The organism is Lactobacillus sp. MRS-253-APC-2B, assembly GCF_012843675.1.
GTDB classification, from domain to species: domain Bacteria; phylum Bacillota; class Bacilli; order Lactobacillales; family Lactobacillaceae; genus Limosilactobacillus; species Limosilactobacillus pulli.
The window spans coordinates 1-83,782 of sequence record NZ_JABAFO010000008.1 but is presented as its reverse complement, the minus strand read 5'-3'; the positions used below and the strand labels follow the sequence as shown (position 1 = coordinate 83,782).

The 83,782-nt window shown below is 46.3% G+C and carries 73 protein-coding genes, 5 tRNA genes and 2 riboswitches; of the genes, 21 read left to right on the top strand and 57 right to left on the bottom strand.

What is annotated here, in order from left to right:
* Both HF864_RS05795 and HF864_RS05790 read right to left on the bottom strand, forming a co-directional pair.
* Positions 1–73: transfer RNA gene (locus HF864_RS05795), tRNA-Arg, on the bottom strand.
* Between the two features lie 18 nt (positions 74–91).
* Positions 92–163 (bottom strand) — tRNA-Gly (locus tag HF864_RS05790).
* 214 nt (positions 164–377) lie between these two features.
* On the opposite strand from HF864_RS05790, the gene HF864_RS05785 reads away from it, so the two are divergent.
* Positions 378–2,198 carry a heavy metal translocating P-type ATPase gene (locus tag HF864_RS05785; RefSeq protein WP_169462096.1) on the top strand — a complete coding sequence of 607 codons (1,821 nt, stop codon included), beginning with the start codon at positions 378–380 and terminating at the stop codon, positions 2,196–2,198.
* Between the two features lie 59 nt (positions 2,199–2,257).
* On the opposite strand, the gene HF864_RS05780 is transcribed toward HF864_RS05785, so the two are convergent.
* The 8 genes from HF864_RS05780 to HF864_RS05745 form a co-directional block, all read right to left on the bottom strand.
* Entirely contained in the window at positions 2,258–2,926 is a 669-nt protein-coding gene (locus tag HF864_RS05780; protein ID WP_169462095.1) for a TrkA family potassium uptake protein, read from the bottom strand.
* Entirely contained in the window at positions 2,919–4,262 is a 1,344-nt protein-coding gene (locus HF864_RS05775; RefSeq protein ID WP_169462094.1) for a potassium transporter TrkG, read from the bottom strand. The genes HF864_RS05780 and HF864_RS05775 overlap by 8 nt, the downstream gene beginning before the upstream one ends.
* Before the next feature lie 114 nt (positions 4,263–4,376).
* Positions 4,377–4,458, bottom strand: a tRNA-Leu gene (locus HF864_RS05770).
* Between the two features lie 17 nt (positions 4,459–4,475).
* Positions 4,476–4,548, bottom strand: a tRNA-Val gene (locus HF864_RS05765).
* A gap of 61 nt (positions 4,549–4,609) precedes the next feature.
* Positions 4,610–5,251, bottom strand: coding sequence for a deoxynucleoside kinase (locus HF864_RS05760; RefSeq protein ID WP_169462093.1), 642 nt, complete (start codon positions 5,249–5,251; stop codon positions 4,610–4,612).
* Positions 5,252–5,460: 209 nt separating this feature from the next.
* Complete coding sequence (locus HF864_RS05755; protein WP_169462092.1) at positions 5,461–6,957, bottom strand: amino acid permease; 1,497 nt, start codon at positions 6,955–6,957, stop codon at positions 5,461–5,463.
* A 106-nt stretch (positions 6,958–7,063) separates the two neighbouring features.
* A riboswitch (Lysine riboswitch) is annotated at positions 7,064–7,238 on the bottom strand.
* A 51-nt stretch (positions 7,239–7,289) separates the two neighbouring features.
* Complete coding sequence (locus tag HF864_RS05750) at positions 7,290–8,771, bottom strand: amino acid permease (RefSeq protein WP_169462101.1); 1,482 nt, start codon at positions 8,769–8,771, stop codon at positions 7,290–7,292.
* 257 nt (positions 8,772–9,028) lie between these two features.
* Positions 9,029–9,532 (bottom strand): GNAT family N-acetyltransferase, encoded by a 504-nt coding sequence (locus tag HF864_RS05745; protein ID WP_169462091.1) that lies wholly within the window; start codon positions 9,530–9,532, stop codon positions 9,029–9,031.
* 41 nt (positions 9,533–9,573) lie between these two features.
* Between HF864_RS05745 and HF864_RS05740 the strand changes: the two genes are divergently transcribed.
* Positions 9,574–10,386: an alpha/beta hydrolase gene (locus HF864_RS05740; RefSeq protein ID WP_169462090.1), complete on the top strand. Its 813-nt coding sequence runs from the start codon at positions 9,574–9,576 to the stop codon at positions 10,384–10,386.
* 63 nt (positions 10,387–10,449) lie between these two features.
* On the opposite strand, the gene HF864_RS05735 is transcribed toward HF864_RS05740, so the two are convergent.
* From HF864_RS05735 to HF864_RS05720, 4 genes are all read right to left on the bottom strand, one after another.
* The gene (locus HF864_RS05735) at positions 10,450–11,127 is read right to left on the bottom strand and encodes a phosphatase PAP2 family protein (protein ID WP_169462089.1); all 678 of its coding nucleotides are present in this window, start codon (positions 11,125–11,127) and stop codon (positions 10,450–10,452) included.
* A 65-nt stretch (positions 11,128–11,192) separates the two neighbouring features.
* Positions 11,193–11,654 carry a threonine/serine exporter family protein gene (locus tag HF864_RS05730; protein ID WP_169462088.1) on the bottom strand — a complete coding sequence of 154 codons (462 nt, stop codon included), beginning with the start codon at positions 11,652–11,654 and terminating at the stop codon, positions 11,193–11,195.
* 15 nt (positions 11,655–11,669) lie between these two features.
* A complete protein-coding gene (locus HF864_RS05725; RefSeq protein ID WP_169462087.1) occupies positions 11,670–12,422 on the bottom strand; it encodes a threonine/serine exporter family protein in 753 nt (250 codons plus the stop codon).
* A 105-nt stretch (positions 12,423–12,527) separates the two neighbouring features.
* The gene (locus HF864_RS05720) at positions 12,528–13,193 is read right to left on the bottom strand and encodes a metal-dependent transcriptional regulator (RefSeq protein ID WP_169462086.1); all 666 of its coding nucleotides are present in this window, start codon (positions 13,191–13,193) and stop codon (positions 12,528–12,530) included.
* Positions 13,194–13,359: 166 nt separating this feature from the next.
* Between HF864_RS05720 and HF864_RS05715 the strand changes: the two genes are divergently transcribed.
* On the top strand, positions 13,360–14,262 hold the full coding sequence (locus tag HF864_RS05715; RefSeq protein WP_169462085.1) for a cation diffusion facilitator family transporter: 903 nt from the start codon (positions 13,360–13,362) through the stop codon (positions 14,260–14,262).
* A 118-nt stretch (positions 14,263–14,380) separates the two neighbouring features.
* Positions 14,381–15,094, top strand: coding sequence for a glycerophosphodiester phosphodiesterase family protein (locus HF864_RS05710; RefSeq protein ID WP_169462084.1), 714 nt, complete (start codon positions 14,381–14,383; stop codon positions 15,092–15,094).
* A gap of 118 nt (positions 15,095–15,212) precedes the next feature.
* Here HF864_RS05710 and HF864_RS05705 read toward each other — a convergent pair whose 3' ends face one another.
* The 3 genes from HF864_RS05705 to HF864_RS05695 form a co-directional block, all read right to left on the bottom strand.
* Positions 15,213–15,899, bottom strand: coding sequence for a VIT family protein (locus tag HF864_RS05705; RefSeq protein ID WP_169462083.1), 687 nt, complete (start codon positions 15,897–15,899; stop codon positions 15,213–15,215).
* A gap of 15 nt (positions 15,900–15,914) precedes the next feature.
* Entirely contained in the window at positions 15,915–16,595 is a 681-nt protein-coding gene (locus HF864_RS05700; protein ID WP_169462082.1) for a VIT family protein, read from the bottom strand.
* 165 nt (positions 16,596–16,760) lie between these two features.
* The gene (locus HF864_RS05695) at positions 16,761–17,237 is read right to left on the bottom strand and encodes a universal stress protein (protein ID WP_169462081.1); all 477 of its coding nucleotides are present in this window, start codon (positions 17,235–17,237) and stop codon (positions 16,761–16,763) included.
* A gap of 236 nt (positions 17,238–17,473) precedes the next feature.
* Here HF864_RS05695 and HF864_RS05690 point away from each other — a divergent pair, with 236 nt between their 5' ends.
* A complete protein-coding gene (locus tag HF864_RS05690; RefSeq protein ID WP_169462080.1) occupies positions 17,474–19,012 on the top strand; it encodes a multicopper oxidase domain-containing protein in 1,539 nt (512 codons plus the stop codon).
* A gap of 81 nt (positions 19,013–19,093) precedes the next feature.
* Here the strand turns inward: HF864_RS05690 and HF864_RS05685 are convergent, their stop codons facing one another.
* From HF864_RS05685 to HF864_RS05665, 5 genes are all read right to left on the bottom strand, one after another.
* The gene (locus HF864_RS05685; RefSeq protein ID WP_205882294.1) at positions 19,094–19,948 is read right to left on the bottom strand and encodes an undecaprenyl-diphosphate phosphatase; all 855 of its coding nucleotides are present in this window, start codon (positions 19,946–19,948) and stop codon (positions 19,094–19,096) included.
* An 81-nt stretch (positions 19,949–20,029) separates the two neighbouring features.
* Entirely contained in the window at positions 20,030–21,241 is a 1,212-nt protein-coding gene (locus HF864_RS05680) for a CPBP family intramembrane glutamic endopeptidase (protein ID WP_169462078.1), read from the bottom strand.
* A gap of 148 nt (positions 21,242–21,389) precedes the next feature.
* Positions 21,390–23,273 (bottom strand): ribonuclease J, encoded by a 1,884-nt coding sequence (locus HF864_RS05675; protein ID WP_169462077.1) that lies wholly within the window; start codon positions 23,271–23,273, stop codon positions 21,390–21,392.
* A 400-nt stretch (positions 23,274–23,673) separates the two neighbouring features.
* Positions 23,674–24,021 carry a DUF3368 domain-containing protein gene (locus HF864_RS05670; protein WP_169462076.1) on the bottom strand — a complete coding sequence of 116 codons (348 nt, stop codon included), beginning with the start codon at positions 24,019–24,021 and terminating at the stop codon, positions 23,674–23,676.
* Between the two features lie 115 nt (positions 24,022–24,136).
* Positions 24,137–24,586 (bottom strand): MerR family transcriptional regulator, encoded by a 450-nt coding sequence (locus HF864_RS05665; RefSeq protein ID WP_169462075.1) that lies wholly within the window; start codon positions 24,584–24,586, stop codon positions 24,137–24,139.
* A 150-nt stretch (positions 24,587–24,736) separates the two neighbouring features.
* On the opposite strand from HF864_RS05665, the gene HF864_RS05660 reads away from it, so the two are divergent.
* Together HF864_RS05660 and HF864_RS05655 are read left to right on the top strand one after the other, a co-directional pair.
* Positions 24,737–26,221, top strand: a complete 1,485-nt coding sequence (locus HF864_RS05660; RefSeq protein WP_169462100.1) for an MDR family MFS transporter — start codon at positions 24,737–24,739, stop codon at positions 26,219–26,221.
* Positions 26,218–26,940 carry a DUF4811 domain-containing protein gene (locus tag HF864_RS05655; RefSeq protein ID WP_169462074.1) on the top strand — a complete coding sequence of 241 codons (723 nt, stop codon included), beginning with the start codon at positions 26,218–26,220 and terminating at the stop codon, positions 26,938–26,940. The genes HF864_RS05660 and HF864_RS05655 overlap by 4 nt, the downstream gene beginning before the upstream one ends.
* A 248-nt stretch (positions 26,941–27,188) precedes the next feature.
* Here HF864_RS05655 and HF864_RS05650 read toward each other — a convergent pair whose 3' ends face one another.
* The 3 genes from HF864_RS05650 to HF864_RS05640 all read right to left on the bottom strand — a co-directional run bounded on the left by HF864_RS05650 (position 27,189) and on the right by HF864_RS05640 (position 28,750).
* A complete protein-coding gene (locus HF864_RS05650) occupies positions 27,189–27,665 on the bottom strand; it encodes an S-ribosylhomocysteine lyase (RefSeq protein ID WP_169462073.1) in 477 nt (158 codons plus the stop codon).
* A 69-nt stretch (positions 27,666–27,734) separates the two neighbouring features.
* Positions 27,735–28,610 carry an RluA family pseudouridine synthase gene (locus HF864_RS05645; protein WP_169462072.1) on the bottom strand — a complete coding sequence of 292 codons (876 nt, stop codon included), beginning with the start codon at positions 28,608–28,610 and terminating at the stop codon, positions 27,735–27,737.
* A 64-nt stretch (positions 28,611–28,674) separates the two neighbouring features.
* Positions 28,675–28,750, bottom strand: a tRNA-Asp gene (locus tag HF864_RS05640).
* Positions 28,751–28,941: 191 nt separating this feature from the next.
* Here HF864_RS05640 and mprF point away from each other — a divergent pair.
* The 3 genes from mprF to HF864_RS05625 all read left to right on the top strand — a co-directional run bounded on the left by mprF (position 28,942) and on the right by HF864_RS05625 (position 34,883).
* Positions 28,942–31,548 (top strand): bifunctional lysylphosphatidylglycerol flippase/synthetase MprF, encoded by a 2,607-nt coding sequence (gene mprF, locus HF864_RS05635; RefSeq protein WP_169462071.1) that lies wholly within the window; start codon positions 28,942–28,944, stop codon positions 31,546–31,548.
* A gap of 523 nt (positions 31,549–32,071) precedes the next feature.
* Positions 32,072–33,505 carry an amino acid permease gene (locus HF864_RS05630; protein ID WP_169462070.1) on the top strand — a complete coding sequence of 478 codons (1,434 nt, stop codon included), beginning with the start codon at positions 32,072–32,074 and terminating at the stop codon, positions 33,503–33,505.
* 31 nt (positions 33,506–33,536) lie between these two features.
* Positions 33,537–34,883: an aspartate aminotransferase family protein gene (locus HF864_RS05625; RefSeq protein ID WP_169462069.1), complete on the top strand. Its 1,347-nt coding sequence runs from the start codon at positions 33,537–33,539 to the stop codon at positions 34,881–34,883.
* Positions 34,884–34,921: 38 nt separating this feature from the next.
* On the opposite strand, the gene HF864_RS05620 is transcribed toward HF864_RS05625, so the two are convergent.
* From HF864_RS05620 to HF864_RS05570, 11 genes are all read right to left on the bottom strand, one after another.
* Complete coding sequence (locus HF864_RS05620; protein ID WP_169462068.1) at positions 34,922–35,497, bottom strand: DJ-1 family glyoxalase III; 576 nt, start codon at positions 35,495–35,497, stop codon at positions 34,922–34,924.
* A gap of 41 nt (positions 35,498–35,538) precedes the next feature.
* Entirely contained in the window at positions 35,539–36,525 is a 987-nt protein-coding gene (locus tag HF864_RS05615; protein ID WP_169462067.1) for an alpha/beta hydrolase, read from the bottom strand.
* A gap of 76 nt (positions 36,526–36,601) precedes the next feature.
* Positions 36,602–37,267, bottom strand: a complete 666-nt coding sequence (locus HF864_RS05610; RefSeq protein WP_169462066.1) for a uracil-DNA glycosylase — start codon at positions 37,265–37,267, stop codon at positions 36,602–36,604.
* A gap of 66 nt (positions 37,268–37,333) precedes the next feature.
* A complete protein-coding gene (locus HF864_RS05605) occupies positions 37,334–38,704 on the bottom strand; it encodes a threonine/serine exporter family protein (RefSeq protein WP_169462065.1) in 1,371 nt (456 codons plus the stop codon).
* A 154-nt stretch (positions 38,705–38,858) separates the two neighbouring features.
* Complete coding sequence (locus tag HF864_RS05600; protein WP_169462064.1) at positions 38,859–39,749, bottom strand: LysR family transcriptional regulator; 891 nt, start codon at positions 39,747–39,749, stop codon at positions 38,859–38,861.
* Between the two features lie 12 nt (positions 39,750–39,761).
* A complete protein-coding gene (locus HF864_RS05595; RefSeq protein WP_169462063.1) occupies positions 39,762–40,631 on the bottom strand; it encodes a triphosphoribosyl-dephospho-CoA synthase in 870 nt (289 codons plus the stop codon).
* A gap of 78 nt (positions 40,632–40,709) precedes the next feature.
* Positions 40,710–42,248 carry a citrate lyase subunit alpha gene (gene citF, locus HF864_RS05590; protein ID WP_169462062.1) on the bottom strand — a complete coding sequence of 513 codons (1,539 nt, stop codon included), beginning with the start codon at positions 42,246–42,248 and terminating at the stop codon, positions 40,710–40,712.
* A complete protein-coding gene (citE, locus tag HF864_RS05585) occupies positions 42,238–43,152 on the bottom strand; it encodes a citrate (pro-3S)-lyase subunit beta (RefSeq protein ID WP_006500679.1) in 915 nt (304 codons plus the stop codon). Before citE ends, citF begins: the two co-directional genes overlap by 11 nt.
* Before the next feature lie 2 nt (positions 43,153–43,154).
* Positions 43,155–43,448 carry a citrate lyase acyl carrier protein gene (gene citD / locus HF864_RS05580; RefSeq protein WP_169462061.1) on the bottom strand — a complete coding sequence of 98 codons (294 nt, stop codon included), beginning with the start codon at positions 43,446–43,448 and terminating at the stop codon, positions 43,155–43,157.
* Positions 43,438–44,499, bottom strand: a complete 1,062-nt coding sequence (gene citC / locus HF864_RS05575) for a [citrate (pro-3S)-lyase] ligase (RefSeq protein WP_169462060.1) — start codon at positions 44,497–44,499, stop codon at positions 43,438–43,440. The genes citD and citC overlap by 11 nt, the downstream gene beginning before the upstream one ends.
* Before the next feature lie 14 nt (positions 44,500–44,513).
* On the bottom strand, positions 44,514–45,677 hold the full coding sequence (locus tag HF864_RS05570; RefSeq protein WP_169462059.1) for an NADP-dependent malic enzyme: 1,164 nt from the start codon (positions 45,675–45,677) through the stop codon (positions 44,514–44,516).
* A 179-nt stretch (positions 45,678–45,856) separates the two neighbouring features.
* Here HF864_RS05570 and HF864_RS05565 point away from each other — a divergent pair, with 179 nt between their 5' ends.
* Positions 45,857–46,807: a sugar-binding domain-containing protein gene (locus tag HF864_RS05565; protein ID WP_169462058.1), complete on the top strand. Its 951-nt coding sequence runs from the start codon at positions 45,857–45,859 to the stop codon at positions 46,805–46,807.
* Positions 46,808–46,843: 36 nt separating this feature from the next.
* On the opposite strand, the gene HF864_RS05560 is transcribed toward HF864_RS05565, so the two are convergent.
* From HF864_RS05560 to HF864_RS05525, 8 genes are all read right to left on the bottom strand, one after another.
* Positions 46,844–47,632, bottom strand: coding sequence for an alpha/beta hydrolase (locus HF864_RS05560; RefSeq protein ID WP_169462057.1), 789 nt, complete (start codon positions 47,630–47,632; stop codon positions 46,844–46,846).
* Positions 47,633–47,688: 56 nt separating this feature from the next.
* The gene (locus HF864_RS05555) at positions 47,689–49,107 is read right to left on the bottom strand and encodes a DASS family sodium-coupled anion symporter (protein ID WP_169462056.1); all 1,419 of its coding nucleotides are present in this window, start codon (positions 49,105–49,107) and stop codon (positions 47,689–47,691) included.
* 40 nt (positions 49,108–49,147) lie between these two features.
* The gene (locus HF864_RS05550) at positions 49,148–50,068 is read right to left on the bottom strand and encodes an L-lactate dehydrogenase (protein ID WP_169462055.1); all 921 of its coding nucleotides are present in this window, start codon (positions 50,066–50,068) and stop codon (positions 49,148–49,150) included.
* Between the two features lie 195 nt (positions 50,069–50,263).
* Complete coding sequence (locus HF864_RS05545; RefSeq protein WP_169462054.1) at positions 50,264–51,652, bottom strand: flavocytochrome c; 1,389 nt, start codon at positions 51,650–51,652, stop codon at positions 50,264–50,266.
* A gap of 16 nt (positions 51,653–51,668) precedes the next feature.
* Entirely contained in the window at positions 51,669–53,066 is a 1,398-nt protein-coding gene (locus HF864_RS05540) for a class II fumarate hydratase (protein ID WP_109588114.1), read from the bottom strand.
* A 337-nt stretch (positions 53,067–53,403) separates the two neighbouring features.
* On the bottom strand, positions 53,404–53,994 hold the full coding sequence (locus HF864_RS05535; RefSeq protein ID WP_169462053.1) for a peptidylprolyl isomerase: 591 nt from the start codon (positions 53,992–53,994) through the stop codon (positions 53,404–53,406).
* Between the two features lie 116 nt (positions 53,995–54,110).
* Complete coding sequence (locus tag HF864_RS05530; RefSeq protein WP_169462052.1) at positions 54,111–56,045, bottom strand: sucrose-specific PTS transporter subunit IIBC; 1,935 nt, start codon at positions 56,043–56,045, stop codon at positions 54,111–54,113.
* A 223-nt stretch (positions 56,046–56,268) separates the two neighbouring features.
* A complete protein-coding gene (locus tag HF864_RS05525; RefSeq protein ID WP_169462051.1) occupies positions 56,269–57,309 on the bottom strand; it encodes a zinc-dependent alcohol dehydrogenase family protein in 1,041 nt (346 codons plus the stop codon).
* 87 nt (positions 57,310–57,396) lie between these two features.
* Here HF864_RS05525 and HF864_RS05520 point away from each other — a divergent pair, with 87 nt between their 5' ends.
* From HF864_RS05520 to HF864_RS05510, 3 genes are all read left to right on the top strand, one after another.
* Entirely contained in the window at positions 57,397–57,843 is a 447-nt protein-coding gene (locus tag HF864_RS05520) for a GNAT family N-acetyltransferase (protein ID WP_169462050.1), read from the top strand.
* A 101-nt stretch (positions 57,844–57,944) separates the two neighbouring features.
* Entirely contained in the window at positions 57,945–59,408 is a 1,464-nt protein-coding gene (locus HF864_RS05515) for a sucrose-6-phosphate hydrolase (protein WP_169462049.1), read from the top strand.
* Positions 59,409–59,425: 17 nt separating this feature from the next.
* The gene (locus HF864_RS05510; RefSeq protein ID WP_169462048.1) at positions 59,426–60,811 is read left to right on the top strand and encodes a DUF2252 domain-containing protein; all 1,386 of its coding nucleotides are present in this window, start codon (positions 59,426–59,428) and stop codon (positions 60,809–60,811) included.
* Between the two features lie 63 nt (positions 60,812–60,874).
* Here the strand turns inward: HF864_RS05510 and HF864_RS05505 are convergent, their stop codons facing one another.
* The 3 genes from HF864_RS05505 to HF864_RS05495 form a co-directional block, all read right to left on the bottom strand.
* Positions 60,875–61,549, bottom strand: a complete 675-nt coding sequence (locus HF864_RS05505; protein WP_169462047.1) for a VTT domain-containing protein — start codon at positions 61,547–61,549, stop codon at positions 60,875–60,877.
* Between the two features lie 199 nt (positions 61,550–61,748).
* The gene (locus tag HF864_RS05500) at positions 61,749–62,366 is read right to left on the bottom strand and encodes a hypothetical protein (protein WP_169462046.1); all 618 of its coding nucleotides are present in this window, start codon (positions 62,364–62,366) and stop codon (positions 61,749–61,751) included.
* 15 nt (positions 62,367–62,381) lie between these two features.
* The gene (locus tag HF864_RS05495; RefSeq protein ID WP_169462045.1) at positions 62,382–63,272 is read right to left on the bottom strand and encodes a PPK2 family polyphosphate kinase; all 891 of its coding nucleotides are present in this window, start codon (positions 63,270–63,272) and stop codon (positions 62,382–62,384) included.
* Between the two features lie 209 nt (positions 63,273–63,481).
* Between HF864_RS05495 and HF864_RS05490 the strand changes: the two genes are divergently transcribed.
* Positions 63,482–64,135: a hypothetical protein gene (locus HF864_RS05490; protein ID WP_169462044.1), complete on the top strand. Its 654-nt coding sequence runs from the start codon at positions 63,482–63,484 to the stop codon at positions 64,133–64,135.
* Between the two features lie 38 nt (positions 64,136–64,173).
* On the opposite strand, the gene HF864_RS05485 is transcribed toward HF864_RS05490, so the two are convergent.
* Positions 64,174–67,032: a DEAD/DEAH box helicase gene (locus HF864_RS05485; protein ID WP_169462043.1), complete on the bottom strand. Its 2,859-nt coding sequence runs from the start codon at positions 67,030–67,032 to the stop codon at positions 64,174–64,176.
* Positions 67,033–67,229: 197 nt separating this feature from the next.
* Here HF864_RS05485 and HF864_RS05480 point away from each other — a divergent pair, with 197 nt between their 5' ends.
* A complete protein-coding gene (locus HF864_RS05480; RefSeq protein WP_240936883.1) occupies positions 67,230–68,144 on the top strand; it encodes a serine hydrolase in 915 nt (304 codons plus the stop codon).
* An 80-nt stretch (positions 68,145–68,224) separates the two neighbouring features.
* Here HF864_RS05480 and HF864_RS05475 read toward each other — a convergent pair whose 3' ends face one another.
* Positions 68,225–69,430: a serine hydrolase gene (locus HF864_RS05475; RefSeq protein WP_240936882.1), complete on the bottom strand. Its 1,206-nt coding sequence runs from the start codon at positions 69,428–69,430 to the stop codon at positions 68,225–68,227.
* 347 nt (positions 69,431–69,777) lie between these two features.
* Here HF864_RS05475 and HF864_RS05470 point away from each other — a divergent pair, with 347 nt between their 5' ends.
* Positions 69,778–70,143, top strand: a complete 366-nt coding sequence (locus tag HF864_RS05470) for a Fe-S cluster assembly protein HesB (RefSeq protein ID WP_169462042.1) — start codon at positions 69,778–69,780, stop codon at positions 70,141–70,143.
* Positions 70,144–70,396: 253 nt separating this feature from the next.
* Here the strand turns inward: HF864_RS05470 and HF864_RS05465 are convergent, their stop codons facing one another.
* Entirely contained in the window at positions 70,397–72,934 is a 2,538-nt protein-coding gene (locus tag HF864_RS05465) for a M1 family metallopeptidase (protein WP_169462041.1), read from the bottom strand.
* A gap of 305 nt (positions 72,935–73,239) precedes the next feature.
* Between HF864_RS05465 and HF864_RS05460 the strand changes: the two genes are divergently transcribed.
* Positions 73,240–74,631, top strand: a complete 1,392-nt coding sequence (locus HF864_RS05460) for an amino acid permease (RefSeq protein WP_169462040.1) — start codon at positions 73,240–73,242, stop codon at positions 74,629–74,631.
* A gap of 40 nt (positions 74,632–74,671) precedes the next feature.
* Here HF864_RS05460 and HF864_RS05455 read toward each other — a convergent pair whose 3' ends face one another.
* From HF864_RS05455 to yaaA, 4 genes are all read right to left on the bottom strand, one after another.
* A complete protein-coding gene (locus tag HF864_RS05455; protein ID WP_169462039.1) occupies positions 74,672–75,583 on the bottom strand; it encodes an EamA family transporter in 912 nt (303 codons plus the stop codon).
* A gap of 208 nt (positions 75,584–75,791) precedes the next feature.
* Entirely contained in the window at positions 75,792–76,490 is a 699-nt protein-coding gene (locus HF864_RS05450; protein ID WP_169462038.1) for a class I SAM-dependent methyltransferase, read from the bottom strand.
* A 9-nt stretch (positions 76,491–76,499) separates the two neighbouring features.
* A complete protein-coding gene (locus HF864_RS05445) occupies positions 76,500–77,741 on the bottom strand; it encodes a chloride channel protein (protein ID WP_169462037.1) in 1,242 nt (413 codons plus the stop codon).
* Between the two features lie 22 nt (positions 77,742–77,763).
* On the bottom strand, positions 77,764–78,507 hold the full coding sequence (gene yaaA / locus HF864_RS05440; RefSeq protein WP_169462036.1) for a peroxide stress protein YaaA: 744 nt from the start codon (positions 78,505–78,507) through the stop codon (positions 77,764–77,766).
* Positions 78,508–78,621: 114 nt separating this feature from the next.
* On the opposite strand from yaaA, the gene HF864_RS05435 reads away from it, so the two are divergent.
* Positions 78,622–79,461, top strand: a complete 840-nt coding sequence (locus HF864_RS05435; RefSeq protein ID WP_169462035.1) for a prephenate dehydratase — start codon at positions 78,622–78,624, stop codon at positions 79,459–79,461.
* 54 nt (positions 79,462–79,515) lie between these two features.
* Here the strand turns inward: HF864_RS05435 and HF864_RS05430 are convergent, their stop codons facing one another.
* The 3 genes from HF864_RS05430 to HF864_RS05420 are packed head-to-tail and all read right to left on the bottom strand — an operon-like array spanning position 79,516 to position 82,461.
* The gene (locus HF864_RS05430) at positions 79,516–80,721 is read right to left on the bottom strand and encodes an ABC transporter permease (RefSeq protein WP_169462034.1); all 1,206 of its coding nucleotides are present in this window, start codon (positions 80,719–80,721) and stop codon (positions 79,516–79,518) included.
* Positions 80,718–81,404 (bottom strand): ABC transporter ATP-binding protein, encoded by a 687-nt coding sequence (locus HF864_RS05425; protein ID WP_169462097.1) that lies wholly within the window; start codon positions 81,402–81,404, stop codon positions 80,718–80,720. The genes HF864_RS05430 and HF864_RS05425 overlap by 4 nt, the downstream gene beginning before the upstream one ends.
* Positions 81,397–82,461: an HlyD family efflux transporter periplasmic adaptor subunit gene (locus HF864_RS05420; RefSeq protein ID WP_169462033.1), complete on the bottom strand. Its 1,065-nt coding sequence runs from the start codon at positions 82,459–82,461 to the stop codon at positions 81,397–81,399. Before HF864_RS05420 ends, HF864_RS05425 begins: the two co-directional genes overlap by 8 nt.
* 199 nt (positions 82,462–82,660) lie before the next feature.
* A riboswitch (TPP riboswitch) is annotated at positions 82,661–82,753 on the top strand.
* Between the two features lie 106 nt (positions 82,754–82,859).
* On the opposite strand from HF864_RS05420, the gene thiW reads away from it, so the two are divergent.
* A complete protein-coding gene (gene thiW, locus HF864_RS05415; RefSeq protein ID WP_169462032.1) occupies positions 82,860–83,357 on the top strand; it encodes an energy coupling factor transporter S component ThiW in 498 nt (165 codons plus the stop codon).
* A gap of 90 nt (positions 83,358–83,447) precedes the next feature.
* Positions 83,448–83,684 carry a cytochrome b5 domain-containing protein gene (locus HF864_RS05410; RefSeq protein WP_169462031.1) on the top strand — a complete coding sequence of 79 codons (237 nt, stop codon included), beginning with the start codon at positions 83,448–83,450 and terminating at the stop codon, positions 83,682–83,684.
* Positions 83,685–83,782: the final 98 nt, after the last annotated feature.

The following is an 83,782-nucleotide window of genomic DNA, read 5'->3' as shown; positions in this document are numbered from 1 at the left end:
GCACCCAGAAGGAGTCGAACCTTCAACCTTCTGATTCGTAGTCAGACACTCTATCCAATTGCGCTATGGGTGCATAAAAATAATGGAATCAAGCGGAAGACGGGATTCGAACCCGCGACCCCCACCATGGCAAGGTGATGTTCTACCACTGAACTACTTCCGCAAATCATTCGTTGATATCGTATCAACAGTTATATATATTACCGATAAAACTGTTTAAAGTCAATACTAATTTGATATTTTTGTTGGTTTTGCTTATTTTTATTAATTACTCTCGACCTATCTAAATTAACATTGCCATTCTAAGCCGTTATCTGGAAGCGTTTACCATTTTGATTTATAATTAAGACAAAATTTGGGGAAAGGAGCTGAAAATTATGAAAAAATTTTCGCATCGGCAAAAATTGTTCATGATTTTAGCTGTCGCCTTAGTTGCCGTACTGCTGCAATACGCCTTTAAACAGGCACTGGCTGCCCAGATGCTGGTAACTATCGTTGGGGCCGGGATTGCATTATCCATGCTGATTGAGATGATCCATACGCTTAAAAGCGGTCGCTATGGCGTTGATCTATTGGCCATCGTTGCCGTGGTTTCAACGTTAAGCGTCAGCGAGTACTGGGCTGCTATGGTTATTTTGGTTATGCTGGTCGGCGGAGATGCTTTGGAAGACTACGCCTCACGCAAGGCCAATTCCGAGCTTAAGGCACTTTTGGACAACTCGCCACAATCTGCACACCGATTGGTTAATGATCAGATTGAAGACGTCCACGTTGATCAAGTCAAAGTAGGCGATAAGATTGTCGTCAAGCCTGGGGAGCTGGTACCAATCGATGGTGAGATCATCAAAGGTGCAACTCAAGTCAATGAATCCTCATTAACCGGTGAGTCCAAGCCAATCGACAAACAGGTTGGCGATCCGGTGATGTCAGGATCTTTAAATGGTGATCAAGCAATCGTCATCAAGGCCATCAAGCTGGCTCGCGACAGTCAGTATCAAAAACTGGTTGCCCTGGTTAAGGAAGCTGAAAACACACCTGCTCATTTTGTTCGACTGGCTGATCGCTATGCCGTGCCATTTACCATCGCAGCACTTATCATCGGTGGAATTGCCTGGGCATTGACCAAGGATCCGAGACGCTTTGCCGAAGTTATGGTCGTTGCCTCACCATGTCCGTTGATTCTAGCCGCACCGGTTGCCATCGTCTCAGGGATGAGTCGTGCTTCACGCAGTGGGATCATCGTTAAAACTGGGAGCGTTCTTGAAAAAATGGCCCATCCCAAAACCGTGGCCTTTGATAAAACTGGAACGATTACCAGCGGACAATTGAGCGTTGATCATCTTGAACCGGCTCCTGGTGTTGATATCAAAGAACTGCTGCATTTTGCCGCCAGTGCCGAGGAGCAGTCGCCACACATTCTTGCGCGCTCGACCGTCGCTTATGCCCAAGAGCACCAGATTCCGCTCAGCTCCGTCAGTGATTTAAAAGAAGTCGTTGGCAATGGCATTCTAGCAACTGTTGACGGTCGGCAGGTCAAAGTTGGTAAACTGATCTTTGCCGATCCCAATGCCACACAAAAGCCACTATCACAAACCGCCATCTACGTCAGCGTTGATGGTCAGTACTGGGGCTGTGTGATCTTCCAGGATCAGATACGTCCTGAAGCCCCACGCACCATGGCCCAGCTGCGTAAACTAGGCGTTGAGCACCTAGTTATGCTGACCGGGGATCAAAACGCCATTGCTCAACACGTTGCCAAACTGGTTGGGATTCACGAAATCAAAGCCGATTTGCTGCCTGAACAAAAAATTGCTGCACTCAAAAACGTGCCAACTGAACGGCGGCCTGTCGTTATGGTCGGTGATGGCGTCAACGATGCACCGGCCCTGGCAACAGCCGATGTGGGAATTGCCATGGGAGCTCATGGCTCTACGGCGGCCAGTGAGTCCGCTGATCTGGTTATCGTTAAAGATGATCTGTATCGGGTTGTCGTTGCCGTTACTATCTCCCAAGAAACTATGAAGATTGCTCAACAGGCCGTCTTAATTGGAATCGGGATCTGTACGGCCTTGATGCTGATTGCTGCATTTGGCATCATTCCTGCCTTTATTGGTGCCATGCTCCAAGAAGTAATCGATACCGTTTCGATCCTTTGGGCATTAAGAGCTCGTCACGGTCTTTCCGATATCGATGATTAACTTATTTAAAAATCAAGCAGCGCTGTCATCGCCACTTAAGGCTTGAGACAGCGCTGTTTTTATTCACTGGCAATCACCGAGCTGAGTTTTTGAATCGAGCCAACATCCCCGACCACCGAGATATGATCACCATAATGCAGCATGTCATCGGCTTGCGGCAATTTATTGACCTGATCACCACTGACAATGGCAATCACATTAACTTGGTAGGCATCGCGCAGATTAAGTTCTTTTAGCGTGTGTTCACAAAAATCAGGACTCTTGACCTCAATTTCGGCTAGAGTCAGCTCATGATTTAAGATCAGATAGTTGGCAATGTTTAAATGCAGCTGGTGAAATACCATTCGCCTGGCCATGTCACGTTCTGGCCGCACTACATAATCAGCGCCAATTTTTTCCAGTACGCGGGCATGATTCTCATTTTCCGCCTTGCAAATGATGTTTTTGGCTCCTAGTTCTTTAACAATCAGCGTTGCCATAATGCTGGCCTGGATATTGCCGACTGAGATATAGACATTGTCAAAACTACCCAGATCAAGTTCGCGCATAGCTTCTTCATCTTGGGCATCGGCAATCACAGCGCGCGTTACCATGTTGGCATATTCATTCACGACATCCTCATTTTTATCAATAGCTAAAATATCCTGATGTGCCTCAGCCAAAGTTTCACAGACCGAGCTGCCGAACTGGCCGATGCCAATTACTGCATAGTTGTTTTTATTAGCCAATCAAAACCCCTTCTTCCGGATAGCGATAGTTCTTTTGCTTAGGATGAGCATTCAAGATGGTAAACATAACCGTGTAGATGCCGACCCGTCCAATAAACATTAATGCCATAATGATCAGTTTGCCAAATAGATTCAGATGCGGCGTAATCCCCATGCTGATACCGGTCGTACCAAATGCGGCCATAACCTCAAAAATAATGTCTTCTAGCGTAAAGCGGGCTGGCAAATGCTGCGTCAGACACAACAATAAGATGGCCGCGGCAAGAATTGCAAAAGCAACAAAAACCAGCGTCAGTGCCCGAAAAATATTTTCTTCTTTAAAGCGTCGTCTGCCAAAAACCGTATCGCGCTGACCTTTTAAAGTGGCAATGCTCTGCAGCGTCAATAGCCCAACCGTAGTCGTTTTGATCCCGCCAGCCGTTGAGCCTGGTGTTCCACCAATAAACATCAGAATCACCGTGACCGCAATTCCAGCTGCCGAAAGCTTTTGATAAGGAAAAGTAATTAAGCCAGCCGTCCGCGGCGTTATCGCCATAAAGACGGTATTGACGAAGCGCTGTTCAGTTGACATATGTGGAAACTGGGCCGCCAGATTGTCTTCAGTTAAAAGGTAGCTCATCAAAGACAGCAACAAAATGATGGCCCCCGTTGAAAGTGCCAGTGAGGTATGCAGCGACAACCGATGCTTTTTTCGATAAAGCAATAGATCTCGCCAAACCAAAAAACCAAATGAGCCGGCAATAATCAAAACTGCCATGATAAATAAGACATAGGTATCATCAGCAAATAATGCCAGGCTGTTGCCAAACAGATCAAAACCAGCGTTACAAAAAGCTGAGATTGAATGAAAGATACTGTACCATAACCCTTTGACCAAGCCAAACCGACGACCAAAATCAGGCCACAGCAATAGCGCGCCTAAAACCTGAATAATTAGTGAAAGGCCAACGATTAGATTTACAATAGTAATCTGTGCTGGCGACTGCAAGTTCAGTGATTCTTGAGCCAACAGACGTGCTGAAAGCCTGATCTTTTGACGTGCAAACAAAAACATCATGATCGCAAACGTCATAAAACCCAATCCGCCAATCTCAATCAAAGCTGTAATTACCAGTTGACCAAATAAGGACCAATGAGTCGCCGTATCAACCAGCGTCAAACCAGTCACGCAGGTTGCACTGGTTGCGGTAAAAAATGCCGTCATAAACGATGAATCCTCGCCAGGCTTGACGGCAATCGGCAGCATCAAAAGCAGCGTACCGATCGCAATCACGATCAAGAACCCAAACGTCAAGGCTTTTGAGAATGAAAGGCGATAACGACCAAACGTGATCATTTTTATGGCTTCCTTTCCCGATTAAAACTTCTAAGAACAACTATATCAGCGATTAAATGCAAAATAAATCAAAAAACGACTGTACCTTGCTTCGGGACAGCCGTTTGATAATAATGCGGATGAAGGGACTCGAACCCTTACATCATAAGATACAAGAACCTAAATCTTGCGCGTCTGCCAATTCCGCCACATCCGCAAGTAAAGCATAAAAAATGGAGGATACAGGGCTCGAACCTGTGACCCTCTGCTTGTAAGGCAGATGCTCTCCCAACTGAGCTAATCCTCCGTGTCAGACATATAACTAACAAAATTATTATATATGTCCAACTTAGCTTTGTCAAGCTGCTTTATTTTAGCTGCAGCTCCGCCAGCTTGTCGTCAACCATCGTCAAAACCTGTTCAGCAGCCTTGGGATCCTCAACAAAATCAAGCTGATCACCATCAATCAGCATCTTGGGACTTTCGTCATAACTGGCATACCAGTCAACATAGCGTTGATTCAACTCACGATAGTATTCATACAGACTAGGATCATTTTCGAGCTGTTCAAACGAACGACCGCGCTTCTTAATCCGTTTAAGCATCGTCTCAAACGATACCTGAATCCCGATCAAAAGACTTGGCGCCTTGGTATGCACTTCTTGCGGCAGCTCTTCCATCATATTATTCAACAATGAGGCATAGATATCGGCCTCGGTCTGAGTGGCCCGGCCAAGATCCGCATTCAATCGAAACATCAAGGCATCCTCAAAGATGGAGCGATCCAAGACGTTTAAGTCATTATCAAACGAATTCTTAATCTCGGCCAACCGTTTGTTTAAAAAGTAGATCTGCAGCAAAAAGCCATATTTTTTAGGATCTTTATAAAAAAGCGGTAAAATCTCGTTGTCATTAACCGACTCATAAAAAGCCTGACTTCCTAAATGGTCAGCCAGCATCCGCGTCAAGCTGGTCTTACCTGCACCAATGGTTCCCGCCAGTACAATCATTCCATTTACCCCTTTGCTTTGTTTTTCTAAAAAGACACGAGCTACATTGTATCATCTTTGGACCGTAATCGTGAGTAAAATGTTTTTCAACAAACTATCATTAATGTTGTCCTGCATCGTAAAAGCAATCTGATCAAGGATTTTACTCTATAAAATATTTTTTAAAGCAACGTATAAAAATCCTCGCCAATTTGACGAGGATTTTTTGACTACTTAGCTTCGTTTTCAGATTCAGGAACAAATGATTCGCTATTGTTGCTCCGCGATAAATCAACATCTTTGAGCGGAATCACGTGTGTTTTATAGCGAATCTTGTAGTAGATAAACAGGATCAAAAACAGTGGTACGGCCATGTAGGTAATGGCAATATTTGACCAGTCCATCTTGATAAAGGCATCGATGTTTTGACCACACATAACGATCACACACAAAATCAACGCAAAGATCGGGCCAAATGGAAACAGCGTGGCATGGTACTTCAGCTCACTGACCTTGTGGCCTTGTGCGATGAAAGCACACCGGAACCGCAGATGCGAAATAGCAATCCCCAGCCAGGCAATAAAGCCGCACAGCCCAGAAGCACCAATCAGGTAGTTATAAGCTTCTGGTCCGATAAACTGTGTCAGATAAGCCAGGCAAGAAACAACCATGGTACCAAGTAGTGCATAGATCGGGATTCCCCGCTTATTAACATAACCAAAGATCTTCCAAGCGTAACCTTCTCGTGCTTGTGAGAACAGCATCCGCGTTGAGGCATACAAACCAGAATTGGCCGCTGAGATTACGGCCGTTAAAATAACCGCGTTCATAACACTGGCAGCAGCCGCCATCCCTGCTCGCTTAAAGACAATCGTAAATGGACTCATCGTAATGTTTTGTACGTCTGAGTTCAACAGGTTCTTGTTGGTGTATGGCAGAATGCAGGCAATCACAAAGATGGCAAAGATGTAGAACAGCAAAATCCGCCAGAAGGTTGAGTGAATCGCCTTGGAGACCGACTTTTCTGGCGTAGCGGCTTCACCTGCCGTGATCCCAATCAATTCAGTCCCTTGAAATGAGAAACCAGCCACCAGGAACACGCTTAAAATGCCTGACCAACCATGAACAAACGGTGCATCCTTGTAATGGAAATTCTTTAAGCCAACTGGTCCTTGACCGCCCATAATCCCAAAGATGATGCAGACCCCAACGATCAAGAAAATCACGACCGTTACGACCTTGATCAAAGACAGCCAATACTCAGTCTCACCATAAGAGCGCACCGACAGATAGTTGATCAGAAAAATAGCAATCAAGACAAACGTACTGAACAGCCAACTTGGGAAATGAGGCAGCCAGTATTGGAAAACCAGCCCAGCCGTCGTAACGTCAACTGGAATCGTAATTGCCCAGTTAAACCAGTAGTTCCAGCCCATAGCAAAGCCTAGTGCCGGATCAACGAACTTAGTTGAATAAGTGGCAAATGAGCCTGATACCGGAATGTAGGTGGCCATTTCTCCTAGACTGGTCATCAAAAAATAAACCATGATCCCCATAATGGCATAGGCGGCCAATGCACCACCTGGCCCGGCCGTTGAGATCGCCGAACCACTGGCAATAAAAAGCCCCGTCCCAATCGTACCGCCAAGAGCAATCATTGACAGATGCCGAGTCTGCAGCGTTCGCTGAATATGACCCGTATTGCCTTCATGACCGTTTTCACTCATGAAAAAATCCTCCTCAAATTTACTGGCGAGAAAGGCAAACAAAAAGAGCCGGCAAGCAAGGTCTTCCCTGCTTGTCGACTCAACTTGACTTCGTAATTGTTGAATCAATCATGGAAGCGCCCCGCAGAATTTTCTGCGACAGTCCGTAATCTATTTGACTACGGCCCAACGCGCAAGGTCTTCAGTCAAGGCGCGTTTCGGCGAGCAACCCTTTCAGCCAGGCATTGATTCTGAAGCATCCAGCCTAGTCTACTAATGAGACTCGCACCTCTTCTCTTTTACATATTAATTGATTATAACTCACTTTTGATTTTAAGCAAGTTTTAATTTTTCTATTTAATTTCCTTACCGTCAGCAGTAATGTACTTTTCACCACGCGAACTACGTGATAGATCAGCTTCCTGCAGCGAAAGCAGATGCGTCTTGTAGCGAACCTTGTAGTAGATGAACAAAATCAAAAAGATCGGAACTGCCATGTAGGTGATTAAAATGTTATCCCAATCCAGATGGATAAAGGCTGGGATGTTTTGGCCAACGATGACGATCATACAAAATACGAAAGCAAAGATTGGCCCAAACGGAAACAGCGTGGCATGGTATTTTAATTCACTCAGTTGATGTCCCTGGGCAACAAAGGCCCGCCGGAATCTAAAGTGAGCCATTGCAATTCCCAGCCAGGCAATAAAACCAGACAGTCCAGAAGCATCAATCAAATAGTTGTAGGCATTGGCACTAATGAAATGCAACAGGTAGATAGCCAACGAAACCGCCATCGTCCCCAATAATGCATAGATCGGAATTCCCCGCTTGTTGACATAGCCAAAGCCTCTCCAAGCATAACCTTCACGTGCTTGTGAGAATAGCATCCGCGTTGAAGCATACAATCCTGAGTTGGCTGACGAGATCACGGCCGTCAGAATAACGGCATTCATCACACTGGCAGCAGCCGCTAAACCTGCCCGCTTAAAGACAATCGTAAATGGCGACATTGCCACGTCCTGAACGTTGCTGCTCAACAGGTTCTTGTCAGTATATGGCAAAATGCAGGCCATCACAAAAATTGACAGGATATAGAACAGCAAGATCCGCCAGAAAGTCGAGTGAATGGCTTTCGGCACGGATTTTTCCGGCGTTGCGGACTCGCCAGCCGTAATCCCAACCAGCTCAGTCCCTTGAAATGACATCCCAGCCACCAAGAAGACGGTCAGAATGCTTGGGAAGCCGCCGACAAATGGCGCTTTCTTATAGTGGAAGTTCTTTAGGCCGATTGGTCCTTGACCGCCCATGATCCCAAAAATAATCATGAAACCAACGATCAAGAAGACTACGATCGTTACGACCTTGATGATTGACAGCCAATACTCGGTCTCACCATAAGAGCGTACCGATAGATAGTTGATTAAAAAAATCACCAACAAAACGAATCCACTGAAGATCCATTCTGGAAACTTAGGCCACCAGAACTGAATAATGACCCCTGAAGTAACGGCATCAACAGCAATCGTAATCACCCAGTTCAGCCAATAGTTCCAGCCCATGGCAAAACCCAGCGCCGGATCAACAAATTTGGTACAGTAAGTGGCAAACGATCCAGTCAGCGGAATGTAGGTAGCCATCTCACCCAGGCTGGTCATCAAAAAGTAAACCATGATCCCCATCATGCTGTAGGCTACCAGAGCCCCACCAGGTCCGGCCGTTGAGATCGCCGATCCACTGGCAATCATCATCCCGGTACCAATCGAGCCACCCAGGGCAATCATCGACAGATGCCGAGTCTGCAGCGTCCGTTTCATATGGCCGGAATTGCCAGGCATTGTCTGACTTTCCGCGCCGCCTTTCTTTGCCTCTCCACTCATCGTAAATGGATTCCTCCTCTATGACAATTTCGAGCGCCTATTATACATTTCTCATGGATAAAGTATAAGGTGTGCATACTTAATATGATTAAACATTTTAGCGCATTTCAAGCAAAAAAACCATATTGATTGGACTATCTGCCCAAATTGGCTTATTTGCGACAACGAAAAGATTATACACTAAAATAAATATTTAAACAAGTTTCTGCATGTAATTACAAAGCTTTAACCATTTTCAAATAACCGTTTTCATTACCGACCTGATCGAAACCGAGCTTTTTCAATAAAGATTGCGAGCGAATATTTTCGTTGGCCACATCCGCATGCAAAAGCTTAAACTCGCTATTTTTTGCCAATGCTGGTAAGACGTTTGCCAACGCCTCAGTCATGATTCCATTTCCCCAGCAGCTTTTTTTCAGCAGATATCCCAGCGCTGCCATTTTTGAACACAGCTGACCATCATCTGCATATATCGAGAATAAGCCAATCAAACCAATTAATTGATTATTTTGATCGTTAATCAGCAAAAGCTGCTTTTGGCTAAGCCAATTACTGACTGCCCAGCTGCGTATCATCTGATCGTTGGGCAGCTGCAACCCGCTTAGTCTAACCAGTTCATCATCTTTCAACAGTTTTAAAACTGCCTGCAAATCATCATTACTACCTTGATAAATTTGCAGACGTTGGGTCTTAATTGACCAAAGTAATCGTTTCTGCATTATAATTTCACCTACCAAGATCTTTTTTAGGAGTCTTTTTAATGAAAATCATTCAAAAAAATCTAAGCACCAATAAATATCAAACCAAGGCGACTCTAACTGGCTATCTGCAGACGCCGGTTCCCAAGTCGCCAGTACAGCAGTTTCGGCCGCTGATCTTTGTTCCAGGTGGTTCAATGACCCACATTCCGGTTGAGCAATCCGAAAAAACTGCCCTGAGTTTTTCAGCAAGCGGTTTTCAGGTATTCATTCTGCGCTATACTTTCACCAGTGAACGGCAGCCAGTCTATCCAAATCCTTTGATTGATTTAGCACTTGCTGTGGCAATGATCAGAAATAATGCCGAAAAATGGCATCTCAAAGCCGATCAGCTAACAATCATGGGATTTTCTGCCGGCGGTCACGTTGCTGCACTGTACAATGATTACTGGCATGAAAAATGGCTGAGCCAAGCCAGCAACATGCCCGGTGCTACTCTAAAACCAAATGCCGTTATTTTGGGTTATCCAGTTATTGATCTTAATCTCAATTTCCCCAAAGACGCAGCTACTCGCAATCAATGGACCGATGAGCCGGAACGCTATAACGCTTCGATGCATGTTAACGCGCAAAATGCCCCAACCTTTATGTGGACGACTTTTACCGATCAAGTCGTTTCGGTTCAAAATACTCTCAATTATAGTCAGGCCTTGCTAGAACATCAGATTCCCCAAGAGCTGCACGTGTTTGCGCACGGACCACACGGCATGGATATTGCCAATGCCATTGTCGCCCATCATGATGATGTTGACCAACCCCATGTCGCTCACTGGGTTGAACTGGCTTGTGAATGGATCGATGATCTTTTTGAATAGCATTTCCTGGGAAATATATCAAAAAACCCGGTGTCGATTTTGGACGACACTGGGTTTTTTATTTTAAAGTTTCGAATTAGACGTCATTTTCCAGCGATTTTTAACGTCGCCAGCAAACGTCAGATAAAGCGTTTCTGAAATCTGCAACCAAGCATAAGCCAAAAGCATTGCCCCCACCGTGTCAAATGGATAGTGGGCATACAGATAGATGCGCGAAACAGCCACCAAAAAAACGGCTAAAATCAGCAGAAGCTGGCAGATCACCCGCACCGCAGCTTTTTTGATCAATGGCACCACAATCAAAAACAGCACTGCTGCCACCAAAAAAAAGCTCACGACATGCCCACTAGGAAAGCTATAACCCTTGTCATGGCTCAGATGCTGCAGTGGACGATCTCTTTTGACCACGTACTTGATGATCAAACTCAACAGATCACCAACAATTAAAGTCATCCATGCCCAAAGTGCCGGCACCTTATACTTAAATCCCCACAAAAAGAAAGTAATAATCAGCATCCAGACAATATCCATCTTTGGACTCCCCAAAAATGCCACCACAACCATCAAGTGATAGGTCATATTCGGCGTGTGATTAGGGTTGGGTCCAAATAAGGCCTGAAAAACCGAGTCCAGTACCTGCAGGATCATCGAATTGCTCATTACCATGCCGGCAATGATCAGAAATAACACAAAGCTTACCATGAATCGCTTCCAACGATTCGGATCTTGTCCTATCAGCATTTTAAAAGCCCCTTTGTAGGATCTTGTCATGGCATCAGCCACAATAAATTTTATTATATCACATTCTAGCGATTACTTAAGTGACGTTCCGAAAATATCAATCGGTTGATCAGGTCGCCCAGGCCAAAACCCAAGGTAATCGCACCGGCAATCACCAACACTTGATAAAGATAAACCAACGCTGTTGAATTGCTGCCTAATACAAAATAACGCACCATTTTATAGGCTTGGCCACCAGGAACCAATGGCACCAGTGCTGGAACGTTAAAAATGATCATCGGCATTTTTTGCCAGCGAGCTGCTGCCATACTCAAGATACCAATCATAATCGCTGCCAATAGATTGCTCAATGCCAGGCCAAGATGCAGCTGATAATAGATGATCCAATAAAAGGCCCAGCTGGCTCCGCCGATTGCACCGGCAGAATGATAAGCTCGTTTGGGAACGTTTAGCAAGATTCCAAAACAGATCGTCGAAAGATCGGCCAAGATAAATTCAAAGACCAATCGAATCCAAAAATTTTCCATGATTGATTCTACCTCTTAAACATAGCGCAGCACCAAAACAATCGCACAGCCAATGGCAATTGCCGTCAAAGTGGCCTCAACCGCTCGCGACGTGCCACTGATCAGATCCCCCGACATCAGATCGCGGGCTGCATTGGTTAATGGTACGCCTGGAACCAGCGGCATGACGCAGCCAATGATAATGTCGTTGATATCATTGGCCCAATGCAGCTTAACGAAGGCTACGGCAAAAATCGCAATTACCAATGAGGCACAAAACTCGTTGACGAACTTTGCCTTAGAATGCTTACCCAGCATCAGATAGACCAGATAGCTCAAAAAACCGATCAGTGCTGCAAATGGCGAATCATGAACATTACCGGTATAAACAATCGTCAAGGCCCAACTTAATACACCGGCCGCAACGCATTGAACAAAATCTGAGGTCTGCTGCGGCTGGTGATCAACCTTTTTTAAGCCATCGTAAAGCTCAATCAGATCAATTTTATGATCCGCAAATTGCCTTGATAAGCTGTTGACGGCCGCTACCTTATTAAGATTCAATTTTCGCTGGTGAATATCGATTACCTGCGTATTAGGCCGATGCTCGGCACAGGCAACGATCGCCGTCATCGTTGTAAAAGCCTCAAATTTTTTCAAGCCAGCGCTTTGTGCCATTCGCCGCATCGTGTCATTGACGCGCTCCATGTTTGAGCCATTTTCGATCAACAACCTTCCCGCTAGCAGACATGCAGTAATGGCAAGATTTTTTTCATTCTTGCTTTCCACTTTCAACCATCCATTTCTGATTTGATGCATAATCACGAATAAAATGACAAAAGGGTTCAATGCGGATACTGCCGCATCAAACCCAGACTCAAAGATCCGTTTTGTCTAGTTCTGCAAAAATTCCTGATTAACGAAAATATTATGCGAAGCCTTATATGAGATACTCAGCTGTTTACCGTTATCCAGGCACTCAACCAAAATCGGCCCTTCAAACGGCTCGTGCTTGATGACCTTGACCTTGGCATGGAGCTTAAGGCCAACTTCATTTAAGTAAATCAGCAGCTCATGATTGTCCAAGAAGCGCTCAATGACAACCGTCTCACCATCCTTGGCGTCGGCTAACAGTCGATGGCTGACATTGTCAAACTTGCCATTGGCTGCTGGGATTACACCCCCATGTGGACAGTACTTGGGATGATTTAAAAAGGCATCCAATGCCGTTGCCAAGCGATCACTGGTATTATGTTCCAAAACCTCAGCTTCGGGGTGAACGTCGGTCATGCTGTAGTGAAGATCATCAACCAGAAACGTTTCCCAAAGTCGGTGCTTTCTAACCAATTCAGCCGCATGCTTAATCCCTTCCGGCGTCAGAGCGATCCCATCATATGGTTCATGAGATACCAGCCCTTCTTCCGTCAGCTTGGTGATCATTTCCGTAACCGAACCGGCTGCGATGCCCAATCCCAGTGAAATTTCCTTGTTGGAAACCTTTTTATAGCCTCCACCCAGCTCAAAAATAATCTTTAGATAGTCTTCTTTCATCGGGGTCATGTTTTGTGCAGCTTCCTCCTAAAAATCAGCGGCAGTAAGTGTCGTTGAGCATTTAACCATGTATTTTTCCATATTGAAACTAATTAGATTATAACATATCATAAAAATGTAATTTGGAATACCTAAATCTATTTTTAGCTGTTTTTTTAAGGTGGGGGAATAATTTATGGAACGACCGAACGTTTCCAAGCAGCGTTTCTTGATCGTTACGCTGCTCAATGTATTGATTACCGTTGTTGAAATCATCGGTGGACTGATATCAGGAAGTCTGGCTCTCTTATCGGATGCCTTTCACAACTTGGGTGATTCAATTTCAATCGTATTGGGTTATTTTGCACAGGCCATCTCTAGTCGGCCTGAAAATCAACATCGTACTTATGGCTATCGCCGCGCTGAAATTCTCTCTGCCATGGCCAACAGCATCTTTTTAGTGGTGGTTTCGATTGCTCTGATCGTAGAAGCCGTTAAGCGTTTCAGCCATCCTGAACACATCAACGGCCGCATCATGCTGATCGTGGCTATTATCGGTTTGATTGCCAACCTGGTTTCGGCATTGCTTTTGCACAGTGGCAGTCACGACAGCTTAAACGTCAAGGCAACCTATCTGCACGTCTTAAGTGATGCCTTATCTTCAATTGCCGTAATTTTTGGCGGGATTATTTTAATGTTTTTCAATGTCACCTGGCTTGATCCAACCCTGACGATCCTAGTTGCACTCTACATTGCCAAAGAAGCCTTGCCAATCATTAAGCAGACTTTAAACATTCTGATGCAGTCATCACCTGATCTGGATTATGACGCCATCAAGCACGACCTGCTGCAGGTTCCTGGAGTCGTCGGCGTTCATCACGTGCATGCCTGGACAATCGATGAGCACCGCATCGTTTTTTCGGCTCACTTAAACTGCCATGATATGATGCTTAGCGAAGTTGAAAAGATCTATCTACAGGTTGAAAAAATTCTGCATGACAAGTATCAAATCAGCCATACCACGCTGCAAGCCGAATGTCAGCGTGGCAAGGATGAGGAGCTCTTCAATCCAGCCGTTGATCACGACAAGCTCTGTTGATTAGATTCATTGCCAATAAATTTACACGTTTTTTACCAGATTGCTATTGCTTTATTATGTCAAGCGGCTATAATTCGGTTCGACTAATCAACAAGACAATCTTTTAAGAGGTAAAAAAATGAATACACAATCAAATCAAGCCATCCAAACCAAGATTTTTGGGCACCGCGGCTACCCAGCCAAGTTCCCGGAAAACTCACTGGCCGGTTTTCGCTATGTGGTTGCCCATCAGATTGATGGTGTTGAATTTGACGTTCATCTGACCAAAGATCAGATACCCGTGATTATGCATGATGAAACCATCAACCGAACGACTGACGGAACCGGTCGCATTGTTGACTACACATTGGCTGAACTGCGTAAGTTCAAGCTGGGCAACGGTGAGTCCATCCCTACTTTAGATGAGCTGCTGGACATTTTTGAAAACCAAGATGTTTGGATTAATCTGGAATTTAAGACCGATAACATTGCCTATCAAGACATCGAAAAAATCGTAATGCCGCTGGTTAAAAAGCATCGACTCGTACATCCCGTAATCTATTCATCATTTAATCTGCAAACGCTAAAAAACTGCATGCAGCTTGATGACAGCCAAGACTATAACTGGTTAACCGAAAATGACGTACCAAAAGCCCAAGAATTTATCAAAAAAGAACATCTGCATGGCATCCATCCTCACCACTACCAGGCTACGAATGCCACTCAGCGCATCTGGACCGTCAACGATGATCAAGAAGCCCAGCAATTATTTGAAAAAAACGTTGCCGGTATTTTCACCAATCGTTTTGAAGACATGGTTCAGTTAAGAAAGAGAATGCAGGCTGCCCAATAACCGTTAAAAGTCCTTGCTTCCAATCTGGAGGCAAGGATTTTTTAGCTGTCGATTACATCAAAATTCAGATAAAAAAGTCCGAAACCCCCAGATTCCGGATTGCTTTAACCAATCAAATTTAAAACAGTCGACCAACGCAGTAATGGATGATGACGGTAATGATCCCAACGATAATGTTACGTACGATGGCAATCTTAACCAGACCATTGCCCAACTTGGAGCTGATAAACCCAGTCAGCGCACTGGTTAAGATTACCGCTAGAATCACTGCCTCCCAACGCCAGGCAACCGGTGCCAAAACCATGGCCAACAATGGCAAAAGTCCCCCAGCTGCAGCTGCCGTCAGTGATGAAAAGGCTGCGTTCCAAGGATTCAGGTAGTGCCCCAGCTCAATATCATATTTAACGCGCACCACCGTCTGCAACGGCTTTTTATTCAGCAAATCCTTGGCAATTGCCGTGGCCGTAGCCTCACTGACCCCTTTTTCCATGTAGTGATCGCGAACCGCAATAACTTCACTTTGAAAATCATGCTTAAGCAGATACTCTTCATGCGCAACTGCCGATTTTTCGGTATCCTTTTGCGTCGAAACCGATGCATACTCACCTGATGCCATGGAAAAGGCACAGGCCAATAAATCCGACAGACCAGCAATAAAAATCGTAAACTGATCAGTCGTGGCCGCCGCCACTGAGACCAGCACGCCAACCACGGTCAAAATTCCATCGTTGGCTCCCAGAACACCCGCTCGCAGCGTATTGAGCTTTTCTTGCATCGTCTGTTTGGGCTTTTTATTTTGTTCCATTATCAACTACCCCTTTCAACGTGCAAAAAGCTGACCAATCAAATACGTTACCAGCATCGTCAATAAACCGGATGCCACGTTGCGAACCACTGACTTTAAACGATCGGACTTACCCAATACTGCCGCTAAATAACCAGTAATAATCAGCGCAATCAAAACCGCAATAATTGTCGCCATGATTGCAATCTCATGGGGAAAGCTCATCACCGCAACCATTGGTAAAATCGAGCCCAATGGAAAAGCAATCAGTGAGGCAATTGCTGCTGCATAAGGACTGGTAAATTCTTTGGGGTTAAAGCCATAGCGTTCTTGAACAGCCGTTACCAGCGGATCTTCGCTCATCAGCTCTGCAGTGGCCTGCTGAGCTAGTTGCGGATCAATATCTTGAGCCAGGAACTTATTTTTAACATAATTAAATTCTCGATCATAGTCTTCTGATAGGCGTTCTTTTTCCTCAATCAACGCCATTTTTTGCGAGTCTTTTTCGGTCGAAACCGAAACGTATTCCCCCATACACATTGAAATCGTCCCGGCCAAGCTGCCGGAAAGTCCTGAAATTAAAATAGCATGGGGATTGCTGGTCGCTGCCGCCACCCCAATAACGATCCCGGCAACTGAAATGATGCCGTCATTGGCACCCATGACACTGGCTCGCAGCACATTGATCTTTTGTGCCAGCGACATTTTCTTTTTCATTAGCCAGTCCTCTTTTCTTGTTTTAGTTTAGAATCATTATAACATAGAATCGAGAACCAACAAGTTTTTTATTTTTCAACATCACAATATAAAAAGCAAGCCAGTGCCAAAATCAGCACTAGTCTTGCCTTTTGACGATCAGCAGCGATATTTTTGCTCAGCTGACTATTCGTAATGCTTGACCTCATCGGTACGAATAACGAATACGGAGGTTCCAGAATGCTTAACCATGTAAGAGGCCTGAGAGCCAACCGTATTACGATTGCCGTTCTTGCCGATTGAGCCAATAATCAGCAGATCAGGCTTGAATTCAGGGATAACGTGATTGCAGATCCGTTCAGCAGGACGATCACCTTGATCAACGATGGCCGTAATCTTTTTAGGATCTACGCCATAGTCGATGGCTGCCTGGACGTAGTCGTTTAGGCGGCTGCGCAGTTCATCTTCCGTACTGTGAACGTAGTCTTTGTCTAACACCTGGTAGATGTTGACATGATTAGTCTCCAGAATTGAAACGATTCCGATCTCGGATCCATCACGCTTAGCCTTATCAACGGCATATGAAAAAGCAGCCCGGGCGTCAGGCGCATCGTCAACCCCGACGAGAATCTTTTTGAATTTCTTTGGCTTAATGTCGAACAAACTAACGACTCCTCTCTTAGATAAAAACCGACTCCACTCGCCGGTACTGACTGATGTTCATTAACTCATCTATGTCTATGTTACTACATTTGCCGGCGTTGTAAACTCAATTTTTTAGACATACCTAAATATTATTTAATGATATATAAAACGTCTATCGTTTAATTCAGTTTAATTAATTTCTAATTGCGGTATAATATTTTTGAAAGCGTATTCAATTAAGGGAGGCTATTGACATGAACGACCAAGAACTCATTCAAGACTACTTTTACAATGAAGCCGCATTTGACTATCATGACCGTGCATATATTCCGCTAAAGGTTGCCGATGCTCCCGCACAACCGCTGCGGATCCCCGAGATTTTAAAACCAGATCAAGAGACCGCTACCGATGTCTACTATACGATCACCGCACAAACTGGTGCCATTCAGCTTCTGCCCGGCGAAAAAACCAAAACCTGGGGCTACAACGGGCCGCTACTTGGCAAGACCGTGATCTTTAAAGACGGTCAGACCGTCCATATTCATTACATTAACGATCTGCCTGAAGTCACCACCTTCCACTGGCATGGACTGGCAATTCCGGGACCAATTGAAGACGGTGGCTGTCATGCTCCGGTTTATCCCGGCCAAACCAGAGATGTTGAATTTACCATTCATCAGCCAGCGGCCTTCGTCTGGCTGCACGCCCATCCCTGTCCATCAACGGCCGAGCAGGTCTGGCATGGACTGGCTGGCGGCGCGATCGTTCAAGATCAGCATGAATCCCAATTGCCCTTGCCACGCAATTACGGCATCGATGATATTCCCGTAATCTTACAGGATCGCCATTTTCACGAAAACAATCAATGGGATTACCGAAAGGACTATGATCCAGATGGTATCTTGGGACCAACACCAATGATCAACGGTACGATCAACCCTTACTTTGACGTTACTACTCAAAAAGTAAGACTGCGCTTTTTAAACGGTGCCAACCGTCGCGAATGGCGGCTGCACTTTAGTGATGAGCTACCGTTTACTCAGATTGCCGGTGATCTTTCATTGCTGCCAAAGCCATTAAAAATGAACAAGCTGATGCTGACATGTGCAGAACGGGCTGAAATCATCGTTGACTTTGGTAAATATCAGCCTGGCGATGAGGTTGTGCTCTATTCCGATAACACACCACTTTTACACTTCCGGATTCACGAATTCAAGCCGGATCACACCAAGCTGCCAGACATCTTGTTTGAGACGCCTAATCCAGCCGTTTCACCAGAAATGCCGATTCATTATGTAACCTTGGATGGCATGGATGAGGCGGTAGCCATGAATGGCAAAAAATTCAAGATGGATCGTATCGACTACCAAATGCCAATGCACAAGGTTCAGCTCTGGGATATTGAAAACACCAACCATGCTCCAGGTATGATTCACCCATATCATATGCATGGAACTGGTTTTGTCACGGTATCGCGCGATGGTCATGCCCCAAATCCAAATGAATTGGGGTTAAAAGATACGATTGCCATCAATCCAGGCGAGCATGTCTTAATCAAGGTATGGTTCGATGTACCGGGCGTCTTTATGTACCATTGTCATATTCTGGAACATGAGGACGGGGGAATGATGGCCCAAATGAAAGTCATTGATCCAAACGATCCCGACAAGCACTATCATCTGATGGATCACATGACTTTGATGCGGGCATTTGCTGAAGAGCGCCACGTACCAATAAATGAGCTTTGGCTGGGCGGTATGGATTCCTACCGTAAGATGGGTGAGGAAATGTAATCAATTTCCCAGGAAATCACTCAATATTTTCTGACTAAAAAGGCACTGCATAAGGCTAATTGCCCCAAGCAGTGCTTTTTATTACTTCAAAACCAGGAAATAAAGCAAGACGATTAAGCCAAGGATAATCCGATACCACCCAAATACCTTGAAGTCGTGCTTTTTGATGTAGTGCATCAAGAACTTAATGACAATGATTGATGAGACAAATGCCGTGATCAAACCGACTGCCATGATCCAAAACTCCATCGAGGTAAAAGTCAGCCCGAACTTGAGCAGCTTAAACAAAGCCGCCCCAAACATGACTGGAATTGCCAAGAAGAAGGTATACTCAGCAGCAACCGTTCGTGATACCCCTAACAGCAAGGCCCCGACAATCGTTGCCCCCGAACGGCTGGTCCCAGGGAAAACCGCTGCAATCAGCTGGAAGAAGCCAATCATAATGGCCATGTTGTATGAGATCTCAGCAATTGAATTGACCTTGGCTTTTTTACCCTTGTGAACGGTTTCGATCCAAATAAAGGCGACCCCGAAAACAATCAAGGCAATTGCAACGCTGACTGGGTTATAAAAAAGCCGTTCAAAGGTATCGTTAAAGGCAACCCCGATGATCCCGGCTGGCAGACAAGAGATAAAGATCTTGACCCACATGATCATAATATCTTTATCAATGTAGCGCCAGATCCCCTTTGGCGCATCGATCCCTACTGCCTGACTGTGGTGGAATGGCCAGATGCGCTTCCAATAGATCACGACAACGGCCATAATTGCACCTAATTGGATGACCACCTCAAACATGCTGTAAAACGATTTGGACACGTCCAGTTTAACGAACTGGTCCAACAAAATCATATGTCCGGTACTGCTGATTGGCAGCCATTCGGTGATCCCTTCCACAAGCCCGAAAATAAAGGACTTGATCAATTCAATTATCATTAAGTTAAACATCCTTTCAAAAATCGCTGTTTATAATGATAAGCTTTTTTTATGATTTAATATAGGGTCTTTACCAAAACTTCACATTCTAAAATCAAACGAGAAATCAAAATGTTGATGATCACCGGTAAAGCGATCGGCATGCCGTTCCATAACCACGCGCCGATTACCAAACATCATCCATAAGGCAATGCCGGCAAAATACAGAAACTCAATTGCCAGCACAATCCAATCAGCCGTGCTGGTGCTGCCAACCATCGTTTCATGATGCGTTAGGCAAAAGATCGCTGCATCGATAAAGAAGTGCATCAGCATTGTCAGCCATAATTGTCCCGTGTACAGATAGACCACGGCCAAATAAAGTCCCAAACCGATTGCAAAGATCATCTGCAGAATCGTCACGTCCCATTTTTGCACAGCAGCATTTGGCAGATGCAGCAGTCCAAAGCAGAGTGCGCTCAAACCTATCGCAATCGGTACACGCTGCGTCAGATTACGGCAGGCATAAAGCAGCGCGCCTAAAATTCCAAAACGGCAAAGCGTCTCTTCAGCAATTCCTGCTTCCAGAGCCGTCAAGACTAAACGCCGATTCCATTGAACGTGAAAATCAAACTGCAGCCAACCGGTTTGGAAAATATCAAATGCCAAATAAATTACATAAACAGCCAGCAGAACGCTCATTACCCACCAGCTCCAGCCAGTACCAAACGTCGGTATCAAACCTGGCCATGACAAATGCCAGGCTCGCATCAAAACCGTTACCGAAACAAAAAATGCCAAGGCGCCCCAAAAGCCGGTTTCGATAAACTCTTTAAAAAGCTGTGGCTGAATAAACTTATCGGGTAAAAAGTACTGCATCATCATAACCGTTGTCATAAACAGATAGATTAAAAAGATGATGCGAGCGACCACGTTTTCCATCTGACCGCCAATCTCACTGGCAAATGGAGCAAACATGATCAGATAATACAGCAGCGTTACTGCAATTACGCCCCGTGCCGGCAGATACAGCCGCACGATAATCTCTCGGGTAACGGTTCCCCAAAGCATGATCAGCATGATTGGCTGCAGCATGGTCTGCAAAAAAACATCCGTTAATCTAAGCCAACGTGGTACATGCGCAACAATGGTAATCATCAGACCTTCTAAAACAACCAGCGCCAAAATGAATACCAACAGCCGAATGCCGCGTCCCATAATCAAGACGTTCCACCAAGCAACGGCAATCAAGAAAATTAAAGCGCCAACCAACTGGGCCTGATACCAGATGTGAAGATAGTCTCTCCCTGACATCAAAAAGCCTCCTTAAATAATGAAAACAAAAATAATTACAGCTTTCATAATACCAGAGGGTTGCCGATTGATTAAGCTTGGAATCAAAAAAGCCGGCGTTATTTTAAAAATAAAAAGCCCGTCTTGCAGACGAACTTTTATCAATCGGTTATTTTTCTGCTGCGACTGGCTGCTCATTTTTCTTGGCAGCTGGTCGATTACGACGATGTGGTCGTGGCCGTGACTTATCGTTTTCGTTATTGGCAGTGCCGTTCTTAGTCTTGTGCTTAGGGCGCGAGTTAGTCCGGCGGGTGTTATGGCGAACGTCACGCTGCAGATCGCTGCCTTGCCCTTCTTCATCAGCATTCAGAATCGTAACCATCGGAATGATGACTGGACGCCGACCCGTCCATTCAAACAGCAGCTTTTGCAGGCGGCTGACAATGGTGCGGTTAATCGCACGCCGATCAACGTGCTGATGATTCTTAAAGGTATTCAAGATTGCCCAGAAGACTTCATGATTGGCAGCCTTGATCAGCTCTTGAGATTCATGCATGTAGACGAAGCCACGTGAAACGATGTCTGGGCCAGCAACGATCTGATAGTCCTTAAGATCAACAACGGCAATGGCGGTTACGACCCCTTCTTCAGAAAGCATCCGTCGTTCTCGGATTTCCGGATTGCCCACGGTATCGCCGGCATCGCGACCATCAATGTAGACGTCGCTTGCCGTTTCGATGTGATCGGCAACGCGACACGTATCCTTGGTTAAGGCCAGCACATCGCCATTGGCCAACACGAAGCTGTGATCAGCTGGGACACCGGTTAATTCTGCCAGCTTGGTATGAATCTTTTGCATCCGGTACTCACCATGAACCGGAGCAAAGAACTTTGGCTTCATTAAACGCAGCATCAGTTCTTCGTCAACCTGACCACCGTGACCGGATGTATGGATATTGTTGACGTAGCCGTGAATAACCTCAGCACCGTCTTCTTCCAGCTTGTTGATCAACGCATTGACGCTGGTGGTATTGCCGGGAATCGGGTTGGATGAGAAGACGACCGTATCGCCTGGCTGAATGGTAATCTGACGGTGCGTACCATTGGCAATACGACTCAATGCGGCCATTGGCTCACCCTGCGATCCAGTACACATAATCATGACCTTTTCCGGCGGATAGCTGTTAATATCATTTTGATCAATCAATGCATCTTCTGGAATATGCAGATAGCCCAGCTCCTGGCCAGCCGTAATGGCATTTTCCATACTGCGGCCAAACACGGCAATTTTACGGCCCTGCTTTAAGGCTGCGTCACTGGCCTCTCGCAGACGATAAACATTGGAGGCAAAAGATGCAAAGATGATTCGACCTTTGATGCGTTCAAAGATGCGCCGAATATGAATATCAACCCAGCGCTCGGACTTGGTGAATTCTGGTCGTTCTGCATTGGTTGAGTCCGAGGTCAAAAGCAGCACGCCCTCTTCGCCAAGCTTTGCCATCTGCTGAAAGTTTGGCCCTGGCAGATGACCAACCGGCGTTAGGTCAAACTTAAAGTCACCGGTTTGAACGATCGTACCTTGTGGTGTATGAACGGCAACCCCCAGCGTATCCGGGATTGAGTGCGTCGTTCTGAAAAACGAGACCCACAGCTTTTTAAAGTGCACCGTATCAAACTCATTGATCTCGTGCAGTTCAGCGCTCTTTAACAGGTGCTTTTCCTCCAGCTTGCCACGAATCAAAGACATGGCAAATGGACCAGCATAGATTGGTGCATTAACCTTTTGTAAAAAGAATGGCAGGCCGCCAATGTGGTCTTCGTGACCGTGCGTAATAAAGATCCCTTTAATCTTATCCTTGTTTTCTACCAAATAGTCATAGTTTTGAATGACATAGTCGACTCCAAGCAGTTCATCTTCTGGGAAGAGCACCCCACAGTCAATGATGATGATTTCATCTTGGAACTGGACACAGTACATGTTCTTACCGATCTCGCCCAAGCCACCCATGGCATAAAAAGCGACTTCATTGTTTTTGATTTTTAATTTGCGCATAATACCTTTCTTTCCTTTATATGATTGATGTTCGCCAATTTTCATAATTCAGAAATCAATGCAAGCCAAAACAGCGCCGTCTTAAAATGACGTCACATCCGAATTTGAAAATGAGCAACTCGTATTATTTATCCGTTCAAATAAAACTTAGTTTATTCTAACACATCCTAAAAGGCATTAGTAGTAAGTCGCTTTTGGGAAAAATAAAAGAGAGTGAGAAAAAACTCCGAAAATCAGCTTGCAACCGATTTTCGGAGTTTGTCTTCAAACCTCCGCAAGGATGGCTAGGTCGGTCAAATGTTGATTTATCAGCATTTGACCTGCCAGCCAGCTACTGCGCTGAGGCATTATTATCCATACATAGTTAAAAGGTTGAGTTAATTCCCAGCCCTTTGTTGATCTAGTCTTCTTGCGGCAGCTTGGCGTGCTCTGATTGCATCCAGGTTTCCCAGGATTCAACCGGTTCGCCGTCTTCATCAAAACGTGCCGATAGTTCGTTTAAAATTTTTACATAGCAAGATTTGACCATCGCAATACTCATATCGGCCAACTTGGCCTCTGTCAGATAGTTGTTTTCCTCCAAGATCTGATTGATCATGGCTACGGCCTCATCATCATTGGCCAAGGCATCGATGATCTCCAGATTATCTTGCTTGTACTGGCGGACGTAGTACTTGGCAAATGTTTTCAAAGCATTGTCTTGTGCTGCATCGGTCAGTTCATTAAAGCCAAAAGTATTTTCACTCATGAACTCGTCCCCTTTTTAAATACTGTACATTATTAGCTTATCACTTTTTTGCCGATTCGGTTTAAGCCAACCGTGCCGTCAGTCATTTAAACCAAAATGACAAACCAATTTCTGATTATTTTGACTGCCGATCACGTAATAGCAGCTGAACGTGTCCAGCACCATTAACTTTAGCAACAATTTCTTTTTGGGGATCATCATCCAGGGTCCCTAGATTAATCAGGGTTGCTCCGTCGGCAGCCTTTTCAAAGTCCAATAGGCGATCGGCAATGAAATGCTTAAGCGCACGCGACATATCACAGTGTTCTTCTTGTTTTTTAACGGCAACTGGCAGCGTGTAGCCTTCGTCCAAAAAATATTTGATTCCAGCAACCTTAACCAGTGTTGTCATCGAATATTTATGGTTTTTATGCTGCTGTTCTTGTTCTGAGACAATATATCCCTTGCGCTCCCAATAGCGAATTTGACTTGGTGAGACGCCAACTGCCTGGGAAAGCTCAGTCATACTGATCAGCAGCTTTTCATGCACGAACATCTTACGAAACTCTTCTGTTATGGCACTCATTTTTTCTTCCTTTCGGCATCTTTTCGTTTAATATATCATTTACTGCGATCTTTATCAAAAAATTTGACAAAGATATCTGATCATTCTATATTAGTCTCTGCTTTTAAAATATAAACAATCAAAAAAGGAGGCTTTATCTTGTCTGTAAACATGGCAGTCGATATCAACGGTAAGCCATACCATCGCAATCTTTTGGTAATGGTAATGCTGGTCGGAAGCTTTTGTACGGTCTTGAATCAAACTATTCTAGCCACGGCTTTTCCAACCCTGATGAAGGCTTTTGACATCAGCACGGCAACCGTTCAATGGCTGACAACCGGTTTTATGATGGTCAATGGGATCATGATTCCGGTTTCGGCATATCTAAGCAACAAATTCAACTCAAAATGGCTCTATATCTCAGCAATGTCGATTTTCGAACTGGGGACCATTACCGCCTTTCTCGCCCCTAATTTTGGTACCTTACTGTGCGGCCGACTGATTCAAGCAACCGCAGTCGGAATTACAATGCCCTTGATGCAAAACATCATGCTGACGATCTTCCCGCCTGAAAAGCGTGGAGCCGCCATGGGAATCAACGGTCTGGTGATTGCTCTGGCACCAGCTCTAGGTCCTTCACTTTCCGGATGGGTAGTGGACAACTACTCATGGCGGGTACTCTTTGGCATGATTATTCCAATCGTGGCCGTCGTAATCATTGCCAGCTTCTTTTTGATGCAAAACGTACTTAAAAACACCGATCCAACGCTTGACTGGCTGTCTTTGGTCATTTCCACGCTGGGCTTTGGTAGCGTTTTGTATGGTTTTTCATCCGTCGGTGACAAAGGCTGGACTAGCACCGTTGTCTGGGTTTCGATCATCTTTGGTGCTATCTTGATTGCACTGCTGGTCTGGCGTCAAACCAAGCTGACCAACCCGTTTTTGGACTTTAAGGTCTTTAAGACGCCTGAATTTACCCTGGCTACACTACTCAGCTCGATTGTCATGATTGCCATGGTCGGCGTTGAACTGGTACTGCCGCTTTATCTGCAGATCGTTCATGGCATGTCGGCCTTTCATTCTGGTCTGTCACTGCTGTTAGGTGCTTTAATGATGGGATTGATGAGCCCGGTTACCGGTGATCTTTTTGACCGTTACGGTGCTAAGCGACTGGTAATGACTGGGATGTTTATCTTAACGATTGGGACGATTCCATTTGCCTTTCTGACCCGAGAGACGCCTATTTTCGACGTAATTTTCTTATATGCCGTGCGGCTATTCGGGATCTCAATGGTTATGATGCCGGTTACGACCTCAGGCATGAACGCACTGCCATTTGAGATGATCTCACATGGCACGGCCGTCAACAATACGATCCGTCAAGTGGCTTCATCAATGGGCTCGGCAATTCTGATCTCAATTTTAACCAACGTTACCAATTCACAAAAGCCATCACATGCCCTGCTTAAGGCTTCTCCACTTCAATACAAGGCCAAAATGATCGATGCCACGCTAAACGGCTACCATGCAGCCTTCTGGGTCGCCATCACGTTTGCCGTTATCGGCCTTTTGGCATCCTCCAAATTGAAGAATCATAACAAGATCAATGCCAGATATGATGCTGACAATATACAGAAAGGAGGCAGTGCCAAATGATTACTGTTTTAATGTTTCTGGGTGCAATTGCCTTCTTTATCTCGATCATGTTTGCTCCCAGTCGGCGTACGCGAATAATCGCCGGTTTGATTACTGGCATTATCTTTGTTGGTTCAACGGTTCTGATTACCACCAACTTTCATGATCATTTTGGCATGAAAAAGGTTACGACGACCAAAACCACGCAAATCTATTCAGCAAGCAGCCAGCTGCCGATCATCCTCTACCAGCCGATTGGTACCTCTGGTAAAGACGACGTCTACGTTTATCGGACTAATGACGACTCAGCAAAAACCACGCATACTCAAACTGATGGATATACTACTAACCGCGTTGTCAAGACAAACGACACCAAGGCAACGCTAACGACCAAAGAGACGCGCTGGCGTTTTAAGAATAAATTCTATCGCTTACTGTTTGCTGGTTCCAAGATGGATGGCAATCTAATCTCACGTACCAATACGCTTAGGTATCCAAAAAACTACGTCAAGCTTACCGTCAAGCAGGCTGAACTGCTAAAAAAACAGATGAAATCCAGTAATGCAGCTGCTCAAACTGCTCTAAAGCAACAGGCAGAAGCGTTCGTTAAGGCTCAGTTACAAAGTGCACTGCAAAAGAATCCGCAGCTGTCAACTACCCAACAGCTGGAAATTGCCCAGCAGGCTCAACAGCAGTTTCAAGTTCAATTAATCAAGAAAATGCTCGCGCAAGCAAACTGACAAATGCCGATTATTCGATACTCAAACTTACAAAATTAAGACTGAATATATAAAAGAGAGTGAGAAAAAAACTCCGAAAATCAGCTTGCGACCGATCTTCGGAGTTTGTCTTCGCACCTCCGCAAGGATGGCTGGCAGTTCAAATGCTGATTTATCAGCGTTTGAACTGCCAGCCAGCTACTGCGCTGAGGCATTATTATCCATAAAATAGTTAAGAGGCTGAGTTAATTCCCAGCCTCTTTTATTGTCTAGTCAACTACATGGCGTTCAAATGGCTGGTCACTAATGCCTTCAGCCAAAATCTTCTTGCTCCATTCCTTAGCTGAGAACAGTGAATGGTCACGGTAATTGCCACAGCTCTTTTCCGTGGTTCCCTGCACGTCTTCCCACTTAATCTGGTAGGCAATTTCTTCAAGTGAGGACTTCAAGGCCTTGGCAACCTCGGTCGTGCTGTGCTCACCCCAAGTAATTAAATGGAAACCAGTCCGACAGCCAAATGGCGAACAGTCAATGACGCCCGTCAAACGGTCCCGTAACAACCCTGCCAGCAGGTGTTCAATCGTGTGCAGTCCTGCCGTTGGGATGGCATTTTCGTTTGGCTGAACCAAGCGCAGATCATAGTTGCTGATCTTGTCGCCTTTTGGTCCTTCTTCAACCGTAATCAAACGGACATAAGGTGCCTTTACCTTGGTATGATCCAGCGTGAAACTTTCAACTTTAGCCATGAAAAATTCCTCCTAAAACTTAATTAGCCTTATTATAGAACTTTTGAACGTCTTCGCATGGATAAATTATCAGTTCATTGCCTGTTTAAACGTTGCTGGCAGCCCAATCTTAAAATCAAGGTGCCTTAGGGTAAATGGGTCATCAAACGCAATATGCGAAGCACAGAGCAGCTGATGGTCAAAGCGACTGGTATCACCACCATACAGATGATCGCCCAGCAGTGGATGACCGAGATGACTGAAGTGAATGCGAATCTGGTGGGTGCGGCCAGTATGCAGACGCACTCTGACCAGCGTCCAGTTTTGACCGCGTGCCTCGACCCAGTATTCGGTCCTGGCATTTTGACCATCGGCACTGATTTCACGCTGAGCCCGACCTTCAACTCGAGCAATCGGAGCGTCAATCATATCATGATCATTAGTTAAAATGCCTTGAACGATCGCTTGATATTCTTTAATCATTTTATGCTGTTGAACCTGTTGGCTGATCATGCTGACGGCTACCTGATGCTTAGCAGCCAGCAATAGGCCACTGGTGTAGCGATCCAACCGTGTAATCAGGTGTGGTCGCTGGTCTGGCGAATCGTTGCGTATCAGATATCCAGTCACGCGATTGAGCAGCGTATCATCTCCAGTCGTTGGGCCTGGAATTGAGGCTAGGCCGGCTGGTTTGCTGATAACCAGCCAGTTGGCATCTTCAAATACAATATCCAACGTGCCATTGCTTGATTTAACGTCTGGATTGGGAAATTCTGGCGCAACTTTGATTGTTAGCGGCTGATTGGGCAAGATCTTGGTTGTCGGTCGTACAATACGATGATCAACTTGAAACTCACCAGCACCATTTTTGATGTCATTAAACATCCGATGCCCCATTCCAAGCGTCTGCAGAAATTTTTTGATCTTGATTGGTTCCTGACCGCGATAAATCCAAGTATTTTCCATTTTCCCCTCCAAATTGGCATACAAAAAAAGTTGAGACCGAAATCTCAACTTTCAAAAACTATAGCGGTCCGTACGAGACTCGAACTCGTGATCTCATCCGTGACAGGGATGCGTCCTAACCAAAACTAGACCAACGGACCAATTTCACAACAATTGATAGTATACGAAAAGATTTACTCGGCGTCAATAGCAGCTGCCAAAATTAAACCATTTTAACTGAAAAATTTTTTGCTACCGAATGGGCAATCTACTATCATTGGTATTGAATTCCAATCTGGCAGGCCATTGAACCAGCCAGGTTGACACAATTAAAAAGTGAGGATTCTGAAAAATGAACTCATCTCTATCTGTGCGCATCAAAAATTGGTGGCGGCACTATGCCAAACTCTTTAAACTGCTGTTTGTTGTCTCGGTGATTATCTTTGTCATCACAGCACTGGGCAACTTTTTAAAAGACGTTGACTGGAATCGCGTTGGACTTGGCCTGTCCAGCCAGTCACCGCTTCATATTTTTTTGATGCTGATCGGTGGCTGCCTCTCAATCGTGCCCATGCTTGGCTATGACTTTGCGATTACCCACTTTTTATCAGGGCATTTTTCTAAGCACTATATCATCAGAAGCGGCTGGATTACCAATACCCTGACCAACGTGGCCGGCTTTGGCGGTCTGCTTGGCGCAACGCTTAGAGCCTATTTTTATGGCAAGCATTCCAGTAAAAAACAGATTCTGTTTGCCATCTCCAAAATCGCCATTTTTCTTTTGTCTGGCTTGTCGATCTTATGCTGGCTCGCTCTAGCAGTCATGTTCTTAGTACCAAATGGCCATCGCTTCGATCGTTACATCGTCTGGCTGATTGGTGGCGGCCTGTATTTCCCGGTTGTCTTTATCTTTACCCGGCTGAAAAACTCCAGCTTTTTTAAAGATCTGACCCCCAAGCTCGAACTGTTTATCGTTGCCAGTTCAACTGGTGAGTGGCTTTTGGTTGCACTTTTCTTTTTAATGATTGGCTGGCTTTTAGGGGTTAAAATTAATCTCTTGTCCGTACTGCCCCTATACGTTGTCGCTCAGCTTTTGGGAGTTATCTCAATGCTGCCTGGGGCAATCGGTTCTTTTGACATCATTATGCTGATGGAATTGTCTATGATGGGCGTCAGTCGTTCAACGGCCTTGGTCTGGCTGGTATTTTTCCGGGTTTTCTATTATCTGGTGCCGCTGATTTTTGGTGCTTTAATGTTTGTATATCATTTTTGCCAGAAGATCAATCGCTTTTTTAATGGCTTGCCTAATCTGATCTGGCATCAAAGCGCGCATGTCTTGATCACCATATTTATGTATTTTTCTGGGATCTTGATGCTGATTGATGCCTCAATGCCGGATCTAACCCAAAATAACCGCTTTTTGCAGCGTTTCTATCCTTTTACATTCTTCTTCTTGCATCAGCTGAGCACGGTTTTGTTTGCTATCGCTATGCTGGCCTGTGCACGTGGGGTCCAGGCCAAGCTCAAGAAGGCTTATTGGCCATCATTGATTCTTTTGCTGATTGGAATGGTCAATACACTGTGGAATTTGGGAACCTGGGGGCTGACCTTCTACCTTTTGATCCTTTTGATTTTGGTTTTAACCATGCGCCATGCACTGTATCGAGAAAAGATGGCCTATTCGCTTGGGAAGGCCTTTAATGACGGAATCGTCTTTGTCGGTCTGTTCGTTCTTTACATTATTATAGGGATCGTCAATGAGCCAAATTATTATGAACATCATAACATTCCGCAATTCCTGTTCTTCCCTGGTGAGAGTCTCTGGTTCTCTGGTTTCATCGGTCTGATCCTGGGAATTTTGGTCATGTTGGCCATTCTGCGCTACTTTACCAGTGGCTATGATCCATTCAACGGCTATCATTCGTTTGATGCTAAGCGCTGTCGGCAATTGATCGAACATTTTGGTGGCAATGAGACCAGTCATCTGGCGTTTTTGCGCGACAAGAATCTCTATTATTATCAAGTTGAAAAAGAAGACCGGCTCTTTTTCATGTATCGGCGCAAATACGACAAGCTGATCGTTATGGGTGAACCGGTTGGCGATCAAAGCGTACTGAATGATGCTTTGCGACAGTTTATCATTGAGGCTGATCGCTATGGCTACCAACTGGTATTTTATGAAGTTGGTCAATCAACAACGATGCTTTTGCACGAATTTGGTTTTGACTTTCTTAAAACCGGTGAGGACGGTCTAGTTAAATTGGCCGACTTTACGCTTGCCGGTAAGCGCCAACGTTCTCAGCGTGCCTTGATGCATAAATTTGAGCGAGAAGGCTATACGTTTGACGTCTTGGAACCACCATTTGATAACGAGCTGATCAAAGAGCTCAAACATGTTTCTGACAGCTGGCTGGGCAAGCAGGTTGAAAAAGGCTTTTCACTGGGCTTTTTTGATGAATATTATCTGCAGCAGGCTCCAATTGCCATCGTTAGGAATCAAGAACAAAAGATCGTGGCCTTTGCAACGCTTATGCCAACTGGTGGCAAAAAGATTCTGACCATCGATTTAATGCGTCATGATCGCGACCTGGCGCCATCTGGCATTATGGACATGATCTTTGTCAATCTGTTCTTGTATGGACAAAAGACCGGCTACGAATACTTCGATTTAGGAATGGCACCACTAAGCAACGTTGGTGAATCACAGTTCAGCTTTATTGAAGAAAAAGCTGCCCACTTTATCTACGAATATGGCTACCGGCTCTATGGCTTCCAAGGTCTGCGTAATTATAAGGAAAAATATGCCGATCTCTGGCTGTCACGCTACACCGTCTATCGTAAAAAGAGCTCACTGGTTGGCTCTATGCTGGCACTGGTCAGTGTCGTCAATCAGCGTTCCAATCCAAATCACAATCATCGACTGCAGCCGCAGCTAATTGAAGATATTTTGAAACATTAACAATAGAGACTGAGAATTAGCCCCACTTCTTAACTATTTTATGGATAACAATGCCTCAGCGCAGTAGCTGGCTGGCAGTTCAAATGCTGATTTATCAGCATTTGACCGACCTAGCCACCCTTGCGGAGGTGCGAAGACAAACTCTGAAAATCGGTCGCAAGCTGATTTTCGGAGTTTTTTCTCACTCTCTTTTTGTTCCAATCGTTCATTGATGACCAAATCAGTCGCAATAATTTTAAGATCAAGATTAAGATAATTAAATTTAAACCAAGAATTTATAAACGTTTGATTGCTTGTCACTACTACTGAGTTTACGCTTACACAGTTTAGGTGGATTGTTAGAATGCACAAAAAGTTCTTGCAAGCTGTTTAAATTATAGTTATAATTTAAAACATTAGAGAATTCTAATTTAAATGTAATTATTTATCGCTTGGTTTTTCCTGCCAAGTCTGGATGCGTTGCAATCATATTGGAACTTTTTGCAGAATTAGGATTGTCTCACTTAGTTCAGGAGGAAGATTTATGGGATTTTGGAAAACTATCACTCGAAAAGAAGACCCCAGTGTCTATCAAGATAAGGATAGTCACCTTATTCGCTCATTGCGCGTACGGGACTTTCTGGCCTTAGGGGTCGGGACGATTGTGTCCACTTCGATCTTTACTTTACCTGGTGAGGTTGCTGCCATGCACACTGGTCCAGCCGTTGCCATCTCGTTTGTAATCGCGGCCATCGTTGCTGGTCTGGTTGCCTTTGCCTATGCTGAAATGTCAGCTGCCATGCCATTTGCTGGTTCCGCTTATTCATGGATCACCGTGGTATTTGGTGAATTCTTTGGTTGGATTGCCGGCTGGGCACTGCTGGCTGAATACTTTATCGCCTTAGCCTTTGTCGGCTCTGGTCTTTCGGCCAATCTGCGGCCACTGCTTGCCAACATTGGGATCAAGCTGCCGGCTTCGCTTTCCAATGCCTTTGGTACCAGTGGCGGGGTCGTTGACCTGATCTCGCTGATCGTGATTGCACTGGTTGCCATCCTGGTTTCCCAAGGTGTTAAGGATGCCGCCCGTGTTGAAAACGTACTGGTTACGCTGAAGGTGCTGGCAATTCTGCTGTTCATCGTCGTTGGTGCAACTGCAGTTAAGCACAGTAATTTCGTTCCATTTATTCCTAAGTACCGGATGACTTCTAATGGTGCTTTTGGTGGTTGGCAAGGTATCTACGCTGGGGTTTCGATGATCTTCCTTTCCTACATCGGCTTTGACTCCATTGCCGCCAATTCTGCCGAAGCCATCAACCCTGGCAAGACGATGCCACGCGGAATCTTAGGCTCACTGGCAATTGCCGTTGTTTTGTTTGTTGCCGTAGCCTTGGTTCTGGTTGGGGTTCTTCCTTACCAAAAGTATGCCAACTCTGCTGAACCAGTTGGTCTGGCTCTGCGTTCGATTGGTCACCCAGTCGTTGCTTCGGTTGTCCAAATCGTTGCCGTTGTTGGGATGTTTACCGCACTGATTGGGATGACAATGGCTGGCTCTCGTTTGATCTACTCATTTGGTCGTGACGGCATGCTGCCTAAGTTCTTGGGAACGCTGGACGAAAAGAACCGGCCTAACCATGCACTTTGGACTTTGGCAATCATCGCGATCCTGATTGGTGCCATGTTCCCATTTGCATTCTTGTCACAATTAATCTCCGCTGGGACGCTGATTGCCTTTATGTTTGTTTCATTAGGGATCTATGCATTGCGCCCTCGTGAAGGCAAGGATATTCCAACACCTGCATTTAAGATGCCATTCTATCCAGTAATGCCATGCTTAGCCTTCTTGGCTTCCCTGTTCGTGTTCTGGGGACTTGACATCGATGCCAAGATCTATGCCGGCGTATGGTTCCTGCTTGGTCTGGTAATCTACTTTACCTATGGCGCTCGTCATTCTTACTTAAACAAGACGAAAAAGGACTAGTTGTAAGCTTTAAAAGGGGGCGGCTGTCAAAATGACAGACAGTAACAACAAGCATCTGCTGGAAGAAGAAGCCAAGGCGTTTGCTTCTTCTGGCCGGATCAACTATTACGATATCGTTATCGATCATGGTAAGGGCGCGGTGATCACCGATGCTGACGGCAATGACTATATTGATCTTTTGGCCAGTGCCAGTTCAACCAATACCGGTCATGCCCACCCTAAAGTCGTCAAGGCGATTCAGGATCAAGCTGCCAAGTTGATCCAGTATACGCCGGCCTACTTTGCCAACACGCAAGAAGCCCGCTTGGCGCCACGTCTGGCAAAACTGGCCCCGATGAGTGGTCCGGTTGAGGTTTCATGGGGACTGTCTGGCTCTGACGCTAATGATGCCATTATCAAGTTTGCGCGGGCCTACACCGGTCGCCAGTATCTGGTAGCCTTTACTGGTGCGTATCATGGTTCTACTTATGGTTCCATGTCGCTTTCCAGCATCAGTATGAACATGAGCCGTAAAATGGCACCGCTATTGCCTGGTGTCGTTAAGGTTCCTTTCCCATCACCTTGGGAACGCGAACCTAATGAAAGCGAAGAACACTTCGTTGATCGTTTCTTCCGTGAATTCATGCGGCCATTTGAAACCTACCTGCCAGCTGAAGAAACTGCGGTTATCTTGATGGAGGCCATTCAAGGTGACGGTGGGATCTGCAAGACACCGCCTGCCTTTATGAAGAAGGTCTATGATTTTGCCAAGGCACATGGCATCTTGTTCGCCGTTGATGAAATCAATCAAGGCATGGGCCGTACCGGCAAATGGTGGTCAATTCAAAACTTTGACGGTATCGAGCCTGATCTGATGTCTGTCGGCAAATCACTGGCATCTGGCCTACCTTTAAGTGCCGTTGTTGGGCGCAAAGAGATTATGGAATCACTTGGCGCGCCAGCGCATCTGTTTACGACCGCCGGCAACCCGGTTACGACGGCTGCCGCTAACGCAACGCTGGATGTTTTTGAAGAAGAGCATCTGCTGGAGCGCTCCGCTAAACTGGGGCAAAAAGCCAAGGCATTTTTTGAGGCCGAAAAAGAAAAGTTCGACTTCATTGGCGATGTACGGATGTATGGTCTTGACGGTGGGATTGATATCATTGATCCAGCAACTGGTCAAGGCGACACCAATGCCACGGTTAAATTGATGTATCGGATCTTTGAACTAGGTGCGATCATCATCAGTCTGCGCGGCAACATTCTGCGTTTCCAACCGCCTTTAGTAATTACTGAAGAACAGCTTGATCAAGCTTTTGCCATGATTGATCAAGCCTTCAGTGAACTTGCTGCTGGTAAGCTGACGCTGCCGGCTAAGGCTGCTGAAATGGGTTGGTAATAAAAAGATCCGGAGAATTAATCTCCGGATCTTTTTTGTTAGATGTTTTCTTTAAGGTAGTCGTACAGCGTATCCTGCTTAATTGCCTTGGTATCAAGTCCCAGTGCCTCAGCAATTGCAAATGCGTAGGCCCAAGCCGTTGCCGGACCACGGCTGGTAACCAGGTGGCCTGCTTGATCGGTAACCGTGATGTCTTCTTTAAAATGACCGTTTGGCGCCAACGACTGCGTTTCTTTTTCAATTCCTGGATAGCATGTATAGTCATAACCGTCCAGCAGGCCATAACGAGCCAGAGCAATCGGTGCAGCGCACATTGCAGCACACCATTTGCCAAGCGATTGACGCTTTTGCATGATTGCCATCAACTGATCATTATCGCGTAAGGTCTGCGCATTGCCATACCCGCCAGGAAAGGCCACGATATCATAATCCAGTAGCTGATCACTGATTAGCTTGTCAGCCTTAAAATCAATCTGATGAGCACCATGAATTTCATAGCCTAAAACTCCTACGATATCGCATTGTACCCCCATGCGGCGCAAAACGTCGACCACCGTTAAGCCTTCAATTTCTTCACAGCCATCTGCAAATACTACTGCTGCCGTTTTTGTCATTTTTATCACCTCATAGTTATGATAGTCTGAATAATTCAAATCTATTGTTGATCAAAATCGTGAGCCAACTGCGCAATTACGTGCTCCGATTCTGGAATTGGATACAGCGGATAGGAATGAAACATCCCACGGCCAATCACGGTATTGGTTTTGACGCCAGCTGCCTTTAACCGTCGCGTAAAGTGAATGGCATCTGGATACATAATCTCATGCGTGCCAATGTAAATCGTAACGTTGCGCAGCTGATCGACAGGGCCATTTAGCGGGCTAAGACGAGCATCGTAAGGATCGGTTGGCCCAGCCCACAGCTTTCCTAACGCTCGCAAACCTTCTTGATCAAGCAGGCGATCCTTGGCCGCATACTTTTTAATCAGAGGATTGCCCAGTTGCAGATCCAGCCAAGGTGAAATCAGCACCAAACGGCCCGGCTGCGGCAATCCCTGTTGTGCCAGATTCTCACAGAAGCCAGCCGCCAATCCTGCACCTGATGAATCACCCATCAAGATAATGCTGCTGACCGGTCGCTTTTCATACAGCCATTGATAAAGACCAAGCAGCGCTTGATAATCATCCTTAAAGTCATGATCGGGTGCTAGTGGGTAATTAGGTACCACGATCTCAACATCAGCTGCCTGGGCCAATCGATTCAAAAACTGCCAGTGCCATTTTAATGGTCGCTGAATAAACGCGCCCCCAGCAAGATAAACAATCAGATTGCGTGCTTGAGAATTCTGATTAAGCCAGATCATTGGATAAGGCGTTGTCACCAATTTCACGGGTACGCTGAACTGAACGTCGGCCGGAATCTTCAAAGGCTGTCGATTGGCTTGCCGGCAGCTTTCTACCAACTGCTGACGTTTTTGAGGATCAGCCAAAGTCTGCTTGAAGCCCGATAGCTGAATGCTCATCTCGGTTAAGGTAGCCCTTTTGGATCGCGAATGTCCGCAACGTGCCATTTCACGCAGACTGTTGCTCAGATTATCGGCCATCGCGGCTAAAATATGATGATCAAAATTTTTTCTATCCATGGACTGAAATTCACTTTCTTAATGTCTTTGCCTTTAATCCTATCACGAATCAGCTGCTAACTTTTATTTGATTTTGTTAAATTTTATCAATCTCCAGCTGATTTAGCTTTTGCGCAACCTTTTCCCAATCATGACGAACGATTGGCTCCAGCTTTCGCGCGTACAAAAAGGCTGCTGGATGATACATTGGAATCACCATGTAACTCTGACTGCTCATGATATAGCCTTGATGATCATTAGCTGCTCTTTGAATCGGACAGTGCAGGATCCGACCATGCAGACTACCGATTTTAGCACTTGGCCCCAACAAGCGCTGTAGACTGGTGTTTCCCAGCGGCATTAAAATCTTCGGTCTCACCTGATCCAACTCCCAGTCAAACAGCCGTGCATAGGCATAGACCTCAGCCTTGGTCGGCGTTCGATTGGGCGTTTTTTCAATGAGTTCACCCGTTTTTTTATCTTTAACCTTTTTGATTGAGTAAGGCCGTTTTCTAACTACGCTGGTAATATAGACGTCTTCTCTGGTCATGTGAAGATATTCTTCGATCAGCTTCATCAATTCTTTACCAGATGCACCAATAAACGGCACGCCGGTTTTGGCTTCCTCTCTTCCTGGCGCTTCGCCAATCAGCATAATTTTAGGATGTTCAGGGCCTTGCCCAGCTACAAAACCGGTTAGATGATGACCTTTTAATGAATCCTCAGCCTGCTTCAACAGTGATTGCGGATACTCAATAATCATGCTTTCACCCTCATAAATAAAAAAGATTTCGGTTATCAATTATAATAACAGAAATCTTTGATATTACTAACTAGTGTGGCGCCATTTAGGATCGCCCAAAATCCGCGCAGCAATCAGCCCCAGCGGCAAGAAAACGATAATCAAAAGCGCCTTGGTAATCCATAAAGCACCAACACTGATCGATGTGAGTCCCATGTTATACATGGCACGATAAAGGTAAAGTCCCGGTACCATGATTACGATTGCCGGAACCGTTAAAGAGATGCGCGGATAGCCGAGCCGATCACGAACGAATGAGGCCAGGATTCCCGCCGTCAACGCCCCTAAGAACGCGGCCGCCCCCGCTGGCATCAGTTTAAAATCAACCAGCTCCAAGCGCAGCGTGTTGGCAACTGCCCCTATTACACCCGCTGCAGCTGCCATTTTAGGCGTAGAATTAAACATGATTGAAAAGCCAAACACTCCACAAAAACTGGCTGGCAGCCGTAATAAAAAGAGCATTAATGGTGAAAGTGCCAATGGCTCAAAGTTTTCCGGCTTGAGATGAACCATCATAGCGACCAGCCAACCGACTAAAGTGGCTACCACGATAATCGTCACCGCATAGGCCAGCCTTTCCAAACCTGAACGCATGTCGAGCTTAGACAGATCCAAGCCGCTGGTGATGAACGGAAAACCTGGAATCACAAACAGCATCGCGCCAATATAGCCGGCTTCATGGCGTGGATTAAGCGAGATTCCCATATTTAAAAGTTTTAAAGTCATCACATAGATAATGCAGGCCACGGCTACCGAAGTTGCAAGACAGGCATAAAGAGTCAGCTTGCGGTCAATCATCTTGCGTCGCACGAAGTTACCAATCCCGGCGCCAAAAAAGGAGCATACCATTTCAATTGGACCGCCACCCAGCAGAAAAACAAAGGCGCTACAGGCTAAGGCAGCTGCCAGTCCAACCTGCAGCGGTGAATAGTTGCCTTTCATTTGGTGAATGGCGTCCAAGCGTTTGTGAATCTCGCCAACGGTCCAGTGATCACCGTGTTGGTCAAATTCCTTGACAAAACTTTCCAGGGCATTCAATTTTGTCGTGTTGACCCCGGTATTAGGCAATGACAAAGCCTGCGTATAGCTATTATTGGCATCCATGCAGGTATACTCAATTGAAACCAGACCAATATCCGCTGAACAGGTCATCTTCAGCTTTTTAGAGACCACATTCATCGAGTCGCGCACTCGCCAGGCCCCCGTCCCACAGGCCAGCATCATGATCCCGATACGCCCAACAATCGTTGAACGTTCGACCAGATTGGCTTTTTGAGCTGGCGTTACATTATCGCTGCTATAAAAATCATGCCAGTGAATCGCCATATGATGACGATAGTTGCTAAGATCTTCGTTATTTTTTTTGGGCTGATCTTGTTCGATCGGCAGTTTTCTCATCGTTCAAATCGCTCCTTAATCTGACTTTTTAAAAATCGTCAAACTTCTTACCATTATAAAACGATTAATCCCGTCTGTACGAAAAATTTATGCCAAATACAGAAAGTCAACTCAAAAGGCCCGTCATCCAATTTCGGATACCGAGCCTGATCATTTATTCATCTTCTTTAGCAACCTGACTTAACAGCTTTACAAATTGTTGCTCTTCATCGCTAAGCACGTAGCCGTTGCGAATCGCCAATGATATATAAAACCATTCCGGCAGCGGATCATCAATCTCTAATGGTACGATGCCATTTTCATTTTTAGCAGCATCCCGAACCATTAGCGCAATCCCAACATTTTCTCTAACCAGTTCCTTAACCCATGAAACATCGGGGACTTTGTAGACTGCTACAGTCGGCTTGATATGCGCATAGGCAAAATAAGAACGCATTGCTGCTACATGAACGTATTGTTTATCATAAGTAATAAAATGCTGATTAGCGAGCTCTTTAAAACTGATATGTTTTCGCTGAGCCAACGGGTTACTAGCGCTGACCATTATGCTATAGGGCCGCTTGGTCAAAAGCTGAACATAGACTTTTTCTTCATCCAGCGGCGCCACTGAGCCCAGCATGGCTACATCAATCTCACCTTTAAGCAGCTTCGACAGCAGTTCTTGTGATCCAGCCTCATGGATTCGTACTCGGCGCATGATCGAGCCAGGCACCTTTTTGGCAATCTTGGCAACCAAAAGCTTACCGATAATCGGTGGCAGACCAAAACGAATCTGCCGTTCTTGGACCAGTTCAATGGAGTGATGAGCCAGCGAGATCTGTTCATTGATCATCTTGGCACTGGCCGCCAAAAGCTGACCACTGCGCGTAATCAAGTTTTGCCGGTGCGCACGGTCCGTATAAACCAGCTGAGCATTAAATTCTTTTTCTAAGCGTTTAATTGCCTGCGTAACGGTTGGCTGTGAGACCCCAAATTCCTTGGCAACTCGCGTATAGTTTTTATACTTGACCAATGCTTGAAAATACTGCAGATCCCGCGTATTCATCAAATCATCTCCTCAGATTGCTGCTTCAGGTCGTAGAATTCCCTTGCGCAAGCCAACAAAAATAGTCAATATCAGCAAATCCGCTGAACCACCCAGACTATAATTATTGATCAGATAATCATGATTGAGCTGCTTCAAGTAATCACGGCCCGCTTGCGTCTGTGTGCCGCCAAGCTCTAAATATCTTTTTGCCTGTTGATGAGCCTCTTCAACAACGTCATGACGACCGGCTCGCTTGATCAGATTGGTGTCCTCAGTCCGCGCAACGATATGCATAAACGTGTCCAACAAGCGCTGCATCGTCGTCCCTTCGCTTTTTGCTAATGCCGGTACGCCAATCTTCATTACGGTTGGATAGCCTGCCTCGGCCTCACCGCGAATGCCTTTGATGCCATAGCGCAGAAATTCTTTCTCACCGGCCGTCAACTGTTCAACCGGCTTGGCATGCAGCTTTTCAATATCGTAATCACTGGCCGTCAATCCTTTAAGCATCCGTTTAACGATCGTGGCTAGCTCCAGTTGGGGGTGCTTGATTCGATAAGCCTCGGCACACGTCAGGACACCAAGTGAAAAAACCGCGCCCTTATGCGTATTAACGCCATTGGTTGCCTTAAACATCGTCTTTTCGGCTTCAATACCCAAAGTTCGCAGCTTTTTAAACATAAGCGTCAGATCGGTCGCTGCAAAACTCATTCCCAAATCAACGCTTTGTTCAAAATAATGATGCAAACTAAGAGCACTGTCAATAAATAAGAATACATCCATATCAGGGTGCGGTCCAGAAGACACCGGGTCTACCAAACCAGGCTTAGGGTTGACGGAAACCTCATAAATCATTGCTCGCAGTGCATCGTTAACCAGCTTAGCGCTTGTCTGTTCCATAAATCATATCCTCAATTTCATAAAAAACCGCGACTGAGATTAAAGCAGCCGCGGTTTTAAAATTTCAATCAGTTCAGATTAGTCCTTAACCTGCTTGATCGTGTCGATGATCGTCCCATCACGGTATTCAACCAGGGCCACCGTCCGATCAGTAAATTGCAGTGGTTCAGGCTTACCAACCTTGGATTCAGCCAGCTTCTGCAGATCGTGAATGTCGTAGACCGGCAGACCCGGAACGTTGCTCAAAGCTTCCTGCAGATCCTTACGACGAGGGTTGATGGCAATCCCGTATTCGGTAACCAATACGTCAACGGATTCGCCTGGCGTAACAACCGTGGTTACGTCTGGTACAACCGTAGCGATGCGGCCACGAACCAATGGAGCTGAGATGATCGTCAGCTTGGAAGTAGCGGCATCTTGGTGACCACCAATGGCACCACGGATCACACCGTCAGAACCAGTCATAACGTTGACATTGAAATTGGTGTCAATTTCCAAAGCGGACAGGATGGCCACATCAAGCTGATCAACCATGGCACCCTTGTTGTCTGGGTCAGCATACCAAGAAGCATCGATTTCTTGTTGGTTTTGGTTGTTCTTCATCGAAGCAGCCGCACCCTTGTCGAAGTCTTGAACGTCCATAACCTTCTTGACCAGACCCTCTTCAAGCAGCTTAACCGTTGGTGAGGTAATACCACCCAGTGCGAATGAAGCCGTGATGCCAGCATCAATCATGGATTGACGTAGGAAACGAGTAACGGCCAGGGCCGCACCACCAGAACCAGTCTGGAAAGAGAAGCCATCTTTGAAGTATGGTGAGTTGACGATAACGTCATTTACCATTGAGGCAATCTTCAATTCCTTAGGGTCCTTAGTGAAACGAGTAGCACCAGAACCGATCTTGTCAGGGTCACCAACCTTGTCAACCTTAACAACGTAGTCGACTTGCGTCTGCTTGATTGAAGCTGGCGTGTTAGGGTAGTCGACGATGTTGTCAGTCAGCAAAACAACCTTGTCAGCATATTGAGCATCCATCAAAGCATAACCAAGTGAGCCAAAGACCGCATCACCATTCATACCATTGGCGTTACCCAAGGCATCGGAGTTAGGCACACCCAGGAAGGCAACGTCGATCTTGATGTTGCCATTTTCGATTGAGCGAGCTCGGTTACCATGAGAACGGAAGATAACAGGGTTCTTCAAGCCACCATGAGAAACAAAGTCACCCAAAGAGCCACGCATCCCTGAACTGGTAATGTTGGTGATCGTACCAGCCTTGATGGCTTCGATTACCTTGTCGTTCATAACGCCAGTCAGAGAAGATGGCGCCAGCGTCAAATCCTTGATACCCAGCTTCAAGATGATGTCCATGACCTGGTTGAACACAAAGTCACCGTTACGGAAGTGGTGGTGGAAAGAAATCGTCATGCCGTCTTTAACGGTCTTTTTAACAACGTCTTCCAGTGATTCAACAACCTTGTCGTCACCAGTCGTTACGGTAACCTTAGGCGCAACCCGTTGAACTTCGGGATGACCGATTTCGGTAGTTTCAAATGGCTTGTAGTCGAGCTGCTTCATCAAATCTTCTGGCAGTTCGCGATTTACATTATTTTTCAATGTAGTTTCCCTCCTCGTCAATCAGGTTGGATGCCTTAGCCAGGCGCATAACCCGTTCAGCACGCAGCACAACTGGACGGTCGACCATTTGACCGTTCATGGAAATAACGCCAGAACCCTTGAGCTTGGCTTCTTTAATGGCATTTTCAACGTTCTTGGCGTTTTCGATTTCCTTCTTGGTTGGTTCGTAAACCTTGTTAACCATTGGGATTTGACGTGGGTTAACCAGGGACTTGCCGTCAAAGCCAAGCTGGTGAATGTATTCAGTTTCACGGTAGAAGCCTTCCGTGTCGTTCATGTTGGTGAAGACCGTGTCAAAGGCAGCTACACCAGCAGCCCGGGCAGCATGCAGAACCATGTTGCGGGCAAATTCAAGTTCGGCACCATCTGGGTAGCGGTGCGTCTTCATGTCAGTCGTGTAATCTTCGGCAGACAGAGCAATCCCCATCATCCGGTCAGATGCAGAAGCGATTTGGTAGGCGTTGATGACACCCTTGGCGCTTTCGATAGCAGCCATCAGCATCGTTGAACCTTCTTCTCGGCCAAATTCCTTTTCAGCAGCCGTGATGTCGGCATCCAGCTTCTTAACCATTTCAGCGTCTTCAGCTTTTGGCAGCCGCACAACGTCAATGCCAGCCTTAACCATGGCCCGAACGTCATTAGCGTAGTATGGCGTGTCTTGGCCGTTGACCCGGACAACCAGTTCCGCGTCGCCATAGTCCTGCGTTTGCAGTGCTTCGTAAACCAGGTCACGAGCAGCATCTTTTTCAGCCATTGAAACGGCATCTTCCAAGTCGAACATGATGGAGTCGGCACCATAGATACCAGCATCCTTAACCATTGCTGGGTTGTTGCCAGGTACGAACATCATCGTCCGGCGCAAGCGTTCTTTAATTTCAGCCATGCTTACAATACCTCCCATGCAGGTTCATCAGTCGTCTTGGCAGCACGTTGCGCAGCGGCAATCGTGCGGGCCTTGATTACACAGTCCAAGGCACCCTTGTCAACGGCCTTAACCTTAGCGTTTTGAATTCCCATTGCCGTCAGCGTTTCAGTGATGACCTTCTTGATTTGATTGCCAAACTGCTTGGCAACGTCTGATTCCAAATCAATCGCAATGCCATCCGTACCCTTGGACAGCATGATTTGAATATCAGATGATTCCAAGGTACCAGCTACTGCGGTTTCCTTAATTTCCATTGATGTTCATTCCTTCCTTGATCCGCTCTTGAAGTATCGCAACATGGTCTTCAACGAACTTCTGCGTCGTTGCTGGGACGAGCCCCATGATAGCATCGAGATTGTCATCCTTGATGCATTTGCGTACCTCAGTCGCGGTAATATAATTTCCATTAGTTGCCGTCTTGCGCTCGATGATCTTTAACGCAACTTTAGGCGGCAGTTCCTGTTGCAAAACTTGATTATAGATTCCAGTCGTTCGTGATAACGGCTCACTGCCAACATAACGCGTCTTTATATTGAGTGCCGGTGCGATCGTGTCGCGAAAGACGCGGGCATCTAAGGTTGTCTGGTAGCGAATCGTCTGGTCGGCTGATTCCAAAAAGTAGGCTGGGAAAGTAGCATAACTGACCATATAATCGCCACCATCAACGACAATGACGTTCTTTAGGTCAGCCGTACCCGCTTTTACCAGTTCGAAGCGTTCACTGGTCTTAAACAGCGACAGATCCGTATTGACTACAAAGACATAAACCAGGTCGTTTTCTTTGGCGGCCTGCTCGACCAAATAGCGATGACCATTGGTAAAGGGGTTGGCATTCATTACAATACCGGCCACTTTTTTAGCCTCCTGCCCAGCCACTCTTGGAACAGCTGCTAAATAGTCATCAACGTTAGGGTCACCGGTTTCTAGAAAAGCGGCCACGTCTGAATGGGCAAGCTCTTTAAATCCAAGGTGCTGAAAGCTTGCCGAGTACTTGGCCTTGGTAAAGACGAACAGATGAAAGCGATGTTCCTGAAAGAGTCGATTCGTCAAAGCACTGACAATCGCATTGAATCTGGCTCCCGGTACGGCTTCTTTGTTGCAGACGCCAATGTATTTCAAGACATTGCCGGCCGCTGAACCCGTACCAACCAACTGGCCTTGTTCATCAAGCAGTCCCAGAGTAAAATCAATCTTGTCGACCTCAGCATCCGAAAAGTTGTGAATTCCTAACGACTCCAAAAACTGCTGCCATTTCTGCCGCGTGGCGCGATCACTCAGATGCAGGTCAACAATTTGATTTTCCATGGAACGACTCCTTTTTATTTTTGCTTTTTAGCGTAGTCCTCAACTGCTTTGGCAACGGTTGGAACAACGCGCTCATCAAACACGCTTGGGACGATGTTTTCAGCACTTGGCTTTTCAACAACGCTAGCTAATGCCTGTGCCACTGCTTTTTGCAGATCCATATCAACCTTTTTTAGACCACTGGTAAGCAGGCCTTTGAACAGTCCTGGAAAGGCCAGGATGTTGTTGACCTGATTAGGATATTGACTGGACCCGGTAGCAATTACTGCTGCACCAGCCTCTTTGGCTTTTTCAGGCGCAATTTCTTGGTGCGGATTGGCCAGGGCAAAGATAATCGGCCGTTCATTCATCTGCTTGACGTCATGACGGTTGATCACATTACCGGTTGAAAGTCCGATAAAAGCATCCTGTCCCTTAATGGCATCATGAATATTTTGATTCTCCATGCTCTTTGGCGTGCCCAGCTTAGCGGCGAACAAACGCTGATAGTCATTGGCCCGGTAGTCTTCTGACGTAATGACCCCATGCACGTCAACCAATGTCAGATGCTTGATTCCGGCCGCATATAGCAGCCGTGCGGTAGCCAGACCAGAGGCCCCCACGCCATTGATCACGATCCGCAGATCGGTCAGCTGTTTGCCAACGACCTTGGCAGCATTGATCAAACCGGCTAAGACCACAATCGCACTGCCTTCTTGATCATCATGATAAACTGGAATGTCCAACTCTTCACTCAAAGCATTCTCAATTTCAAAACAGCGTGGCGCGGCAATGTCTTCTAGGTGAATGCCGGCAAACGATAGTGAGATGTTTTTGATCGTCTTGATGATTTCTTGCGGGCTGACTTGATCAACTGCCAATGGAATTGCATTGATGTTAGCCAGATCCTTATATAATAAGGCCTTCCCTTCAATTACTGGCAAACCGGCAGCTGGGCCGACGTTGCCAAGTCCCAGTACGGCAGTCCCATCAGTAATCAGGGCAATCAATTTACCGCTGACCGTAAGCTTGTCTTTAAGTTCCGGATTTTCAGCAATCATTCTCGATAAGACCGCAACTCCGGGCGTATAAGCCTTTTGTAGATCAGCGCGATCCTCAATGTCAAACTCTGACTTAATGTTCAGCATCCCAGTATGGGCTTGATGCAGGCGAAGAATAGCATCTTCTTCTGAAGTCATCTAATCATCCCTTCAAGTTATCAAATTCTCAAACTCATCTAAATTTCAAATCTCTCATCAGTTATTTTACACGCTCTTTTTAACTTTTTCAAATAGTTATAATATTTTTTCAAAATTAAAAAAGTTTGATATTATTAAAAGAGATTCAGAATCGTTTTTAGGAAAGAAGGATCATTTGCATGAATGACATTACACAGCAGGGACAGTTGGCTGATATTGCCCGCGACTTTTATCTTGGGCAATTAACCATTACTCAACTGTCAGAAAAATATCAGCTGAGCCGCTATTTGATTACCAAGGCTCTAAATGAAGCGCGCGCGGCCGGTATCGTTAGGATCACCATCAATTCCCCCATTGATCGCAATACGGAATTAGAGACGCGCTTTGCCGAACTTTTTCCGCATACCAATACCATGATCATCAAGGATGCTGCTACGACCAATGCTGACATCGAAAACATCATCGATTTTGCGGCCGCTGAGGTTCAGCGCCATATCAAAAACAGCGAAATCGTCGGCGTCAGCTGGGGCGGCACTTTGATGAACATCATCAATCGCTTCCAAACCGAGGTGCGTGATGACCTGGTCTTTACCCAGTTTATGGGCGACAATCTAAAATACAGCTCCGCCATTGGGGCCACGCCACTAGTTCAGCAGGCAGCTGCCAAATACGGGTCCAGCTATCTGACAATTCCAGCGCCGCTTTACATTCTCAACGACACCGTTAGAGAACAGTTGAAAAACGAGCCGGCGATCGCCAATGTTTTTGAACAGTGCGGCAAAATGGATATGCTCTTTACCGGAATTGGCACGATTGATTCGGTCAACAGTATTCGCATCTGGCACCAAAGCCTCAACGAGATCTTTGAAAACGTTGATCGTCAAGAAATCGTTGGTATGCTGTATGGTCGCCCCTACAGTATCGATGGTCAGATTTTAACGCCAAAGAGTGACAAGCTTTTTGGTGCCTCAGTTGCCGCTCTTTTGGAGGTACCTTGCCGTATCGGCGTCGTTAAGAGCAAGTTCAAGGCGCGCGCCATGCTGGGAGCCTTACGCGGCAATCTGTTAACCGATATCATTACCAACGAAGCCGTTGCCAACCGCGTTTTGCTTGAATTGGACAATAATTGACTCAATGCGTCGTCTAAAAGCTAGGCGACGTTTTTATTATGGTGCGATCTTTTTGACAAAGTCACCCAAAACAGCATTGAACTCGACTGGCTGCTCGGCCATCACGGCATGTCCAGCATTAGCAACAACCTGTGTCTGAGCTTTTTCATTTAAGATTTGGATTGCTTGCAGAAAATCAGGATTAAAGTAAGGCGACTTTTCACCGGCAACCGCCAAAAACGGCACTGGCATTAAAGCAACGATGTCACGCCAGTCTTGAAAAGCATGATCAATGGCAAAATTTAAGTTGGCACTCTCATCATAAGGATGCTGTGCATTAGCCTGCCGAACAGCTGCTACCGTGGCTTCATCAATTTCAACTGCCGTAGCGCGGCCCAGCGGCATTTTCAGCGCTGCTGGAAATTCGTCCCATGATAAATCTTTAAAACCATAATGCCATGTCTCATCATTAATCATCTTAGGGCTTTGATCAATGTCTACCAGTCCATCCAACTGACCGCGCCCAAATAACGAGACGTAGCCAAACATTGTTGAAGCGCCCATTGAATGTCCTACTGCCAAACAATGCTCTATCGACAAGCTCTTCAACAATTCGTAAACATCAATCGCATGCCGCGAAATCCTTGCGCCTTTAAAAGTATGCTCAGAAGCCCCTTGATTACGGGCGTCAAACGTAATGACTCGATAGCCGTTTTGCAATAAAAATGCCTTGGTGGGCCGCCAGATTTCCTTACACATGCCCAAGCCGCTAACCAGCAGAATTGGATAGCCTGAACCCTCATCCTCATAATCCAGACGTACGTGATCTGATGTAATAAATTTCATAATCTTTCCTTTCGATGTAAAAAAAGCGACCCAGACCGGATCGCTTTTTTGCATGTCTACCACATGCCGATAACTTTCATCCAAAGCGGTGCCACCGTCAAGAAGACTACCAAGTAAAGCAGTCCCAAGACAAAGCTCATCCGCCACCATTCACCCTGCTTGACATAGCCGGAACTTGCCAAAATGGAAGCAGGACCGTTGGCATAGTGAGTAGTCGAAGCCATGATTGCCGAACAGAATGCCAGTGACATTGCCGCCAGCATAACTGGAGCACCGGCAGAAATCGCAACGCCGACAAATGGCGCGTAAAGAGCCGTAACGTGCGCCGTGGCACTGGCAAACAGGTAGTGAGCATAGAAGTAGATAACCATCAGAATTGCCAACACTGCAACCCAGTTCATACCATGCAGACCACTGGCGATCGATTTTGACAGCCACTTGATCAGGCCCATTTCAGAAAGCTCGCCGGCCATGAAGACCAGAATTGAAAGCCAGATCAATACGTTCCAAGCACCCGTTTCACTCAACAGATCCTTAGTAGTCAAAACCCCAAAGATCAGCAACAAGCAGATTGCCAAAAAGGCAACGAATGAAGCTTCAATGCCAAGGACATTGGACATCATCCACAAAATAATCGTTAAGATGAAAACACCAGCCATAACCTTTTCAGAAACCTTCATTGGTCCCATTTCGCGCAGGCTCTTGTCAGCCCATTCACGGGCATTAGGCGTTTCCTTGATCTCAGGTGGATACATCTTGTAGATGACATATGGCACCAAGATAAACAGCAGCAAACAAGGGACAACGCTGGCCGTAAACCAGCCCAGCCAGGTAATGTGAATCTTCATCGTCTTAGCCAGGGCAACGATAACCAGGTTAGGTGCCAAAGCCGTCATAAACATAGCCGAAGTGATGATGTTGCTGTTAAATTCAGAGAACGTCAGAAAGGCCCCGATTTTTTTACGTGAATCGTCATTTGGCTCAGAACCAAACGTCTTGGCCAGTGATTCAACCAGTGGGTACACGATCCCACCGGCACGAGCCGTGTTGGAAGGCGTAGCTGGCGCCGTGATCAGATCGATTCCTCCAACGGCATAGGCCAGACCAAGCGTCTTTTTACCAAAGGCCTTGATCAGATATAAGGCAATTCGGTGACCCAGACCAGTCTTGATGATCCCACGTGCCAACATAAAGGCCATGGCAATCAGCCAAGAAGAAGAGTTGCTGAAGGCCATCAAAGCATCATCCATTGGCACCAGTTTCGTCATGACTACTACCGTAAAGCCAATCAGCGTAACCGCGGCAATTGGCAGCGGCTGCGTAATACAGGCAGCAATCGTTGCAATAAAGATCGCCATCATATGCCAAGCGGCAACTGATACGCCGGCTGGTCGGACTGGAGCCGTGAACCAGATCAGCAGCCCGATAATTAATGGGGCAATAAAGCCCTTATACTTAACTTTTGCTAAACCCATTGTGATATTTCCTCCAAAAAGGTTGTCTCAAAATCCTAATCTAAAGCTCAACGCCATCCAAAACTTCTTTCATTTTGGCGGCGGAGTGCTGCATTGCCGCTACCTCGCGTTTTGAAAGCGGCGTTTCAATGACATAGCGAATTCCAGTCCGGTTAACAGAGGCTGGCGTCCCCAGATACAGATCCTTGATACCGTATTGACCATTCAATGGTGCCGAAAGTGGCAAGACAATCGAACGGTTGAAGATGATGGCTTCACAGATCAAAGACAGGCAGCGGGCCACGCCGTAGTAGGTGGCACCCTTGGAACGAATGATGGCGCCACCCTTTTTCTTAACACCAGACTGCATTTCCGCAAGCTCTTCATCAGTAACGTCAGCAAACTCCTTTAATGGTTTGCCGGCAATCGTTGCTTCATCAAAGTTGGCAAACGATGTGTCACCGTGCTCACCTAAGACGTCAACGCTGATTTCACGTACCGGCACATGGCAGCGCTTGGCAAGTGCCACGCGCAGCCGAGCCGTATCAAGCGACGTCCCCGTACCGATGACCCGGTTCTTTGGAAAACCAGAGATCCGCTGCGTCAGCGTTGTCAAAATATCAACTGGGTTGGAGGCGACGACAAAGATTCCCTTAAAGCCGCTCTTAACGATTGGGTCGATGATCGTCTTTAAGATCCCAACGTTTTTGTTAACCAGATCCAGCCGACTCTCACCCGGCTTGCGCGGAATTCCGGCCGTAATAACTACAACGTCAGTGTCAGCCGCATCCTCATACTTGCCACCGCGTACTACCGTCGTACCATCGAACATAGCCAGGTCTTCTAAATCCATTGCATCACCAGCCGCTTTTTGCGTCTTACGATCAACAATGATCAATTCATCCAGACTAACGTGTTGCAGTAAATCGTTGGCAAAAGCGGAACCAACCGCACCGTCGCCAACCAGCATAACTTTTGACATATCTGATTTTCCTCTCTACTCGACTGAAAAAGACTGTTTAGACACTTTTTCAAAAATTTTCTAACAAAATTCAGTATTGTACACGCTTCTTGTGATAATTTCAACAAAATAATGGCTAATAATACGACAGGGCAAAATCCCTAACCCTGCCGTATTCAAATATTTAGACCCGCGTACGCTATTGAAGGCAGAAAATTAATGTTCGCGAGCGTAAACCGTTACTTGTTGACCGGCTTGACGACCAAAGATGATCGTTTCAGCAATTGAGTTACCGCCGACCCGGTTGTTACCGTGCAGACCGCCGGAAACCTCACCGGCTGCGTACAGACCAGGGATCACGTCACCATTGCCGTCAAGAACCTGCGTCTTGGTGTTGATGTGAATTCCACCCATCGTGTAGTGGATGGCTGGAGCAATGTGAATGGCAAAGTAGCCTGACTTGGACAGATCGCGATCCATCCCCGTCGTCCGACCGAATTCTTTGTCTTCACCGGCTTGAACGGCCTGGTTCCAAGTTTCGACCGTATTCTTAAGCACCGCCGGATCCATCTTCAGGTTCTTGGCCAGGTCTTCAACCGTGTCACCATGAACAACCAAGCCAACCTTGTCGTAGAACTCAATAGCCTTGGCATGGTCACGAACGCCTTGGTCAAAGATCAGGTAGGCACTATGTTCTGGCAAGGCGGTAATCGTTTCGGAAACGATCTTGCGCGTGTTCAGTTCATTAACAAAACGTTCACCTTGGAAGTTGACCAAGATGGCCCCTTCACCACGAACGGCTTCGCCAATCAGGTAGACGTGTGGATTGTCTTGTTGAACGGTTGGGTGAACTTGAACAAAATTCATCTGCGTCAATTGAGCGCCAACCTCTTCAGCCAGCTTTAAGCCGTCACCGGTTGCCCCAGGCTGGTTGGTCGTCTTGTAATCAGCCAGGTCTGGACGATAGCGCTTGATGTATTCCTTAGAGGCCCCAAAGCCACCGGTTGCCAGCAGCACAGCCTTAGCATTGATCTGCTTTGGCTGACCATCAACGCTGGCTACGACCCCGGCAACTGCGCCTTGGTCGTTTTTAACCAGCTTTTCAACCTTAACCTTGTTAAAGACGGGGATGTTTTCTTTAGCAGCGACATCCAGCAGACTCTTGACCAGAAAACCACCAATTGGAGCCATTGAAGCTGGACGGTGGGTCCGCTTCTTGGACATCCCACCGGTAATCGTAACGTCTTCTAGCTTGATGCCATGGTCGGCCAGCCAGTCGATTGCAAGTGGTGAGTGAACAACGAAGAAACCAAGCATGTCCTTGTCGTTGAGCTTACCGCCGTCTTTGTAGGTTTCGCGGTAAAAGTCATTGATGTTGTCAATAATGCCATGCTTGAGTTGAACGTTGGTTTCAGCAGCGTTCATCCCAGAAGAGGCTCGGTTGGTATTACCGCCAAGCTGTTCTTCTTTTTCCAGCACGGCAACGTTCATCCCCAGTTCATGAGCTTGAATTGCAGCCGCCAGACCGGTACCGCCAGAACCGACGATCACGGCATCATAGCTGTCTGCCAGCTGACTGACTGGCGTGGTTTGAAATTGTGCCATTTTGCAGCTCCTTTAACTAGTCTTCGTAATCGTGACGATCGGCGTTGGTCATCTTCAGCGGATCCATCCATTCGTCGTATTGCTCTTCGGTAACCTTGCCAGACTTCAAGGCAGCTTCTTTCAGCGTGCTGCCAGCCTTGTCAGCAGCTTGAGCAATCTTGGCACTGTCATGGTAGCCAATGTGTGGGGAAAGTGCCGTAACCGTCATCAGTGAGTTGTCCAGCAGTTCCTTCATCCGCTTTTCGTTGACCGTCAGACCATGAATCATCTTGTCAGCAAAGCCCATCGTCGTACCCGTCAGCAGGTCGGCAGATTCCAGGAAGGCATCAATCATAACCGGCTTGAAGACGTTCATTTCAAAGTTACCTTGTGAGGAGGCAGTTGAAACGACCACGTCATTGCCGAACACTCGCAAAGCAGCCATCGTAACGGCTTCAGCTTGAGTTGGGTTAACCTTACCAGGCATGATTGAAGAGCCTGGTTCGTTAGCTGGGATGTGCAGTTCACCATAGCCGGCCCGTGGACCAGAAGCCAGGAAACGGATGTCTTGAGCGATCTTAAACATGTCGGCAGCCAGCGTCTTCAAAGCACCATGAACCACATTGAGGCCAGAGTGGTGTGACAGGCCATAGAACTTGTTGCTCTTGGCAGTCAGCTTCAGACCGTATGCTTGGCTTAGCTTTTCGGCGATCTTTTCAGGCATGCCTTCAGCAGCGTTCAGACCAGTACCAACAGCCGTCCCACCGATTGCCAATTCTTCCAGCGTTGGTTCAAGCTGTTCGATGTACTTAAGGTCGTGTTCAAGTGCAGATACGTAGCCGGATACTTCTTGACCAAAAGTCAATGGAACGGCATCTTGCAAGTGAGTCCGACCAACCTTAACCGTTTCCCAGTACTTGTCTTGTTTGATCTTCAATTCATCGATCAGGTGTTGTACGGCTGGCTTCAGCTTGTCCAGTGCTTCTAAGGCAACGACGTTCATAGCAGTTGGGAACGTGTCGTTTGAGCTTTGGCCCTTGTTAACATCATCGTTAGGCAGGATTTCAACGTCTGGGTTGATCTGCATTGCCTTATGAGCTACGACTTCGTTAGTGTTCATGTTGGTCTGCGTACCGGAACCGGTTTGGTAAACCTTCAATGGGAAGTCCTTGCGCAGATCTTCATCGCTCAAAGCCAGCAGTTCATCAACGGCTTTAACGATCAGGTTACCCTTTTCTTCAGAAATCGCGTTGGTTTCCATGTTAGCTTGAGCAGCTGCCTTCTTAATGTTCAGCAGTGCACGAATAATAGCGATTGGCATGTATTGGCCAGTTGGGAAGTTGTGACGGCTCCGTTCAGTTTGAGGACCCCACAAAGCATCGGCAGGGATTTGAACTGGACCTAGAGTATCTTCTTCAGTACGAAATTCTGGCATATTAAAACCTCCAATTGAATTCAACATGCGATATAAACAAAGTGATGTAAGCGTTGTTGCTTTTCTACGGTTCCAACTTTACTCTGCACAAACTGCTATAGTCAAAACACATAGAGCTTATAACAATTACTTATAATCCCCCATCAAAAACCCGTTACCAAGCCGTTTTAATCTTTTTGAAACTTTTGCACAATCTTTAATTAATTTCAAAAAAATCTAAAAATCTTTCGCCCGTTCGAGTAATCAGTCATTTTATATGTAATCGGCTATTAATCTCAAGGCATATAAAAAACCGCAGACAGCCTTTAAACACTGTCTGCGGTTTGATAATCATATGCTAAGCTTCATCAATTTCAACCGTTGTCATTACAACGTCTTCTTTCGGCTTGTCAGCCGCATCACGAGCAACCTTGCTGATCTCGTCAACCACGTCCATGCCGCTGACTACCTGGCCAAAGACGGTATGATGTCCATCAAGCCAAGGCGTGCCACCATTCTTTTCGTAATTGGCTACGACTTCGGCTGGCCAGCCCAGCTGCTTCATTTGACCAATCATATTATCAGGCACCTGCGTAGCACTGACGATAAAGAATTGGCTGCCGTTGGTATTGGGGCCGGCATTGGCCATTGACAGCGCCCCATTGAAGTTAAACAGTTCACGACTGAATTCATCTTCAAACGGTGCGCCAAAGCTGCTTTGACCGCCAGCACCGGTACCGGTTGGATCACCACCTTGAATCATAAATTCAGGAATGACCCGATGGAACGTCACGCCATCATAGTAGCCTTGCTTAGCAAGCGTAATGAAATTCTCAACCGTCTTGGGCGCCTGCTCTGGGAACAATTGAATCACGATGTCACCGTGGTTGGTCTTAATAGTTGCTTTAGGACCCTTGGCATCAGCCAGGTCTAATTGTGGAAAAGTCATTTTTACCTCCTCAAGCATTAAACATTTTGAATATTAAATTTTATTATATAAAAAAAGCAGCCCGATTCCCAGTAATCGAGCTGCTTTTGCATTAATGCAGAGAAGGTATTTGATTTTTAGTTGGCAACTTGAATCAGCTTTTCGCCATGCTTGATGTCGCCCTCTGCTACGTGTTCAACCTTGGCATAGCTAGCCGTGTTGGTAACAACGACCATTACCGTAGTGTCGTAGCCGGCAGCTTCAACTGCCTTGAGATCAACCGTTCCCAGCTTGTCGCCGCGCTTAACGGTTTGGCCCTGCTCAACCGCGCTGGTAAAGTGTTCGCCCTTCAGGTTAACCGTGTCCAAACCAACGTGGATCAGAATTTCGGCACCATCGTCAGACGTAATGCCATATGCATGCTTAGTAGCGTAGGCAACGGTAATCTTACCATCAACTGGTGAGTAAATAGTGCCATCACTTGGTACAACGGCGGCGCCATCACCCATCATCTTTTGGGAGAAGACCTCATCTTTAACTTTGGACAGATCCTCAACCTTACCATCAACTGGGCTCAAGACATCCTCGCTCTTAACGGCACTGGCTGGCTCAGCAGCAGTTGCTTCTGCTTGGATCTCAACGGCCTTGGCTTCAGCATCAGCTTCAGTCTCGGTAACCGGGTCAACCAAGTTGTGGTGGGCCTTGCCGTAGAAGAACGTAACACAGAATGCAATGGCAAAGCTGACCAGTTCACACAGAATATAAAGCGGAATCGATTTGGCATTGATTGAAAGGAAGCCAATGAAACCAGCGGAACCGAGCGATACGGCAATAACGTGGAACATACCGGCCAATGCACTGGCCACACAAGAACCAATCAAAGCACAGAAGAATGGAAACTTCAATTTCAGATTAACCCCGAAGATGGCTGGTTCCGTAATCCCCAACAAGGCCGAAACCGCAGCTGAACTGGAAAGCCCCTTCATCTTCTTGCTCTTGGTCAAGAAGTAGACCGCTGTCGTCGCAGCCCCTTGCGCAACGTTAGCCATTGAGGCAACGACAAAGATAAAGTCGCCATAGCCAGTACCTGACTTAAAGGCTGAAATCAATTGCGTTTCGATGGCTGGGAAGCTTTGGTGCAGCCCCGTCAAGACAATTGGTGAGTAGAAGGCACCAAAGATACCAGTGCCGACCCAGCCAAGCGTGTTGTAAATCCAAACAATTGCAGCCGTGATCCAGTCGGAAAGATCCCGCATCACTGGACCCACGATGGTAAACGTCAGAAAACCAGTCAGCAGAATCGACAGCAGTGGCGTAAACGTGAAGTCAACCGCACTTGGCAATTTCTTATGGAACCACTTTTCAAAGATTGACAGCAGCCAAACTGCAGCCAGCGCCGGAATAACCTGCCCCGTGTAAGGCTGCATTGAAACGTGCAGACCAAAGACGTTCCAGAAATGACCTGCCTGCAGCAACGGCGAGGTCATCATCATACCAACAACCGCGCCCAGGAATGGGTTGGCGCCAAACCGTTTGGCACCAGAGATCCCAACCAGAATTGGCAGGAACGTAAATGGTGCTGCCGACATTACGTTGACCATTGATTCAATGCCCTTGAGCGAAGGGTACATCTGAATGACTGACTTAGGCCCAAACAGACCAGGTGAAGCCAGCACGTTGTCCAAAGCCATCAAAAGACCGCCGGCAACCAGGGCTGGAATCAACGGTACGAAGATGTCAGACAACAGCTTGATGAACGCCATCACTGGATTCGTCTTTTGGTTCTTAGCTGCAACCTGTTTCAGATCATCGGTTGACATTTCTTTTAAACCGGTAATCTTAACCATTTCATCATAGACATTGTTGACATCACCAGGGCCGATGATGATCTGGTATTGACCATTCGTTTCAAACGTCCCTTTGATGTCAGCATCATTATCCAACATTTTTTGATCGATCTTGGAATCATCCTTGACCACCAAACGAAGCCGCGTGGCACAGTGTGCAGCAGCCACGATATTATCTTTGCCCACCGCTTTGACAACGGTTTGGGCGACTCGTTTATGATCCATAATTGCTCTCCCCAGATAAATAATTGCATTACTAACCAGAATAAATAATTCTCAAATAACTGTAAGCGCTTTTACTTTTATTTATCATACCCGCTTTTCAACAAATGTCAATCGTTTGACATTTGTTTTTACCGGTTAAATGACAATGGGTTGACATATAAGCCCGTTTTAAAGGCATTTAGATCCCCTTAACGAGTTTAAAAAAATTTTAAATATTAACCAATTATTGACTGACACGCAGGACACACGCCCCATCGATGTCACCCTGCTTAACGCGTCTTAGTGCCTCATCAGCTTTTTTTAATGGATATTCAGCAACCTTTGGATGAATATCCAATCGATCGGCTAGGGTCAAAAACTCCTCACCATCGCGTCTGGTATTGCTCTCAACACTGGTTATTACCTTTTCATGAAAAAGATGTTCTTGATAGGTCATTGTCGGTACATCGCTCATATGAATTCCTGCCAATGCCAATGTTCCACCTGATACCAGATTCTCTAAGGCGTTTGGGATCATTTGGCCAGCTGGTGCAAACATGATTGCTGAATCAAGCGGCACCGGCGACTTGTCATAGGCTCCCTGCGCCGAGGCACAACCTAGCTGAAGTGCAAATTTTTGTGCATCATTGCCACGTGTAAAGACATGCACCTCAATTCCCTGCTTGATGGCAATCTGGGCCGTAATATGGGCTGATCCGCCAAATCCATACAACCCTAGTCGGCCACCTGCTGGCACGTTGGCACGCAGATAGGCTCGATAACCAATGATCCCGGCACAAAGCAGTGGTGCAGCCGTCAGATCGTCAAAGCGTTCTGGAATCCGGTAGGCAAATCCTTCTGGGACAGTGACGTATTCGGCATAACCGCCATCATGATCCCAACCGGTATAAATCGAATGCGGACAAAGATTTTCACGCCCTGAGCGACAAAAACGACAAACCCCGCAAGCATGCCGAAACCAAGGAATCCCAATGCGCTCACCTAATTTGAAGCGTTGCGTGTCATCACCAAATGCCGCTACTCGTCCGACAATTTCGTGACCAGGCGTAACGTTTGGCTGATGAATTGGCAGATCGCCTTCGCTGACGTGCAGATCGGTATGACAGACGCCACAGGCCAGTACCTTGACCAGGATCTCACCACGCTTAGGCCTTGGTACCGGCTTTTCAACAAATTTCAATGGTGAGATCTCGCCATCAACCGGACCGGGCTTAACGACTTCCCAGGCATGCATTGTTTCAGGAATTTTTTCATTTATTTCCATATTGCCACCTCGTTTGCTAAAAACTTATACTTAATCCACAAGTAAATAATAACGCAGATTCAGGTTTACATTATTAAGAGGTTTATCATGATTGATATTAAAAAAACAGACGAACTGACACCCCAAGAACTGGTTACGATCTTTAAAGAGCGGACGCGCGTATTTGTCGTTGAACAGACCTGTTATTACCAAGAAGTCGATGATGATGACTATCATTGCTTTCACGTCCGGCTGCTTAATGATCAGACCAATGAACTAATGGCCTATTCACGTATCATGCAAAAGGATGGTTACGTAACGTTTGGACGCGTATTGGTTGTTGAGCGTTTTAGAAAACAAGGACTGGGCAAGCAGCTGCTTAGTGCCGTTTTGGCTTTTATCGCCGCAAACTTTCCAGGCCAAGACGTCGAGATTGAAGCTCAGGCCCACCTTACTAAATTTTATGGCAGTTTTGGCTTCAAGCAGACTTCCGAAGTCTACCTACTGGACAACATTCCTCATTGCCAAATGCGGCTGACAGCTGCCAATATTTGATAAACGTTTGACACAAAGCATTCAACTCCTTAAAATTAGAAGGTAAAACAGCGCTTTCAAATCAGTTTCCGATTATCTAAAACAGTAAGGAGTTAAATATTATGGAATGGACTCGCGAGCAGCGCTATCTGCCTTATGAAAAGCATAGCGCCTTAGAATTATTAAAACTGCAGGCTCAGGCTGATAATTCGCCTTATCAGATGCATTATCACGTTCGGCCAAGCTCTGGTCTTTTAAACGATCCAAATGGTTTTTCCTATTACAATGGTGAATGGCATGTCTTTTACCAGTCATTTCCATTTGGTGCCGCCCATGGTCTGAAGTCATGGATGCATATGACCTCACCTGATCTTGTGCACTGGAAAGATCACGGTCTGGCCTTGGCACCCGATACCGAATACGACAGTCATGGAGCCTATTCCGGGTCGGCACGGGCCATCGATGATCGCTTGTTTTTGATGTATACCGGCAATCATCGTGACCAAGACTGGCAAAGAACACCATACCAGCTGGGCGCCTGGATGGATGAGCAAAACCGCGTAACCAAGCTAGACCAGCCACTATTTGTCAATCCTGACCACATCAGCGAGCATTTCCGTGATCCACAGTTGCTTGAACATGATGGCCGATACTATGCCATTATCGGGGCGCAGGAAAAGGCCACCGAAGAAGGTCACATCGATTTGTGGACCAGTGATGACCTGATCAATGGCTGGCATGAAGTGGGTTACGTTGACTGTATGAAAGACTCGATGGGTTATATGTGCGAATGTCCCAACCTGATCGATGTTGACGGTCATCCCGTTTTGATCTTCTGTCCTCAAGGCTTGGATAAAAGGGTTGCCGATTATGAAAACATTTACCCGAATATGTATCTGACTGGTGATGAATTTGACTATGAGCAGGCCAAACTGATCAACAGCTCGCAGACTCCCGTCAATCTAGACGATGGCTTTGACGTCTATGCAACTCAGGCCTTCAATGCTCCGGATGGCCAAGCCTATGCCATCAGCTGGGTTGGGCTTCCCGATCTTTCCTACCCAACTGATGAAGAGAACTGGGCCAATTGCTTAAGCCAGGTCAAGGAGCTGCACTACCAAAACGGACGCCTAATTCAAAAACCGGTCCCAGCAATGAAAGAATTGCGAAGTCAAGCCGAGTCATTCAACGGTAACGTCAGCCATATCAAGACTGGACGGCAGTTTGAAATGGAAGTCGACATTGCTGCCGACCAGGCTGGGACGCTCTTTTTGACAGCTTCGCAAGATCTTTCTGCCGGTTTGCAGGTGCGTTTTGATACGCGGACTGGTAAACTAAGCGTAGATCGCAGTCATGCCGGCCAACCTGTCGCTCCTGACTTTGGCACGGTACGCAGCGTAGATCTGCCAGCCGATCAGCCATTAAAGCTTGATATCTTTATCGATCACTCACTAGCCGAGATCTTCGTCAATGATGGCGAGCACGTCTTGACGTTGCGGTTCTTCAATGATCCATGTCAGGTCTGGGCAGGCTTTAGTGAACGCATCAATGCTCATGGTACGGTCTGGCAGCTGAAAAACATGTGAAGGAAGTTTTGTCAGTGATGCTCAATCAGCCTCTGGATGTTTTTGATCTTAAAAAGGTCCAGGTCAACGCCACCAAAGCCGAGTTGGAAAACGATGGCAAGTTGCAAAGACGCCAGGTTCCAGTCGAAAAACTCGGCGAATACGTCCCTGTTCAGCGCGATCCAATTAATTTGATCAAGCTGACCGAAGCCAAGATGATCCCAGAACTTTTGCCTTTGCGTCATCAACGCATGGCTGCCAGTCGCTTTGCTTTTTTTCGTGGTACTGCCGAATTAATGGAACAAGACCTCAAGCAGCAGTTTCAAAGCGGTATCTCAATTATCATCAACGGCGACGCGCATCTGGGAAACTATGGCTTTTATGCCTCACCGGAACGCAAACTGCTTTTTGATTTAAATGATTTTGACGAAGCCAGAATCGGCAACTGGGAAAGCGACCTAAAACGCTTGCTGGTCAGCACCTATTTGGTCGGCTTGCAAAACGAGTTTGACATTGATCGCATGCGGACGCTTTTAGGCAGCATGTGCAAGGTCTATCGACGCGGCGTCAAACATGCCGAAACCCTGAGCCTTTTGCAGCGCTTTTATTTCTCATATGAGATTCATGACATGATGCAGACGCTAAACTCATTAGAAGACACAGATCGTGCCGAAATGAGTCGCATCATTGACCGAATTCTCAAAAAGAGTCCCAAAAACAACTCAGAAATGGTCATCAAAAAATTCACCACGCTTGATCTGCGCGGTCGTCTCGTTTTTCGGGAAAATCCGCCACGTGCACGTCACGTCAGCGATCGAACGTTCAAACAAATCCAAGCAGCGTTTAACAGCTACCGCAACTATGTCAGAGAAGACGTCCGCGTTTTATTGGCCAGCTATCATCTTTCAGATGTAATCCGCTACAGTGTAGGAGTTGGCAGCTTTGGCACGCGCTGCTTTTTGCTGCTGTTGACTGGGATCGATGGCAGTCACCTGGTTTTGCAGATGAAAGAAGCCCTGCCATTGCGCTACAACTTATTAGCCATGCCAGTTGCCGAATCAATCAAAAGCAGCCTTAACGCTGGACGCCGCATCGTTACGGCTCAAAAGGTGCTGCAGTCGGCCTCGGATCCATTTTTAGGCAGTACGCATTTTGACGGTCGGGGCTATTATCTGCGCCAATTCCGTGATATGAAGGAATCAATCGATGCTACCCGCCTGGATCTGGAAAGTCTAAGCGTCTATGCCGAAATCTGCAGTTTTCTTTTGGCCATGGCACATTTCCAAAGTCCAACGGCACCACGAATTGCTGGCTATCTGCGCAAGCAAAAACAATTGGACGAGGGCTTAGCCAACTGGGCGATTAAATATAGCGAACAGGTTGATCAAGATTATCAACGCTTCTTAGCCTATCTGGCTCAATAAATATTTCAAAAACACCTCATTTGGCAAATGACCAAACGAGGTGTTTTTAGTTTTCAGATATAGTTAGACTGCTGGACTGGCCGGTTTTTTCATCCGACGCCGAATCAAGAAATACATCGCAATCAAAATCAGCAGTGCGACTACCACCCCGCTGCAGCGCTTGAAGTCGGCATTGAACAGCGCATCACCACCAAATGCATACAAAAAGGAGGTCGGCAGCATCCCACCAGCAATCATCAGCAGAAACCGCCAACGATCAAGCTTCATTCTAACCCCGGCATAATCGACCAAAACACTGGGAATTACGGGAATCATATAGCCGATTGTCAAACCAATCAAGGGGTGGCGCTGGTCGGTCAGTGCCGTCAGCAGGCGACTGGTTTTAATTTTTTTCGAAACGTCGATATGCTTGATCAGCCATACCACCAGACAGCTGCCCAAAATGTTGCCGGTCCAGTTCATCAAAAAACCGGTCAATGGTCCATAGCATAATCCCGCCAGAATGCAGAGCAGCGAGTTGGACATACCAGGAATTGCGTTTAAAAGTCCAATCACAATAGTCAATAAGACAATATCAGCGGCCCCATGCGATCGGATCAGTCGCATCAACTGGTGACGATGCGCCGTGGTTGGATCAAGCACCAGCATCAGTTCATGGCGAAAATCCCAAACCAGCATTGCCAGCCCTAGAATTGCCAGGACGCCACCGATGATTAAGATAATTCTGCGTTTTTTCATTGAAATCTCCCCTAAATCAAAACGACCCTTGTCTAACAATTCAGCTAGGCAAGGATCGCGCAATAGGTGTGTATATAGCTATACGGACCTATTTTAAGCAACTTTACGGCTCAGCGCAACTAAATTCATCAATCTGCCTATTATTTGGGCCATATGCATCATTTTAGCTCGTTCTTTTAAGCATCATTTTACTTCAAGATCAGTCCCACCAGTGATTGAGATTTTGCAGATCAGCTTGCAGCAAATCCCATTGTCGATTCATCAAATGATGAGCCGTCTGCTTCAACTGAACTGCTGTTTTAGCACGATCCGTAGTCAGGCCGCGTTTGGCGAATTGATGCGCACTGGCGTTTAGATAAATTGCATAAGGTTCGATCAGTTCCGGTGACACTTGCAGTTTTTTGACCAAAACACCAGCCATCATTTTGACAGCTTGCTGATAGTGGCTTTGTTTCAGATAACCATCCAATTTATCAGCCATCTCCTCGATCCACCGGTTAAGCGGATCATCTGGCGTTAGGTCTTCGATGAATTGCAGATTAAACGACCAGTCCCACCAAGGATGCTCGCCAACAAACCAGCGCCGCGTCTTAGAATCCTCAATCAAAGACGTTAGACTCTGGTACAGTCGTTTGGTCTGTAAATGGTTGAACTCGTTGGCCGGCAGATTTTGCCAGTCTTTAATCGCCGGTTTGGCATGGGTCTTTTCAATCAGTTCCCACTGACATTGACCATCGTTAAGCTGCTTAAGACTAAGATAGCTGTTGCTTGGTACGCTGATTTTTTGCCATTGATCAAATGAATTTACCAGAGCCATAATTTTCCTCACTGATTAATCTTTTTCGTTTTCCAAAAAGCGCAAGGCATCATCCATCGCGGCCTTTTGTGCAACGGTAACTTCTGGGAATGATAGGTCCAATTTACCCAAGCGCTTGGTTAGGATATCAGAAACAGCCAGACGTGAGTACCACTTGCTGTCACTTGGAATCACGTACCATGGATTCTTTTTAGTAGCTGTTTCGTTAATGGCTTTTTCATAGGCCAGCTGATATTCATCCCAGTATTGACGCTCTTTGATGTCTGAAGACGAGAATTTCCAGTTCTTTTCTGGAATCGTAATGCGGCGTTCAAACCGTTTCTTTTGTTCATCTTTTGAAACATGCAAGAAGAATTTCAAAACCACATAGCCATTGCGCGTCAGATACTTTTCAAACTGACGAATATCTTCATAGCGACCATCCCAAAAGGCATCGTTAACGTCATCAATCGTCAGTACATTAGGTAGATTGGCATTCAAAATCAATTCTGGATGTACCCGTGAAACTAGCACGTCTTCATAGTAAGACCGATTCAAAACTCCGATTGCACCTCGTTCGGGAAGCTTTTGATGAATCCGCCACAAGTAGTCATGACTCAGATCAGTCTTGCTTGGCTGCTTGAAGTTGTTGACCGTAAAGCCAACCGGATCAATGCCCGAGAAGATGTGGGCAATCATACTGTCTTTACCAGCGGCGTCAAGAGCTTGAAAGACCAAAACGACGCCATAGCGTGATCTTGAATACATCTTCTTTTGAAACTTCTTCAGTTTTTTTAGGTTAGCTTCAATCTGGCCCTTGACGTTTTCGACCATGGCCAGGTCTTCATCGTTATAGCCATCGATCCTGGTTGGTTCGGCCTCAATGTCAAAGTCGTTACCAACAAACTTATACTGCTTGGTATCCATTGCAGAAAACTCCCTTCAAAACATCATTGGAAACTATTATACCCCATCACCAGTCGATAATTTCGTCAATCACTCGATTCACGGCTCATTCCGTTGTGATTGTCCCATACTGTATACCCAGCTTGAATCCACAACTGAAATGCTTTGGTTTGAGAATAAATGAACGCCGGGCTTATAATTGAGTCAGCATAATTGAGGGAGGTTTTTCCATGACCGCGCAAGCAACTCTTGACTGGCATCATGAGATTCATCATGCCATTATTGCCGCCTTACCCAATCACGACTACGAGCTGATCGCCTTTAACCAAGCTAAGTCCACCGAAAGCATCTATGCCAATGTCTTACATGGTCAACGGCTGTTTTATCTGCGTTTTTCCTGGCATGAAAATGAGCGCTCGCGTCGCTTTGCCGATGCCTCGTATGATTTGCGGCGTTTTGGCAGCCATCGGGAATTGATTGCCAGTCTAAGAAAAAACTTTCTGCAGCCCCAGCTTGGCAGCATCAAACTGGGCTATTGGCACTTTGTTTGGCTGGCATTGCTGGAAAAGCTGGGACAAACGGGCAATGAGCCATTACGCTTTGCTAAGGGCGGCGTCTTGATCAATCAGCAGCTGTTGGATAATCCGGCCGCCCTGCATCGATTGCGCGCCTTGATTAATTTTGGATTGGCCATCGCTGTCCATGAGGATTCCTATCTTGCCATCAGCAAAGACGGTCTTAATCTACTCAATCATTACTGGGACGTGGCTGATTTTACCGACAGCCGCCAGTGGGACGACAATCCGCGCATCATGACCATTGATGAACTGATCTGGCAGCTAAACAACATCAAACCCCCTGCTCGGCGTGCCAAACGCCATTAAATATCATCGCGCCTTCTCAAGCTTGCGAGGGCGCTTTTTTATGAATCCGCTTGATTGAACTGATGAACCAATCCTTCATTTTGCCAAGTCAGATAAAGCGATTGATCAACAGGATGCTTCAGCAGCAGCTCCACGCCAAAAATCGGCTTATTGGTACCTTTTTGTAAAAACTCATGCGCAGATCCTGGCATAACCTGGCAAGGACCAAGATAGACGAACTGCGATTGATCCTGTTCGTCCGAGTTTTTAACGAACAGATGCAGACTGGCGCTGGGATTCAACAGCTTTTCGGCATCGCGGCTGGCCAGCGTGCGATTAGTCTTGGAATAAAAGGAAAGCTGCGTCCGGCTGCGAAACTGATTGTTAAAGTCAACCGCGGCTCGTGCGTGTGGGTGATGGTAGGTCACAAATAGAATTCCCGTCTCGCCCATAAAATAATAGCCGCCGATTCCATTCGGCACCATGTAGTGTGCATTGTTCAAAAGCTTAACGGCATCCATGCGAGTATAGCGCTGGTTGAGCGTCAGCGGCTTTTTTTGGTCATATTTTGAGGCCTGTAGTCGGCCGGTTTCAATAGCATCATTCCAAAACAGCCTGAACTCAGCGTCCGCCAGGTATCTTTGAATCTGGGGATGCAGCTGGATCTGCTGACCAGTTACGATAATCAAAGGCTGATTGCCATAGCGAATCCGGCTGCCAATCTTGCCTTTAGTCAGATAATACTCCAGCGTCAAGACTCGTTTGACCGATGCTAGAGTCGCGTCATCAACCCAACAGCCGTTCTGACGCAGCTGCTCGCTAAAATCAGCGACCGTAATCGTTGACTGTTTGGTTAGGGCAGCCAATAAAATCAGTTCATGCTGGCGCTTGCCATTGGCCAATTCCTCAGTCAGAAACTGTAAAACCGATTCAGTTTGGGGCTTGAGCCTGACTGTTTCTCCCATTTTTTGAAGGAAGCGCGGATAAATCTTAAACTTTTCAGCAAAGATGCTTTCGTCAAGGATTCCTGCTCTTTGAAAATCAGCCATTAAAGGTGCTCTTCCCAGCCGCTGTTTAAGCTGGTTAAACTCGCTTTTGAGCAGGCTCATCCCAGTCAGCTGGGCTTTTTCAACTGAAGTCAAGATGCGCTCATAGGCCAGACGGGTAAACGAGATCGTTGAAATTCCCAAAGTTGGTTCGGTACTCAGCGTCTGAATTGCCCGACTGCGCTGATGAGAATGGTCATCAGTCAATGCCTGGGGAATCAAATAGTTGTGCTGATAGTTGCCGATAAAATCAATCACCGTCAAAAACTGCTTACCTGGTGCCTTACGCAGTCCGCGTCCCAACTGCTGCAGAAAAACGATTGCCGACTGCGTATCACGCAGCATGAGCACTTGATTGACGCAGGGAATATCAATCCCTTCATTAAAGACATCAACCGTTATCAGATACACCAGCTCACCGGCCTGCAGTCTGGCAACCGCCTGCTCTCTTCTGGCTGCCGAATCCTGTCCCGTCAAAGCCTGTGCTGGATACCCTCTTTGCGTCAAAAGCGCGGCCAGTTCCTGGGCCTCCTTGGTTCGCGAGCAAAAAATCAAGCCATGCAAGACATCCCCGTCATGCCCATAATACTCAGCCACTTTAATTATCCAATCCACTCGTTCAGGCTGAAGCAAGTGTTTAAGTGGCGTTTTTTCGCTAACGGTCCGTCCTTGCCAGACATAGTCACTGACACCGACAAATTGGAATGGACACAGCATTCGTTCGCTTAACGCCTCTTGAAGCCGAATCTCGTAGGCCAACTGGTAGTTAAACAAGGCATAGACGTTGAAATCATCGGTTCGATCCGGAGTAGCCGTCAGTCCCAGCAAAAAGCGCGGCTGCAGCCAGTTGATGATCTTTTGATAGCTGGCCGCGCCGGCATGATGAACCTCGTCAATAATCACATAATCAAAATCAGCAGGTCCAATCTGATCCAAGTGCCTTGCCAGCGTCTGTACCGTAGCAAACACGTATCGCGCGGTGCCGGGCTTTTGTTGACTGGTAAAAAAACCATAGTCTTGATCCTGACCGCCAATGATCTTTTGAAAGCTGGCCCGCGCCTTTAAAAGCAGCTGCTCGCGATGAGCAACCACCAGCACGCGGTTGGGCTTGGCACTTTGAACGGCAAACGCGGCTAGGTACGTTTTCCCCGTCCCAGTTGCCGATATCACCAAAGCCCGCTTTTCACCAGCCTGGCGCAGCGTTTCGATTCGTTCACAGGCTGCTTTTTGCATAGCGTTAGGCGTAATCAGAGCAGATCGCGTCGTTTGCAATGCTGGTCTTAAGACCGGTGCCTGCCAGTCTTTTCGATATGCAGTCAGCCATCCCGCAGTCAATTGAACTGCCGCTTGCCATTGATCGCCAAAGTCTGCTGCAAACTGCTGCACAACGGCTCCTTGATGCTTAGAATTGACTTTAAGGCACCATTCGGCATTTTTTAAGAGCGCGTCCATCGTCAGGTTGGCACTGCCGATAATCAAAGTCTCATAGTCTTGATGGTCAAACCAGTAGCCTTTTTGGTGAAAGCCAGTCTCTTTCGTCAGGCGTACCGTCAAATTGGGAATCTTCATCAATTCGGCAAAGACCTTGGGAGCATTGAACTGCAGATAGGTTCCTGTCAAAAGCTCGCCGCCAATGCCTTTTTGCGCCAGGTCCATCATGATCGACTTGATTGGCACTAAAACAGCCGGTGTAATAAAGGCAACTGCCATCTTAAAACTCGTGCAGGTGCGTAGTTCATTTTTTATTTCACTAAAGATCGTATTGCCTTGTCGATTGGTTAGAATTTCTGGTCCAAGTGAGCCAGCCGGCAGACTGCTGTCAATAAAGCCATTTTGTAAGTCAGCTCGCAGCTGATTATCCATCCACGTCATAAAGCACTCCTTAAGCTAACAATGTTGGTCATGATATCTACTTTAGGGTAATTCAAAATCTGTGACAAAGCTTTTGCCTATAATCATGGCAGAACCACTTCAAAATTCATGAATTCTTCAATTTGAGGTGTTAAACTATTTCAGTCTTTACAAAAGTTTTTATATTTTAAATAAAAAAATCATGGAAGGAAATTGTAATGAACCAGCGACCAGCACGAAAAACTCAGTTTAAACCCAATCGAAGGCGCCGTCTTTTTAAATGGCTGACGATCATCTTAATATTCCTTGCCTTAGGATGTACGGCTGGTTTGCTGATTCCTGGTCTGAACCGCTCTCGCAACGCCAGCGTTAAACTATCCTCGCCCTTAAAAATCGTCCAAAAGGTCGTCTCTAATGGTTCCTCATCGACTGACAGCAACACCCAGCTTCAAGAAGCCTGGAAACCAACTCTGCAGCAGGCGGACGGGCACGTGGCCATTGCCGTCTACTCGAATCAAACCAAAAAGACCTACATGGCATCCAATGCTGCTAATCATTCATACCGCATGGCCAGCACGGTCAAGGTCTCAATTTTAGTTGGCCTCTTGATGAAACAGGGTACACTGAACAGCAGCGAGCAGGCTAATGCCCAGGCCATGATTGAAAACAGCAGCAATACCGCTGCTTCAGCCTTGTTTGTTGAGCTGGGCGAAAAAAGCGGCCTGCAGGAAACTTTTGACAAACTGGGAATGACTGACTCTACAGCACATGAAGAATGGGGACTTTCAACCACTACTCCCAGCGACCAGCTTAAACTGCTCAACGCCATTTTCTACTCATCCAACCTCTTGAGTACCACTCAGCAGTCATACGTGCGCAATCTGATGCGAAACGTTGAAAGCGACCAACAGTGGGGCATTTCAGCCGGCAGCACCAACTTCTACCTTAAAAACGGCTGGCTGGATAGGGATGATGGCTGGATCATCAACAGCATCGGCTATATTCCAGGTAACAATGGCGCCAGCGACAGCTATACGACTGCCGTCTATACTGATGACAATTCTTCAATGCAAAATGGTGAAAACACGATCGAAAAGCTGGCCAAATCAACCAGCAAAATCTTAAATAAATAGGTTCAGCTTAGAATCGGTTTTACCGATTCAATGAAAACGCTGATTCAGGCTTTGAGCAGTCTGAATCAGCGTTTTTACTTTTACTTTAGCTTCAGGGCAACCTGTGGCATATCGTTGGGCGTTAGCGTACTTTCTTTCAGCGTTCCCTTTATCTTAACCGTCTTTTTGCTAAGCTTAGTGTCTTTAGGCAGCCACAGCGTCGTTGTTTTAGCTACGCGGGCTTTCTTTTGACCGACCTTGATCAGCGTGCCTTTTTTGATCGTTTGTGGTGTAAAGCGGCCCAGCACGCGATTATAGAGGTTGTTGGTCTGTTGGAACTGATTGTTGAAGTCGCCAGGAACGTTTAAGACTACCGTTACCAGGCGACGATTGTTAAACGTTCCGGTGCTGACAAAGCAGTTGCCGGCAGAATCGGTCATCCCAGTCTTTAACCCATCGATTTCACCATCCGCTCGATCCAATGCGGCCCCCTTGATCATCAGATTGATATTTTGCATGTGATATGTCTGTGAGGCACTGACTGGAAAGTCTTCTTGCGCTGTTTTGGTAATGTTGACGACATCGGGATAATGGTTCAACAGCCAGCTGGCAATCTTAGCCAGATCGACAGCTGAAATTTGATTTTCTGCGTGCTTGGAGACATTTTTCAAGCGCAGCGTCCCCAAATCACCATTCTCCAGGCCAATCATGTTGTAGATCTTGGCATCGGTCACACCAGCTTCTTTGGCAACCTGCTGCATCTTTGTATTGAACTTAGCCACGCTGCCGGCGTCAGCTAAGGCTAGCGCTTCGGCACTGCCATCAGCCGAAACCAGCATCATTGAATCAACCAATGACTTAATCGTATAGCTTTCACCTTCATTCAGAGGAACGTTGGAAAAGCGCCAGTCATTGGCCATGACCGCCACTGGATGCGAGATCGTTACCTTTTGATCCCAGCTTAGCTTATGAGCCTGAATATCTTTTTCAATGACGGCCAGTGTGAGAATCTTAATGGTGGAAGCAACCGGATAACGTTTTCGCGCGTTTTTTTGGTACAGAATCTGCCCAGTCTTAGCATCCATGGCAATCGCAGCCTTGGCATCGACATCTTGGCTCGTACCCACGTTTTGTCCCGATTGGTGGCCGTTGCTGTCTGATAAGCTGTCTTGCGCGACAACCGTTGATTCTTCAGTTGCCTCGCCATCAGCCAAAACCATTGAAGAAAGGCCAAGCAGGCTGAGATTAAGGCTGAGCAGTACCAAAACCAGGTTCTGCAGGCATTTCTTCCAGCTATGTCTATTCATTTTAAATATCAATCCTTATTAATAATTCTTTCTTGACACTGTCTTTTCTATCTTAACGCAAAATTCTGCCTGATTAGCAGCAAAATCCAAAAATCTCCCTGACGTTTTTTAGCCGCTAGTTTGACTCACTTTTTGAGGGCCAGCCAATTATATGCCAAGTCAGCGTTTCGATGCTGCTGAATTCAAGGCTTTCTTAAGGCACTGATTATTTGCATAACGATTCAATTCTAGATATGCTGAGATCATCGGTTAAGCTTGGATTTTAAACACACCAATCAGCGAATCGAATAAATTTTGATCAAATGTCTGAAACGATCTTGTTCAATCAAACAAAAGCAGGTGATTTAATGCAGTTAAAAATTTCAAAAGCCGCTCAACAATGGCTGATCAAGCAGCTGAATCTCCAGCCCGGCAACGGCGTGCGCTTCTTTACCTCAACTGGCGGCCGCAATGGACACGTCAACTATGGTCCAAAGCAGTCCTATCAACGAGAAGACCAACCCAAGCAGCCGGTTTTGCAGGTTATTATCGATCAGATCAACTATCATATCGATGATCAAGACAGCTGGTTTTTTTCAGGCAAGACCACGCTGATCGACTATGATGGACAAAATGGATTGACGTTTCATTTCTTTAATGGCAATGGCGAGCCGGTCGATGCCTTCACCGCGGCTTCCAAAGGCAATACCCGCTTTGAAGGGCTGTGGGACTGATTGCAGCCACTGTTATGACGCTGCTGTAATCTAAAGCAGCTTAGGGCTCACCATTAATATTTTAATTACGGCTATTATGCAGTGAATTTTGTATAAAACACATGACGAAATAATCATTGCCTACGATTCAGTACAAAGTTTGTCTAACCCATCAACCTTAAAACGCACTTTCAGATCGCTTATGAAAAGGCTTTGTTTCTACTCAAAAACTGGTAATGACATCCGCCATTACCAGTTTTTAGTTTATGTTTCGTTATTCGACAATCGCCTCAGCAATTGCGGCATTGACCGCGGCCTGCTCGCTTTCAACCAACTCTACGCGACTGGCAATTACCTTTTCATCCATTTGAATTTCGCGCTTGAGCATTGGGTCGTTCTCCTTAGGCTCAAAGAAACGCTTGAACTCGGCCAACCGCTTTGAAGACTTAAAGATACGGGAAATCACGGTAATGTAGGTTGGGAATTCCATATCGCCGCCAACGGTCTTTTCCAACCATGGCCATTCATGTTGAATCCAGTCCCAAGCTGCCTGCTGACCATGATCATTAGCCAGTACGCCTCTAAACCAAGCTCGCAGATCCTGTGGCTTGATGGTATCAGCATCTTCAAAGCACTCAATCAGCTGTGCGATCAGCTTGGGATCTTCAGTCTTGGTCAAGGCAGCACAGAGATCCTGTTTGAAGCCAGCATCCGCCGTATCGCGATAGCTCTGCAACAGCCGGTCAAACAGTGACTGGCTGCCGTAGTTTTTAACCTCACTGGCCAAGACCAGCCCACGAACGTCAGCTGGCAAGGTTGCCAATTGGTCGTGATGCTTTTCAAACAGCTCATGAGCAGCTTGAACGGCGGCTTGGTTTTGAGCATACAAAGCTGCACTCAAGACAATCGGCCGCGTCAGCTGATCATCGTTGCTCTCAACGGTTTTAGAAATCCACCCCAAACGCTCAGCCTGCTTGGCACTGAGTTGGTCAAACAATTGCTGCAGATGTTTTTGCTCAACAGTATCCGGCTGGACAAAGTTTTTCAGACTGTTGGCCACGTGATAGAGCATTTCATTGACGATACCGGATTGACTGTCCTTAAAGCGGTTCAGTAATGGAACGATCTGTGCATAGGAAAGCTGGCGACCTTCAGCCAGTAACCGCAGATCCTGCAGCAGCTGCAGCTGATCGATTGCCCCCAGTTCATCGAGATGATCCAAGATATCATTTAACAGTGTTTCATCATATTTAACGATAACGTGTGAATTATCCCCAACGTTAACCCGAAATGGCTTGCCGTTTTGGGCCCGCAACTGCTGGTAGTCGCCCAAATCCAGGCTTTGTTCGCTAAAGATGGCTGGTGCCTGATCGTAGTTAGCATTTAAAGGAATCTGCCACAACCGGCCCTTATCCTGACCATCGCCAATAAAGAACTGATTCTGTTCAAGCATCAAGTGGCCATTTTCAACCTTGACCGTAACGACTGGATAGCCAGGATGCTCCAACCATGATTCCATAATCTGGCCAACGTTCATTCCCGATGCTTCGCCCAATGCCTGCCAAAGATCAGCTCCCGTGGCATTGCCATATTGATGGGCGGCAAAGTAGTTCTTCAATCCCTTGCGCATCGCTTCATCGCCCAGCAGTGCCCGCACCATCACCAGCATCCGCGCCCCCTTGGCATAAACGATGGCACCATCAAACAGCGTATCGATTTCAGCAGGATCGTCAACTGCTACGTGAACCGACTGTACACCATCTGTAGCATCTCTTTGCAGCGCCATTGGTACCTCTGATGTCTGGAACATTTCCCAGATTTTCCATTCCGGCTCCAGGGCATCCACAGCCACATATTCCATCATGTTGGCAAATGATTCGTTAAGCCAGAGATCGTCCCACCACTTCATCGTTACCAGATCACCAAACCACTGGTGAGCCAGCTCATGCGTAATAACCGTAGCAATTACGCGTTTTTGATTCAAAGTCGTGTTGTCGGGATCCAAAAGCAGATAGGCCTCACGATAGGTGACCAGGCCCCAGTTTTCCATTGCCCCGGCTGAAAAATCAGGCAGCGCCAATTGATATGACTGCGGCAATGGATAAGGCGTCTGATAGAAGTCCTCATAAAACTCAATCGCCCGCGTGGCAATGTCCAGTGAAAAATCAAGTTCTTTTGGCTGGTGCGCTTTGGTTGAAAACACGCCAATCTCAACGCCACTCTTGGTTTTAGCAAACTTGCTCTGCAATTCGCCAAAGGCAAACGCCACCAGATAGGTCGACATTTTGACGGTTTCTTTGAAATAGTGCACGCCATTTTCAACGTGATCTTCTGGCATATTAGCAATGATGGTTTCACCAGGATGCTCATCATATTTGATGGCTAAAGAAAAAGTTGCCTTGGCCTCTGGCTCATCGATTCCAGGAAAGGCTTGGCGTGCCGCCGTGGTTTCAAACTGAGTGCCAATCAGCTGATGCTTTTGACCATCAAGCATGTAATACGATGGATAGATTCCCATCATCGTATCGGTTAATTTGGCATCATAGGCGACTTTAAGCTCAACATTGCCAGGATGCGGCAGCTTAATGTTGATGGCTTCTTGCCGATCACTAAAGCTAAATGGCACGGCTTGACCATCTGCCTGGACGCTGGTCACATTCAAGAACTTTTGGTGCAGAGCAATCTCAGCTGCACTGGCATTACCCTTGATTGTCGTTACACCAGCAAAGTGCTTGGCTGATCGATCAATATCCAAATAGATGTCGTAGTGAGTTGGTTGAAACTTTTCAAAAAAATGCGTTGAGTCTACCATTTTGTTTCCCCATTTCATTGCTTTTGTTGATCATTATAAGCTGTTTATTGCTAATTTTGAAACAGACTGTCTTTTAAGTCGTCAACTCTGAGGACTTTCTAATTTTGCATGGAAATCCTGGCCAGAATCGGTATAATGAAAACTAGTTTATTTTTAGGGGTTTGATATAGTCCGTTCAATAAATAATTAAATATCGATCCGATTGTCTGATTATGACTGACTAAAGAAACGTCTTTATCAAACCTAATAATAGTGATAAGCGGTTCATTATTCTTGAATCGCTTTTTATTTTTGGAGGAAACAGCATGAGTGAGAAAAACCACGTCGCGCCAAAACTAAAGCGGACAATGACAGCGGGACAAATGGAGATGATCTCTTTAGGCGGCGCGATTGGCGTTGGTCTGTTTATGGGATCAAAATCAACCATTAAATGGACTGGGCCTTCCGTGCTCTTGGCCTATGCCTTTGTCGGCTTGATTTTGTATATCGTAATGCGAGCTTTGGGCGAGATGATTTATGTCAACCCCAGCACGGGATCGTTTGCCGATTATGCCACCCATTACGTTCATCCCATGGCCGGCTACATGGCAGAATGGGCCAACGTTTTTGAATATATCGTAGTCGGGATGTCAGAAGTCATTGCCTCAACCGAATATCTCAAGTACTGGTGGCCGCATACTCAAACATGGGCTGCCGGTCTGATCATCATCATCCTTTTAGCGCTTGCCAACCTAGCCAGTGCCAAGGCATATGGTACCTTGGAATTTTGGTTTGCCATGATCAAGGTCGTAACGATTATTTTAATGATAATTCTAGGCTTTTTGGTAATCTTGCTGGGCTTTGGCAATGGCGGGCACCCAATTGGCTTTAGCAATCTTTGGACCCATGGCGGCTTTTTCACCGGTGGTTTCAAGGGCTTTATGTTCTCAATGTCGATCATCGTTGGCTCCTATGAAGGAATCGAACTGCTGGGAATTTCGGCTGGTGAGGTTGCCAACCCGCAAAAAGCCGTAGTCAAGTCGGTCAAATCGGTACTGTTTAGAATTTTAATCTTCTATGTTGGCGCCATCTTCGTTATCGTGACGATCTACCCGTGGAATCAATTGGATAGCGTTGGTTCACCATTTGTTGAGACGTTTGCTAAAGTCGGCATTACTGCCGCAGCGTCGATCATTAATTTCGTGGTGCTGACGGCTGCCTTGTCTGGAGCTAATTCCGGCATTTACAGTTCAAGTCGAATGTTGTTCAGACTGGCTCATGAAGGTAATGCTCCCCGGCTGTTTGGTCGCCTTTCGAAACGCGTAGTGCCTGATGCGGCCATTTTGGGGATTTCAGGCGGGATCTTGATTGGGTTCGTCTTGGACATCTTAGCTGAGTTCTTTAGCAAATCAACTGCCGATCTGTTTGTGGTTGTCTTCAGCTCTTCGGTTTTGCCCGGAATGATCCCATGGTTTGTGATCCTACTGGCCGAATTGAGATTTAGACAGCATAATCCGGAACTGATGAAAGATCATCCGTTTAAGTTGCCGCTTTACCCATTTTCCAACTACTTTGCCTTTGTCATGTTGATCATGATTGTCGTCTTTATGTTCATTAACCCTGATACCCGCATCTCGGTAATCGTTGGGGCCGGCGTTTTGATTTTAGCAGCCGTTGTCTACTTATGTCGGCACGGTTTAAATAAGGATGCACAATAAATCTTCAATATAAAAAGCTCATGGATTTCCATGAGCTTTTTTAGTGAGCCGACTGCTGGCGCGAGAAAATCTCGACGGGAATCATCTGCATAAAGGTTGCCAAGATGATCAACAGACTTGCCAAAACGTTGACTGGCCCAAAATACGTGTGTAGGAGTGCCACAGCCAGAATCGTTGCTACCAACGGTTCAAAGGCGCCCAGCATTCCGGTCGTACTTGGATCAACGTACTGCACGCTGGCCAGATACAGGGTATAGGCCAAAAGCGTGCCACCAATGATGATCCAGCCGATCAGAGCCACATCAATTGGTTTTAGAATCGGCATTGGCATTACAAAATACAACGGAATAAAGAAAATCCCACAGATCAGCATTGACCAGGCCGTAACGTTCAAGGTGCCATAGCGATCAAACAGCTTACCAGGTGCCATGGTACTGATTGCATTAGCCAAGGCTGCCAAAAGCGCCCAAAAGCATGCTTGCGGTGACAGGGCTAAATGATTAAGCTGGCCGTTGGTTACCAATAAAAACGTGCCGATTAACGCAACGATAATTGAAATCATGTCAATCCGCCGAGGCAGCATTTTTTGAACGATAGCCGTATAGCTGATGATAAAGACTGGTGCCAAATATTGAATTACGGTTGCCGTTGGGGCATTGCTATATTTGACGGCCGCAAAGTAGGTCAATTGCGACATTCCCATGCCAAAAAAAGCAAATAAAATCAGCTGCAGCACATCATGACGATTGCTAAACAATGCCTTGGTCGATGATCTTCCAGTAACCCTGGCTAAGATCAGCAGCAGTGTGCCAGCGCCTAAGAGCCGTAACCCGACCAGCCAAAATTCACTGACCGTCGTCTCGCCAAACAGATACTGCACAGCAACGCCAGACGTACCCCAAAAGGATGCGCCAGTCGTGGCCAGCAAAATGCCCTTGGTTCTTTTTCTCAAATCTTTTCCTCCCTAATCCTAGGTGTACTGGACAAGGATAAGCGTTTCTTAAGTAAAGCACAACCATCATTAAAAAATAAAACGCTTGTCTAAATAAAAAATCCCCACTTCATTTTTGAAGTAGGGAATAGATCTTCACCAATACGATTTGACAAAGAACCATAAAAATTATCCGATTGATGACTGCGAGACTTCCAGCCAGTCATAACTAAAAACGTTTGGCTAATAAGACTTTGGTACTCAGCCACGGGCCACCCCACCAGCCCCTAACACCGCATTTTTTTACCATAACGTTATGAAAGCCCAGGTTTTCCAAGACCTTTTGATACTCATCAACATGTTCAATGTCGATAATAGCAAGCGTTCCATCGGCCTTTAAAACGCGGGCAGCCTCTTGAATGGCCCGCGCTCGATTAATTGCCGGCTTGACGTTATGGATCGACAGACTGGCAAATACACAGTCAAACTGATGATCATCAAATGGCAAATTGATCATATCGGCTGTCTGCACCTCGGCTAAGTTAGCCAGCTCAGCCGCTTGCAGGTTGGCTTGGGCCCGCTTGAGCGAATTATTGGACTGATCGGATTTTTTCCATAGATCAATGCCAATCACGCGTCCCGGTACTTCTAAGTGCTGCGCAATTCTAATCAAGGCTGCTCCTTGCCCACAGCCCAGATCCAATACTTGCGCAGTCGGCTTGAGGTGTAGATTCCAAATCGTCTCATCAATAATCTGATACTTGCCATTTAGTGAAGCATTCAAATACATTCCCAAACAGATCAAGACCAGTAAGGCCGCCAGCCAATACAGCCATTGATGATCAGTGATTGCCGAGACAATCAAAAAGACTGCCGCGATCAGCATAATCAATGGTCCCATTGGCGCGTCAATTGCATGTATTTTCATGAATTCCTCCTATGCCTGCATCCACTTGGAGACGGCCATGCTTAAGGCAACACCCAGTCCTAGTGGCAATAGGGCCGAAAAGTTCAAGTGGCAAACCTCAAACAGCATAAACATCGCCATCAGCGGGGCTTGTTGCGTAGCTGCCAGGAAAAACGCTGCCCCCAAAACCGCAAACTGCATCAATGGCTCACCTGGCAGCACCTGGATAAAAAGCATCCCCAACAAGACGCCTAAAGTCGATCCCATCGCAATTGATGGCGTCAGAGTACCACCATAGCCACCGCCGCTAATCGTTGCCAAAGTCACCAGTCCCTTAGCAAAAAAGCCGAATGCCAACAGACCGATCGCCGAAGCTGAAACACTATTTACATTGATTGCCATTTGTGCCACACCGCGACCATTACCCATGATTTCTGGAAAGAAGCAGGCGACGGCCCCAGTTAAGGCACCTGCCAGCGGCATTGTGATAAAAATACGCCGATCCTTGATGCGCAGTGCACTGGCCCGACTGATAAACCGCTTATACCAAGTGCCCAGATAACCCATGATTGGCGCTACGACAATGACAAATAGGATCAAACGAATCGAAAACTGCTTTGAAGCTACCAGATAATATGGCTGCCAGCCCTTAACGACTGCGCCAACCATCGTTGCAATTGCCGCCATGCTCAGACTGACAATTGCGGCTTTTTTATCAATTCTTTTATACAGAATCTCCAGGCAAAACATCGCGCCCGTAATTGGTGCAATATAAACGCCCGCAAACCCAGCGCCGGCTGCAGCCGCGACCAAGAGCCGTCGATCTTCTGGGGCCAATTTAAGCCAACCGATTCGATCACCCAGCTCAATCCATGACTGAGCCCACATAGCACCGGCTTCCCGTGGGGCCAATTCACGGCCAATCGAGCCCCCGGTACCGACATAAAATACCTGTGCCGTAACGTGCATAATCGTGGCCCCCATTGGTAGTTTTTCACCGTCAACGGCCTTGCCTAACTTAACCGGTCGATAATGCAGCTGCATAAAGTACCAGACAACGGAAACGATCAAAGCCCCAATCAGTGGTGCCAACAGTCGATTCAACGGCGTGGCAGAAAAAGCAACCGGAATCGCGTTGGTTTCAGTAAAGTTAAAAAAGATTTTTTCCGTTGCATCCAAGACAATGCTCAACAAGCTGGAACTGGCTCCAGCAATTACACCCATAACAGCCGTGGCAATTGCTAGTGCCCGACTGTCACTCGATTCTTCCATTCTCAATTCTCTTTCTCACTCTCTAGTCTTCTACAAATATCAGCTTGTCAGGAGTCGAGGCCTGTTCATCAAAATGGTACCCCAGATTAAAATCTTTGACGACTGTCAGATCATTAGCCTGATGCTCAGCCAAATAACGCACCATGTTGCCACGAGCAATTTTGGCCCGGGTAGCCTGCGTTTTGAAACGGCCATTCTCAGCCTTAACGAACGTACAGCTGACAAATTGGCGATTACCTTTGACGTAAGGAACAATTACCTTGGCATATTCTTGAGATGCCAGATTTAAAACCAGCTTATCTTGACTGTAGAGCTCATCAGCCAAGCAACTGCCCCAAAATTCATACAGATTCTTAGTACCTTCAACTTGAGCACGATCCCCCATTCCCAACCGATAAGGTACAATCCCATCGAATGGCTTTAACAGACCATAAAAACCAGACAAGATTCGCAAATGATCCTGAACGTATTCCAATGACTGCTCATCAAAAACGCCTGGTGCCATCCGTTGATACTGCAGCCCAGTAAATGCCAGCAGAGCCGGTGTTAGCTGATGATAAAGATCCATCGCCTGCACCCATTGATAGTTGGGAATGGCAATTTTTTCACTGCAATCCCACCAAAGATGGTGAAGCTGATCGTAGCTGAGGCTGCGCATGTGGGCTAAAATCTGTTTGGTCTGCGGCAAAAATTGTGGCAGTCCCTGAATTGGCAGTGAATCTGGATCCGACTTCATATTCCGTGCGGGGGCAATAATGATTTGCATAAATCCTTCTCCTTTTGATGACTCGTCTATTTTAGCATGTTATCGATAAACGGTTGTCATGATCAATTCAATCAGCTAAGATTATAAGAAATTTTCGATGATGGAGGAATCAATATGATTGCACAACCACAGCGAACCGGCGTTACCGTTGGCTATCAAGGCGTACCGGGATCATTTTCTTCTCAGGCAATGCATCAATGGTTTGGAAAGGTCGACAGCCATAACTACCCCAAGTTTGAAGATGTCTTTGTCGCGCTCAAAAAAGGCGAGATCGACTATGGCGTCGTTCCGATGGAAAACTCTTCAACCGGAGCCATCAACGATAACTATGATCTGATCAACAAGTATCATTTCTTCATTGTTGGCGAGCAATCCATCTATATTGCCCAAAACCTGCTGGGCATCAAAGGAGCCAAGCTTGCAGACATCAAAGAAGCCTATTCGCATCCCCAGGGCCTGCTGCAGACCAGTAAGTTTCTGGCGGCTCATCACATTCAAGGCAAAGCATGTCTCAACACGGCTCTGGCGGCTAAGATGGCTGCTGAAAAACAAGATCCAGCCGTTGGGGCGATTGCCTCAACAGAAGCTGCTGAACTGTACGCTTTGGACGTTTTAGCTCCCAGCATCGAAAATGACAAGTCCAACCATACCCGTTTTATCATCTTTGGCCGCGAACCTGAGATTCTACCAGACGCTGATCGCATTTCATTGATCTTTACGTTGAAAAACGAGGTTGGTACACTCTATGAAGTCATGCGCATCATTAAAGAACATCAAATCAACATGGTACGCATTGAATCACGCCCATTGCCGGGCAATCCTTGGGAATATTATTTTTACGTGGATTTAGACGGCAACCTGGCTGATCAGCACATTGCCACGGCTTTAGACGAGTTAAAACAGTATACGACTTCATTAAGACTGCTGGGCAACTATCATCGACAGGAAAATTAAATAAAAACGGGTGCTACGCTAAGCGTGACATCCGTTTTTATTATATTCAAGCAATCAGCGCAAAATCTCGATCAGATTCTTATTGGCCGCCTGTTTGGCTGGCAAAATCCCAAAGATGATGCCGACTGAAGCTGAGACCCCAAATGCCAACAGGAACGAATTCAAGGTCACGACGGCATGAATGTGGTAAGGCATGAAATTGCTGATCACGCCCGCCAGCAGCCAGCCAATTGCAAAGCCCAGCAGGCCGCCGCCAACCGTTAAGACGATTGCCTCCAAAAGAAACTGAGCCATTACATTTTTAGGCGAGGCACCTACGGCTAGGCGAATTCCGATTTCTTGCGTTCGTTCAGAAACCGAAATGTACATCATGTTCATGACCCCAATCCCAGCGATAAACAGTGAGATCCCCGCAATTGCACTGATAAAGGCCGTCAAGCCGGTAATCATATTGTTGACCTTGGCTAGTTCGGCCCCGGCATCATAGGCCATGTAAGTACCGTCATGAGCACTGGTTCCCTTTTTGACCATGTATTTCTTGATTTTTTTCGTAGTTTGGCTAGCATTGACGCCTTGATAAAACGTCAGCTTAATACCATTGCCAGTCGTCGCCGTAGTACCAGAATAAAACAATCTGGCATTGCCAATTAGATCCGCACCATACTTATTGTCACCGTATTGATTGTTTTGTGATTGATAGACGCCCACAACGCGATAATTGATTTCACCAATAGTCACTGAGGTTCCAATTGCGTTTTGAACCGTATGATACTGCTTTTTGGCCAGTGATTCTTTCATCAAAATTACCGGCTCGGCATTCAATAAATCACTGGTCGTCAAGTTGTGACCGGCCATAATTGTGATTTTTTTGGTTGGCTGCTTGATTAAAGAAATCTTTGTACTATCTAGTCGCTGATTACCGACGATTGGCGAAACGGAAACGTTATTGGTTTCATGAGAGATTGCCGCTTTTTTTACCTTAGCGCCAAAACGTTCTTGAATCAGGTTCAGATCCGCTTCATTAAAGCCTGCCGTCGTAGATTGGGCATCACTGGGCGTAAAGTAGAGGTAAGTCGACTGCTCACCGTTTTTGGTTGTATTGAACTCATCACTGATTCTTTTTTTTACCCCGTTTCCCAATGCCAGAATCGTAATTACGGCGGCAATCCCGATCGTAATCCCAATCGTTGTTAAAAAACTGCGCTTGGGATTGGCTCGCAGCGATTGTAAGGCACTGCGCAAAAGCTCGGTATTTTTCAATCTACTCCCACCTTTCGATCATCGACAATCTTGCCATCAATGATCTTGACGATGCGCTCACACTGCTCAGCAACTCGTGGATCATGCGTCACCATGATGATGGTCGTATGCTGAGTTTGATTGAGTTGCTTAAACAGATCCATAATTTCTTGACTGGTCTTGGTATCCAAGGCCCCGGTTGGCTCATCGGCAATTAAAAAGTCCGGGTTGGCAATAATCGCACGAGCAATTGAGACCCGCTGCTGCTGACCGCCGGAAAGCTCGGTTGGCAGCTTATCATCATAGCCAGCCAGACCAACCCGACTTAAAACCCGGGCCGCCGTCTTTTTGGCCTGCTTACGACTCACGCCCGCATAGAGCAGTGGCAAGATCACGTTTTCAGCAATGCTGATATCACGAATCAGTTTGAAGTTTTGAAAGACGAATCCTACGTGTCGATTGCGCAGTTTGGCAAAGTCAGCCCGCGTATAGTCATGAATTGGTTCATCATTATAAAAATAGTTTCCTTCAAAATCATCATCCAAAAAACCAATGATATTGATCAAAGTCGACTTGCCAGAACCTGATTCGCCAATGATGGCCAAAAGCTCGCCTGCAGCAACTTTTAGATTAATATCATGCAGGACGTGAAATCTGGTTGCGCCCTGGCCATAGTATTTATTGATGTGTTCCAATCTAATCATTGTCATGATCGCTCACCTTGGTACCGTTATGCAGCTTGGCATCCGGGTTCGTGACGATGCTTGTGCCGGCTTTGACGCCTTTTTTGACCTCAAAATACCCATTGACCCGCTTGCCAGAAACCTTGACTACCTTGGCCTTGCCATCTTCAACGACATAGACTTTGCCGTTTTTGACGCTGGATTTTGGAATTCGCAGTTGATCTTGAGCTACGGAAGCCTTGACCGTCTGCCCATCCATAAAGTCGTCGCTGCTCAGATCGGCATTAACCTCATAGTTAGAGTCATTGCTTTGCTTATTGGTCGTTGGTACGGTTGCCAAATAGCTGATCGTCGTGTCTGCCTGCTTGCCGGTTGCTAATGCCCGGACGTGAATCGACTGACCAACCTTGAGTTTGCCGTAGTTATATTCCGATACCTTGGTTTTAAGCTTAAGATCATTGGAGTAGATCGTGATTATCGGTGCATTCTGCTTGGAATCATCAACCGTAACCGTGCCATCAAATGGTGCCGTCAGCGTCTGAGTAACCTTTTGACTCAGTGTATTAACCTTGTTTTGCGCAGCCGTGACGTCAGCTTGTGCATCGGCTAAACTGGCTTGGGCCTGAGCAACACTGCTGGCTGATCCAGAAGCCGTCCCGTCCTCGCTTTGAGTCGCAGCATCTTTTTGCGCGGCACTGACATTGTTCTGCTGTGCGGACACATTGCGCTGCGCCTTAGCCAGGGTCTGCTTGGCATCAATCAGCTCTTCATTGGTACTTTCACTGTAGGTAGTCACCAACGGATCACCTTCTTTAACCTTCTGGCCGTCGGCAACTCCGATTGACTGCACTTTTCCCGTTGGCAGACTTAAGACCTGCTGCTGTTGTGACACAACGGTTCCAGTCAGCGTCAATGGCGTGGATTTAGCAACCTTGGCTACAACATAATGCGACTCACTAGCTGCTTTATTTTGCTTAATCTTATCTGCAATCCCCCAAATGATTGCTAGGATTAGCATAATTGCGATTACAATCGTCGTCTTGCGATGATTTTTTATCCAATTTTTTATTTTCTGCATAATCTTCCCCAATTTCTCCGTTTCAAAAATCCCAAATACAACAGATGTTTCAATTGCGATTGTCGTCTTAGTTAGTTACTCAAGTAATTAACTAGATAATACCAGATTATTTACAAAAGGCAATCCTTATTTTCAGATAATTTTATTATTCCTCTGTTAAAGCTATTAGATTGGTGCTTTAATGGATATTGAAATAAAACAACTCTGTCTGGGGTGCCATTGATTTGGCTGAGAAATACCCACATAACCTGATCTAGTTAGTACTAGCGGAGGGAGACAGCTTAATTTTGGCATAAGCATAAATACGCGCTTTTGATAATGAATTAGGCACTCTTTCTCGATTCCGGGAAGGAGTTTTTTTATTGGTTGATGATGCTAAAGTTCTTTAGGAGGAATTCATGAAAAAGCGTACTTATAAATTGGTTTTGACGGCTATTTTATCTGCATTAGCGGTTTGTGGCGGCAGCATCTTCTCGTTTCCAATCGGTTTTGCCAAATGTGCACCCACACAAAGTCTGATCAATATCGTATCTGGCGTTGTCTTAGGGCCGGAATGGGCAGTCGTGCAGGCACTATTGACCTCAACCGTTCGTAATCTTTTGGGAACCGGCACCATTTTGGCCTATCCTGGCAGTATCTTTGGCGCCTGGCTCAGTGGTTGGCTGTTCAAGCGCTTTGGCAAAATTTGGCTGGCAGCGATTGGAGAATTGATCGGTACGGGACTGATTGGCGCACTAACCGCCTATCCGATTGCAGCTGCCTTAATGGGTGCCAAGGGATCACTTTTCTTGTTCGTTCCTAGCTTTGCGATCAGTGCCATTGTCGGCGGCTTGTTAGCCTGGGTCATCTTAAAAGCCGCCTGGCAGCCAATCCGACACTTCGCTAAGATTGAGTAGTTTTTATCAGGCAGTTGGTTGGCTTTTTTAGATTGATTCTTATATAATTCAGTTATCAAGTTACAATCGTTTTCTCGTTAAGGAGGAATCATGATGGAAAAGACATTCACGCTTGAAGAACTGAAAAACTTTAACGGTCAAAATGGTCAGCCGGCCTATGTCGCCGTTAAGGGCACGGTCTATGACGTAACTGAAGTGTCAGCATGGCAAGGCGGCAAGCACCATGGCGTTGCGGCAGGCACTGATGCTACGGCTGCTATCGTCCACTCACCACATGGAGAAAGCGTTTTGGGCAAGCTAAAGGTCGTTGGCAAATTAGCTGATTAATTCATTAAAAAACAGCCGCAACTGGTGTGTACCCAAAAAGCTGGAATTGAATATTAATTACTTGTAAACTGAATAAAAATTTTTATTAGGCAGCCAGC

Bases quoted from the DNA above. Each gene is read 5' to 3' on its own strand.
- HF864_RS05785 (WP_169462096.1), top strand. From the start codon at position 378: ATGAAAAAATTTTCGCATCGGCAAAAATTGTTCATGATTTTAGCTGTC.
- HF864_RS05775 (WP_169462094.1), bottom strand. From the start codon at position 4,262: ATGATCACGTTTGGTCGTTATCGCCTTTCATTCTCAAAAGCCTTGACG.
- HF864_RS05760 (WP_169462093.1), bottom strand. From the start codon at position 5,251: ATGATTGTACTGGCGGGAACCATTGGTGCAGGTAAGACCAGCTTGACG.
- HF864_RS05755 (WP_169462092.1), bottom strand. From the start codon at position 6,957: ATGAGTGAAAACGGTCATGAAGGCAATACGGGTCATATTCAGCGAACG.
- HF864_RS05750 (WP_169462101.1), bottom strand. From the start codon at position 8,771: ATGCCTGGCAATTCCGGCCATATGAAACGGACGCTGCAGACTCGGCAT.
- HF864_RS05745 (WP_169462091.1), bottom strand. From the start codon at position 9,532: ATGCAGAAACGATTACTTTGGTCAATTAAGACCCAACGTCTGCAAATT.
- HF864_RS05740 (WP_169462090.1), top strand. From the start codon at position 9,574: ATGAAAATCATTCAAAAAAATCTAAGCACCAATAAATATCAAACCAAG.
- HF864_RS05735 (WP_169462089.1), bottom strand. From the start codon at position 11,127: ATGCTGATAGGACAAGATCCGAATCGTTGGAAGCGATTCATGGTAAGC.
- HF864_RS05730 (WP_169462088.1), bottom strand. From the start codon at position 11,654: ATGGAAAATTTTTGGATTCGATTGGTCTTTGAATTTATCTTGGCCGAT.
- HF864_RS05720 (WP_169462086.1), bottom strand. From the start codon at position 13,193: ATGACCCCGATGAAAGAAGACTATCTAAAGATTATTTTTGAGCTGGGT.
- HF864_RS05715 (WP_169462085.1), top strand. From the start codon at position 13,360: ATGGAACGACCGAACGTTTCCAAGCAGCGTTTCTTGATCGTTACGCTG.
- HF864_RS05710 (WP_169462084.1), top strand. From the start codon at position 14,381: ATGAATACACAATCAAATCAAGCCATCCAAACCAAGATTTTTGGGCAC.
- HF864_RS05705 (WP_169462083.1), bottom strand. From the start codon at position 15,899: ATGGAACAAAATAAAAAGCCCAAACAGACGATGCAAGAAAAGCTCAAT.
- HF864_RS05700 (WP_169462082.1), bottom strand. From the start codon at position 16,595: ATGAAAAAGAAAATGTCGCTGGCACAAAAGATCAATGTGCTGCGAGCC.
- HF864_RS05690 (WP_169462080.1), top strand. From the start codon at position 17,474: ATGAACGACCAAGAACTCATTCAAGACTACTTTTACAATGAAGCCGCA.
- HF864_RS05685 (WP_205882294.1), bottom strand. From the start codon at position 19,948: ATGATAATTGAATTGATCAAGTCCTTTATTTTCGGGCTTGTGGAAGGG.
- HF864_RS05680 (WP_169462078.1), bottom strand. From the start codon at position 21,241: ATGTCAGGGAGAGACTATCTTCACATCTGGTATCAGGCCCAGTTGGTT.
- HF864_RS05675 (WP_169462077.1), bottom strand. From the start codon at position 23,273: ATGCGCAAATTAAAAATCAAAAACAATGAAGTCGCTTTTTATGCCATG.
- HF864_RS05670 (WP_169462076.1), bottom strand. From the start codon at position 24,021: ATGAGTGAAAATACTTTTGGCTTTAATGAACTGACCGATGCAGCACAA.
- HF864_RS05665 (WP_169462075.1), bottom strand. From the start codon at position 24,586: ATGAGTGCCATAACAGAAGAGTTTCGTAAGATGTTCGTGCATGAAAAG.
- HF864_RS05660 (WP_169462100.1), top strand. From the start codon at position 24,737: ATGGCAGTCGATATCAACGGTAAGCCATACCATCGCAATCTTTTGGTA.
- HF864_RS05655 (WP_169462074.1), top strand. From the start codon at position 26,218: ATGATTACTGTTTTAATGTTTCTGGGTGCAATTGCCTTCTTTATCTCG.
- HF864_RS05650 (WP_169462073.1), bottom strand. From the start codon at position 27,665: ATGGCTAAAGTTGAAAGTTTCACGCTGGATCATACCAAGGTAAAGGCA.
- HF864_RS05645 (WP_169462072.1), bottom strand. From the start codon at position 28,610: ATGGAAAATACTTGGATTTATCGCGGTCAGGAACCAATCAAGATCAAA.
- mprF (WP_169462071.1), top strand. From the start codon at position 28,942: ATGAACTCATCTCTATCTGTGCGCATCAAAAATTGGTGGCGGCACTAT.
- HF864_RS05630 (WP_169462070.1), top strand. From the start codon at position 32,072: ATGGGATTTTGGAAAACTATCACTCGAAAAGAAGACCCCAGTGTCTAT.
- HF864_RS05625 (WP_169462069.1), top strand. From the start codon at position 33,537: ATGACAGACAGTAACAACAAGCATCTGCTGGAAGAAGAAGCCAAGGCG.
- HF864_RS05620 (WP_169462068.1), bottom strand. From the start codon at position 35,497: ATGACAAAAACGGCAGCAGTAGTATTTGCAGATGGCTGTGAAGAAATT.
- HF864_RS05615 (WP_169462067.1), bottom strand. From the start codon at position 36,525: ATGGATAGAAAAAATTTTGATCATCATATTTTAGCCGCGATGGCCGAT.
- HF864_RS05610 (WP_169462066.1), bottom strand. From the start codon at position 37,267: ATGATTATTGAGTATCCGCAATCACTGTTGAAGCAGGCTGAGGATTCA.
- HF864_RS05605 (WP_169462065.1), bottom strand. From the start codon at position 38,704: ATGAGAAAACTGCCGATCGAACAAGATCAGCCCAAAAAAAATAACGAA.
- HF864_RS05600 (WP_169462064.1), bottom strand. From the start codon at position 39,749: ATGAATACGCGGGATCTGCAGTATTTTCAAGCATTGGTCAAGTATAAA.
- HF864_RS05595 (WP_169462063.1), bottom strand. From the start codon at position 40,631: ATGGAACAGACAAGCGCTAAGCTGGTTAACGATGCACTGCGAGCAATG.
- citE (WP_006500679.1), bottom strand. From the start codon at position 43,152: ATGGCTGAAATTAAAGAACGCTTGCGCCGGACGATGATGTTCGTACCT.
- citD (WP_169462061.1), bottom strand. From the start codon at position 43,448: ATGGAAATTAAGGAAACCGCAGTAGCTGGTACCTTGGAATCATCTGAT.
- citC (WP_169462060.1), bottom strand. From the start codon at position 44,499: ATGGAAAATCAAATTGTTGACCTGCATCTGAGTGATCGCGCCACGCGG.
- HF864_RS05570 (WP_169462059.1), bottom strand. From the start codon at position 45,677: ATGACTTCAGAAGAAGATGCTATTCTTCGCCTGCATCAAGCCCATACT.
- HF864_RS05565 (WP_169462058.1), top strand. From the start codon at position 45,857: ATGAATGACATTACACAGCAGGGACAGTTGGCTGATATTGCCCGCGAC.
- HF864_RS05560 (WP_169462057.1), bottom strand. From the start codon at position 47,632: ATGAAATTTATTACATCAGATCACGTACGTCTGGATTATGAGGATGAG.
- HF864_RS05555 (WP_169462056.1), bottom strand. From the start codon at position 49,107: ATGGGTTTAGCAAAAGTTAAGTATAAGGGCTTTATTGCCCCATTAATT.
- HF864_RS05550 (WP_169462055.1), bottom strand. From the start codon at position 50,068: ATGTCAAAAGTTATGCTGGTTGGCGACGGTGCGGTTGGTTCCGCTTTT.
- HF864_RS05545 (WP_169462054.1), bottom strand. From the start codon at position 51,652: ATGGCACAATTTCAAACCACGCCAGTCAGTCAGCTGGCAGACAGCTAT.
- HF864_RS05540 (WP_109588114.1), bottom strand. From the start codon at position 53,066: ATGCCAGAATTTCGTACTGAAGAAGATACTCTAGGTCCAGTTCAAATC.
- HF864_RS05535 (WP_169462053.1), bottom strand. From the start codon at position 53,994: ATGACTTTTCCACAATTAGACCTGGCTGATGCCAAGGGTCCTAAAGCA.
- HF864_RS05530 (WP_169462052.1), bottom strand. From the start codon at position 56,045: ATGGATCATAAACGAGTCGCCCAAACCGTTGTCAAAGCGGTGGGCAAA.
- HF864_RS05525 (WP_169462051.1), bottom strand. From the start codon at position 57,309: ATGGAAATAAATGAAAAAATTCCTGAAACAATGCATGCCTGGGAAGTC.
- HF864_RS05520 (WP_169462050.1), top strand. From the start codon at position 57,397: ATGATTGATATTAAAAAAACAGACGAACTGACACCCCAAGAACTGGTT.
- HF864_RS05515 (WP_169462049.1), top strand. From the start codon at position 57,945: ATGGAATGGACTCGCGAGCAGCGCTATCTGCCTTATGAAAAGCATAGC.
- HF864_RS05510 (WP_169462048.1), top strand. From the start codon at position 59,426: ATGCTCAATCAGCCTCTGGATGTTTTTGATCTTAAAAAGGTCCAGGTC.
- HF864_RS05505 (WP_169462047.1), bottom strand. From the start codon at position 61,549: ATGAAAAAACGCAGAATTATCTTAATCATCGGTGGCGTCCTGGCAATT.
- HF864_RS05500 (WP_169462046.1), bottom strand. From the start codon at position 62,366: ATGGCTCTGGTAAATTCATTTGATCAATGGCAAAAAATCAGCGTACCA.
- HF864_RS05495 (WP_169462045.1), bottom strand. From the start codon at position 63,272: ATGGATACCAAGCAGTATAAGTTTGTTGGTAACGACTTTGACATTGAG.
- HF864_RS05490 (WP_169462044.1), top strand. From the start codon at position 63,482: ATGACCGCGCAAGCAACTCTTGACTGGCATCATGAGATTCATCATGCC.
- HF864_RS05485 (WP_169462043.1), bottom strand. From the start codon at position 67,032: ATGACGTGGATGGATAATCAGCTGCGAGCTGACTTACAAAATGGCTTT.
- HF864_RS05480 (WP_240936883.1), top strand. From the start codon at position 67,230: ATGAACCAGCGACCAGCACGAAAAACTCAGTTTAAACCCAATCGAAGG.
- HF864_RS05475 (WP_240936882.1), bottom strand. From the start codon at position 69,430: ATGAATAGACATAGCTGGAAGAAATGCCTGCAGAACCTGGTTTTGGTA.
- HF864_RS05470 (WP_169462042.1), top strand. From the start codon at position 69,778: ATGCAGTTAAAAATTTCAAAAGCCGCTCAACAATGGCTGATCAAGCAG.
- HF864_RS05465 (WP_169462041.1), bottom strand. From the start codon at position 72,934: ATGGTAGACTCAACGCATTTTTTTGAAAAGTTTCAACCAACTCACTAC.
- HF864_RS05460 (WP_169462040.1), top strand. From the start codon at position 73,240: ATGAGTGAGAAAAACCACGTCGCGCCAAAACTAAAGCGGACAATGACA.
- HF864_RS05450 (WP_169462038.1), bottom strand. From the start codon at position 76,490: ATGAAAATACATGCAATTGACGCGCCAATGGGACCATTGATTATGCTG.
- HF864_RS05445 (WP_169462037.1), bottom strand. From the start codon at position 77,741: ATGGAAGAATCGAGTGACAGTCGGGCACTAGCAATTGCCACGGCTGTT.
- yaaA (WP_169462036.1), bottom strand. From the start codon at position 78,507: ATGCAAATCATTATTGCCCCCGCACGGAATATGAAGTCGGATCCAGAT.
- HF864_RS05435 (WP_169462035.1), top strand. From the start codon at position 78,622: ATGATTGCACAACCACAGCGAACCGGCGTTACCGTTGGCTATCAAGGC.
- HF864_RS05425 (WP_169462097.1), bottom strand. From the start codon at position 81,404: ATGATTAGATTGGAACACATCAATAAATACTATGGCCAGGGCGCAACC.
- HF864_RS05420 (WP_169462033.1), bottom strand. From the start codon at position 82,461: ATGCAGAAAATAAAAAATTGGATAAAAAATCATCGCAAGACGACGATT.
- thiW (WP_169462032.1), top strand. From the start codon at position 82,860: ATGAAAAAGCGTACTTATAAATTGGTTTTGACGGCTATTTTATCTGCA.
- HF864_RS05410 (WP_169462031.1), top strand. From the start codon at position 83,448: ATGATGGAAAAGACATTCACGCTTGAAGAACTGAAAAACTTTAACGGT.